Genomic DNA, 115343 nt, shown 5'->3' with positions numbered 1-115343 from the left:
ACCGACGACATTCTGCAGGTAGTGGAGGGAGCTATCGGAGAATCCATAACCGAAAAACAAATGGCTGATGTGGTTTCCATGGGTGAAATCACCAGTGTACGTGTTTTCGCATCCACCATAGAATCCCTGGGTGTCAAGTCCGAATACATGGATCCCCACATGGAAAATTGGCCGGTAATCACGGATAGTAATTATCTAAACGCCCAGATTGATTTTGAAGAAACGGAAAAGAGATCTCAAGGGCTCCGGGACTTATTGGACCAGGGTATAATACCTGTAGTCTGTGGATTCCTGGGAAAAGATGAGGAAGGAAATGTCACCACCCTGGGAAGGGGTGGAAGTGATATTACCGCCTTCCTGTTGGGGCACTGTCTCCAGGCAGAAGAGGTAATCATCGTCACCGATGTGGGAGGGGTGATGTCCACTGATCCCAACAAGTTAACCTCTGCCAAGAAACTGGACAAAATCTCTGTGGAGGAAATGAGAGACCTGGCCACTCACGGAGCCCAGGTACTGCACCCCCACGCATTACGTTATAAAGATCCTAAAATCAATGCTAAAATAATCGGATTTGAACATGGGGATCTTTCTGCCCCTGGAACTGAAATTATAGGTCCATCAGGTGATGAAATGTTAAGGACCACCACCATCAACAACGAACCCATCGCCATCATTGCCGTGGTGGGGGAAGAGATGATGACCAAAGTGGGGATTCTGGCTGAGCTCACCCGGGCCCTGCAAAATAACTGTATAAACATCTACGGAATATCCACTGGACAGAACTCCATAACCCTGTTTGTGGATAAGTCCACCGCAGACACGGCCCATGAAATATTACATGAAGTGGTGGTGGAACACCCGGATATGAGTTCTCTATCCCTGGGGAGAGATATATCCATGATCACCGTTAACAGTCAGGATTTCATTGATACTCCGGGTATTATCACCCGAATCACCGAGCCTTTACGGAAAAACAAGATCAATATCGTGGAAATATCATCCAGTCAGACTTCAGTAGTACTCTTTGTGGACTGGAATGATGGTAAGCGAGCTTATGAAATGGTAAGGAGCGTCTTGGAATGAAATTAGAAGGAACCACAGTAGCCATGATAACTCCCTTCACCACCAGTGATGAGGTGGATGAAGAGGGAATGCGAGAGAACATCAACTATTTGATGGATAATGGAGTCGAAGGCTTACTGGCTGCCGGAACCACCGGTGAGTCCGCCACCATAACCCACCAAGAACAGAGGAAGATGATGGACATCCTGGTGGACGAAGTGAACGGGCGGGTAAAAGCCATAGCTGGAGCAGGCAGTAACTCATCTAAGGAAGCTCTGGGTCTGGTTCAGTATGCAGAAGACGCTGGTGCTGATGCCGCGCTGGTCATCACTCCTTACTATAACAAACCCCAACCACACGGACTCTATGAACATTACCGTATGCTTAACGACGCCACCGAAATACCATTAATAGTGTACAACGTGCCCTCCCGGACTGGTACCGATATCGACGTGGAGACCATAGGCAAGGTGGCCCAACTGGAACATGTGGTGGCCATCAAAGAAGCCAATCCGGACATGGACAAGGTTTCCCAGGAAGTGCAGATCATCCAGCAACTGGGTTTGGAGGATAAATTCCAAGTTATATCCGGAAATGACAACCTCACCCTGCCCATGATCAGTCAGGGGGCCCGGGGTGTCATCAGTGTGGTGGCCAATGTGGACCCAGAGAGAATGAGCCGCATGGTGCGGCTGGCACTGGAAGGAGACTTTAAAGGGGCCATGGACCTACATTATGAGCTCTATGATCTGATGAAGATATTGTTTGTTGAATCAAACCCGGTACCAGCTAAAGAATCCTTGAACATGATAGGTCGTCCTGCCGGTCATGTGCGCATGCCTCTGGCATCCCTCAAGGATGAAAACCGGGAAAAGGTTCGTAAGGTCTTAAAGGACCTGGAACTAATTTAAGTACCCATTTGGGCTTAAATTCTTTTTAATTGGTTTTTTATTTTTTATAATCCAGTTAGTAATAGGAGACAAAAAAATGATTGACGTGGCGGTAACAGGTGCAGGGGGTAGGATGGGATCCAAGATCATAAAATCTATCCTCCAACAGGACGATATGAGGCTGGCAGCAGCCATTGAAGCTCCCCACACCCCCTTAGAAGGTAAGGATGTGGGAGAGACCATGGGTATGGGCAAGATTGGGGTGAAGATCACTGGGGCTGAGAACCTCCAGGACACCCTGAAGGAAAAGAAGCCCCATGTCCTGGTAGACTTTACCATAGCCAGTGCAGCACTAGATACCATAAAGACCACGGCCCAGGCCGGTGTGAACCTGGTGGTGGGTACTACTGGATTCAGTGACGAGGAACTGGAAATTATTAAAGGGGTAATAGAGGAAAATCAGGTGGCAGCGGTTATATCCTCCAACATGTCCATTGGAGTTAATGTTTTCTTTAAGATGGTGGAAGAACTAGCTGGCCTACTCCCGGACTATGACGTGGAGATCATCGAGGCTCACCACCACCATAAAAGAGACGCTCCCTCCGGAACAGCAGTAACGGCTTTTGAACTCATAGCCCAACGCCTGGAGAGGAAGCCCGATGAAGTGGGGGTTTACGGAAGGCAGGGAATGGTGGGAGAGCGCACTAGGGAAGAAATAGGTATCCATGCCGTCCGGGGTGGAGATATCGTCGGGGATCATACCGTGATCTTTGCCGGGGACGGAGAACGCCTGGAGATAGTGCACCGGGCCCACAGCCGGCAAGTGTTTGTTAGCGGGGTAATAAAGGCCCTTCGCTATGTTAATGGTGCCCAAAAGGGGAAAATAAGTGGCATGGCCGATGTACTGGGATTAAAATAATAAAAAAAGAATTAAAGAATGGATAAGTGAGAACAAATTCATTAATGTAAGGATGTGAGAAAGATGGTAAATGTAGGTGTATTAGGAGCAACAGGAATGGTGGGACAGAGATTTATAGAACTACTTTCTGGCCACCCCAAATTCAAGATCACCGCCCTCACCGCCTCAGCCCGGTCCGCTGGTAAAAGGTACCAGGATGCGGTTACCTGGCATTTGGACAGTCAGATACCAGAGGCTGTTCAGGACATGGTGGTGGTGGACACCGACCCCAGCCAGGTTAAGGATGTGGAAATAGTATTCTCTGCACTCCCTACTGAACATGCCGCCATAGTTGAACCTCAATTCGCAGCGGCCGGTATGGGTGTTGCTTCCAATGCCAGTGCCATGCGGATGGAGCCCGATGTCCCACTGGTTATACCGGAGGTTAACCCGGAGCACCTGGAGCTCATTGACAACCAGCGGAAAAACAGGGGATGGGATGGCTTTATTGTAACCAACCCTAACTGTTCAACTATAGCTCTGGTTATGACCTTAAAACCTCTGTATGATGAATTTGATATTCAGAGAGTCTACGTATCTACCATGCAAGCTGTATCCGGCGCAGGATATAATGGGGTTCCCTCCATGGCTATCCTGGACAACCTGGTGCCCTTCATAGGTGGAGAAGAAGAGAAGATGGAAAGTGAAACCCTGCACCTCCTGGGAGACTTCGATGGAGAAACTGTCACTCCTGCATCTTTTGGTGTTAGTGCTTCCTGCCACCGGGTACCCGTGGTGGATGGACACACTGAAGCAGTTTTCATGGAGATGGAGGAAGATTTTGCTGTGGAAGATGTTAAAAACGCCTTCCGAAACTTCAAAGGTCTGCCCCAAAAACTTGGCCTGTACTCTGCTCCCTCCACACCAGTAATAGTTCGTGAGGAGGATAATCGTCCTCAGCCACGGATGGATCGTCTCACTCAGAGGGGAATGGCAGTTACGGTGGGAAGAGTCCGTAAGGATGATGTTTTCCCACAAAGTCTTAAATATGTTCTTTTAGGACATAATACGGTTCGAGGTGCAGCTGGAGCCTCAATTCTGAATGCTGAACTTATCAATGAGATAATGTAGGTATTCAAAACCTTTTTTTTTGCCAATAAAATAGGGAAAATCCAAATGTTAGAGTTATTAACTGGGATCATCTATCAATGGGATGTGGGTCTTTTATTGTACATTAATCTGGGACTCGAAAACCCAGTTTTGGATTATTTAATGCTGGTAGTTACCAACCTGGGCATTCCCCTGTTCTGGTTAATGGTTTGTGTCATGGTTTTCATTTTCGGTGGAGAAAAGGGACGTAAAGTGGCTGTTCTGTGTTTAATAGCCTTGGGTATAGGATGGTTTCTGACTGAATTTCTCAAAATTATTATCGACCGCCCCCGGCCCTACTCCATCCTGGATCAGGTGAGGGTGGTCGCTACGGAAGATGGTCATTCTTTTCCTTCAGGTCACTCGGTGGCGGTGTTCACTGCTTGCACCATTTTTGGCCTGGAATATGGATACGTCTATATCTTCATTGGATTAGCAGTATTAGTAGCTCTTTCACGTATCTATCTGGGAGTACATTACCCACTGGATGTGATCTTCGGAGCACTGTTCGGTATTTCATGCGCCCTGGTGGTTAAACATTGGGAAGGTCCCATAATGGGAAACATCCTAAAGCTTAAAACTTATTTGGATGCATAAATAACATATGGATAGAAATAAATCATAGCGTGATAGATATGGCCTTTCTTAAGGATACCGAACGAGAACAATTGAGGCAGCTGGTGAAGGCCTGCCTACTGGAGATTAGTAAACTAAAAATTGAGCTTAAAAAGTGTCAGAAAGAGTCATCTAAGCTTCAGGGCCAGGAACTGGTTCTGAAAGAAAAATACAAGGAAAACCATCAGGAACAAATTCGCCTGAAGGAAGAAAGGATAAAGGAACTCGATAGCATCATAAAGGAGAAGGATAAAGAGATCAGAGAACTTCTTAAGATAAAAAAACTCTTCCAGGCAGTTACTTCCAAACCAAAAAGGGATCTGACTTCCTTCCAGACCCAGATATATCTCTTACTTCCCGATGGCGAGGAATTAATGGAAAATCTCTACCAGCACATCCGGGAAATAGGTTTTCATGAACTCACCAGCGATAACTTCGAGCATGCCCTTCGAAACCTGGAACGTAAGGGTTACTTTCAGTCCACACAACGCGATGATCAGGTTCTCTGGAAGAAGATTGAAAGAGAATGACCCTTCCTGTGGGATTTTCATTTCATGTATTTCATCCTTTCATTATTATTTCGTCATTTTTCTGTCGAATGAATTTTATTTTTTCAGATGATCTTCTTTCGCAATTTCTAAAACACCATAATGGTTGTTTGGTTATTTTTTGAAAATACGATTTGGAGCCTACTAGTTGATCAATAAGTTCCAACTTTCCACCCCCATTAGAGTGTATTCTAATGTCAATTTTATGATTGGCTCCAAAAATTATATATGTCAGATAATATTGATCTTTATTACCCAAAATATACCTAGAGTGTTTTTAACCACTCGGGGAGTATGGAGGCGGTACAATCAAGCGACAAACTGCAATTGGATTGTTTTTGGTTTTGGCCATGACAATTTGCCTTATATCTATAACGGCAGTTTTAAAAAGCCAAAATATGGTAAATACCGACTCCAAAGTTGTTTCTACAGGGAAAAGTCCATCGGTAGTTGGTTCCGATGCTAATCTGAACACCGTTAACGCCGCATCTTATCAAAGATACTACGTATATCGCTATGTATACAAATGGAAAAAGATACGGGGCAAATGGCGGAAAGTCCGTTACCGAAAAAGATATGTGAAATATCGCAAGGTGGATCCTCTGAAAAAGTACAAGGTGGCCACCCGTAACTGCCAGTCCAATGACCCCAACATCAAGGCCTTGGCCTACCAGTTAACCAATCCTACCCCTTCTAATGATACCAATGGTACTCTAAAACCTCTTACTAACTACCAAAAGGCCCATAACATTTATGAATGGACTGAAAAATACGTAGATTACTCCTGGTACTACAACAGCCGAAAAGGAGCTGTGGGAGTATATGAGCAGAGGACCGCCAACTGCTGTGACATGGCACATATGATAGTGGCCCTCTCGAGAGCAGCGGGACTTCCAGCCCGATACAGACACGGTACGTGTACTTTTACCAACGTCACCACGGGACACGTCTGGGCAGATATCTATGTGGATGGAAGATGGATCATTGCCGATGCCAGTAATAATAAAAATGACTTTGGAGTTATAAGAAACTGGAACACGGGTTCGTGGAAATTAAGGGGCATATACACTTCATTACCCTTCTAATTTCCTTTTTTTTCATTCTTTTTCAATTTAAGTAGGTGAAAATATGATCACAAATTATTTATATAACCTCTAACCCACCTTCGATTACCAACAAAAAATTGAGGTGATTATGTGGCACAATTAGGACAAGGACAAGGACAACCTATTATTATAATGCCTGAGGGTTCTTCAAGAGTACTAGGAAGAGATGCTCAAAGAATGAATATATTAGCCGGAAAAGTTCTGGCAGAAACTGTAAGGACCACTCTGGGCCCTAAAGGAATGGACAAGATGCTGGTTGATGGTTTAGGTGACATCGTAGTGACCAACGATGGAGTGACCATCCTCAAAGAGATGGACATCGAACATCCGGCTGCCAAGATGCTGGTGGAAGTAGCCAAGACCCAGGAAGACGAAGTGGGGGATGGAACCACCACTGCAGTTATCATCGCCGGTGAACTCTTAAAAAAAGCTGAAAACCTGTTAGACCAGGACATCCACCCCACCATTGTGGCCATGGGATACCGACAAGCAGCTGAAAAGGCCCAGGAAATTCTAAACGTCATCGCCATCGATGCCGATGACCGAGACACCCTACTGAAAGTGGCCATGACAGCCATGACCGGAAAAGGAACCGAAAAAGCCCGGGAACCACTGGCTGAACTGGTGGTAGGTGCCGTTAAACAAGTAGAAGACAACGGTGAAATTGACAAAGACCACATAAAACTCGAAAAGAAAGACGGAGCTACCATAGATGACTCCAAACTGGTCAACGGCGTAATCATCGACAAAGAAAGAGTACACCCTGGCATGCCCAAAAAGATGGAAGACGCCAAGATTGCACTCCTCAACAGTGCCATTGAAGTAAAAGAAACCGAAGTGGACGCTGAGATCAGGATCACCGACCCAGCCCAGATGCAGGCCTTCATCGAACAGGAAGAACAGATGATTCGGGACATGGTGGCCAAAATCGAAGACGCCGGAGCCAACGTACTGTTCTGTCAGAAAGGAATCGACGACCTGGCCCAGCACTACCTGGCCAAATCCGGAATCATGGCCGTTCGACGGGTTAAAAAATCCGACATGGAAAAACTGGCCCGAGCAACCGGAGCCACCGTAGTTACCAACATCGAAGACCTGTCCTACGATGATATGGGTGATGCCGGTTCAGTAGCCGAGAAAAGGATCTCCGGTGAAGAGATGATCTTCGTGGAAGAATGCAAAGATCCTAAATCCGTCACTCTCTTAATCCGTGGTTCCACCGAACACGTAGTGGATGAAATAGAAAGAGCCGTGGAAGATGCCATCGGAGTAGTTGCTGCCACCGTGGAAGACGGTAAAGTAGTAGCCGGTGGTGGAGCAGCTGAAATCTCCATAGCCAAAGGCCTTAAAGAATATGCAGAAACCATAAGTGGAAGGGAACAATTAGCTGTTTCTGCCTTTGCAGAAGCCCTGGAAGTTGTACCTAAAACCCTGGCTGAAAACGCTGGACAAGACAGCATCGACGCCCTGGTGGACCTGCGAGCTGCCCACGAAAAATCCCTGTACATGGGACTGGATGTCTTCAAAGGAGAAGTCACCGATATGTACCGGGCTGGCGTAATTGAACCTCACCGGGTTAAAAAACAGGCCATCCAATCCGCTGCCGAAGCCGCTGAAATGATCCTACGGATCGACGACGTCATAGCTTCCTCTGGTAGCAAAGAACCAGACATGGGCGACATGGGCGGAATGGGCGGAATGCCCCCAATGATGTAAGTCCCCTGGACTTACCTCTTTTTAATTTTTTAAATTCTTTGTAAAAGGGTTATTTTATAAATTTAGAATATTCTTCTGATTAATGATATAAAAAATCGTTTTGGGTCCTTTTTTTCATTTCTTTGTCAAAACTTATTTTTACCACACCGTATTAACATAAACCTATCAGTAATGTTAGTGAGGTGTAACCATGGCAACAAATCTAAACCCCCAAAAGTGCTTTGAATTAATTGAAGAACATAATGAAGACCCTGATTTTATGATACTGGATGTTAGGGGCCCGGCTGAACATGCAGAAGGACATGTGAAGGGCTGTGTTCTCATTGAATTCCAGTCACCCGACTTTCAGAAAAACCTGGAGGAGCTGGACCGGGATAAATCCTACCTAGTCTACTGCCGCTCCGGGGTTAGAAGTGCTAAGGCTGCCAAAGTAATGGAAGAAATGGGATTTAAAAATATTTGCACCATGGATAAGGGCTTCACCAATTGGGTGGCCTGTGGCTTGCCTCGAGAATAATGATTCCTTTTTAAAGTCAAAAAATAATATTTAGGGGAATTTATTTTCCCCCACTTGTTTGTTTTAAATCAGGCTCTTTCAGTTAGAGAAGATATGAACCGCAGCGGTACCACCAGTACCACCAATGTTATGGGTCATACCAATTTCTATACCATCAATCTGCCTTTTACCAGCTTCCCCACGCAGTTGCCAGACAATCTCGGCAGTCTGTGCAATACCCGTAGCACCCAGCGGGTGACCACGTGATTTAAGACCTCCAGATGGATTTACTGGTATACGACCGTCTCTTTCAGTTACTCCATCCTCGATGGCTGGTCCAGCCTGGCCTTTTTCCACGAAGCCCAGATCCTCGATGGCCAGGAGTCCATTGATACTGAAGCAGTCATGGACCTCCACGGCCTGTATGTCTTTAGGTTCCATTTTAGCCATGTTATAGGCGGTTCTGGCGGCGTTGACCGTAGCATCGATGGTGGTTATGTCCGGACGGTCGTGCAGGGCGATGGTTCCCGAGGCCTGGGCTGAGGCCTTAACGTACACGGGTGTGTCAGTGTACTTACGAGCATCCTCTGCTGGGCATAGTATAACTGCCGCGGCCCCGTCAGTAACAGGAGAACAGTCCAGAAGTCGGAGAGGGTCGGCTACCAGGCTGGAATTCAGGACCTGATCCACGGTGATCTCCATGGGGAACTGGGCCAGGGGGTTTAATGCCCCATTTTTATGATTAATCACGGACATCATGGCCAGTTGTTCCCGGGTGGTCCCATACTCATGCATATGCCGGCGGGCCATCATGGCGTACAGGGAGGGGAAAGTAACTCCCTGCTGGGCTTCCCATTCCTGGTCAGAGGCAGTGGCAATGGCGGGGGTGGGATCCACCACGTCGGTCATTTTTTCCACACCGGCCGATATGACCACGTCATGGTAACCGGAGGCCACAGCCATGATACCATTCCGGAGGGCTAAACCTCCTGAGGCACAGGCCGCCTCCACCCTGGCACAGGGTAATGGTGTTAAACCTGTATGGTCCGCGATCAGTGATGCTATGTGTTCTTGCTGGACAAATAAACCAGCAGACATGTTTCCCACGAACATGGCCTCCAGATCGGCTCCTTCAATATCTGCGTCTTCAATGGCCTTTAAACCGGCCTCGGAAATTAGATCCCGAAATGAAATGTCCCAGAGCTCCCCAAACTTCGTCTGTGAAACCCCGATAATGGCAACATCTCTCAACTATGATTCCTCCATTTAAATCTTAATATTAATGCTGTGTTAATCCAGCCATCCTCAGTTTTCCTTTGAATTTGGCATAAACAGCGTAATCCACGTAACTCTTATTCTCCACCAACTCTTGCACCTTAGGAGCCAGGTCCCGTTTTTGTTCAATGTCATCATTTACTGTGATGCTGAAGGCATCGCTTCCAGCCCCGGATCCATAGGAAACAGCCATAATCCGATCTCCGGGTTGGGCGATGTCCAGAACAGCGGCTAATCCCAGGGGAGTTGCACCGGAGTAGGTGTTCCCAATGTAGGGTGTTAAAAGTCCGGTTTGGTACTGGTCTTCGTTAAAGCCCAGCTTCCGGGCCGCCCGGATATAGAATTTACCGTTGGGCTGGTGGAAAACGGCATGATCATAATCGGAGGCATCGGTACCCATCTTCTCAAACATTCCCTTAGCCGCCGATAATACGTGCTTAAAGTAGGCTGGCTCACCAGTGAATCGTCCTCCGTGTCGGGGGTAGGGTTTACCTTCCCTCCGGTAGAAGTCGGGGGTGTCGGTGGTGAAGCTGTAGGTGCCTTCAAAGTCGGCCAGGGTGTTATTTTTACCTATAACGTAGGCAGCTCCCCCTGCCGAGGCAGTGTACTCTAGAGCGTCACTGGGGGCTCCCTGGGCAGTATCAGCACCAATGGCCAGTCCGTATTCAATTGCATCTGAATCAACCAGGCCCATACAAACCTGTATACCTGCGGTACCGGCTTTACACGCGAACTCTAAATCCGCTGCCGTCAGTTCCGGTGCAGCGGCCACAGCATCGGCTACTATGGTTGCGGTGGGTTTGACTGCGTAAGGATGTGATTCCGACCCCACATATATGGCTCCTATCTTTTGTGGGTCGATATTGGCCCTTTTGAGTGAATTTCGGGCTGCCTCTACCGATATGGTAGCGGTATCCTCATCGGGGGAGGGTACAGACTTCTCCTGTACCACCAGTCCCCGGGAAATGGCACGGGGATCATCCCCCCATACCTTAGCTATTTCCTCTACCTTGATCCGGTAGAAGGGTATGTAAACTCCGTATCCTACAATTCCTGCCATGTAATATCACGACCGTGTTGATAGATTATTAACAAAACTCTTAGTTTAGTTCAACAAGTAAATAAATCCTAATTTTTGCTTTAGAAAATACAGTGATAAAATATAGTATAAACACCTTATAAAGCTTAACCCTCACCCTGGCAGTGACACCGGGATATGGCTTGGTACTATCGTTATCAACCCTCCCCCTTCCTAATTATATATAGAAAAGATCATAAACTACCAACCCCCCAGAGGGTGATTCGCTTATATTAATATGTAAAAGAATCCAGAATAATAGGTTAAATAAACAAAAAAATCCATATTAATATGGGGGATAACAATGCCAGAAGATAACATTTCAAACCGATTGAAAGCATGGGTAAAACGAGAAAAGGAACCATCCCGGGCTTCTTTCGCAGTGGCCATAATATTTAACCTGATTTTTATTTACATCGTTAACCAGATTCCCTACTGGGATATCTCCTTTATCACTTCTGCCTGGACTGAAACCCTGTGGATACTGAACCTATCCCTGGTGGTTACCATTATCGGAAATTTACTCTTTTTGTTTTACCATCCGCAGTGGTTCCGCAGCCTAGCCCAGATATTCATGGGTGTATTCGTTTTCTGGGCTATTAAAGCCCTTTACACTGTGTTTCCCTTCAGCTTCAGCCAGTCCTCCCTGGAGCTTTTGACTTGGCTGGTGCTCATCCTTCTGATGGTCGGGGTAGCCATCTCCATCCTGGTGGAGGTAGTGAAGTTAGTAGTCTCCTTAGTTGATTGAAAAGTCTAAATGCTCACAGCAGGGAGCAAAGCTTTTTAAGATCCAGTTTGTAGATGTCACCTAAACCTTTCAACCCGTACTTACGGTAGAGGGGGGTAAGGTCGAAGGATACCATCATCTCTTCAAATTCTAATGGCGAAGGTCTTGAACCTGTTCTCTTTTCTTCTAATTCAAGAATACAGTTTCTCAGAATTTCTTCAGCATCTTTCCTTTTCAAAAGTCGTTGAAGAACCTTGTTTTCCTTTAGCGGTAATCCTGATTCATGTATTTTTCTTCTAAACAGGCGGTCTTCTTCAACAAACCGGTAGATTAGTAAGATCTGTTCCTCTGCTTCTGTTGCTTCCTGTATATTCATTCTATCATCTATACTAAGGGTATGGTATTTCTAAATATACTAAATTGTCTATTCCCCATTTTTTTCCTTTTTATGGGGGAATATTGTAGTTTCTGGTAAAAATTCAAGTTGTGGCAAGATGTCCAGTGATAACTCTGATCTGGAGAGTGTGAAAATTTTATCCACTTCTCCACAAACCTTTGCCCAGGTCGTGGGTTAGATGATATCCTTCAACATCTCCCGCTTACGGTAGGCCATTCCCTGGAACAGGGCCACCAGATCCTCCTCTTCGTCGTGGATTTCCACGGTGTAACTGGCAATTCTGCCACCACCCGAAACCTCACGGGCACTGGCCGTTAAAAATCCGGAGCTAACCGCCTTAAAGTAGGATATGCTGACGTTGATGGCCACCGTTACCTGGCCCCCTGAATTCGCGGCCATGGCAAAGGCAAAGTCGGCCAGTGAAAAAAGAGCACCACCATGGGCTGTGCCCACGGCATTTAGATGTTCACTGGTGACTTTCATTCGGGCTTTAGCAGTCCCGGATCCTATTTCCACCATTTTGATACCATTCTTTTCTGCAAAGAGGTCTCTTTTGAAAAATTCGGCCAGTTCATCCCGGTTAAGATCATTCATACTAAAATACCCCCGTATATTGGATTATTGAGGGGCTAACCTTCCCCTATTCACTTACTTGAATTCATCCAGTAATTTATGGCTGCAGTTAATTTATTATTCTCTGAAGTCCCATTATTAAATGCTTTTTAGGGGGGATTAAAATGAAGGCCATGATGCTACGGGTGGGTATTGATAAGGGTAGCGATGGGCTGTTAGCACCACTTTTCAATGATGGAACTTTTGAATATATTCCCCTCTCGGAGAAGGATCCCGAATCAGGAGAAAAGAGAACCTTTCATGACCTGCAGGGTAGAAGGGGACAGAAATTATCCGCATACCTCCCGCCCAAGATTTTAAATAGGAAAATCCACCATGACCCGGAGTTTGAAACCTTCACCTATGCTGATGAGGGCCGTAAAGCTCAGTTCTTAAATAAATTAGAAAAAGGCGATTATCTGGTGTTCTATGCTGGCCTCTCACCCCGGGAGGTGGAGGGGAAAGATGGACTTTACATTATCGGGTACCTGGTGGTGGAGCAGATCATCGAGTTGGAAAAGCGGGGTGAGACTGAACAGTATTTAATCAGAGGGAAGTATCCCACCAACTCCCATCTGAAGCGCCCCACCAAAGGGGGAGTGGTACTGGTGGTGGGAGATCGAAAAAAGAGCAAACTTCTGCATAAAGCCCTACCCCTAAGTAGTCCTAGGCTGGATAAGAGGGGAAGGCCCTACCATGCTGTTTCCCCGGCCATGGAAGACCTTTTAGGTATAAAAGGTTCCATACAGCGCAGCATCCCGCCCCGATTCATCAAAGGACGACGATATCTGAAAAATCTCTTAAACATTCTAGAAATACCAGATACGAGCTAGCGGCCTGTGGCAAAGACTAGAAACCACAACTTCTTCTTCCCGTCTTTTCAAAGTACTGCTGATGATATTCTTCAGCCTTCCAGAAGGTCTGGGCTGGTTCGATGGCTGTTACAATATCTCTGGGATGAATATTGGACTTTTGCAGCTTGTCCCTCATTTTTTCTGCTAATTCTTTCTGTTCCTGGTCGTGGTAGAAGATCACGGAACGATACTGCACTCCTATATCTGGACCCTGACGGTTAAGGGTGGTGGGGTCGTGGATAGTCCAGAAAATGTACAGCAAGTCGTTATAGGAAACCTCCTCTGGGTTGAAGATTACCTCCACCACTTCGGTATGGCCGGTGGCACCGGTGCAAACCTCCTGGTAGGAGGGATTATCCCGGTCTCCACCCATATAACCAACTGCAGTGGAAACCACTCCCTTCACTTCACGGAATGCGGCTTCCACCCCCCAGAAGCATCCTGCCCCGAAGGTGGCTTTTTGAAACTCTACTTCTTCTTTACTCATTATATCGGTCCTCCTAGTTGTTGAGATTCAGATGGCTATTTCAATATCTCGGATCCCTTCTCCATGTTTCCTACTAGTACTTACCCTTCCCCTTATGGTGGAACAACCATACTATCTATATCCTTAAAACACAATAAATTTAAGGTGAATCCTCTTGTCCAGCCCCAACAAAAACGACGCCCTAATTGTGACAGTGATAGCATCATTTCTAACACCATTCATGGGTTCTTCCATTAACATTGCCTTGCCCACCATTGGCCTGGAATTTGGAGCTAACGCCATTCTCTTAGGATGGATTCCAACTGTTTATCTTCTATCCTTAGCCGTGTTCCTGGTGCCATTCGGCCGAATAGCTGATATCTATGGGAGGAAACGGATTTTTACTTATGGCATTATAATTTTTACCATATCCTCTTTAATAGCCGGGTTTTCAATTTCAACCGAGATGCTCCTACTTTTAAGAGTATTCCAGGGGATGGGAGCGGCCATGATCTTCGGTAACGTGGCTGCCATTATAGCTTCCCTTTTTCCTGCTGGAGAACGTGGAAGAGCACTGGGAATAAGTGTAACCGGGGTATTTTTAGGTCTTTTTTTAGGCCCGGTCCTGGGTGGCTTTTTAACCCAGAATTTGGGTTGGCGGAGTATATTCTTTTTCAACGTAATTCTGGGACTTATCACCACAATGGCTGTTTTAAGATTAAAGGGCGAATGGACGGAAGCCCATGGAGAAAAATTCGATTTCTTAGGTGCTATACTATTAGGAATATCCCTGGTGGCCCTTATGTATGGTTTATCAGAGCTCCCTGCGGCTTATGGATTGCTCCTGATTCTGGGTGGATTGCTGGGATTGCTGGTCTTTTTTCTGGTGGAAAGCAGGATGGAAAGTCCAGTTCTGGAAGTAAAACTCTTTAAAAATAGGACTTTTACCCTGCACAACCTGGCGGCTCTTATAAATTACTGCGCCGGGGTGCCCATCGTCTTCATCTTAAGCCTCTACCTCCAGTACATCAAGGCCCTGGATCCCCAGACCACCGGTATCTTGATGGCTGTCCAACCGGTAACCATGGCTATTTTCTCCCCCCTGGCCGGTAAACTTTCGGACCGGATGGAGCCCCGCCTGGTGGCTTCGGGGGGAATGGCCCTCACCGCCCTGGGCCTGGCCTTTCTGGCCTTCCTATCCCAACAAACCAGCCTGGCCTGGATTATGAGTGGCCTGGTGATACTGGGATTGGGATTCGCACTATTTTCATCACCCAACACCAACGTTATAATCAGCAGCGTGACTAAGAGATATTATGGGGTGGCCTCGGCCACATTAAGTACCATGCGGGTCCTGGGTCAGATGTCTGGTATGGGATTGGCACTTTTCGCCCTGGCCATATTCGTGGGAAGTGTCAGTATCCTCCCTGAAAACTACGACCATTTCCTGTTAAGCGCACGAATATCCTTTGCTCTGTTCTCTTTAATGAGTATGGTGGGAATAATAGCCTCTTTATCTGGTAAAAAAGAAGACTAAAACCCTCCTGGTGGGGGGAATAAATTTTTAGGGGGAGCCACATATAGATGGCCATGCAGAACAAGAAGGTGGCGGCTATCCTGGACCTGGTGGCAGATTACCTGGAAATGGATGGTGTTGATTTTCGTACCAAGGCCTACCGTCGCGCGGCCCATACCGTGGACTTCCTTTCCCAACCCATCGAGGAAGTTTGGAAGGAAGGGGGCCTGGAGAAGCTGCCGGGTATTGGAAAGGCCATTGCCCTTAAGATTGAGGAAATCCTTGATACCGGGTCCCTCCAGTACCTGGAGGACTTAAAGCAGCAGTACCCGGTGGACTTCGAGGGTCTGCTCCTGGTGGAGGGGCTGGGTCCCAAGACCATCAAACTGCTATACCAGGAGTTAGGAGTTAAAAATCTGGATGACCTGGAAAAAGCGGCCAGAAGGGGACATATTCATCGCTTGAAGGGTATGGGAGTTAAGAGTGAGAAGAAAATCCTTGAAAACCTGGAGTTTGCCAGGAAAAGCACTGGAAGGCGACTTTTAGGGGATGTTCTTCCCCTGGCTTGGGAACTGAAAAAAAGAATAATTTCACTGCCTGAAGTCCAAATAGTGGAAATTGCAGGTTCCATTCGACGGAGAAAAGAGACCGTGGGAGATATTGATATTTTAACTGTGACCAGCAACCCCCAGAAGGTGATGGATTACTTCGTTAACATGGATCTGGTGGGAGGGATAATATCCCACGGCCCCTCCAAATCCACAGTCCGGCTTAAGGATGGAATGGAAGTGGATCTGCGGGTTTTTAAGAAGGAGGAATATGGCTCGGCCCTGGTATACTTCACCGGGTCCTGGGAGCTTAATGTAGAGTTACGTAAAATCGCCATAGCCCAGGGACTTAAACTCAATGAATACGGAGTATTCAGAGGGGAGGAGCAGTTAGCGGGGAGGACCGAGGAGGAGGTTTTCCAGGCCCTGGGACTGTCCTACATCGAACCAGAGTTAAGGGAAAACCGGGGGGAGATCGAGGCGGCCCAAACTGGTGAACTACCGGAACTGGTGGAAAAATCTGATATAAAAGGAGATCTTCACCTCCACACCAGGTGGAGTGATGGTCGCTCATCCATACTGGAGATGGCCGAGGCGGCCCAGAAACTGGGCTACCAGTACCTGGCCATTACTGACCATGCCCAGGGCCTTCCTGTAGCTGGGGGACTGGATGAAATTGCCCTTCAGGAACAGATGATAGAGATCGATACCTTAAATGATGAACTTGAAGATATCCGGGTGCTTAAGGGGGTTGAGCTTAATATAGGTGTGGATGGCACTATAGATATTGAGGAGGTTGTCCTGGAGGAATTGGACATCGTCCTGGCCGCAATTCATTCGGGAGTGCCCTTCAAACCCGGGACCATGACTGGTATAATCCTGGATATCCTGGAGATGGAACATGTGGATATCCTGGCCCACCCCTCTGGCAGGAAACTTAAAAAACGACCAGCCTATGACATCGACCTGGAGAAGGTGTTTGAAACCGCCGCTGAGACAGGAACCATCCTGGAGGTGGATGGACAACCCAAACGTCTGGATCTGAATGACGAAAATATAAGAATGGCCCTAAAATATGGATGTCGCCTGTCTGTGGACACCGACGCCCACCACACCCGTGACCTGGACTACATGGAGCTGGCAGTATCCACCGCCCGTCGGGGATGGGCTCAAGCCCCGGACGTGGTTAACACCCTCCCCCTGAAAAAGCTTCTTAAAACTCTGAAGTGACTTTAAACTAACAATTCATATATCTTGTTGAATCAGGCATAGGAGCCGTACCAGGGTAACCACATCCTCCCGATTATGTTCTAAGATGGGTACCAGAGGGCCAATATTTTCCTCCTGGAGATAGGTGCGGTAATAATCAGGTACCAGATGGCTGGGGACATCATCCACTCGTTCCAGATCAAAAAGATGCCTTTCTAAGGTTTGGAGCTGGCAGTTGGGAAGTTGTGACTTCCAGTTGGACCGGGCCGGATACAGCAAATCCAGATGGTCAGCGGGGTTACGATAATCCAGGTGGTGATGGCTCATCCTCTTTTTGATGAAGGGTGCATCAAAACTCCGGCCGTTGAAGCTCACCAGTAACGTTTTTTCATGGTTAAGTGAGGAGTAGCTTTCCAGAACGGCTTTTTCTTCATCCAGATCTCTCAGGAGGAACTGGATAGTTTCTAACTTGTTTCCTGATACCCTGGCCACTCCGATGAGTATCAGGGGCACTCCATCCAGTCCCAGGGTCTCGATGTCCATGAAAAGCAGGTCCTCCGGATCCCGGGCTGACATGCACAGGGTGTTTAAAGGATGGGATGGGTAGAAAACCCTAGTGATATGTTCAGAAAGCTTAGTGAAATTTTCCTCATCCACCAACTTACAAATCCGGGTAGCTTCCGAGCCGTAGTTACTGTGTTCCGCCAGATCCCTTAGGGTGTGGTAACCGTCCCCTTTTAATTTAGTCTCTTTAGCCTGACCCACACCCTTGAGAAGCTTTAAATCGGATAATATCTTCTTCTCCATTTTTTCAGGGGAGGGAACCTTTACATTTATCTTTTCTTTCTTTTTAAAGGAGAAACAGGTTCCATGGATGTTTTCTATCTCATTTCCATGGGATAAATCTTCCAGGGAGTGGTCCTGGTACTTCAAAAGCAGCCTTTTTTTAAGTTCGTAAGGATTCTCGGTCAGGCTTGACATTAGTTTTTACATCCATTAATGCTCTTATTTTTAGGGTCCAATGGCCCAAATTAGTTGACAAACATTATATGAATAAAGGGTTATATATAATGCTAATTATAGGACGTAGGAGGAAAAACCTTGAAAAAATACTTTTTAGCAATTATCATGTTGGTGCTGGTAGTCATGGCCTCGGGGTGCACCACCACCAACCAGAACACAACCAAGGGCTATTCTGCCGGTGGGATTTCATTTGACTATCCCAGCAGCTGGTACATACAGAACATGACCGAAAGTAATGTTACCACGGTCCAACTTTCAGATCCTGATTATAATCAAACTAACGCCTCTAAAGGTAGTTTTGCCGCCATAATTATCGGTCCAGAGACCAGTTCCAACGACCTGGCCACCTTCCGGAATTCCCTCAAATCAGAAGCCAACGCCAGTGGAGTAAACTCCACCACCAATACCATAAACATTGCCGGAGTGTCAGCCAACGCCACCACCTTCACCGGTAAAGATGATTCGGGTAATCAGGTCTACCTGCAGCTTATTGACTTTACCAAGGGCAGTAAGTCCTTAATAATATTCCTGGCCGCGGGTGGCGGAGCCAACATAGACACCGCCAAGACCAACTTCGACGTGATTATTAAAAGCTTTAAGGTGGAGTAAATCCACCTCCCATATTATTTTTTTTAGTAAAATCAATTTCAGGAGGTATTTAGTTGGAATTTGGAGACTGTATTAAATTTGCAAGTGAAAACCCCATCGCCTGGATTGCAACTGTGGAAAAAGACCAGCCCCGGGTGAGGGCTTTTGGAATGTGGTTTGCCGATGAGACCGGATTCTACTTCCAGACCGCTACCATAAAGGAGATTGTGGCTCAACTGCAGACTAACCCCAAAGTGGAGTTTGCTTTCTACCAGCCAGATGACATGACTGGCACCATGCTCCGGGTAAGTGGTGAGGTGGAGTTCCTGGACGACTTGAAACTAAAGGAGAAGGTCATAAAGGACAGACCCTTCTTGAAGGAATTGGGAATGACCCCCCAGGATGAGAGATTAATTATATTCCGGGTAGCAAAGGGAGAGGCCCATTTCTGGAACTGGGAGAGCAATTTAATGCCTAAAGATATCATTAAATTTGGTTAAGTAAGGAGATCGTATGGAAGTCGTGTGCCTGATCGAAAATCACAGTGAAGACCCTGAACTAGAATCCGAGCATGGGCTTTCAATTTTTTTGGACACTGGTCAATATAAAATATTATTTGACACTGGAGCCACCGGTAAGATAGTGGACAACGCCCAACTGATGGGTATTAAGCTGGAGGAGGTGGATCTGGTCATCATATCCCATGGGCACTACGACCATGGAGGTGGCTTAGGAGCATTCCTGGAACTTAACCAGGGGGCTCCGGTTTACATGGGTAAAGGGGCGAATAATAAGCACTCACGGATTGATAACGATACGATGAAGGACATCGGGCTGGATGAAAAAGTTTTAGAGATGCACAAAAGACGTATTGAATTTTTAGATGATTTTACCGAGTTAAGGGATGATCTGTACATTATAACTTCCATAAATCATGCACATACCATTCCGGAGGGCAATAGGCTCCTCTATGAAGGAGAAGGTTTAGAACTGGTTCAGGATCGTTTTGCTCATGAGATACTAATGGTTTTAAAACGGGATGATGGTCTGGTGGTGTTCACCGGTTGCAGCCACAACGGTATACTGAACATCCTGGACACCGTAGTAGAAAAATTACCAGACACTCCCATAATAGCAGTGTTTGGCGGTCTTCATCTCATGATACCCCCAGATGACTCTATAGTGGACTCCCAGGAGTTGGAGATTATTGCCCGCAAATTAATGGGGTATTCAATTGGCAGGATCTACACTGGCCATTGCACCGGGACCCGGTCCTACCACTTTTTGAAGAGGATCATGGGGGATCATATCGAATACTTCGCCACCGGGTCTAGGGTAAAAATATAATCAAAAATTTATTACCCTAAGTGGGTTTGTAATTTTTTTATTGAAGATCTAATTTTTTTCCCCCTAAAAAAAAATTGGGGGTAATATGGATTAAGAAAATGAAAGATTAATTCTCATTTTCCCCTGATTCCGGGGTTGTTGCACCTGGCAATGACTCTGATCTTATCAAGAATCCAAAGACTCCGCCCATGGTACTCAGCACAATCTCCATCACAATGTAGACAACTAGACTGCTCAGAATCACTGTTATATAGGATGCATAGCCCTGACTGACCAGAATAATTACGGAAATGAGGTTTACAATTATTGCTGCGATTATCCCTGAGACTAATCCATTAATTGCTCCGCTTTTGAAGTTTTCATTAATCATGAAGCCTACCAGCATTCCCCCCAGGAGGAACGATGAAAACAAAAGACTTTCACCAGAAAAGTACGCTACTACATAAAATGTAACCACAATCAATGATCCAATTAACAAAGGTCTCCATTTAATAATCTCTTTAAGCATAACAATCACTCCCGTATTATCCTTCATTTTTAAAGAATAAAAATATTCTATTAACTCATTTTAAAGGTCTAAAGTTTAATATTTAGATAAATGTCACCCACCCACAAATTACTATAAAAAAGGCACTATCGGGGGTTTGACTTTTCTATAGATTATTCAAGCGACTTTGGTTGGTTTTAGTAGGGGCCCACCCACCCTACATTCACAAGAGATGAACTGGTTTAGATATCACTCCTCGGTATTGGATTAATTTTATCAGCTTTCATCGAACTTTATATGTTCATGAGAAATGGCTCAATATTTCATCTTGTTATTTGACGGAATTTCCTACAATTAATCCAATTTATAGCCCAATGTTTAAACCAGAGTATTTAAGTACTTATTTCCAAATCCATACCAAATTATGCCCAAATTGATCTAAATATCGTTAATTTCAATTATTTATTCAAAAAAGCACAATCAGATAGTGTCTTAAAAAAACTGCAAAAATTGTTCACCTGAAGCCCATTAGGGGAACTGTAGAATGTTCCTTAGATGAACCATCAAAGGTTTCAGATATGGATGTTCGTCCAATTTTACCCCAAGACCAGTAATAATCTTTGGTTAACTGATGATGGATAATCCAGTATTTTTAAAAACCGTTGCAAGTGTTTTAGGCAGCTTGTATTATTTATAAAGCTCTCGCAGAAGTTGGGTTAAACGATCCATACCCTCGGCTGTCTCTTCTTCCATCCTTGTATTAAGCATCATGTCACGGTCTTCAACTGATTGGAATTGAAATACTTCAGTTATTCCCGTTTTTCCGCCGATTTCCTCCAGGGTTAATCTTTCCAGAAACTCTTGACCAGGCAGGGTTTCAATGGTCTGAACCAGGCGTTCAGGGGGCATGATCTCCTGGTACACTCCGCTAAAGGTGAACTCATTGCCATTCGAGTCGTGCTGGATGAACCGCCACTTTCCACCCGGCCGCAGGTCCATCACTTCTACCATGGTGGATAGATTGGTGGGACCCCACCACTGGGGTATCAGCTGCGGATCCGTGAAGACCTTCCAAACCATCTCCTGCGGGGCGTTAAAGACGTGAGTCATGACGATTTCTCTTTCCGATGCATGGGTAAATTTTGTGGAGTGGCTGATTTCGGTCATTGTTCACTCCTTTGTTCTAGATATCTGGCTAACTTGTCCAGGGATTCATTCCACCCTGCTTCGGCTAGGACTCTATTTTTCCTGTCCGGGAATCCCTCATGCTGCAGGGTGAACCTGGTCTTACCCCCATCTTCCTGGAAGGTTACAGTCACCAATAACTCTAATGGCCAGTTCCCCTCCATTCCATAATGAGCTGCCGGGACCACGTTACCTTCGGCATCGGCAAAGCTATCTGTGGATACAATCCGCTCTGGGGGAACGATTTCCTTGTAGATACCGGTGCTCCAGAAGTCTTCACCATCCGGGGAGCGCATACAATATAAAGACGTTCCTCCCACTCGTAGATCGATTTTTACAACCGGTGCCGTGAAATTCTGGGGGCCGAACCACTGCTTAACAGCATCGGCTTCAGTCCAGACTTTCCACACCTCTTCGGGAGGTGCGTTGAAGACGCGGGTGATGAGTAGCATGGTGATCTCTATTATGCCCATGATGTTGCCCTCAGTATCCTTAAACAATCCAGTAAAGCCCATACCGGGAATTTCCATTTTATCGGTTAACATCTTACCCCCATTTTCTTCAATTTTCTGGGCGAATTCATCAAAGGAATCAACACTGATGGTATCCCGGACCACATCACCAGATTCCTTGGTCATTATGGCTCCATGTATCCCTGGTTCTTCATCATCTCCAGCGGTTACCAGCCAGTAGTCGAAGGGACCTCCCCAGTTGGAGATCTTCCATCCAAACACTTCTTCATAAAATTTTATAGCCCTATCCGGATTTTCTGCAGGTATTTCGAAATGCACAACCTTAGACATTATTATTCACTCCCCTTTATCCGCCCCAAAATGGTTCAGATCACTCTAATTATAGCTTACCACAACTTAATACACTATAATATATTCCCGGAGTGATATAACAATATATGGATTATTAAAAAAATTCACAAGATGAAAGAGGGGGGAAGTGGCTGGAATGAAAAACATTACCGGAGTTATGGCCGAACCGGGAATACAAGAAATATTAATCGGAAGAGAGTTAGAAGCACCGAGAGGGAGTATTTTTAAGGCGTGTACTGATCCAGATTTGTATGGGCAATGGATGGGCCCCGGAGGATTAATATCGAAGCTGGAGATATCTGAGCCCCTAAATGGAGGATCCTGGTGATACACATCAAAGGATCCAGATGATAGTGAGTATGCATTTCATGGCGTGAATCCTGAATCCTATCATCGCCCGAAGAGGTCTTGGAGAAGATGCAGGAATAGAAATTTCGATAAAAAAAAGGTAAGGGGGAGTTGTATGCAAAAAATAATACCATTTCTATGGTTTGATGATAAAGCCGAGGAGGCGGCGAATTTTTATACCTCCATTTTTAAAGATTCGAAGATAGAAAGGGTTACTCATTATGGAGATACTGGGCCGGGTCCGAAAGGAACGGTTATGTCCGTGGTATTCCAACTGGAAGGACAAGAATTTTATGCGCTAAACGGAGATCCCCCCTACACCTTCAATCCAGCCATATCCTTCTTCGTGAACTGTGAAGACCAGAAGGAGGTGGATTATTTCTGGGAAAAGCTCTCCGAGGGCGGAGAAAATCAGGGCCCGGGCTGGATTAAAGATAAATACGGCCTCACCTGGCAAGTAGTTCCCACCCTATTAGGGGAGCTCTCAAATGATCCCGATCCAAATAAATCAGAAAGAGTGATGCAGGCCATGATGCAGATGGATAAATTAGAGATCCAAAAATTAATAGAGGCCTATTAGGGATGAAAGTGGGATATGAGGAGACAATAAGAACTCTAATATTATTTGAAGGAGGAAAAGAATGAACAAACTACATTTTTCCATAACCATTAAAGCACCTAGAGAAAGGGTCTGGGACACTATGCTCAGCCAGGACACCTACCAGTCCTGGACGGAAGTATTTGGGCCCGGTTCACACTTCGTTGGGGAATGGAATTTAGGGAGTAAAATCCTTTTCCTGGCCCCGGATGAAACCGGTCAAATGTCGGGCATGATTGGCAGAATAAAAGAGAACCAGCTATATGAGTACGTTTCAGTGGAGTACATTGGCGTGGTGCTGGCTGGAGAAGAAGATACCTCCAGTGAAGAGGCTATGAATGTGGCTGGGGCCATGGAGAAATACACCTTCAAAGAGGTAGATGGCTCCACTGAGCTTCGGGTGGATATGTATATGGATGATGGGGATGAGTTCGTAGGGATGTTCCAGGAAATATGGCCCCAAGCCCTGCAGAAACTTAAAGAGCTGGCGGAGAAATAAATATCCTACTCATATTCTTAAATGGACAGATATTTATTCAAAATAGGCAGTTTGAGTAAAGATTACCATGGTTAAGTATGTAGCGTTACTAAGGGGCATAGGCCCCTCTAATCCTAACATGCGTAATGAGAATTTGCGTAGGGTTTTTGAGGATCTTGGCTTTTTCAATGTCCGGACGGTTATTTCCAGTGGTAATGTTCTGTTTGAAGCTAAATCCAGTAATGTAAAACAACTAGAACTCCTCATTGAAAGAACCCTGCCTGAACAGCTTGATTTTAGAAGTACCACCATTATTCGCAGTAAAGAACAATGGGCGGATCTTTTTAATAGCAATCCATTTGGAGACATCAGGGACACACCAAAATCCAGATTAAATGTCACTTTCTTAAAAAATAAACCAGAAACAGATCTTGAATTTCCATATCATGCAGAAAATGAGGGTTTTGTCGTTTTAGGTGTATTTAACGGTGCTATCTGCAGCTTAGTGAATCTGGAAAGATCAAAAACCCCACATCTAATGAGCTGGCTGGAGAAGGAATTTGGCAAAGAAATAACCACCCGGACCTGGAAAACAGTTGGTAGAATTCTTAAGAAGCTAAACGAAAGCTAGATCCTAACTTTATCACGGATCTGATTGCTGAAGAATAGGTATCAAGATTGCTGAAGAAATCGGGGCATAGCTCCATAATTCTACTTCACCCTTCCGGAGAGTGGTTCTCAATAAACCAGTTAATTAACTCCCTGGCAATACTAACCTGGGAAGGTGGTGGGGTAATTTCAGGGGCAGTGAACCATTTTGCATCCACTATTTCCTTCCCATCGACCTTGATTTCTCCTTTTTCGTATTGGGCTGTGAAACCGATCATGAAAGAATGGGGAAAGGGCCAGGGTTGGCTACCGAAATATTCTATATTCCTTACTTCCAGGCCAACTTCTTCCATTATTTCCCGGCGGACAGCTTCTTCCAGGGTTTCTCCCGGTTCCACAAACCCTGCGATAAGTGTATATCTATCTATAAGGCCGTAGGAGTGTTTGGCCATTAAGAGTCCATTATCTTTAACTATGGCGGTTATCACTGCTGGTGAGAGGCGGGGAAAATTCATTAAACCGCATTCCGGGCAAATTTTACCCATTTCGTATTCTGCGGTTTTGGTGGGGGAGCCGCACCTACCACAGAACTGGTGATTTTTATCCCAGTTGATGATCTGGATGGCTCGGCCCGCCAGAAGAAAGATATCTTCATCTAAAAGTTCATAAAGTGATTTTAAGTCCTGGAAAACCATTCCATCCGGGGCGGTGGTTCCAGGCTTCACCTCCGCAGCATAACTGGGGTGGCCTGCCAAGGTACCGAGATATATGATTCTAACCGGATCAATGGATAGATCATTTAGATTTTCAGCTAAAGGAATTTTATAACTACCTTCAGGGTTTAAGAGTAGTTTATCGGAGTTGAAGATGAACCAGTAGGCAGGATGGTTGTTTTCTACCTCTCTGGTAAATGCAGGGATGTATCTCTTGTAAATGCTTTCCCTTTTCATAATATTAGGTGATCTGGGGGTTGAATAAATATTTATTGCATTATAATTTTTTGATAATTTTATCTAAAAACAAATTATAAGATTTATTTCATAATTGAAGATTAAATCAGACCGTTTCATTAATATTAGAATCAAGAGGATGTATTGGAATTGTGAAATTGAAGTTTGAACCTTTTCCAGGTTCGGATTCTACCCAGATTTCCCCGCCATGCTGATGGACAATTCTCTGGACGATGCTCAAACCCATCCCGGTTCCTTCATACTCCTCGTTGGTATGTAGACGCTTGAAAATGTTGAAAATACCTCCCAGATGTTCAGAATCAATACCTATCCCATTGTCCTTCACACTGAAAAGATACTGATCTCCATCTATCTCTTTAGAGATATGGATTTGAGGCGAGTTTTCACGGCGATACTTTATGGCATTGCCAATGAGGTTCTGAAATAATAAAATCATCTGATAAGCATCACCCACGATTATGGGGAGTCCATTATGGATTATAGTGGCGTTATTCTCATTGATTAAGACCTTAAGGTTTATATTAACAGTATCTAACACCTCCTCTAAGTCCACATAGTCAAACATCAATTCTTTATTGGCAATTCGAGAGTATTCTAATAAATCCAGGATCATATTATCCAGACGTTTAGCACCATCCACCGCAAAAGAAATGAATTCATTAGCATCCTGGTCTAACTGGTCCTTATAGCGTTTCTCCAGTAACTGTAAAAAGCTGGTAATCATCCTCAGAGGTTCCCTTAAGTCATGAGACGCCGCATAAGCAAACTGTTGTAAATCCGCGTTAGTATTGGCCAGCTCTTCAGTCCGTTTAGCGAGTTCATTGGTGCGTAGTTCTACTAGTTCCTCCAGATTTTCCCAGTATTCCCGGAGTTCTTCTTCCGCCTTTTTAAGTTCAGTAACATCACGTGCCGCCGCAAATATACCCACTACTTCACCATACTCATCCTTATAAACAGCTGCATTGTACATAACCGGAGTAATATTACCATTTCTATGTTTAATCTCCAAGGGATAATCTCTTACCATTCCCTCCTTAAAAACGAGCTGGTAACCTTCTTTAGCCTCATTGGGCCGGGTGAAGTAATCTGCAAAATCCGTGCCCACAAGCTCCACACGGGTATGGCCAGTAACATTCTCGGTAGCTCTATTTACATCGGTAATCATACCATCCGGTCCAATGGTAACCAGGGGATCTAAAGAAGTCTCTATCAGGTTACGGTTATAAGCATTTGATAATTTCAGTTCTCGGGTACGTTCATCAACCAATTTCTCCAGGTTATCTAAGGTCTCTTTAAGTTTTATTTCTGCCTGTTTACGTTCGGTAATGTCCATACCTACTGCCAGTATTTCCTGAATTTTCCCTTCATCATCGTATATTGGTTTATTAGTCCACCTAATCCATACTCGCTTGCCATTTTTGAGGATGTTTTCATTTTCATTAACATCATATTGATCGGGATCTTTAACGATGTCCTGGACAATATTGGCCAAACTTTTGCCAGCAACCTCATCTCCAGGTACAATTGTCATTACGGATTGATTTAATAGCTCCTCTTCGGTGTATCCGAAGAATTTCTCGGCATATTCATTGAAAAATGTTATTTGGCCTTCTGTTGTCCAGCGGATGATGATGCTATTAGTATTCTGTACTAATTCTCGATATTTTTCTTCACTGGCCCTTAATTTACGGTTGGATATGAGCCTATTCATGGCGATGGATATTTGATCCGCCACCACCTTCATCAAAGCTAATTCTTCCGGGGCAAATTTGATTCGTGACTTAGTTCCAAAGGATAATGTGCCGATACTCTGGCCTTCAATCAGTAAGGGGTGACAGGCGTAGGCCTGAACCCCATAAGACTTAACCAACCCGGTTCGGGGGTCCTGGTTTTCAAAAATATTTTCGGCAACTACTCGTCGTGATTGCAACGCAGCACATCCACATATACCCCTGCCAAAATCTAACCATTCAATCCTTTGGGTTTCTTCTTTTGGTATTCCAGAATATGCATTAAGATGCAAACATCCTTTTTCGTTGTCAACTAGGTAATTCAGAAAGAGATCACAATCCAGAAAGTTCATGGTTTCTAAGCATATGGAATCAATAATAGTCTGAGGATCATCATTGGTTAGAAGCTTCCTGAAAACATCCGCCAGAAGTTTATCACGCTGTTGGTTCCATAAGAGCGTGTCTTTTGTCTTTTTACTTTCCAAGTTCTCAATAAGATCCCAGTTCCCTTCACGTCTAATAATTGCAAATTGATGGTTAATAATCACATCTATAATCTCATTGGCACTACATTTATTGAGGGAATAGGTACATAAGGCCATCATGGGATAGTTTCCGATAACATCGTTGATTTCTTCCTCATAATTAACAAAATCGTCCCAATCATCTTTCTCCAGCCAGAAGGTATTCCTACTAAGTCTCAAACCGGAATAACCCTTATCCAAAGCTCTATCCAGTTTTTCCACCCAACCATTTAAAACTCTCTTGGAATCAAAAACGTCATCATTAACGTACCATTGGGTGTAGGGGAGTATTTCGAGTTGTCCCTCCTCCAGGTAACGGTTAACATCCGGTAGAACCTTTCCCAGAGCTTCCCTGGCCTCTTCCACACCTAAAGGCTCGGATGTGACCCACATGCAAAATTCGTTACTATCCAATCCGGCTTTAAAATAAGGGACCAGTATGTCGATTAGATCATCTTTAGTACGATAGAACTGGCAGAAATGGGTCCCCCAGGGGACATCTCCCATGATATCTATGCCTGATTTTCTCAGTACCATGACCTAACTGCCTCCGGGTGAAAAAAGAATTCTAATTTAATTTGAAGTTCGTAATAGATAAACTTTTATAGAGCAATAAGTTCCATTGATAACCTTTTCTCGAGGCCCAAATTCTTGCAGAAAATCGGTGCATTAATCTCCAAGTATAAATATAAAGAAAATAGTATCTTATGAAAAAAAACAACCCTCAATCAAAAAAGCCCGGTTCACCCAAGGCGGACGGGGAAGGTATAGTGCTCGCGAAGATCGCCGCGATGCCAGAACCGTATCGCACCATGGGAGAGCGGCTCCATGCCATCATCAAAGCCAGTGAGCCAACCATCTCACCGAGGCTCTGGTACGGGATGCCCGCCTATGCCAAGGACGGCAAGGTGGTCTGTTTCTTCCGCGGGGCCGAGGATGAGAGATATATGACCCTCGGCTTCAACGAAAACGCCAACCTCGACGAAGGCCACATGTGGCCGACCTCCTTCGCCCTGAAGGAGTTGACTGCCACCGAAGAGGAAAGGATCATTGCCCTCGTGAAGAAAGCGGTGAGCTGAGGACTGAGTTGGCCAGCAAAAGGCCCTATAAGTCTTTCCTTTGCAAATATGATAGTTGTAATTTGATCTGTCACCCTACTATTGTTTATCTTAATCTATTCTATCAATATGCATTCCCATGTTTCAGCTTCGGTGTCTATGGTTGCAAATAATTCTTTTTCCACATCTTTGAAGAGATCTTCACAATTGAATTTTAAATCTGCCGATTTTTTTACTGAATACATTCTGCCTCTAGCACTCTTGACGACTATATCCCCTTCTCGGGTTATTCCTACCACTAATTGTTTGATTTCCTTTGCCATAATACTCAAATCCTCTAATATAAATTAATCGCATCCATCCATATAGTGATTGGCCCCTTTAATATTTTAATTTTATTTCGTAATAGTGCAGATGTTAACCCCTAGTCGATAGGCCAAATGAAAAATTTGTAATTAAACTATTGAATTATTTAACTTCAGAGTTCAGTTACTTCGTTAAACAATTCTTATGTTTATCATAAGGTCGTTAAATTTAAATATTTGACAATCTTAATATAGATCCATGCAAGAAGAAGATGAAGAACTACTAGAAAAATGGTTCTTAATCCGCAACCTCAGCTCCGGAACAGAAAAAACCTACAGAATAGCCATCAAAGATTTTTCAAAGTTCATAGGAAAGACTCCAACCGAATTAAAAGCCGAAGCAGATGAAGAAGAAGCTTCCCCTATCAGGTTAATGGATAGGAAGGTATCACTAAATTTACTTCGATATAAAAAGAAACTCAAGGGCGACGGTAAATCTCCTAAAACTGTTAATCTATATTTTTCTGCTATCAAATCATTCTACAAATCATTCCAAATAACTTTACCAGATATTAAATTGGATAAGGGGGATATTGGCCAGGAAAAAAATATTGGCAAACCCTTAACGAGGACAGATATTCACAAACTAATAAGTGCAGCATCAACCAGGGAAAGAGCACTAATCTATCTTATGGCCCTTTCGGGTATGGGGCAACAGGAAGCAAGAGATCTTACAATCAGTAAACTTCTAAATTCTGCCAGCCAAGCTACTGGAATTGGCATTGAAAGTGTTGAAGACCTCTTTAAACATGAAGAACAGCTACTTAATGAAGTTTTGACCTTAGAGATAAGAAGGAAGAAAGTTAATTATCGTCACTATACCTTCATCCCACCTGAAGTCACAAGAGAAATCATAGCTTACCTCAAGGAACGATGCTATGGCCGTAATGAGAAGATTAGAATTTCAGGTGAAGTAGAAGAACCTATCTTCGTTAACAATTATGGTGGCAGACTAAGTCGAGATAGTATAGTTACTAATTTTAGGAGAATCGGGCAGGAAGCAGGATTCAAAAAAGATAAAGGAAGTTATGCTTTTTGGAGAAGCCATGCACTCAGGAAGTACTTCATCAGCACTATCATAAATAAAATAGGTGAAAAAGTCATTGCTGACTATTTGGCCGGCCACAAAATAAGCAGTCAAGACAGAACTTACTGGCAGGCTAACCCTGCTGACTTAAAAAACCACTATCTTAAAGCTTTACCCTATTTATCCTTGGACGAGGCCAAGGTAAAGGATGTGGAGAGTGAAGGCTTCCGAGAGCTAAAGGAAGAAAATCGTGACTTGAAAAGAGAATTGGATGAGTTGAGTATTAAGTTAGGAGAGCTAGACGGCTTTGCTGAATATCTTAAAAAGCAAAGAAAATGATGCTGAGGTCATATTCTCTTAGAAGACTCCTTTTGATATTTTTCATAGATAAATTAGCCTTTTAAGATTCTATTTACTTGTTATTCGTACATGGATCTCATAAAAAGATCCCATTATTGCTTTAAATAGTTTTTTTGATTTTTAACTTATTTATCAATACTTGAGTCCTAAATAGTTATTTCTTTGCATTACGTTTTTTATGCTGATTAAGTATAGTTCTTTTTTTTCCGTTATTGTTCTATTATTAAATCTTTTCTGATTCTAGGGGATGTTATCAGGCTTTTTTTTCATTGTTTTTGCATACGGAACATGTTATTAGCTGGTGATTAAAATTGAAAGTTTCTAGAAATTTCTCAGTCAGTGTAGAATCTCTGATTGAGATCGAAAAACTGATTCGGATAGGTAAATACAGAAACGCCAGTGAACTCGTCCAAGAGGCCATAGAAGAGTATCTTGAGGGGAGATTAGAGTGAAAAATGATTGTTCTGAACCTCCAGAAAAAGTCGACAGATGGATAAAAACCCTTGAAGAACTGGTCGAATGGGCCAAAAAAAGAAAAACATTTAGGAAGCCTAAATCATGAAGGAAGATCTAAAAAGGCTGAAACTGCGGTTAAACTGGTTTTTAATTAATATGGATAAAGGAGCCAGTCAAGATGAGTTCGAAGAATTTATTGCAATCGCCGATTACGTTGACTGTTGTTCGGATTTTTAAGTGATATTATGGACAATAAAGATAGAAGCGTAATCAACGGCGGAATACTTGAAAGGGCTTTACAAGACCCTTTAAGGAAAAAGTACGGTTTATCCATAATTTTTGTGACCGAGGAGAAGTTTCCAGGCTTTATAGGGTGGCAAAAAACTGCCGAAGAAGATCAAACTGAAAATGACATTAAAGTTCTATATAGCAAACGTGGGATTAAAAATACGGCTTACTCATACTTCACTGGAATTGGGGGTTTAATCGACATCGATTTTGACTGGCCCTGGTTATATGATGAAGCAGTGAGGCATTTTGGGAGCCGATTCAACACCAGAACTTTGAAAACCCCTAATGGGGGTTATAGAGTACTTTTCCGGACAGATAAACCTAAAGACTACTTAGAATATAAAGCAAAACCACCTTTTATCGAGATCCATGGAAAATCAACCCATCAAATCGTCGTCCGCGGCCAAGTTTTAGACGAGAGGGGAGAATTAAAAGAATATCGTGTGATCAATGACTCTGATATCCGCCACGACCCTAATATCATGGAAGATTTCAAAATCTTTCTCCAACAAACAATGGAAGCATGCTATTTTTTAGAATACCCCTGCATTAAAAGCAAACTCACCGGTAAAGAGAACGAACTTACCCAGGACCAGCGGACATCTATTGGGGCTTTCTTTGTCGCTGAAAAAATTAAGATAAAACTGGCTACAGACTTCTTCAGTTGCACAGACGACTTCGATCCAGATAAAACCAGCAAACATCTGCAGCGTCTGTATGATAAGGGTTTTAAACACCCTACTTGTAAAAAGCTCAGAAAGAACTTCCATTGGGATCAAAAAGATTGTATCGGCTGCCCCAGACACCACCAAAACCTACAAAAAAATCCGGAAGATGGTATTATCCCACCGATTGGAAAGTTTCTGGAAGAATCTCGAGTCGAGGTCCCGAAGTTGAGGCATGGTCAAGGCTATGACTATGATCTCGGACTAACATTTATCGGTGTACCACCTTCAGGACCAATTACAGGATACTATGGTATTAGCCTTAAAAAACCTATAAGGGCTATTAAAGAATCGCATCAAATTAACGGTAAATTTGCCAATCCCTTACCGGTTGTAGGGGGATTTACTGACCCCCTCACAGATAAGACAAATTGGCAAATAAGACAATTGCTTAATGAACAACACACTGAAGGTAAAATAGGGCATAGAGCATTTTCAGCTCTTTTTGAAGATCTGCTCTCCAGAAGCTGTGACTACTTGGACCTCAGTGAAGGTGATAGGTTAATTATTGTGCTCTGGATAATGGGCACCTATCTCCGGGCCCTCTTCACCTGGTACCCTTACTTGTGCTTTGAAGGCTTACGTGATGTAGGAAAATCTACCGCATTGGAATACTTATCTCACACCTGTTTCAATGGTGGAGGAGATGTGAGTGGTGGTTATACCGAGGCTGACCTTCACAAATCAGCCAGTAGTAGTATGGGCTTCTTCGCCGTAGACCACTTGGAGGAAAGGCTGAAGTCACCAGAAAAACGGCAAATTCTAAGTGAATTTATAGAGAACGCGTGGAAACTCAACTCCTATGTTAGTAAACGTGATCAAAACACGGGTGAACACCTTAAACTCTATCTAGCATCCTCAGTAGCCTTGGGCACCAGACAAACGACAGAAAGCATTGCAGAGAAGGGTGTAATCATCAAAATGGAGGAAACAACCAACTTGGAAATAAGGAAAAGATCCGTAACCATGCATAAAGACCCCTACTTTAAAGATATCGAAGGGGATCTAATGGCATCAGCCCTACACTACCAAAACGAAGTAAAAATGGTCTACGAGAATATCCCCGTAGACTCAGGTCTAGGGCGAGAGTATAACAAATTTTTACCCCTAATGGCAATGGCTAAAATCGTCGATCAAGAAAAAAAAAGAAACCAACAATACTATGAAAAAGTCCTTAATTATGCCCATCAATACAGACAGAACCGTAAGGAAGAACATGAAGACACCGAAGAAATATTGCTACGCCTTATCCTGCAGGACAAAATAGTCAAAACCACGTACAGGGATCTGGCCGATAAGATGGTGACTGAAGGCCAGGATAATTACTCCTGGAAACGTGCACAGTCAGACCTTTCTAAACTAGGAGTGGTCAAACGAAGAGATAAAAGTCAGAGCCCCATTAAACTAACTATATGCCTTGAAAGAGCTAAAAAGAGGGCTAAGCAGAGAGGTATCAAGGTAGAAGACAATAAGATAAGCTATGATTTGGTCTTGAGTCGGTCTGATAAATGTCCAACAGATCTTAGGCAATTGAACCGCATTGAACAGGCCATTCTCCAGGAACTCGCTACTTTTAAAATACATACTAAAATAAGCGTTATAAACGGCGTGAAAGATACCAGCCCCTATAAAACCAAAGAAATAGGGGATGAAATCGAGAGCATGATAGTAAAAGAATGGATTGAACAACAGGAAAGGTTATAGTTCAATATCTTCCTGTGAAAAAAAAACGCTTTTAAAATTTTGGGAGATTAAAAATGGAAAATGAACAAAACTGGAGAAAATTACCAGGCGAAACAGGGAAGGCTTACGAATCCTTCTGCATCTACCGAGACTTAGGGCCTAAAAGGTCAATAACCAAGGTCCAAACCGAAATGCACCAAAACAGCACCAAAAATCAGCCGACTTCTCGTCCTAGTATCAGGACACTCAAAGAATGGAGTAGTAAAAATAAATGGGTTGAGAGAGCAACTGCATATGACTCGTATATTGACGATTTAAGAAGATTAGGGCATGAACAGGAAATAATGGAGATGTCTACAAGACATGTAAAGATTGCGAGGAATTTCCAGGATAAAGTGGATAAAAGATTGAACTCTCTTAACCCAGATGATCTAAGCCCACAAGATTTAGTACGATGGTGCGATACCGCAGTTAAGATAGAGAGACTAAGTCTTGGAGTTCCTACAGAGAATGTAAAGCAGGAAAAAGAAATCAAGGAAGTTAAAAATGATTTCATTACAAAAGAAAACCTTAAGGTTCCAAATGTCCGAAAAAAAGCCAACCAACTCATTAGAGCTGTCGCAGATAGCCAGGGCAGCACCGATGGGGCTGGCACTCACAGCAAGTAAAAACCGATACGAGATTCCGCCCCACATCAACCTCCTAAATGAGAAGCTCCAGGAAGTGGCTTTCGGTGAGACAAAGAGGTTGATGGTGTTCATGCCTCCCAGACACGGTAAGTCTTGGCTGGTGTCTCAGTTCTTCCCGGCCTGGTACCTGGGGATGTTCCCAGATAAAAGAGTAATACTAACGGCATATGAGGCAGATTTTGCCTCTACCTGGGGCAGGCGCGCCAGGGATGTATTAATTGACTATGGTCCTGAAGTTTTTGGGGTTGAAGTAGATTCCAGGTCGATGGCAGCCACCAGGTGGAACATCAAAGGACATGACGGGGGTATGATCACGGCTGGAGTCGGTGGACCAATCACTGGTAAAGGTGCAGATGTGCTGATAATCGACGACCCTGTGAAAAACGCAGAAGAAGCCAACTCCCAGAGCTACCGACGAAATAGTTGGGAATGGTTCAAATCCACCGCCTACACCCGACTGGAACCGAATGGTGCTGTGATCTTGATCATGACCCGCTGGCACGAAGACGACCTGGCTGGCAGACTAATCAGACAGATGCAAAATGAAAATGGGGAAGTTTGGGATGTACTTAACCTACCGGCCTTGGCTGAAGAAGATGACCTTTTGGGGAGGAAACCTGGAGAAGCACTCTGGCCAGGCAGGTATGATATAAATGAACTTCAGCGCATCAAGGATACCACTGGATCATACTGGTGGAGCGCCCTATATCAGCAGCGGCCACAGCCACCAGAGGGCGGATTATTAAAGCGGTCTTGGATTAAACATTATCAACCACACGAATTACCACCACTTGATTCATTACGTGTATATCAGGCGTGGGATTTGGCCATCAGCACCAGGGAAACTGCAGACTACACGGTGTGTACCACAATAGGGATCTCCAAAGAAAACTTAATCTACATACTGGATTGGTACCGGGTTCGGATAGACTTCCCCACCCAGGTCAGGATGGTCGAAAACCTTGCCAAAAGGTGGAACCCCTTACAGATTGTTATTGAATCAAACGCCTATCAACAGGCACTCCCCCAACAACTCAAACAGACATCCATGCTTCCAATAAAGGAAGTAAAAAGGACAATTGACAAGGTCACCAGGATTTCAGCTGGTTTTGTACACTTTGAAAATAGTAAAGTCCTATTACCTGAGAAAGACCCTGAACTGGAGAATTTCCTCAACGAGTACCTCTACTTTCCCCAGGGGAAGCATGATGACATGCTGGACTCAATGGAATTGGCACTCCAGATCTCAGTCAGACCTTTTTTTAACTTCAATCCTTTACTAGTGGTAGGTGGTCATCCTTATTATTGACCTGATGGACTAAATCTTAAATATTTATAAATAAATAACATTTCAATATATAATCTACAGAGTGCAGGAAAATAGAATGCTTTCTTTAGTGAAGATGGCTTAATTGAGTGGTTTCTTATATTTTGAGGATTTTCAATGGTTTCAAATGAAGATATCAAAAAAAATTTGAAATTAAAAAGGAAGGGTATTGATCCCGATGATCCAAAGCAGAAAGTACTTGCTGGGATATATTCTCAGATGAAAGAGAATGAAACCAGAAGTAAGTCTGAAAAAAATCCTTTAGACAGGATCTGCCCTAAATGTGGGGTAAAAAACTATCTAACATCTGTTAAATGTATTGAATGTGGTGAGAACTTACCCGAACTTTCAGCAGACTCCATTAAAACCTTTTCAAATAGAAATAAGACCTCAAATAAGGGGATAAATTCTACGTTAAAAGAAAGTATAAACTTGAACCAAACAAACCAAAAGGACATTAAAAAGGCAAAAGAACTTATTAAAAAGGGTAATGATAGTTTTACGAAAGGAAAATTTAAAGATGCATTAATATTTTTTAATAAAGCCACTGAAAAAGATCCAAACTCTATAGAAGCTTACAATTTTAAAGTTAGTACATTATTAGCTTTAAACAAACCCACAGAGGCCCTGGAATACATTGAAAAATCAATTGATATTGATCCAAAAAATCCTGGATCATGGATGATCAAAGGCATTGTTTTAGTCAGTCTACAAAAATATGAAGAATCTATTGCTTGTTATGATCAAACACTGAAATTGAAACCTGATTTAATTACAGCACTATTTCAAAAAGGTTCCGCACTCCTTAATGTACCTGGAAGAGAGAATGAGGGAAAAGAATGCTTAAAGCAGTTTATTGAAAGAGCACCAACAGAATTAGAAAATCTAAAAATGGCTGCAAATCAGCTCATTAACGATGAATTCACTCCAATGATTCAGATCCAAGGCGGCGACAAGCAAGGTAAGGTAATGATTTTAACTACAGAAATGGAAGGCATTAGAATACAACGAAAAGGACTTTATACGGGATGGGACAAAGGCACTCAATTCATTAGATATAATGATATCACAAGTATAGGTTTCAAGAAAGGGCTGGTATTGGGAACTCTTGAAATTTCAGTTCCTGGAGCAAGAATTAAAGTAAGAAGTGTAAACTCTGCACATGGCGTTACTTTCACCAACATTGTACAAAAAAAAGTTCAACAAGTAAAATCTAAACCACAACAGGCAGAAACCGTCCGAGTCGAACAAAAACTTAGCCCTATGGACGAAATCAAAAAAGCCAAAGAATTATTGGACATTGGAGCTATTAATCAAAGTGAATTTGAAGAGATTAAAAATAAGTATATGGAAAAAATATGAATGGTTAAGGGTGCTGAAGGTTCAAAATCTCAATATTTTCTATTTAATAATAGATTTATCTCTTCTATTTGTTGTTTAATGGATTCTACTACTTGATCCTTAACTGCACCTAATTCAACTTTTAAGGGAATTATTGCCACATCATCCTGATCGAAGAACAATCTATTATTGGTGTGAGATTCCAATTCAGAAAGGGCATTTCTTACTTTGGATCGTTCTTTAGTATCTTTGCGCCATCCTTTTCCATATTCACGCCATCCTGTTCCATATACTTCAAGCCAAATGGGTGTGTTTCTCCATTCGTGCCAATTTTTATTATCAAACTTGAGTAGATATAAGAAATCACCAATCTCGAAGTAATTTCCATACCAATACAACCCTGAAGCAGCTCTTAAATCCTTTCGGGAGTAGATTCCCTCTGATTTGCCACTAGAAATTACATTGTTTACAATTTCATAAAATTGCATATTCCTTCGAGCGATCATGGGTGATATTTCGGTAGAATCAAGAGGTAAAAAAGATACTTCATCCATTTGGTTGCACAATCCTTTTAATTGGATGAGATCAGATTTTAGGAGGTAATCTCCGGCAGTGTCAAGTTCTGTTTCCATTATTGTTAAAAGTGAATTCCAATCTATAGCAGCAAGATAATTATTTTCATTTAAATTGGCATAAATATAGTTATCATCCTTAATTTCTGAATCTATCATTATTCCGGCATCTTTGCACCGGTTAACGATTTCATACCAGATGGATTCAAGTCTCTTGGTCGGGACTAAAAATAGCAAATATAGAAGGTTTCTCAGGTTTCAACCGTCTGAGATAAGTAACCGGCTGATTATCTGTTAAACCGGCCCAAAATTTCGATTCAATAATACAAGTTTGATCAAAGTCAGGATCCAGACCGACTAAATCTGGGATAGCTACATCTTCTTCATCGTAAAGTTGCGTCTTAAAAAAGAGTTCTCCATCTAATCTCGGATCAATTAATCCTAAAATATTAGATAACCCTGCACGCGCAGCAGGAGAACTTGAAAGTATGTAATATAACGCTTCAGTATCTAAATTCTCAGCTTGAGAAGTAAAATTCAAAACAATGTGTCCAAAAAGACTTTTCATGCTTAATCTCCTTTTATAACTCTTGAAAGATTTTAAGTTTACAGTTGAACTAGAATTCTTTTATGATGGGCTGTAATAGTTCCTGAAATCTGGGCATTGATTGGACACCCCAATTTATTAGCTCTTCTTTTCCTTTCTCTGAAGTTGTTAAGATGTCTGCTGGTTTTTTATATCTGATATTAACTGATTTGTGTTTGTAATTCTCGTCATTATAAAAAAACAACGGACAATCTAAGTTATTTTCGATATTATCTTTATTGGATTTAATTTTGTTAATTATTTCTTGGTTCCGTGTTTGGCTTGTTGTATTTACCCATAGCTCTATTTCAAAGCATCCTTTATTTGTAAACTTCCAAAGAAACCCTAATCCTGCTTTACCAGTTGTCATGCCATAATAAGACCTGGTTGATACTTTACGATTGAATGATGGTATTTTTTGTTGGTATTCCCTTTTCAGTTTAGTCCAAAAGTCCTTATAAGCCAGAGCTCTTTCAGATAGGTTAATTTCGCCATGTATTTCTTTTTCCCATTCATCTGGTTTTGCTATTACAACAAATTCGATGGCTGGTTTGCTGTCTCCTATTGTGATTAAACGAGGTTTTATGCAGAAAAATGCTATATCTTTGTTTGATATTTGGTTAAGATGGTTAATCGCTGTAATGTGTTCTGTGTTAAAATTTTCTGCTATCCAAACTACAACTTCAGCATTAAGTCCAGCCATATAAGTTATAAGCTGTCCTAGATGGGTATGGTTGGTGGTTCCGTATTGGTTTTCAATTGCAATTTTCCTATTTGTCCCTGATTCGTAAGCGAGTATGTCTAATCTAAAACTACCTATGGATACTTCGGTTTCTGCTTCAGCAATATCAATTCCAATTATACTTCCTAATTTATCGATGTTTTCTTGTAGCCAAGGAGTAAAATGTTGATCTTCAGTCCTAAAAAATAGATTTAAAGGTAATTCAGTTATTTCATCAAAATTTATTTCTTTTGCCAATTCCATCACCTACATTTCTTAGCGAAGATTTGATATTACAATTATTCTGTCCTAAAGACTATTTTTCTTCTCCGGTGCTCTCGGCAAACACCCAATCATTACTTGATAAATTAATTTATTGGTGGAGACAATTTATCTGACCCTCTGGCCCTGGTAAAGACGACATAGATGATCAGAAGATTGGAAGCATCAGCTCGAAATCATCCGGGAAGCTAAATATTATTTCTTCTGGCTCATAAGAGGTTTGAAACCATCACTAAGACCAGGAGGAGGAAGAAGAGGTTAATTAATGATGGTATAACCTAAAAATCTTAGCACTACAAATTGCATAAAACTATTTTTTTAACTTTGATCTTTTCCTAGTGGTGGGTGGGGATCCTTACTACTGATTAAAAATTTATTCAAATAGTGCAGATGTTTCAGCACTATTTTTTGTAAGGAATTTCTGTAAAATCCTCCAGTATTCTTCTTCAACTAAGAACTTCATTTTTACAAAGCTTACTTTTAGTGGATACCAATCTTTTAGTTCATCTTTTTGCTTCATATCATCTAAACTTAGACTGTTTTCGCCAAAATCATGGAGAACAACAAGATTGCATTTATAAATTTCGTCGGGTAAATGCCTAATTTCTAATCTGGACTCTGATGTTGCTTTAACAAGATATTGTATCTTTTTGTATGGGCGAGTTCTGTAGACTAAAATTAAATCTCCTTCTTCAGTTTCATAATCGCATCCTTCCCAGCACCACTCTTCTCCGGGAATCATCTCTCCGTCAATTCCACCTTCTTTTTCCACCCAAAGCCAGAAATTCATATTATTCACCCCTATTATCATTTAAAAGCTTCTTTAGCATCCGAATTTTTAGTTATTAAAATATCTCGGAGCACTTCCCAATATTTTTCCTCAATTTTGAATACCATGCGTATGAAGCTTACCTTCAGCGGATACCAATCTTCCAGGCTTTCATAATCTCTCATCTGACTAATTTCAAGTGGTTCTTCGAAGGACTTCAGGATCCTGAAACGGCAATAATAACCCATTTTGTCGCCATTCTGGGTCCATATCTCATCTTCCAGGGCATCATCCAGTACTTCAGCCAAGTATTTGATGTGTTTATGGGGGCTGGTTCTGTAGATAAGTACCCTGTCACCTTTTAATGTCCTTGGGTCGCACCCATCCCAGGTCATTTCATCTTTTTCTTTTACATCATCGCCGATATCCATAGCGCTGCTGTTAACCCATAGCCAATATTGTCGTTCGCCCAGATAATCGATTATCATCTTTTCGATCATGTTTGAGCGGGTTCTGTGTTCTTCTTTGGCTTTTTCATCAAATTTTTCCAGGATATCTTCCCTCAGTTTTAGGTTTATCTGTGTCTTTTTCATTCAACCACCTGCTTGAAATTAACATCGTTAAATCATAATAGGTAACTAATACAATATAAATATATCTATTTGGTGAATTTAACTATAATATGCAAAAACTATTTTCCCTGGAATTAAATAGTAAATTTTAAGTTAAACCCTAATCAAGTCATATTAAGACCTTTAATGTTATAATGGAAAAATTAGGTCAAATCTGGAGATCGGGGCATAGGTTATGGTCACACAAAGTGAAGCTGCGCTGGAAGAGTGTCTAATAACTAAGCTGGTTGATGGGGGGTATCAACGGGCTGAGATTAAGGATGAAAATGAATTAAAACAGAATCTTAAGGCCCAGATAGAACTTTTTAACAACATCGAATTGTCTGCTGATGAATTTAACAAGATCCTGCTTCATTTAGAAAGTGGCACTATTTTTGACAAAGCTAAGAAGCTGAGGGACAAGTACGCCCTTAAAAGGGAAGATGAAGTCATTTACATAGATTTTTTCAACACCCGGGACTGGTGCAAGAACCTATTCCAGGTGACCAACCAGGTTACCATGAAGAAGGTTTATGAAAATCGGTATGATGTTACTATTCTAATTAATGGTCTTCCCCTGGTTCAGGTTGAGTTGAAAAAGAGGGGAGCTGAGCTTAAGGTTGCTTTTAATCAGATTGACCGCTACCGTCATCATTCTTATCGTGGCCTGTTCCAGTACATACAAACTTTTGTGATTAGCAATGGTGTTAATACCAAATATTTCGCTAATAACAAGGATTTAAGTTTTAAATACACTTTTTTCTGGAAGGATAGATCTAACCGTAATGTTTCCAGTTTGGATGAATTTGCAGACACTTTCCTGGAGAGATGCCATTTATCCAAAATGATAGCCAAATATACAGTTTTAAACGAGACCAGCAAGTCCCTCATGGTCCTAAGGGCCTATCAGTACTATGCAGTTGAAGCTATCCTGGATAAGGCACTTAACACCACAAGTAATGGTTATGTGTGGCATACTACTGGGAGTGGGAAGACTTTAACCTCTTTTAAGGTGAGCCAAATCTTATCTGAAGAGCCTAACATTGACAAGATCATCTTCGTGGTGGACCGTAAGGACTTGGATTATCAGACCTTTAAGGAATTCAACAGTTTCAGTGAAGGATCAGTGGATGGAACCGATAACACCAAAACCCTGATGAAACAACTTTTAGGGCCGAACAAACTTATCATAACCACCATTCAGAAATTGTCACGTGCGGTTGCCCGTCATAAAGCAATAGAACGGGTTCGTGACCAGAAAATTATTTTAATGTTTGATGAATGTCACCGCAGCCAGTTCGGGAAGATGCATGATGTGATAACCAGTTTCTTCACCAACCTGCAGTACTTTGGATTCACTGGAACACCCATCTTCGCCATTAACTCGGTAGACGGCATGACCACTAAAACCCTCTTTAAAGACCGGCTCCACAGCTATGTGATTAAAGACGCCATAATGGATGAGAATGTCCTGGGGTTCTCGGTGGAATATGTGGGCCGCTACCGGAACAAAGCCACCCTGGACATTGAAGTAGAGGATATTGACCGTAAAGAGCTGATGGAATCTGAGGACCGGCTGGAGAAAATAGTTGATTATATTATTGCGAACCACGACCGTAAGACCTACAACCGGGAGTTCAACGCCATATTTGCAGTATCTTCTATTGAAGTTTTAACCAAATATTATGATATCTTCCAGCGTAAAGTTCATGACTTTAATATTGCTGCTATTTTTTCTTTTGATGCTAATGAGGAGATTAGGGGGGATGAGCACTCCCGGGACAAGCTGGAAAGGTACATTCATGATTACAATGAAATGTTCGGCACCAACTACTCCACTGATACCTTCAACGAGTACTATGTGGATGTTTCTAAAAGATCTAAGGACAAACAGATAGACATCCTCCTAGTGGTTAACATGTTCCTCACCGGTTTCGACAGCAAACTACTCAACACACTATATGTGGATAAAAACCTCCGGTACCATGGCCTTCTGCAGGCGTATTCCCGGACCAATCGGGTCTTAAATGAGAAAAAGAAACAGGGAAACATAATCTGCTTCCGGAACCTTAAAAAGGCCACTGATGAATCTATCCGGTTGTACTCTGATGAAGATGCTTCTGAATTCGTACTAATGAAATCCTATGAAGAATATGCCGTGGATTTCAACAAAGTACATGAGTTTTTAGTGGAACTTGCTCCCCATGTAGGTGATGTTGACCTATTACCTTCCGAGAAGGAGATAGCTGATTTTGTGAAGATCTTCAGGGAATTATTACGTATCCACACTCGCTTGATTGTTTTTACCGAGTTCACCTTCGATGATCTGCACATTAATGAACAGAAATTCAATGACTACCTGAGTAAATACCTGGACATCTATGAAAACTACAAACAGAACACTGCGCCGGAGAAGGTTTCCGTCCTGGATGATGTGGACTTTGAAGTGGAACTGGTCCGCCGGGACAACATAAACGTAGCTTATATCCTGAACCTGATCAAAGAACTGGACATTGACAGCCCATCCTTTGAGAAAGACAAAGAATTCATCCTGGACACCATGGAACGCAGCCACGAACTTCGAAGTAAAATCGACCTCATACAACAGTTCATTGAACGCACCATACCTCAGATCCAGGATAAAGATAAAATCGAATGCCACTTTGAAAACTTCATCGACAAAGAGAAAAACAAAGCAGTTAATGAATTCATCGAAGAAGAGAAATTAGATAAAGATATTACCCAGGCAATCATATCCGAATATGAATTTTCAGGGAAAATACGAAATGATATTATTAAAGAATCATTCACCGAACGTTTAGGTTTGAAAGAAAGGCGTTCCAAACTACAAAGGATTAAGGATTTAATTGTGGAACTGGTTGATAAATTCAGCTGGTAAAAAAACTGGGTCATAAAGTAATTGAAGGAGAGTAAGATTCAAATGTCTGAGTATCAGAGAAAACTGGAAACCAAACTGTGGGCCATCGCCGATGAGCTACGGGGAAACATGGATGCCAATGAGTTTAAAAACTACATGCTGGGATTCATATTCTACAAATACCTATCAGAGAAGATAGAAATCTACCTCAACCAGGAACTTAAAGAGGACGGAGTCACCTTCAAAGAAGCTTTTGAAGACAAAGACTTAAAAGAAGAAGTGGAAGCCGAAGCCCTGGACAACCTTGGATACTTCCTGGAACCACGCTGTCTATTCAAAAACCTAATAGATAAAGCTAAAAATAAAGAATTCATCTTGAATAATCTTCAGATGGCCTTAAATCAGATTGAAAACTCCACTGCGGGACACGAAAGTGAAGAAGACTTCGTAAACCTCTTCGAAGACGTGGACCTTCAATCCTCCAAACTGGGAAAAAGCGAAGATGACAAAAACAAGCTTATTTCCAAAGTTCTACTTCATCTGGCTGATATTGAATTCCGGATAGAGGACACGGAGCAGGACATACTGGGAGACGCCTACGAATACCTGATATCCCAGTTTGCTTCCTCAGCTGGTAAAAAAGCCGGTGAATTTTACACTCCCCAACAGGTGTCTAAGATACTGGCCAAAATCGTGACTTTGAGTAAGAAGAATCTTAAAAACGTCTACGACCCCACCTGCGGCTCCGGATCCCTACTATTACGTGTTTCTAAAGAGGCTAAGATTGGTGATTTCTATGGACAGGAGCTGAACCAGTCCACCTACAACCTGGCCCGGATGAACATGATCCTCCATGATGTTAAGTTTGAGGACTTCAACATCGAACAGGGCGATTCAATTGAGAATCCATTACACTTTGGGATGAAATTCGACGCCATCGTAGCCAATCCACCATTTTCTGCTAAATGGTCCGCTGATAACAAATTCCTGGACGATGAAAGGTTCAGCGCCTATGGCAAATTAGCCCCTAAGTCTAAGGCGGACTTTGCCTTTGTCCAGCACATGATCTATCACCTGGATGAAAACGGTACCATGGCCATAGTCCTACCCCACGGAGTGCTGTTTAGGGGTGCTGCTGAAGGGGTTATCAGGAAGTATTTGGTGGGGGAGAAGAACTATTTAGATGCTGTGATTGGATTACCGGCTAATGTATTTTACGGGACTTCCATTCCCACGGTGATACTGGTATTCAAGAAGTGCAGAGAAGATGATGCAGATGTGTTCTTTATTGACGCCTCTAAACACTTTGAAAAGGTAAAAAACCAGAATCGTTTGAGAGGTGAAGACGTTAAACGAATCATAGACACTTACAAAGACAGGAAGGATGTAGATAAATTTGCACATGCTGCCACCTTGGATGAAATTCGAGAGAACGATTACAACTTAAATATCCCCCGTTATGTGGACACATTCGAGGAAGAAGAGCCTGTTGATCTTAATGAAGTTGTAAGAGAGATTAGGGAACTAAATAAAAAATCTGCTGAAGTTGATAGGGAGATTAAAAAGCATTGTGATGAGTTGGGTATTGAAGCTCCTTTCAATGAATAAAAATATGGAGGTGGAAAAAATGGGTTCTATAAACAAAATTGAATGTGACAACTGCTCTTTTTCAATTAACACTTCAGATAACTTCACAATGATAGTTTGTGACAAAAATTTAGATTATTATAATGAGTTGTATTGTTTGAATTGTCAAAAAGTCGTTAAAGTATGGCAACGTAAAAATGGCAAAGATATGGAAAATAAGTGCCCTGAATGCGGATCACATGATGTATTTTTATTATTACCTGAAAAAATGAACGTTAAATGCCCCAGCTGCAAAAAAGGAAATCTAAAAAGTGAATTATGGGCACTTACCGATTAATTTGTTACAATAACATTGGTGAAAAAAATGGATTGTAAACCTAAACTTAGATTTCCAGAGTTCAGTGGAGAATGGGAGGATCAAACTCTGGGGGAAACTCTAAAAGCAACTTTAGGGGGTGGAACACCTTCAAGAAAAAAAACAGTTACTGGAATGGAGATATCCCATGGGCTTCCGTGAAAGATTTGGATAATAAAAAATACAAAGAATCAACCTTAGAGTTCATAACTGAAGAAGGACTGAATAACAGCAGTTCTAAGTTAATTCCGACCGAAAGTTTGATAATTTCTACTAGAATGGGGTTAGGCAGAGGTTTTATAAATAAAAAACCTATTTCAATTAATCAAGACCTTAAAGGATTAATTCCTACCAAAATAATTAAAATTGAGTTTCTGTACTATTGGTATGTGCAGAAAAGTGATTATATTGAGACATTAGGTAAAGGTTCAACTGTTAAGGGATTAAGATTAGAAGAACTACATGCTTTGAATTTTTTATTTCCTTCTATCTCTGAGCAACGAAAAATAGCTTCTTTCCTATCAAAAGTAGACAGTAAAATAGACTTATTAGAGAAAAAACTGGAGCTTTGGGAAACTTATAAAAAAGGGATTATGCAGCAGATTTTCAGTCAGAAATTAAGGTTTAAAGATGAAAATGGGGAAGATTATCCTGACTGGGAAGATAAAAAATTAGGGGATTTTGGAAATTTTAAGAATGGTGTTAATAAATATAAAGAAGATTTTGGAAATGGTTTCCCTTTTGTTAACTTGATGGATGTATTTGGGAAGAACTCTATTTCAAAAAACAATTTCGATCTTGTTAATGTTACAAAAAAAGAATTGAAAGAATTTGATTTAATTAGGGGAGATGTAATTTTTATTAGATCTTCAGTTAAGCCATCTGGTGTAGGATTAACCGCAGTAATTGTAGAAAATTTACCAAATACTGTATATAGTGGATTTCTAATAAGATTTAGAGAAAAAAAACAAGTTTTTGATCTTAATTTTAAAAAATATTGCTTTTATTCGACAAAGTTTAGGAATTCATTAATTAGAAAAAGCTCTACAAGTGCAAATACGAACATAAATCAAGAAAGTCTAAAAACATTAGTCGTGGAAGTACCATCACTTATGGAACAAGGAAAAATAGCTTCTTTCCTCTCATCTATTGACATTAAGATAGAAAAGTTAGAAGAAGAAATAGAAGTCAATATTAAATTTAAAAAAAACCTATTTCAACAGATGTTTTGCTAAGCGATTGGAGATTTAAATGATAATAAATCTGCCTAAATTAAGATTTCCGGAGTTTAAAAGGGAATGGGAAGAAATAAAGTTAGGGGAGGTCAGTGAAAAAATAAGTGATGGAATTCATGCCACTCCAAAATACAAGGACGGAAATGATTATTTCTTCGTAAATGGGAATAATTTGGTGAATAAAAAAATTGTATTTAATGAAAATACTAAATCTGTTCCAAAAGAAGAATTTGAGAAATATAAGAAAAATTTAGGTGAACAGACCATTTTAATATCAATAAATGGAACAATTGGTAATTTAGCATATTATAACTACGAAAAAGTGATTTTAGGAAAAAGTGCAGCTTATATCAATTTAAAATCTGATATATTTAAGGAATTTATTTATAATTATCTTCAAACACATAAAATTCACAATTTTTTCAACGGAGAATTGACTGGCACTACAATTAAAAATCTCTCTCTTGCTACTTTGAAAAACACTCCATTATTTTTACCTGATTTAAAAGAACAGGAAAAAATAGCTTCTTTCCTTTCAAAAGTTGATGAAAAAATAGACTTATTAGAGAAAAACCAGGAGCTTTGGGAAACTTATAAAAAAGGGATGATGCAGCAGATTTTCAGCCAGAAATTAAGGTTTAAAGATGAAAATGGGGAAGACTATCCTGATTGGGAAGAGAAGAGATTAGGCGAGGTGGCTCATTTTTTAGATGGTAGAAGAATACCATTAAAGAGCAGTGATAGGGCAAAAAGAAGAGGTCCTTACCCTTATTACGGTGCTTCTGGAATAATAGATTACATTGATGACTATATTTTTGATGAGGAACTGGTTTTATTGGCTGAAGATGGTGCAAATATTATAACTCGAAGTTCAAGATTGGCTTTTTTAGCAAAGGGGAAATATTGGGTGAATAACCATGCACATGTTATCAAAGGATTACCTGAGATAAATCAGTACTTTTTGTGCGAGCAATTAGAAAGAGTAAATTATGCCAAATACAACACCGGAACAGCTCAACCAAAATTAAATAATAAGGTATGCCTAAAAATACCAATAAAAATACCTAAAATCGAGGAGCAGGAGAAAATAGCTTCTATCCTATCAAAGATAGATGAAAAAATAGAACAGCTGGACAAAGAACTGGAAATCAATAGAGAATTCAAAAAAGGGTTATTGCAGCAGATGTTTTGTTAGACACTAATAATCAACGAATAAAAATTTAGCCTACTTAATTATTTCAATTCAGGAATCTTAAAAAAGGCAGGATTTATTCTCACCAATTCCTTAAGACATTTCATTGCTTCTTCAGAATTTCCTCCAAGCTCTAATAAAAGTCCTTTGGATAACCATGCATCAAATGAATTAGGATTAATCTCTATAGCCGCATCAAAACATTTCAAAGCTTCTTCTTCTTTTTTTAATATGCCTAATAACATACCTTTCTCATAATATGCCTTCGATAAATTAGGTTTTATTTCTAATGATTTATCAATAGATTTAATTGCTTCATATCTCTCTTCATCAGTTTCTGCAAGACTTCCCATGGCTTTACCTTTATGAAGCCATACTTCAGCAAAATCTGATGCAATTTCCACGGCTTTATTGAAACATTCTAATCCCTCTTCGACTTTATTATGGGTGCAGAGATAAGATCCTTTGTTTAACCAAGCCATAGCATAATTTGGGTCAATATCAATAGCATTATTGTAGCATTTTAACGCTTCATTAGTTTTCCCAACAATACCAAGAGATACTCCTTTATCATTCCAAGCACTGGCATAATTTGGATTGATTTGTATAGTTTTATTATAAAATTCTATAGATTCAGAATACTTTCCAAGATTAGAAAGAGCTACTCCCATCCTATAATGAACATAGTAATTTTTAGGTTCTATTTCTATAGCTCTTTTATATTCATAAATAGCGTTGTCTAATTTGCCCTTTTTTGCAAAAGATATTCCAAGACTGATATGTGCATCAGCATATTCCGGTTCTAATGTAATCGCCTTAATATATTTGTAAATAGCGCCGTTATCATCTCCGTTAATACTAAGAATTATTCCCCAACGGGTGTATAGTAATGGATTTGTGGATTCAATCTTTTCAGCATCTTCATATAATTCAATTGCTTCACTGAAATTTCCTTCAGAAGCCAAAAGGAATCCTAAATTACATTTAGCTTCGAAAAAATCGGGATCACATTTTAGAGCTTTTTCAAAGTGATTAATAGCTAATTCTACCTTCCCAATTTCTTTTAATAAGTTACCATAATTGTTATGAACTTCTTTATATGATGGATCGATTCTTAATGATTTTTCATATTCAAAAGCAGCTTCATTGAGTTGTTTATTGTTAAATAAGGCATTTCCTAAATTATAATGAGCTCGAGCATTATTTGGATTTAAATCAACTGCTTTTTTTAACGACCCAATTGCTTCGTCTGATCTATCAATCCTCATTAAACTTCTTCCTAAGTTCATATGAGCCATGAAAGAATTTTTATCCGAATTAGTAGCTTTTCTATATTCTTCAATAGCTTCATCAACAAAACCAAGTTGTTCTAAACTATAACCCTTGTTTGAACGTTCATCTGCTTTTAATTCAAATCTTTCTGGTGAATATGGTTTACAGCCAGTTTCTTCGATATATAATCTCTCTAGATCCTGTCTTAACGATTTAAAATCCTTATATCTATTATATGGGGTTTTTTCCAGACATTTTTTGATTAACGGGTATATTTCTGAATCAACATGAGGTATTTTAGACTTTAAATGTGCAGAACTCCAATCTTCATCATCTTTTGGTTGAAAAGGAAGATTTCCTTTTTTTAACATCTGATAAAGTACTATTCCAAAGCTAAATATATCACTCCTGAGATCTGCATTTCCTAAAAAGGCTTCTGGTGCCATATACTCTGGAGTACCTGCTATTGTATTTCCTGATGAGCTTTTTAAAATAGACAAATGAGGTTCTAAATCTATGGTTGAGGTATTGATTGAAATTAATCCTTTTTTATCCCATAGTTTAGCAAATCCAAAATCAGTAATTTTAAGCAGTTTATCTCCCCTTATCATTATATTGGCAGGTTTTATATCTCTGTGTGGCGAAACACCCTGAGATAAAGCATATTCCATCCCACAACAAAATTGGATTCCCCAATCCAATATTTGTGATTCTTCAATTTCGTTTTCAATATAATGTTTAAGAGTATTTCTTCCTTTATAATCCGGTAGAATGAGCTCCATGACTATAAAAGGTCTTTCATCAATTATGTCAAAATGAGAAGCAGTTATTATATTGGGATGTTTTTCAAGATGAATCCATGCTAAAGCTTCCTGATTAAAATTCTTAATATCCTCTTCCGAGCTTATAAACCTGTCTTGAAATGTTTTAAGAGCGATTAAGAAGTTATATTCAAGTTCCAAACATACATAAACAATCCCCATTGAGCTTTCATCGCCACCTCCAAAAATGTCTATGACTTGGAAATTCTCGCCAATTTTATCTCCTATTTTTATTTTTTTAATCATTAAAATTAATTAATTTAATAAATCATTATTACATTTTGTTGAGATTATTAACCAGCTAATAGTATATCTGAAGGGTTTCTGACATAAAATCAGCAATAATACCTTAAAGGACCAACAACAAACTAATATCTTAATCAGTTCAATGTAAGCTTTAAAATAATAAAGCCTTTACTCCAGGAAATCGAAGAAACTGATAATGAGATAGAGAGATGGTTTATGAGTTGTATAGCTTAACAGAGGATGATATTAAGCTTTTTAAGAATAGTTTAAAAGATTGAGGGGATTTTATTGGTTAATTGCCCTGAATGCGAAACTGAGAATGATGATAATTGGAATTTCTGCCTTGATTGTGGTCATAATTTATCAAATAATACCGTAGTTGATAATAGATTAATCAGAATACCGCCCTGGAATCAAGAATTTGCCAACTTAGAATCAGCAGATCATGACATAAAACAATTTTATATGTATTGGGTTTCGGAAATAGAAAAGGACAATTTTATATATTTAGGGGATAATCTTAGTTATATCTATTCGTATTTATATTCAACTATTTACGATTTTATTGAAAATGAAGATATAAAATTCCTATCAGCACGTTTTGACAGAGTAATGGAAGGTTATAGTAATTATACCACATTGAAAAATTATTTGATAGACTGGAAGGCTGATGCACATTTATTTATGGGTGATTATGAAAATTCCTTGAAAATTCGGAAAGAAATTGGATTCAACACTTATAATTTGGAAACTTATGGATATCTAAAAGATGATTCATTAATCAATGGTGAAGTGTTGGTAAATTATAAATATAGCTGTCTCACAAATTTTGGGAAGAAAAATAAAAATGGTATTGCTAAAGTTTTAGATACTTATCTTACGGATTTTAAAGAGTTGTATGGCAAAAATATTGTGAGACATTTCTTAGAAGATTACAACTTCAAAGATCTTAAAAATGATTTTAAAAAATTAAAAAGATATTTTGATTATGAGCGAGATTTTAACAAATTAACAAAATATTACAGTCCAGATAATCAATTACGATTTTTTCCAGAATTGACCTATTATGATTTAAAAAATTTAAGTCATAAAGATCTTTTGCGATTGAAAAATAATTTAGATAAAAGGGCATATCCTGAGGTTTTTGATAAAATTAATCCTATTTTAAGTAATTCATCAAAATATCTTTTAGAACCATCTTATGGTATATCAAATTATAAGAATTTATCAAATTATCAGGAAATCCATGCTAATAAAAGAGTGATTGTCAATTCAATATTCCGTTCTGTTCCCAAAATTATAAGTATACAATCTTACACTTTCAATGTTCCATATATAATTGTAAAAACGTTAGAAACTGCATTAAAGAAAATAATTAGGGAAAGCGAGAATTTATATCGAGAAGAGAAAGGTATTCCACGTGTAGGCGAGGGATGGGTAAGTGAAACAGAACTCTATTACAAAATAAAAGAAGCTTTTCCAGCTGAGAAGATAATTCATCATGGAAGACCTAAGTGGTTAGGTAGGCAGCATTTAGACATATACTTTCCTAAAAGGAATATTGCAATCGAATATCAGGGTCTACAGCATGATCAGCCTGTAGAATTTTTTGGAGGAGAAGAAGCGTTTAAAAAAAGGTTAGAACTTGATACCAGGAAAAGAGAGATCTGCATAAAAAACAACTGTTATTTAATTCATGTATATCCAAATTACGATTTTAAAACGGTTAAAAACAAAATCAAAACTCTATTAAAATAAATTAGTTTTTTCATTCGATATCAATTTAAATAGAAAGATAACGTAAGATTTAAGTTCCAATCAGTAATATCCAATAATCGTGATAATAATATTTCCATTTGGGTAAAATATACAATAGGGGGTTTTTTGTGAGTAAAAGGAGCTATTGGCTTGATTTATTTACAGGTACAACTTGGAATGAATTTTTAAAAGCTGGTGGAGAAACTTCAGGGTTCCGTGAGAGTACCTGGAAAACATTGAAGAAGGTAAAGCCAGGTGATTATTTTTTATGTTATCTTACAGGTTTATCACGATGGATAGGAATTCTAGAGGTAATATCAGAACCATACAAGGACGACAGCAGGATTTGGAGCTTCGATGACTTCCCATGCCGTGTGAAGGTTAAAATAGTTTCTGAATTAACCCCGGAAACAGCAGTTCCTATAAAGGATTTAAAAGATAAATTATCCATTTTTCAGGATTTGAAGTCTGATAAAGCCTGGACGGCCCATGTGAGGCGATCTCCCTTCAAATGGAAAGACAATGATGGCGCAATAGTTGTTAAGGCAATCCAAGATGCTGTTAAAAACCCCATAATTAGAGAATTTAATCGTGCTAAGTTGAAAAGGAAGCCAAGAGGTATGAAAATTCCAAAGGGACCTATTGTTACAATACCTGAAACAGATAGCTCTACATATTCCAATTCTAGTCCTCATACAGAATTACAATGGTTATTGTTGAAACTGGGTAACGATATGGGTCTTGATGTCTGGGTGGCTAGAAATGACCGGAATAAAAGTCATAGAGGGAACATATTTTCAGAATTACCTCGTATGAAAGACGAATTACCTCTACAATTTGATGAAGCAACTAATCAGACCATAGAACTAATAGATGTATTATGGCTACAAGGAAATGCCATAACAGCTGCATTTGAAATAGAAAGCACAACATCCATATATTCCGGCCTATTACGGATGTCCGACCTTGTAAGCATGCAACCTAACATTAACATACCTTTATACATCGTAGCTCCAGATGAAAGACGAGAAAAAGTTATTAAAGAAGTAAATCGGCCAACTTTTGCAAGATTAACACCACCATTAGCAGAAATATGCAGATATATACCATTTTCAACCTTAAAATACACTATCCCTAAGATAGAATCAATGCTTAGTTACATAAAACCAGATTACCTCGAAGAACTATCAGAATCCTGCGAAATAGAAGACATATAGTAATAGGGGGTATAATGGTGGGGAATGAAGATACACTTCAACTGATTTACGAAGAAATAACAGACCAATGGAGAGGAAACTTTAGAACGTTTCAAACAATAAGGGAGAGATTAGGACAAATAATCGCATTTATTGGAATAATTTTAAATTTAGAGTTGTTAGGAATATTACAGATTTTTAGTAGTAAAATATCAGTTTCTTATATCGAGATTATGGTTCTATCATCTTTTTTTATAATTTTATCTTTAGCATGGCTGCTTTCGCTTATAGAAGTGCACCATTCCAAAGTTTAAGATCTACTATGTGTCTCGATGAGGAACACATATCAAAATCAAAGGAAGAAGTACTTAAAGAAATTTGTGAACCTAGGATAGAAGATATTCACCAAAATAAGGATATTTTACATCAAAGAGCAGTTTGGATGCATATTTCTTTAAATAATCTTGTAATAGGAATTTTTCTTGTTGCTATATTTATTATATTAAATATATCCCCTTCTTTTTATGTTACAATCATTACTCTATTACTATCAGTAGTAATTACATTGGTATCCTATTGGTTTGAAACAAAACATTTTTCTAAAAAAATGGGGATTGAAAAATAAATGCTTACTTCGTAATATAGGACTATAACGAAGTAAAAATGATATGTCTTATATACTTCAAACGCATTATATAAAAAATAGTTTAGATTTTAGAAAGTTTCAGATTTATAAAGGGGGAAAATTCTTTGCAAATGTTCGTATCGAAAGGGAAAAGGCACCTCCCAAATTTTACTTCAATTTCAGAACCAAAATCATCGTTGAAACATATTAAACTTCCTATTGTTCTCTATACGGAAGATGATGAATATATTGCTGAGTGTCCTTTGTTTTATGTATCTAGTCATGGTCATGATAGAAAGGAGGCACTTAAAAGAATTGATGAGGCTCTGACATTATACTTAGAAAATAATGAAATTGAACCCTCTGAACTTGAATATGATAGAGACGAGGTATTAGAAAAATCTAAGAAACTATTTTCTGAATTTAGTGAACCTGAAGATGAGCTACCACATTTTGACTATACCGAGATTGAAATTTTCTATTTAGATGTCTAATCGTGGTTTGCCTTCAAAGGCCCCTAGTAGGAAGGTTATGCGAGTGTTAACCCATGAGGGTTATACACCTCAACCTAGGACTTCAGGTTCTCATGTGGTTTTTGAAAAAGAAGGGTGTAAATCTATACCAGTGTCAGCTAGTAAAAATATTCCAAAAGGGACATTAAGGAACATTATAAAGCAGATGGGTCTTTCACGGGATGAATTTCTTGCAATCTGGAATGAATTATAGGTTTTTTCTATTTTAATTACAAATAATTTAAATGCTGTATTAACTTTAGCGACCACTCGGTCAAAGAAACAATTCTATAACGAAGTAATTTTCATTTTCTTTTATTTACACAGTAAAACCAGTAGATACTATGCACTTTCTAGAAGAATTTTCAATTAAACCCATCAATACTCATCTTTACCAGCTAGCCTTTACCCATGAGTCTTATTCAAATGAACATGGTCAGAGCCAATGTTATAATCGGCTGGAATTTTTAGGGGATGCCGTCCTGGATCTGGTGGTCTCTGAATATTTATATAAAATGGATTCCAGCTTGACGGAAGGTGAATTAACCCGCATGCGGGCTAATTATGTGTGTAAAAAGGCCCTTTACACCTACTCTACCGAATTAGGATTAGAATCCTATATAAAATTGGGTGCCGGTTTGAAGTTAACCAGCCGCGAACTTGATTCGGTTACTGCCGACGTTTTTGAATCTTTAATTGGGGCCCTATACCTGGATCTAGGCCTGGAAACAGTGAAAGAATTTCTCAACGAAACGGTCTTACCACACATCAAGAACAGGGAAGTCTATCATTATGATTATAAATCGGAATTAAAGGAGTTATGTGATGCTGAGGGTCTGGACCTAAGTTATAACTTAATCCGGGAAGAAGGAGAACCCCATAATAAGATCTTCACCATAGAGGCCATAATTAATGGAAAAAGATGTGGAACTGGTATTGGTGGGAGTAAAAAGGAAGCAGAGCAGAATGCTGCCAAAATTGCCCTTGAGAAATTTAAATTTTAATCAATATATTCAATTGCTGTCTATAGTTTGGGTTAGCAGATTATTTTTTTTAGATTTAGAATTATTTTTCAAAAATTTATTCTGTAAACTTGGTTTATAAAAAATAATTTTGGTAGACTAGAAATACAAAAAAATAATTTTGTATCTAAACGATCCCGCCACACTTTCTTTGGATTATGCCTGTATTGACAACTAAAATGACAGTTAAGATTTACCATAGCACTGTCTGTCTAAAAAATTAAAGAAATAGGTGTAAATCCACTGCCCACCCTATATGTTCTGATGCTTTTGCCAACTTTTGTGAGAAAATCAATTATCTAAGAAACTAAAGAAAGGGCATTGCAGGAAAATTTATTGGTAGGTTATTTTTTTATGAATATTTTTTTTGTTGTTAATACCCTGTTACAGGGACTTTAAAACTTTGAAAAATATAAATACCTTGAAAAATTAATATTCAATGGTGAACTAAATGATTAGCCAAACCAAGATCTCAAATGGTTTTCAAACGGTGGTCCCCGCTAGGATCAGGAAGAGGTTCCATGTAGGGCCAGGGGATATTATGGAATGGATCCTCACTGAAGATGGGGTGGAGCTGAAGTTTAGAAAAAAGGTAACCATGGACGATATACTGGGAATGGTGGAAGAACCGGAAACTGATGCAGTGGAGCTTAAGAAGAAGGCCCAGAGGGGGGTAAAGAATTGATCTTCGTCGACTCCTCCTTCCTGATAGCAGCGTCTGTTAAAAAGGACCAGTGGCATGGACGCGTCCGGGAAATACTCCCTGAAGTCCTGAAACAAGATAAAATAACATCCATACTGGTTTTATCCGAAGCAGTGACCATGGTGGGCAGCCTGGCTGGTGGTAAGAAGGGTGTTATTCTGTATAATTATATTACCGACAACCTGGAGGTGAAATATGTGGACCAGGAAATAAGTTCCCGGGCCATGAGCACCTTCCTCCACTACGATGGGGTGCTGTCGTTCGCGGATGCTATTACCTTAGAACTCATGAAAGAATTTAAAATTGACACCATCGTTTCTTTTGATTCTGATTTTGATAAAGCAGATGATATAATCAGAATACATTAACCAGGCCGTCCTCAACACTGTTATGGACTTTAGTAAAGAGATATGTCCAAACATCTTACTCTGAGGGGGTTTTTCATAGGGAATTATTCCCGTGGACTAAAATTATAAAAAAATTATTTAATGTATCTAAATTTTTTGGCTATTCTACACAGGGCATTATCATTTAGAATAATCATTTGTGCCTAGTGTCTACCGCTTTTAGTGTTATTATCGGATCCGAGATCTTCCTGGCCTCTCCCACTATCTTTTTTCCTTTAATAGTTGCTCCCTCATCGATGTGGTTTTCTTCAATCTACCACACCAAAATGCCTTCTGCCTCCAGTTCATGGGTAATTTGACAAACTAGTTCGTAGTCAAGTTCCAAGTCGTTGGCAACTTCATAATTCTAGGCTTCGGAATAACTCCGGTAGTAACCCAGTACTTCAGGTTTAGCTCATCATAATCCACGTCAAGAATTACCTTAATGGTTCTAAACAATTCATTTCACCTTTCCCAGGATCATATCAATAGATTTCTCCAATCATTTCCCGTTTTCCTGGCTCGAAAGGTTAAGATCATGGCCCCCAATCCACATTACTAACCTCATGCCCCTTAGATCGTACTTTAAATGGTATCTCCCGGTAATCTCCCTTAAGTTCCTCCCGTAACTCCTCTAAAGATCCGGGTTCCGGTGAAAATAAGAGCACTCCACCCCCTCCCCCGGCACCCAGAGGGAAAGCGGTACAGTTAAGGCTTTCAGCACGTTCTAATAAATCCTGGGAATTTTCCATATAACCCTCACATAGCCGGGTCCGGATCCTGCGGTATTTATCTATGGATTCCCGTACATGGCCCCATTTCTGCAGCCTCAGTCCCTCACGGTACTCATAGGCTACCTTCATCTTCTGGGAATGTAACTTGTAACCGGTGTCAGTTAAAAGTGCATTTCTCCAGGCCTGGTTAACTTCTGAGCTAAGCCGGGGATGTCCGGAATGGAAAATAGCCGTTCTTTCTTCCAGTAGCCCGTAATCTTCCGGTGGTATTAATTCAAAACGTAAAGATTCACCATAACCAGTACCGGGACGTCCAGGCACTCCCCAGGGGAACCACACGTAATCGGTTACTCCCCCAAAGATGACGTTGGACTGTTCCTGGGTTCCAGTGATACTCACTCCCAAATCCTGTTCAATACGGGAAGCTAAAGAAATCAATTGAATATTGCTAAAGGGCCGTCCTGCTAATTCATTGGCAAGTATGCACACCCCGATGGTGGCCGTTGATGATCCGCCCAGTCCTGATGATTGTATGCCCTCCCGGAGGTTCTTCAAAACGAACCTGACCCCGGATAGATCAAATATTTCCAGTATCTTCAGTAGCCAGTTCTCCTTAACCGGAGTCACCTCCCCTGGAAGAGCGGTAACTTCGGTTTCATATTCTACCGATTTAACACTGATAAAGCCAGGGTCGAAGGGATGGGCCTTAATCTCGGTCCCAGTGTCTATGGTTATACCCACGGTTCTAGGAAGATTATGGGTCCATTTCTGGGCCGGATCATCTTCCGGAATATCTGGTAATCTCCAGAAGGTCTCCTGGAATTCGTTTAAATCTAAACTGGACCCGGGACCATCAATCCGGTTATAGGCTGTGACCTTTGGCAAAGCCCTGTTCTTTTGGGCTGTTTTTAAAAAATCATGAAGCTCTACCGACATGGTACTATCCGTTAATTCATACCCAAGCGGGCTTCTTCCTGGTTCTTTCCGGTTAATTGCTGCCTTTCCTGCATAACAATTTCAAGGTCCTGTAACTGATCAGACACCCATCGGTTCAGATCATTTCTTGCAACAGCAGCCCTTGCTTCGGTAATCAGTTCCTTTTTGGCAGTTTCATCCATTAATAAAGCCGCGTCAATTGATTCAGCAGTCTGCCGTATATCATAGGGATTTATACATATAGCGCCCTCTTTTAACTCCTCATAACACCCCGCCCCGGTGGAAAGGATTAACACGCCATTATTTTCGTTCACCACACTCCCCTCTTTAGCCACGATATTCATCCCATCTAGGATGGGATTAACCATCAGAACATCATACCTTTTCAAAAGAGCAATTACCAGGTCGTAATCTCCCCGGCAGATATACTTAATAGGTTCCCAATCCGGAGTAGCATGCTTCTCGTTGATTTCCCTCACTAGCTCCCGTATGTTATCGGTGTATTCCCGGTAGATCCTTATATCCTGCCGGGATGGCATCAGGGTGGCTATGAACTTGACCTTCTCTTTCCATTCCGGGTATTTATCCAGGAACATATCATAGGCCTGGAATCCCCTAATAATATTCTTAGACAGGTCAGCCCGGTCGGTGCGGTAGATCAATTTACAGTCTCCCACTATTTCATCCACCTCTTTTTCCTTAAAGATGACCTTCGGGTCCTGGGCATGATTCTGGATTGTTTCTGCATCGATACTGATGGGATAGGTTCGCACCCGACAGACATGTCCATTGTACACAATCTCCCCCACCACTTCATCCACCAGGGCATGGGGCAGAATATGTCTTATGGTCTGGAAAAAATTGTTTTTATAACGTGGAATATGGAATCCCAAGACATCATTGGTTAATATACTCTCCAATATTTCGATTTGCATGTGATTGGGCAGTTGCTGGAATATTTCAGGCGGGGGGAAGGGGATGTGGACGAATTGGCTCATAAGAACATCGGGGTGCTGTTTTCTTATCAGTTTGGGGGTTAAGTAAATGTGATAGTCCTGTAACATTACAATGGGGGTCTTCTGGGAGGTGCGCACATCTTCGCCTATGGCATCTGCAAATCGGGAGTTCACGTACTGGTAGGAATCCCAGGCCTGGTGCAGTTCATCATCGGCACAGGGTGAGTAGGGCGGATTCCACATGGAATGATGAATAAACCACAGAAGTGGATTGGCAAATTTACCATTAAAGCCATTATAGGTATCCTCTTCGGTTTTGATAAATTGAACATAATATTCAGGGTCTTCCAATGGTATGGGCACTTTACCCTGGTACATATTGTCCATATGGTGGTCGCATTCTCCGATTGCAGAAGAAACCCATGTACCATGGGTTCTTTGCATGAAGGGTATCATGGACCCCACTATACCTCCCGCTCCTCTTATTAATTCGATTTTCCCATTTTCGTCTTTTTTGAATAGTACTGGGCCTCGGTTCGAGGCTACTATTATTTCCTTGTCTTGTATAAATTCAGTGTCCATTGCGGTGCCTCCGATAAACATTTGATATAGTGGACATTTCTGTATGCATCAACTAGAGACCAATTGAAAGGAAGACTGCCTGGTTATCCCTCCAACTGGCACCATATCCATCTTTCGACCTTTTTTGAGTGACTTTATTAGTTATCCTCTATTTAAACTTTTAGTATATGTTCTGGGTTTAAAAATAATTTGGAACTTAATCTGGGATTTAAAAATAATCTAACCTTTTATAACAACTTTAAATAATTGTCATCAATTCCCCTGAATAGTTGGGAAACTTGTCTAAGAAAAATGAACGATCCATAAAAAATCATAGGATCAGAATTAAGCGATAAACACTCCTTTTAAATGATAAATACAGGGGGTGAATTTCATAGAAACTTCTCTCGCTAGGTATAGAAAAGATAATCTACTGCTATTTTTTCTCAAAAGTCCTAGCCGCCTCTTTCAGGTACTCCCGGATGGGAATCTGCTGTGTACACTTCGCTTCGCACTCCCCGCATTCTGTACAGTAGGAGGCGCTCATCTTCTTGGCCGCCAGGAAGGAATAGTTCCCACGGGGTTTTTCCATGTTCTGGTAAATGTAGACGTCATTTAAGAGGTTCAGGTTCAGGGGGATGTCCACGCCCTCGGGGCAGGGCATGCAGTAACCACAGGCCGTGCAACCCACGTGCATCCTGGCTTGGTAGGCCTCCCGAACTTCCTGTATTATACCCCTCTCCTGGGAGGATAAACTGTTGGCGTAACCATCCTCGGCAATCCTGAGGTTCTCCTCCACTTGTTCCAAGGTGCTCATACCACTCAGGACCAGATCCACCTCTTCCTGGTCCCACAGGAAGCGTAAACCCCACTCAGCCAGTGTTCTCTTAACTGGGGCCTGGTCCCAGATGGCCTGGATCTCAGCTGGGACATTTTTGGTTAGACAACCTCCCCGGAGGGGTTCCATGATGACACTTCCCATTTCCCGGCTTTCAATGTACTTCAATCCCTCCTTCCCGGCCTGGAAGTCCTGGTCCATGTAGTTGTACTGTATCTGGACGAAACTCCAGGGATAGGAATCTACCATGGTTTTGAAAACTTCAGCTTCGTCGTGGAAGGAGAAACCAGCGTATCCAATCCTCCCATCTTCCAGGGCCCGGTCTAGAAATTCGAAAACATCCAGATTGGTCAGATTTTCCCAGGTCTTCTGGTTAAGACCATGCAGAAGGTAAAAATCAATCCAGTCCGTCTGCAGCCTTTCCAGCTGCTCATCCAGGTAATGATCCAGGTCCTTCTTTTCATGAACCAGCCAGCAGGGCAGTTTGGTGGAGAGATACAACTGGTCCCGGTAGCCATCGGCGAGAACCTTTCCCACCAAAATCTCACTCCGACCTCCACTGGTGGCCGAGGAGCCATGATAGGGGTAGGCAGTGTCTACGTAGTTAACACCCTCATCCAGGGCATGTTGTAGCATCTTGCGGGCCAGTGGTTCGTTAATGTTTTCGGGGTTCCCATCCCTAAGGGGCAGTCTCATGCATCCAAATCCCAGTATAGAAACCTTATGGCCGGTTTTTCCAAGTTCTCGGTATAACAACGTTATCCACCAAATTAAATCTTTAAAGATAGTTAATGAGTAATCTAATGAACTGTAAAAGCAGGAGTATAAGTAGGAATAATAAAAATACAACCACGAACTGTCTGATCATTTCCTTCTCTTGAATACTAAATCACCTCAACGGGATGAAATTAGAGTTTGCTGCAGATATAGGTTACATAATTTTCCGCTTCAACCGTTTTAGATATAATCACAAACCCTGTTTTTTTAAGTAAACCTTCCATGATCCAATCATAGGTACTGTATTCATCCTTGATGTGGATTAGGGTTTCATTGGCCAGGGAATCACCACCATGCTTTTTCATGGTCTCCACCAAGTTTTCCAGGGAGTGTTCATGATCCGGGGCCGGGAAGGTGAAAATAACATCAAAAAGATACAATTTTCCCCCTTTTTTAAGGATACTGGCCATGTTCAGAAGGGCTACTGATTTCCAGAAGTCGGGCAGGTGGTGCAGGGCCACCTTGGAAACCATCTTATCCACCGGGCCCCCCTCATGCTGATAGGTTAAAAAACCGGCACAATGGGTTTCTATATTCTCAATTCCTTCATTTTTCGCATTTTTCTCCAGAACATCCAGCATGGGCTGGGAGATATCCACCCCGATGACCTTCTTGGAGTACCTGGCCAGTTTCAGGGCAATACCACCAGTTCCACAACCAAAATCAAGCACAGTATCTTCTGAGGTGATATTTAACTTAACCCTGACATCCATTGCTTCTTTTTCAAAGTTCCTAAACTGTTCATGCTGATTATCGTAGTTTGATGCAACTTCCGGGTTTAAGTAGTCCACTCCGATCTGTTTTTCTTTAAAGTACCATTCCGGTTTCAGGTTAACTCCCCTATTTTTCTATTAACTAATTAGAGATCATCATTTATGGGGGAACTTGAGGATTAAGACCTGGGTGGATACGGTCTGGCCATCCAGGATGGCGGTGATGGTGGCTACCCCCGGCCCTTCATCACTTTTTAGGGTTACGCTGGCCTGGCCATTGACGGTGTAGGCGGTGCGAGTTTTTCCCTTCCCTAGACTTCCCAGGTTGGTGGTAAAGGTGATGGGTATACCATCGGGTAGGTGTCCCGAACGGAAGGTGTCCAGTCCATTGGAATTCCTGGTCAAATCGGCGGTGACTGTGACTTTTCCACCGAAAAACAGCATGGATCTGCTGGGAAAAATATTTACCATTAGCCAGCGGCTGTAGATAACCCATCCGGCCCCGATATTGGTGATCTGGCTCTCTACCGGGGCCTGGTGGTTATAACCCCACCAGTTGTGCTGGGCAAAAACCATCCCGTTATAGGGCTGATTAGTGTGAAGTTCATTGTGAAGCCCGTAATCGGTGTTCTGGTAGATGTGGTTGAAGTGCACCTTCAGGTCTTCGGCCTGGAACAGGTGGATTCCGGAACCATTAGCGGTTATCCGGTTGTTACTGATATTAAAAAAGTAGTTACCATCTCCGTGAATGGCTGTTTCCTGGTTACCCGTAATCAGGTTTCTGGTTATGGTAACATAATTCATGCCCTGGGAGTTAATTCCATTCCCATTATTGGCAATGGAATTCCAGGAGATCAGGACATCCGTACCACTATCTATGAATATTCCTTCCTGATTGTCGGTTATTTTATTATTAATGATCATTAAATTGGTGGCTTCCGGTCCCCGAATACCAAAGTAGTTACCGGTGATCCTATTATTTTCCACCGTGCAATTTTCAGTCATCACCACTCCATATTCATTGGCACCCTGGATGGTGAAATTCTTCAAAAGGGAACCTTTGCTCATGGACACAGCCGGTGAATCAGCATCAGCTTTTATGGTAACCTCCCCCCAACCAATTAGACTCAAATTATCCTGGCTTAAAGTAACGTTTTCAAGGTAAACATAGGGTGTCCCTGCATCATCAAAGACGTTAATGGTATCACCAGGGCTGGCCGAGTTTACCGCTGCCATTATGGTGGGATAGGTGTGTCCCGGACCCACATTTCTATTCACTGCTGCCACCTCCATGAGGTAATTATTCTTGCCGATAACACTACATATTTTTATTTATGATTTAATTTATTCCATGTATGGACCCGATTATCTGTTTTCATGTAAATATGTCATTATCGTCTCAGTGTTATTTTTCACGAATTTATAAGCCTTTATGAACCTTTTCATTTCTTCTTCGTCCATTCTTATGGGGATAATGTTTTCTAAACCGTTTTTACCAATTATGGCCGGCATTCCCAGGCACACATCATTTACCCCTTCAATTTCATCATCCAAATAAGCTGAAACAGTGAATATCTTTTTTTCATCCTTCAGAACCGTCTTGACCACATCTGAAATGGCGAAGGCCGGTCCGTATTCGGTGGCACCTTTATTACCAATAATCTCGCTTCCGGCAGATATCACCTTTTTAATGGTACTTTCCACATCGAAACCAGATGCATCGGGAATATAATCATATTTGATAAAGTCCTTGATAGGTATGCCTCCAATGGAGGATAAACTCATGACTGGAACCATATAGTCGCCGTGCTGACCTATTACTCGGGTTTGAATCTCATTGACATGTACCTTGAAGTGTTTGGCTATGTAATTTCTCATTCGGAGTGAATCCAGATGGTTTCCCAATCCAAAAACCCGGTATTTGCTGAGCCCAGATTTTTTTAGGGCCACATAGGTCATCACATCCACTGGGTTGGTCACCACTAGTACCACTGAATCCGGTGAATATTTATAAATCTCTTGAGAATAATCGGCAACAATACCGGCATTGTCTTTGGCCAGTTCCATTCTTTCAATCTTTTTTTTCCGAGCCAATCCTGCAGTTAAGACTATTACATCTGAGTCTTGTATAAGTTCCATGTTGCTGGATGTTTCAATTGAAATATCAGTCCCCATTGCTGCCATAGCATCATATATGTCCAGAGATTCTCCTTCAATCTTCTCTATACTGCTTTCCCTGGAAATAAGCACCAATTCATCCACATATTCCTTTTCAGCCAATGAAAAGGCGGATGCACTACCGACGTTGCCGGATGCACCAATAATACTGACTTTCATATCTGTATCACCACAAAATTATTAGTTTATTAGTAATTAGAAAATACTAAAATGTAATTCAAATATTGATATTAACTGAAATAAAGGGCATTTTTTTGTTTATATTCTGTTATTCATTAATATAAAATATTTTGCTCTAAATTTAAGCTGCCGGAAATCTCTAAATTTAAGCTGCCGGAATACTTTAAATTAAAATTTCTGATTTTACCTTTTATATCCCAAATTGAACATAATAAAAATACAGGGGTGAATGTAATGGTTGATCTGCCGGAAGAAGCAGTGGAGATGTTTAACAACGAAGACTGTGATAAAAGTAGACCTTTAGTATGGATTTCGACGGTAGGGGTTAGGGACAAGGAGGGAAGCCCCCATCTGGCCCCGGTGTGCTTTACCAAGGTGCTGGATAGGGATAAGATCCTGGTGGCCATAAACTTCGCCACCCAGACCATGTACAATATCGAAACCTACTCCCGGGTGGCTCTGGGTATCGCAGTGCACTACGATGGCTACCTGGTCAAGGGGACCGGGGCCATAATTGAAAAGGGATCCGAGTTTGAACAGGTCCAGGAAATGGTGAAGGCCCGTTTTGGGGATAAAATTAAACCAAAGGCTGCCCTGTTAATCTATGTGGAAGAAGTTTACTCCTTAAAACCAGGCTCTGGTTCTAAGAAAATAGTGTGAAGCTTTAAATATGTAGTTACACGTCTAAATCCCTATATAACCCGTGGAGATTCTTTTATGGGAGAAGGACTGAAATTATTGATCTACTTCCTAGTGGGTGGATCCATCCTCACCCTGGTCACCTACTTCGGCAGTAAGGATAGGGGGATCTTAGCCGCCTTCATAGCCATGTTCCCGGCGGTAACCACCATGAGCATCCTTACCATCTATAGTGAAGCCGGTGGCCTGCTGGTTTTAGACTATGTAAAGGGCCTTCTCCTGTTAAGCCCAGTGTGGATTGTTTTTCTCCTCTGCGTATACTTCTTTCTCCCCAGACAGGGGTTAATGGTGGCCCTGGGTGCAGGGGTGCTGGTCTATATCCTGGTGGCTATTTTTCTCATTTACCTACAACCCACCCTCTAATCGGGGCCTAGATTATCTCTCCACTTATGGAGATGGTGTAATCTTTGATGGTAATGTTTTTCTGAGCCTTCTCCAGGGCCCGGTGTACTAAGACCTCGATACCGGAGCAGCAGGGAACCTGCATGTGCACGATGCTGATGGATTTTATGTCCTGGTTAGCGAAGATCTCGGATAATTTATCCACGTACTGGTCTAGGGTCTGATCCAGCTTGGGACACAGGATGATCAGGACCTTATCTTTTAAGAAGCGCTGATGGAAATTGGCATAGGCAAAGGGTGCGCAGTCCGCTGCGATGAGTAAATCAGCATTCTTCAAATAGGGTGCCTGGGGATTTAATAGCTGCAGTTGCACTGGCCAGTTACGAAGCTCGGCACTGAGAACCACGGCCGCTTCTTCACACTCTACCCGGGCCCCTAAATCCACCTCCATGGACCCGGGACAGCCGCAGCCAAAGGTCTTCTCCTCCTGGTACTCCGGCACATCCATGTTTTTTTCCTTCAAAAAGTCTATGGCCTGTTGGAGAAGTTTCTGCTCGCTATGGTCATCCAGGTGTTTTAGATGGGCCTTTATAACATTGGGGCCTTCTTTCACCACGTTTTCCATGACCCGATACTCGTCATAGGGTTCCGCTTCCCGGGTCTCAACCTCAATGGCGCCCTGGGGGCAGGTACCGATGCAAGCCCCCAACCCATCACAGAAAAGGTCGCTTATCAGGTGGGCTTTGCCGTCGATTACCTGCAGGGCTCCTTCAGGGCATCCGGGGATACAATCCCCACAGCCCGTGCACTTTTCCTGGTTAATCTTTATTATATCCCTCTTCATAAGTTATATCTCCTTTAATATCTTCAATTTATCAAATTCATCTTAAAAAATATTATAAAATTTGATTCATAAAATAGTAGTGGGGATTATTTTTTGAAAAAGAAAGAAAAATCAAAAGAAAAGATAAATAAGGGTGTGAAGATTAACACAGTGGATGAATATGTTGCCGTTGCTCCTCAAAAAGAACACCAAGTCCTGGAGGAACTTCGCCAGACCATTAAGGCTGCTGCCCCTGAAGCTGAAGAAACCATCAGCTACCGGATCCCGACCTACAAATATAAGGGCCCACTGGTTCACTTCGCTACATTTAAGGACCATAATAGTTTCATCGTGATTAATAAATCCGTCCTGGAAACATTCCAGAAAGAACTGGAAGATTACACCACCTCCGGGACCACCATCCATTTTTCTTCTGAAAATCCCCTCCCGGAGGAGCTGGTTAAGAAAATAGTAAAGGAAAGAATGAAACAGAATGAAAAGAAATAAGTGAACTAAATCCTACACTAAAAATTGGGATATTTATTTTTATCGAGGAAGAGTCATGGTTTCCAGCTCCGATTTGGAAAAGATGAGGGTAGAAAAGGATATCGAGGGCATAATAAAAGCCCTGGATCCTAAAGAGGACAAGCATATCCGGGAACAGGCGGCCTATATCCTGGGAGATCTTAAGGTAAAAGAAGCGGTCGAACCCCTTATCTTGATTCTGAAGGATGATTACTGGCCTATCCGCAAGGCCGCTGCCTTGTCTTTAGGGGCCTTAGGTGATAAACAGGCTGTGGAGCCCTTAATCGCAGTTTTAAAGGATGATTACTGGCATGTAAGGGAGACGGCGGCCCTGGCACTGGGGGCCCTGGGAGATAAAAGGGCGGTGGAACCCATAATCGAGGCCTTAAAAGACGGTTCCTTAAATGTCAAATGTGAAGTGGTGGATGCCCTGGGAGCTTTAGGTGACCGGCGAGCATCAAAACCTTTAATGGAAATATTGGAGGAAGAGGATTATATCCTGCGGGCCTGCACCGTTACTTCCCTGGGCAAAATCGGTGATAATCTGGCAGTGCGGTCTCTTTTAAATTCCTTAGAGGACGAGAGCTATCTGGTAAGGGTTAACGCCGCCCATGCCCTGGGAACCATGGGAGATGAAAGTGCACTTCCCCACCTACAGGAGGCTCTTGCTAAATCTCAGGGAGAATCCCAGGAATTCGAACGGGCCATAAGAGATGCTATGGCCCGGATCAGCGCACGTCAATAGTTAAGCTTCTGATTTTTTCTTTCTCCATTCCAGGAGGTACGCCATCACCAGTCCCACCACAAAACCCAGGGTGATGTTCACCACCAGGGATAGAACCGCAATTAATATGGTTACCAGGTAGGAATCGGTTTTCATACTGTTTTTGCCCAGTTCCAAGGCAATAAATATGAGTAATGCTCCGAAAATCCCCACGGGGATGATCAGCACGAACTGGGGGCCGGCGAAGAAGAGGGCCACTGGTAAGAGCATCAGTCCACTGATTATGTTGGCGCCGCCTGTACGGGCTCCGAAACGATAATCAGCCGCCAGGCTACCTGCTCCATGACACATGGGCAATCCTCCCAATGGTACCGAGGTGAGGTTCATAAGCCCAATGGTCTTGGACAGACTGTCCGGCTTGACATCTACCTTATATAAATCCTTAAGTAAGAGAGAAGTGGCCAGAATGGCGTTGGTTATGGTTAATGGTATCTGGGGTAAAACCAGGGTCCAAGTACCGGATACAACATTCTGGAATGAGGGTAAAGTTATAGAAGGGAGGGGTAAAAGGCTAACTGGTGGTATTCCACTCACCAATAACCCTATACCTACTCCTAAAATCAACACCAGGATGGCTGACACGTTGGGCACATTCCACCACCGGTTGGCCAGGAAGAACAGAAGAATGAGGACCACACACACCACCGACAATATAATATCGGTAGATACGAACTCCAGTGATGTTTTTAACAAAAGTAAAGCTAAGCCAAGTTGTATGCCCCTGACTACACTGTTAGGGACTTTTTCCTGGATAAATTTCATCCCATGGCCTAGTCCAGTAAATATGAAAATAATTCCCAGAATTAAACCAGAGGCCACCACTTCCCCTTTACTAATCCCTCCCACAATAACCAGGGTCCCTATGGCCTTCATAGGCTCAATGGGGATTGGTATTCGGTAATAGAATCCGGTTATCACTGACCAGATACAGTAGAAGAGTAACTAACTGCCAGGGCTATGGGGAGGAAGGTTACATAGTCTCCCACTGCCCCTGAGAACTCTTCCAGGTTGAATCTTAAGGGGGGGTCGGTCCGAGGTTTCATTTTCTTTTACTATTGGTGACTCCCTCCAGTATGGATGTGCTTAATATTACTTATCGATTGATTGTGATAGTTATTTTTTACCATCCTAGAGCAAGTGATATAGTGGAAAAAACATAATAAAAAGTAGTTATATAAGCTAAGGATTTGATAGAAGGAGGATTTTGGCTATGAATATTGGAATAATAATATATTCCCAGACCAATCACACCTATTCTGTGGCCCAGAAGTTGCAGGATAGGCTCGCTGCAGAGGGACATGAAGTGAATATAGAACGTGTGATTCCTACCGGTAAAGTTAATCCCGGAGAAATTAATGTAAACTTCCAGAACCAGCCCGATACTGATTCTTATGATGCTTTGATCTTCGGATCACCGGTCCACGGCTTCAGCCTGGCCCCGGCCATGAATGCCTACCTGAACCAGATCCCGTCTCTGCAGGATAAGAAGATAGCCTGTTTTGTCACCAAGGGCCTGCCATTTGACAGTACCGGTGGGAACCAGGCCATTAAACAGATGAAAAACGTCTGCCGATCCCGGGGTGGGACAGTGATTGGGACTGCCATTGTGACCTGGAGTATGAGTCGGAAAAAGAAGATAAACAACCTGTTGGCACGATTCGGGGCTTTGTTCTAGGTATAAACATTAGAGTGGATTGTTAAGTAAAATCAATTCCTGGTTAAATTCACGCCATTATGATACTTTAAACCCCAAATAGTTCTATGAAAATTTTAGCCATCATGGGAAGCCCCCGCAAGGGGAACAGTTACAAGTTAACCCGCCTAATCGAAGATCGACTAAAAACTAAGGGTGAAATTGATTTTGAGTACCTCTTCCTCAAGGACACAGAATTGGCTAACTGTATCGGCTGCCACCTCTGTGTACAAAGGGGGGAGGAGTTCTGTCCTCTACACGATGACCGGGATCATATTCTCAAGCGAATGGAAGAGGCTGACGGGGTGATCTTCGTCTCCCCGGTTTACATGTTCACCATAACCGCTCTGATGAAGAACTTCGTAGACCATCTGGCCTTTCTGGTACACCGCCCCATTTTTTTCCAAAAACCGGCCATGATCTTCATCCACCGGGGGGATATGTTCCAGGAATCCATTAAATACATGGCAAGGGTAGCCCGCAGCTGGGGATTTTCGGTGGTGGCCCGGCTGGGCATCCCCGACCCGGATGATATGACACCCCAATCCCGGGAAAAGTCTATAAGGAAACTGGAAAAGGAGACTGATAAATTTTTCAGGGCCCTGGAAAGTGGGAAGCTACCTGCACCCAGTCTATACGACCTTTTAGGGTTCCGGGTGTGGAAGATCAATGCCCTGGCCCTGAAGAAGGACTTCCCCGCCGATTACCAGTACTGGAAGGAACACAAACTCTTTGATAAGGATTATTACTACGACGCACCCATCAACCCCCTAAAGAAGGTAATTGCCAGACTCTTAGAACCACTGGTGCGGATGTTCATGCGGAGGACTTTCCAGGGCTACTAGAGAATATTTGAAATATTAGTTGCACAAATATTACTACTAATGCCCAGGGGGAGTCTCGTATATCGCTAATATACAAAGTCTTTTTAACACTCTTAATTTCTGTTATACTGATCTTATCTGCTTCTGAAAGTTTCATAGCCTCCCAGGAAGTTAATAATACCACTCCTGGTAATATTACCAACTTGACCGTGGGAATTAACAGCACCATTAACTCTTCCACCTATAAACAGTCCACCTGGGGCATTCTGATACAGGATCAGAATACCAGCGAAGTCCTCTTTAGTGAGAACTCCCAGGAACTCTTCGTACCCGGATCCACCACCAAGATTTTTGTTGCTGCCGCTGCCCTGGCCGCTTATGGCCCGGATTATACCTTCCAAACACCTGTTTTCTATGATGGAGATCTGGAATCCGGAACCCTCCGGGGTAATCTGGTGCTGGTGGCCAGTGGAGACCTGACCATGGGAGGCCGCAACACCCCCGACGGTAGGATGGCCTACACCAACCTGGATCATTGTGACGCCAACTACCTGGAGGGGGCTAACCTAACCTCCACTGACCCGCTCTCTGGCCTGAATGAGCTGGCCCGCCAGGTTAAAGCCTCCGGAATCAATAAGGTGGAAGGTGATGTCATTATCGATGACCGGCTTTTTGAGAAAATCCTGGCCCCAACCGGTGAATACTTAATCACTCCCATCATGATCAACGATAACCTCATCGACCTGGAAATAATACCTGGAAAGGCTGGAGAAAATGCCACCATTAACTGGAGGCCGCAGAGCAGCATCTACACCGTAACTTCCCAGGTAAAAACCGTTTCAGCGGGTGAAACAGAAATAACCGTCGATGATGATGATAAAAGCAACCTAGTGGTGGAAGGTCAGATCCTGGAAAACTCCACCCCCCTAGTGCGAACCGTCACGGTGGAGGATCCCTCCTCTTTTGCCCGGGCACTATTCATCGAGGCCCTTAAAAGGGAGGGAGTGGAAGTTACCAGCCCGGTATCCAACCAGAATCAGCAGTTGCTCTCCAACAACACCACTGCCTACAACGATGATGAACGGGTGGCTTTACTCACCTCTTTACCCTTCTCGGAGAACATCAAGGTGGTGTTGAAGGTCAGCCAGAACATGCAGGCCGACACCCTGGTAGCCCTTTTGGCAGCTAAAAATGGTAAGAAAACCTTCGATGAGGGTATGCAACTGGTGGGTGACTTCCTGTTGAGTGCCGGGGTGGATAGCGACATGCTAGCCTTATCTGATGGTAGGGGTGGTACCTCCTCAGATCGGATAAGTCCCGAGGCCAGTAACCAGCTTTTAAGTTACATGACCCGGCAGAGCTACTACCAGAGCTTCTTCGATGCCCTGCCGGTTTTAGGATACGACGGCTCCCTGGTGGGGATAGTTACTAACACCAGCCCCATCTACGGTAAGGTGAATGCCAAAACTGGTACCGCCATTGCCGAGGATAAACTGAATGGTCGGGGCATCCTTTTAAGCAAATCCCTGGATGGCTACCTGGTCGCCCGAAGTGGGAGAAAACTCATATTCTCCATTTATGTGAATAATGTGCCCCTGAATAGTACGGAAGATGTGGCCCTGGCCCATCAGGATATAACTAAAATATTAGAGTCAGTTTATTACAATCTATGAAGGTTGGTAAATTTTTTATTAAAAAAACTGATCATTTTTTATTCTTCTGGAACTCTAGGAAACTCTCGGGATAAATTCCCCGAAGATGATCCATCAATCCCCAATTTTCCAAGTCTTTAATCACCACTCTAGCCTCTTCCAGTAATTCTTTGGTGATCTGGTAGCGGTGTTGCAGTTTATTATGGTCATTCTGGAGTTTCTGATGTCTTCGCACGTTGAACTCCACCTTCATATGCTCCAGTTCATCTAAACGCTTCTGAATAGTCTTCTTATCATCCATGGCGTCCCGGAGGATTTCCTGGGAAGTGGAAAGGATCTCTTTGAAGGATTCCAATTCCTTCTCCCTTTTTGAAAGTTCAGCTTCCAGCATTTTTATTCTTTCATCGTACTTGTCGGTGTGGGTTTGGCTCATAGTTGCAACTTCCATCATGGTTGAAGATGTAATTAATACTTTTTTTTAGGTAAATTATTTTATTCCCTCCAGCTAATAATGGTATTAGGTGTTTTTGTTATGAAAGTGGTGACGGTGGCCCTGGTGGTATTGGTAGTGGTGGCGGGTGTTCTCCTGGTAATGGCCATTAACAAATCAGATGAAACCGGGGATAATAACACCACTCCAGAGGGGCAAAACCCACAGAACATGCCCTACCCGCAGGATTCTGAAGAGAACACCTCGCAAAGCACAGGTGGAGTGGTTTACAGTCCCCATGTCATGCAAAAATAGCCCAATAGATGGGACTTAGAATAAATTTTTTCAATTATTTTTAAGAAGAACTCCCAATCTCTTTTAGTATGGCTTGGTGCATCCTCCTTATGAATTCCATCCGTTCTTCGTACTTTAAAACGTCCAGGTAACCCTGTGCCACCAGGTTGAAGGCAAAAGGTGAGGGGATCCGGGTGCTGATCTGTTTGATATCCATTTTTTCTTCTTCTAAGAGTTTCAGGACCTTCTCAGCGTTCTTAACATCCATGTAGTCTTCCATAACCTCCCGACGGGCTTCCTTGAGGATGGAGAAGTTAGGATCCAGGTCCTTGACGAACTTCAGGAGGATCTTGCCCTTAACCTGCTGCCGCCCCACTGACTTCTCCTGACCCTTATAGCGGCGCAGGATCATGAGGGAACGCCCGGCACAGTGCCGGAAGCGTCCGGCCAGGGTCTCGGTCTTGTCAATGGCCTCCACCAGGATATCCTCCAGGTTACTGGCGGTGAGCTCCTGGAAAGCTTCCAGTCCACCTATTTTTCCTTCGGAGCTGAGATAGAAACCATTATCCGAGACAGAGATCATCACATCCCGCCGGAACTTGCGGGCGATGACGTAGGCCAGAGCCCGGGACAGGGCATCGTTAACCCGCCGGCCGAAGAGGCTGTGGAACACCACGAATTTACGACCCCCGAAGCCGGTGTAGAACTCCACCAGCAACTTCTTGAGGCTGGGGATCTCGGCGTAAAGGTACTGCTCCTGGAAGTACTGGTAGATGGAGTGGGCGGCGTTGTAATCCAGGTACAGATAGTCCTGTATGAACTGCAGGATTTCCTCCTGGCCGCGCCCCTTTTTAAACTCCCACTCCAGGATCCCCCGGAACTTCTGGATCTCCAGGGCCAGATCAAAGGACAGGGGCAGCTGCTCCGAGAACCAGGAGGGAATGGTGGGGGGTCCGGAGGCGGGGCTGACGTTGACACTCATACCCCGGGCGTAGTTAAAACGGTAGATCCGGCCGCCTAAGACGAAGCTATCACCTTTACGCAATTTTTCCATGAAGTCCTCTTCCACCCGGCCCACCACCTGACCGTTACACTTCACCACCGCTGCGGAGCGGTCGGGGATGGTGCCGATGTTGGTGGAGTACAGCATCCGGGCCAGCTTACCCCGCCGTCCCAGTTCATTCTTCTCCCAGTCCACCCAGATCTTGGCGTAGACGTAACGTTCCTCCAGGCGGGTGTACTCCCCGGCCAGGTAGCTTAATACACTGTCAAAATCCTCCCGGGACAGGTTCCGGTAGGGGTAGCTGCCCCGGATCACGGCCAGGGCATCATCAATATCCCAGCGGCTCTCAATGGCCATACCGTAGATATGCTGAGACAGTACATCCAGACAGTTCCCTGGGATGTGTATCTCATCAATACGGCCGTTAAGAGCGTTTTTAAGGATGAGGGCGCACTCCACCAGGTCATCCCGGTCCACCACCATCATCCGGCCCTTGGATTTCTCATGGAGCTGGTGGCCGCTGCGACCTATCCGCTGCAGGGCCCGGCTCACCGACTTGGGAGAGCTCACCAGCACCACCAGGTCGATGTAACCAATGTCAATACCCAGCTCCAGGCTGGTGGAGGAAACCACCACCTTCAATTTACCCTCCTTGAGCTGGTTCTCGGCCTCCAGGCGCAGCTCCCGGCTCAGGGAGGAATGGTGGGCCATGATGTTATCGTGATTATAAAAGTCCGGGTAGCGTTTTTTGAGGTTGAACACCACACTCTCGGTTCCGCTGCGGGTGTTGGTGAAGATGAGGGTGGTCTGGTGGTCCTGGATGAGCTCATGCAGGGACTTGTACATGGCCCGGTTAACTTCATCGGTCTCGGTGGTGATGATATCCTCCACTGGACATATCAGCTCCATATCCAGCTGTTTAAGGTAGTTGACCTCTACGATGAGGCAGTTACGGGGCTGGCCATAGTGCAGGCCCACCAGGAACTCGGCCACCCTCTCCAGGGGGTGTACCGTGGCGGAAAGACCGATACGGGTGAAGTCCCCCACCATCCGGGCCAGACGCTCCAGGCTCAAAGAGAGATGGGTGCCCCGCTTGTTATCCGCTAGGCTGTGGATCTCATCCACGATGACGTACTTCACACTTTTAAGCTTCTCCCGGAACTTGGGAGCGACCAGGAGTATGGAAAGAGTCTCCGGGGTGGTGATCAGGATATGTGGGGGAATTTTGAGCATCTTGGACCGCTGGTACTGGCTGGTGTCCCCGGTGCGCACCATCTTCCGGATGCCCAGCTTCTTCCCGGCTATCTCCTCTATCCCCTGCAGAGGGTCCTCCAGGTTCTTCTCGATATCGTTATCCAGGGCCTTTAAGGGGGAGATGTAGATACAGTACACCTCATCTTCCAGTTTCTCCTCCTCGGCCAGGGTGGTCAGCTCACTGAGGACTGATAGGAATGCGGTCAGGGTTTTACCGGAACCAGTGGGGGAGGAGACTAGCACATTCTGGCCCTGGTGAATGTCCACTATGGCCTGGCGCTGGGCCTGGGAGAAGGTCTTGAAGTTTCCCTGGAACCATTCCCGTACCCAAGGGTGCAGTATCTTGTAAATCTCTTCATCAGAGTATTGTTTTTCCTGTTTAGTGATCATGATCTCTTTTTTTTTGTGTCTCCAGAATTTTATTAAAAATCAAATTTAAAAAATACTTATTGAATCAGGTTGTAACGCTTTTGAAACTCCATTAAATCTTCCACCCGGCCAAAGTAGAGGGTTTCAAAGTCTTCCACCCCATAAACTTCCCAGTCATTAATATCTTCCTTGAGGAAGGGGGAGAGGGGCTTCTCGTGGAGGATGTCTGAACCCTCACTGACGAAGTTAAAGGAGGGCATCACCACCAGGTTCTTCCCCTGGAACCTGCCTTTAAGGTAACATTTTATCTTCTCCACCCGCTCCCCACTCCGGAGACCTACAGTGGGGTGTTCATGGCCGATTATAATAGTCTCCTCTGGGATTTGGTCCCACTTTTGGGGTACCTGGTCCCCGTGCATCACCAGGAAGTCCCCGGTGGAGAAGTCTTTATGCATCTCTAGACCCGTTTTCCGGGCGATGATAGGTGTCAGGGGGTCGTGGTTACCCTGGATCAGGATGATCTCCTGAAAGTGGTCCCTTAAAAAATCTACGAAGTTTAAGGTTTCACTCCACTCCTGGCGGCTGATCTTCCCGAATTCATGTTTAAAGTCCCCGTTAATAATGATGCCCTCTGCTTTTTGCCAGAAGAGAACCTCCTCCAGACGGTTAGTCAGAAGGGGGTACTGGAATTTGGGAACCATCACCCCCTGATAGTTAAGGGCCTCCTCATATCCCAGGTGCAGATCCGAGATAACCAGATAATCATTTGCCAGGAGGGCCAAATCCACTATCCGGGCACCGTAAAGACTGATATTAGCCATAATTTTAACCTAAAAATCTTAAAATATAAAATTTACACTAGAAAATTTACATTCATCCTTAATACTAAACCTTCAACCTTACCTCAATATTAGGGGCATAGTTGGATATTAAAGCTTCTTATTGAATTATGAAAAAAGATAGGAAAGTCCCCTAGTCCCGGAAATTTCTTAAAATCCAGGACATGGCAGAATGGAGTATCAGCACCACCACGAAGGGCACGAAAAGGTAGGTGTGGATTTGAAATGATAAAGTCTTATCCAGGAGGCCCAGGGTCAGGGCCTCTATGGGTCGGTAGTAGGCGATGCCCAGGCCGCTTACCAGAACCAGAACGGTCAGAATGATGAGCGCAATGTGAACACTGCGGCGAAAGGTGGCGTTGTTGGTCATTTTACCGTACCATACTCATTTATCTTACCCTAAGAAGTATTCGGACAGGTTTCCACTGTTGGAGTAGCCCCGGCTCTCCCAGTAGCCCTTGTAGTTGGGATCATCCGATAATTCAATTTCATCCACCCATTTGATCCACTTGTAACCCCACTTACTCTCTGCCACCAGCTGGAAGGGGTAACCCCTCTCCGGGGGGATGGTGGCGTTGTTCATTTTATAGGCCAGGATTATCTGGTTGTTCTTCACATAATCCAGGGGGAAGGAGGTGGTGTAACCATCCACGGCGTGGAATATGATGGTGTTGGTCTGGGGCAGTGGCCCGGCCTTATTTATAAGTTCTGAGACCAGCACACCCTCCCAGAGGATGTTCACGCTCCAGCCCTCCACACAGTCCAGCTTCACCACCTTCCGGTAGGTGGTGAAATTCTTAGCCTCAGCGTAAGTGTAATTAACTGGGTTTTGCACTAATCCGGTGATCTGTAACTGGTAACTGTTGATATCCACGTACTGGGGACCTTTGATGGAGTTCTCCCGGAAATCATTTACTGAGGATAGATCTTCTCCCTGATACTCCCGTACTTCCGCCGAGTCCAGACTCACCGTCCGGTTCTGGAGGTTCTCCAGTGCCAGGAACACTCCCAGAACAACCACAGAAAGCAAAACTATTAGATAGATCTTTTTCAAGAGATCAACTCGCAAATTTTTCTACTATATTTCGTTCCAGTCCACACTGTGGGTGACGGGCAACTCCCGGAGCCAGCCAATATCGCTCTGATAGAGCATACGAATATCCTGTATTCCCAGTCGGATCATGGCCAGTCTCTCGATACCCAGACCAAAGGCGGCTACCGGGGTTTCCACACCCAGGGGTTCCAGGACCTCGGGACGGAACATGCCCGCCCCACCCAGTTCGATCCAGCTCTCCTTCTCCGGAAGGTAGATCTCACATTCGGTGGACAGATAGGTGTAGGGGAAGTAGGCCGGTCGGAAGCGAACCTGGAAGCCCAGTTGATGATAAAATTCCTTTAAAATCCCAAGGAGGTTCCGGAAGGTGATGCTCTCATCGGCCACGATACCCTCCACCTGATGGAACTCCGGCAAGTGCTTGTAGGTGATGGTCTCCCGGCGGAAGACCCGGCCCACCGAGAACATCTTCAGGGGTGGCTGATTGTCCTTTAAAAACCGGGCCGAGACACAGGTGGTGTGGGTCCGCAGCACCGACTGCCGGGCCACTTCCCGGTCCCACTGGTACTTCCATCCCTTGGAGCCCGTCTTTCCCCCATGTTCATGGGCCCTTTTAACCTTCTCCACCAGTTCATCCTCTGGTAACAGGGTCTCCCGGGGCGTTTTTATGTAGAAGGTGTCCTGCATCTCCCGGGCGGCATGGTCCTGGGGCTGGAACAGGCAGTCGAAGTTCCAGAATGCAGATTCCAGGATGGTCCCCCGGGACTCGGTGAAGCCCAGATTAAGGAAGATACGTCTTATCTCCTCGATGGTCCTCTGCAGGGGGTGGAGCTTACCAGCGAAGCTATCCGGGTGCTCTGCCTTAATGTCATAGGCCCGGTAGTGCAGATTCCTCCAGCTACCACTTTTAAGCTGTTCATGGGTGATCTGGGTGGCTTCCTCCCTGATTTCAACCCCGTCTTCCAGGATCTCCTTACCCAGGGGAGTGACCTCCAGGGTGTAGCTGGGCTTTTTATGGACCTTTAGGAGTCCTTTTCTTTGTTTTAAAAGATTGAAACCTTCCTGAAGTCGAGGGGAAAGTTCCTGTAAGGATAATTCGCCACTTTCTCCCAGTTCTTTTAGCAAACTTTCATCGGGGCCAGCCTCATTCCGCGCGGCCATTCCCTGACTGCTGATGGTTACCTGGCCCTTATCCAGGGTGGCCCAACCCTTCCGGAGTAGCCAGCCAATGGCGATTTTAACTTCGGATGGTTCAATACCGGACTTCTGGGATAAATCCTTCATATGGATGGTTTCTTCCTCCTGCAGGGCGCTCAGTATCCTCCGCTCAGGCAATCCATCCTGGGCATAGGAAGCACCATCCTCAGACAGGCTCAAGAGTTCATCCACGTCTTTATTTACCTTAATAATATCCTTAGAGGCCAGGATACCGGCGGCACTCATCACGGATTTGATGGGCAGGAGTTGAAGTTTCAGTACCTTTTCCGGAGTGCTCTCTCCCCCTTCTGACTCCAGGGCCTTCAGGACCTTCTTCTCGTAAAGGTGCATCTCCTCTTTAATTCTATCCAGCATGAAAAATACCTCGTAATTCAATCATCTTTGTAAATATCCTTATAATCAGCCAGATATGATGCCATTATGGAAGAAGCAGTCAGATCGGCTGTGGTACCAGGATTCAAACCTTTTTCAACCAATTCTTCATCGAATTGGTCTAGTTTGTCCCGGCCTTCATGGGTTAATATTCCTCCCTCATCCAATATACCCTTTGCACTCCGGGAAACTTCCTGGGCTTTGGCCTCCCCATACTTTCTTTCAATGAGGGTATCCGGAATCCGGGAGAGTATGGTCAGGAAAGTCTGTACCGTGGCTTGATTAATACTTTCAGTGGCTTTAAGCTCCCTGAAAACTGGAAGGCCAGTCTCAAAGGTAACTGGCATACCATGGGTGAGCTCGTAGGAGAGCTGGTCCCAACCAGCAGACATCTCCAGCACCTGGTACATGTTTACCTCATTTTCCAGGAGTTCCTGCACCGAGTCCTCACTGGCCACGTCCAGTTCACTCTGTTCCCCCATACCCCCGGCATCGGCGATGTTGATGGCCTGGTAAAGGTTAACTGCATCCTGGGGGGTGGTGGCTTTCATAATCTGGTTTAAGTTATCTCTAACCGAATCCAGATCATTACTCATACCCGCCGCGGCGGATAATGGAGTTAAGAGCATCACTATCCCTAAGTTGGTGTTGTTCTCCACCCAACGGTCCGTTTCCACCACGGAGTCTTTGATTAGTTCTCCTAATCCGATTTTATGCCAGGAATCCTGGTCACAGTAACGGGAGCCACGACGGGCAGCCCGACGCATGTTATCCCCAACTACCACTCCACTTATAAGGAAATCCTCAAAGACCATATCCGGAAAGTCCTGGGTCCGGTGCACGTTACCCGGCTTGGGATGACCACTCACCTCCAACACCGAGGCTATCTGAGCACATTTAGCGATATAATCGGCATCCACAACTATCCCTCAAAAACAGTTATCCAGCTGACCTTCCAGGAACATGGGAGTGAAGTGGCTGATTATTAGATCGGCCCCAGCTCTTTTAATGGATAAAAGAGACTCATAGATGGAGTCCATAGTGAGGTAACCGGCTTCGATACCGGCTATTAACATAGAATACTCGCCACTAACCTGATAAGCCGCGGTGGGCATTCGATACTCTTCCTTAACCATCTTTATGATGTCCAGGTAGGCCAGGGCAGGTTTAACCATCACAATATCCGCACCCTCCTCGATGTCCAGTTCCACCTCCCTTAAAGCTTCACTGGGGGTGTGGGGACTCATCTGATAGGTCCTGCGGTCACCGAAGGAAGGTGCTGAACACACCGCATCCCGGAAGGGTGCGTAGAAACTGGATGCGTATTTGGCAGCGTAGGACATGATGAGTGTATCCTCAAATCCACTGTTATCCAGATTCTCCCGGATGGCAGCCACTCTACCATCCATCATATCTGAAGGCGCTACCATATCCGCCCCGGCACGGGCATGGGACAGAGCTGTTTCGGATAAGTAGTGCAGGGTCTCATCGTTTAATATTTGACCTCCCTCCACCACTCCACAGTGGCCGTGGCTGGTGTACTGGCACAGACACACATCGGTGATTACCACCAGATCCGTTTCTTCCTTCAACCGGCGCACTGTTTGCTGGACAACACCTTCGGGGTGGAAGGCCATGGAGCCCACTTCATCCTTCTCCCGGGGCATACCGAACAGTATTACAGAATGAAGCCCCAGTCCCTCCAGTCGGCTGGCTTCCTCCACGGCATCCTCCAGGGAGTATCGGTACTGGCCAGGCATGGTATCGATATGTTCTTTATCGCCTGGTTCCAGTTCTTCCTTGATGAATAGGGGGTAGATGAAGTCTTCGGGATTTAAGGTTGTTTCTTGGAGGATTTTCCTGATCTGGGGAGTTTTTCTTAACCTGCGCATGCGACGAAAGGGGAATATCATGTTGTAATCACCCAAATTAATTCAATATATCCAACATTAAATGATAAATCTACAAATTGATTAATAATTAACCTTATTTTCTAATTTAAAGAAGAGCTTGGATATAAATCTATTCTTTAAATGAAGATGCCTTTCATTCCTCCTCCACATCCACCAGTGTTTCTACGCTTTCAACCGAACGGCGAATAGCATTTTCTCCCATTTTAATGGATATGGCTCCAGCAGAACAAATTTCCGCGCAGCGACCACAGACCCTGCATTTTTCTCTGTCTATCTCCAATTTTCCATCTACCATGGTAAGGGCATTCACAAAACAGGATCCCTGGGTGCAGTTTCCACAACCAGTACATAGATCTGGTTTGAATTCCAGAACAACGCCCTCCATAGGACGGATGCTTTTACCCAGATCTTCTGGTAAATCCGAGGCCATCTTCCACAGGCAGCAGCAGGGACAGCAGTGGCAGATGGTTAAAAGTTCTTCCTTGGGGCCAGTGTTCAGCCATATGCTGTCGATTTTGTTTCGGCCGATGATATGCACCAAACCCGCTTCTTGACATTTATCGACATGCTCTAGGGCCTCTTTTTTGGAAACCAGCCTCCCCAGTTTGGGTGATATCTTCTTAACCCCTTTACCCAAGAATAAACATCCCAGGTCCTGAGGATAATCGTCACAGTGGTTGGAAACCCGGCAGATACAATGATTCATTATTAGATGATATTTCGATCTGCCTATCATGTCTTTCAGGACCTGGCTAGGCAGTAATGTTTCTTCTGGTACTTCTATACTGCTATTTACCTGAACCTCCTCTACTATGGACTGTACTGTACCGTCCCGGGGGATTACTAAGATATCATCATCCTCGAAGAGCAGTTTGTCCACAACTACGGCCAGGGGAGGGATTTTCTGGCATACACGTGCCAGGGTGAAGCGAGTTTTGAAGGTGGATTTAATGACCCTTACACTGATGTCAGAAAAGGTTATCCAGGGCATTTCCACATCCTCTTTACTAAGTATCTTTAATCCTTTTTATATTCCTCCCGGGGAGGTGAGAATACCTCCAGGGCCAAGGAATCTTCCAATACTTCTGCTCCATGTTCCACATTACCGGGAATGGCCCAGCTATCCCCCGGTAACACATGGTAACGTTCCCCATCAATGACCAGGATCAGGTGTCCCGACACCAGATAACCAGTCTGTTCCTCCGGGTGTTTATGTTGGGGCAGTATCCTGCCTTTTGACAATCTGAATTCGCTTAATAATGTTTCTTCAGCATAGACCAGAGTCTTCCTCTTAATTCCATCCAGCACAATAAGGTAACCCTCTGGGCTGGCCTTTCCCACTTGATGTTCCATAAAAAACCTCAGTATCTTTTTAGATGAATCTCGTTATAAGGCCTTTTTTGATAGTATCTCTTGGCATGCTCCACAATCAGGGCATGATATTCCTGATAGAGAGGTACATTTCGGGGTAAACATTCTTCAAAGAGATTCTTAACCTCCATGTAACTTGAATTTTCTTTAATAACACCTAAATGGCCGAATATCCTTTTGGTATAAGCGTCCACCACGAACTGGGGCTGATGGTAAGCATAGAGGAGTATAGAATCTGCAGTCTCATTACCCACTCCCTTAACCCCCAGGATTTCCTTGCGGGCTGGTACTTTACCATCCATTTTTAAGAAAAACCGGCTGATCTCCTGCAGATACACTGATTTCTGGTTGAAGAATCCTGCCGGCCGTACGGCTTCCTTCAGGATTTCGGTTTCAAGTTCGAGTAAATTCTGGGGATGCACTACTCCCATCCTTTTCAGATTCCAAAGAGCCTTCTCGACAGAGGTCCAGGCCGTATTCTGGGTCAGAATGGCTCCTAAGATAACCTCAAATCTCTGCTGGGAAGTTTCTGGTAAACTGTAGTTAAGGGGATGATAACCCTTTAAAGAACCAGTTTTTGTGGGATTTTCACCTTCCAAGTCCATCAGGGGCCACCAGCCCTGGGGGCCGTAAAGTTGGTAAAGTTTATGGTACACTTGGATTAGGTAACTTTCCTTATCTGGCATGGGGCTTCCTCATATAATTAATAGCAAGGCCCATCATATAATATAAGAGATTATTAGCCTAATAGAATTGAGGATTTACATGTCAGGAAACAGTACAGGAAACATGTTCCGGGTGACCACCTTTGGATCCAGCCATGGTAAAGCCCTGGGAGCGATTATTGACGGCTGCCCCGCAGGGTTGGAACTTAACCGGGAGGATATCCAGAAGGAGCTGGACCAGAGAAGGCCGGGGACCAGCACTATCACCACTTCCCGGGGTGAAACTGACCAGGTAGAAATCTTATCCGGAATATTTCAGGGAAAAACCGACGGCACCCCCATTGCCGCGGTGGTTTACAATAAAGATGCCGATCCATCAGCCTACGAGGCCATTAAAAACAAGCCCCGCCCTGGACACGGGGATTACACCTGGACCGCCAAGTATGGCACCTACGACTACCGTGGGGGTGGACGGGGAAGTGGCCGGGCAACCATTGGCCACGTAATCGGTGGTGCTGTGGCTAAAAAGCTTCTGAAAGTAGTGGATATTAAGGTCATATCCCATGTAACTCAGATTGGTGAAATCAAGGCTAACCATGTAGCTTACAGCCGGATAGAGGAATATTCGGGTAAAAACCTAGTTAGGTGCGCTGACCAGCAGGCAGCCCTTAAAATGGAAGAAGCCATACTGGAAGCTAAGGCCAAGGGAGATTCCTTGGGAGGTATTGTGGAGACTCTAGCTTTTCAGGTTCCACCGGGACTGGGAGAACCAGTATTCAGCAAACTGGACGCCGACCTGGCCCAGGCCCTCATGGGCATCGGATCAGTTAAGGGCGTGGAAGTGGGCTTGGGTTTTGAGCTGGCCCAGTCCACTGCCAGTACCACTAACGATGAATATTACCTGGAGAATGACCAGATCAAAACTACCACCAACACCTCTGGAGGTATTGTGGGAGGAATATCCAATGGAATGCCCATCGTGGTCCGGATGGCGGTTAAACCCACCCCATCCATCAGTCTACCCCAGAAGACGGTGGATCTGGTAAAAAAGGAAGAAGTAGAAATAAAAATAGAGGGTCGCCATGACCCCTGTATCTGTCCCCGGGTCACTGCCGTTGCTGAATCAGCAGTGGCCATGGTTCTGGCTGATCATCTTTTAAGAACAGGTTTAATAAGTCCATGTCACCTGTAATCTTTAAAACCAGTTATAACTAGTCTATCAAAGGTTTGTCCGGGTCGGTGCTGCATTTCACCATTATCCCCAGCATGTTACATTTCCTACTGCCACAGGAATCTAGTTTAGGATGCCAGCGGTAGTGGCGACAACAGTCATGGGGGCAGTGACACTGGGCCAGGCAGATCCTTAAGGATTCATCTTGGTTATCCAAAAATAGCCCCCTTTATATTCCCATGGGGCGCAGCGGTACATGATGTGTCTAACCCTGTTTTATGGCCCCTAAGGTGCTGGTAGGAACTTCCGGTGGACCCGTCAAAGTGCCTGCACTTAACATATTCACCTGGCTGATACTCCTGACACATCAGAAGTCCTTGATTACGCCTTATACCCATAACATATCACTGTTTTTAATTGTATTTCAAAAAAATAAAGCCCCGGGGGGGATTTGAACCCCCGACCACGAGATTACGAGTCACGCGCTCTACCAGACTGAGCCACCGAGGCCACAAATAGTATAGGATTTTTTTAAATTTAAATATATTCACGGCTCACTGAACAATCACCGGAACTCATCCAGGGTATGTTGCTTAGCTCGATAGTTATCCAGTTCCAGCTTCATCCCATCCCGGGCAGCCAGGGTCTTAACTCCAGTGCGGGTGGTGATCCTTTCCGCTTCCTCCTCGGGATGGTTCATGATCATCTTCATCCCCAGATGGGTCATAACTGCCAGGCGGGGAGATACCTCCTCCACCAGTTTTTCAAATTCATCAGCGCACATGTGGCCCCTTATCTTTTCTCCGCCGGGTCGGATAACGCTACTGATAAGCACATCAGCACCTTCATGTTCTTTTTTAAGCTCCGGAAAGTAGGCAGTGTCAGAGGTATAAGAGAGGGTGAAGCCATCCCATTCCAACTTGAAACCGATGGTCATAGGATCTCCGTGTTGGGTCCTGGTTCCGGTTATGGTGATATTGCCCAGTTTAGTTTTTTCTCCGACTAGCAGGGCCTTAACCTCAGATTTGCCCAGATGGTAACTGGAAATGGAGGGCCCCCACTGTTGGTAACCATTTATGACACTCTGGCTACCCATAACTGTGCCCTTCTTACGGGTCATGCCTCTGGTCATGGCTTCGATGAGCACCTCGGCATCGTTGTAGTGGTCGGTGTGGCAGTGAGATACCAGCACGGCATCCAGTTTCAGGGGGTTCAATCCGAACTGGTAACTGCGAACCAGGGCTCCAGGTCCAGGGTCCAGGTGCAGGTTTTTACCATCCATACCGTCTACACGGACGCCACCAGTCATCCGGCGTTGGGTAATGGTGGCGAAACGCCCCCCACCGCTTCCTACAAAGGTTAACTTCAGAATATCACCTCCTGATTATCAAGCCTTTATTCATTACACAGTATGATGTCGCAGCTAATATTAGTGCCTGAACGGCTTATACACAAGTTTTCATCCCTAATGACAACTAAATCCCCCTGTGTGACTTGGGATGGATCTTCTACCATCATTTTGACCTTTTCATCCTTCTGGGCCAGCACATTCCATTTGGCATCCAGGGCTAGGACTCCCTTGCCCAGTTTAACTTCCAGTTCATGGTTATCAATACATGTCACAGTTCCAACCACTCCCTCGGTCATTATTCGAGAGGTGATCTCCATCTCCCGGGCGGCAGTGACCATTTTATCCTTCAATTCAGCCCGCCACTGGGCCAATTCCTTCACATCCTGGACGATGGTGCTGCGCAGCAGGGCCAGGGATTCTTTCTGATCTAGTGCCGGGTGCACCAATAACAGGTCATATTCTTCACTAACCGAAGGAGTGGTCTGTGCCACTTTTTCCATGACCTTCTGGAATAGTTCACCCACCTCTTGGAGGGTGGTCTTGGATTTCCACTGGGCACTGATGATCTCATTCGCCAGCTTTTTGGTTATCTGGTTCCCAAAAACCACAATGGAACTCCCACCTTGCTCCACACTGTCAATACTTGATCCAGTGAGTTTAACCAGATTATAGGCATGGCTGGTCCCGTAAATCCTTTTACGCATAGTTTTAGCCGGAGTCCTGTATTTCACCTCACCCACCAGAACATCATCAATCTTACGCACCTTCTGTGCATCATCTGTAATTTTTAAAGAGATACCCAAGGCACCTGCTTCTTTTAAAAGCTCATTCTGGGTTTTTACCTTTCCGGAGTAGAGCTTTTCTTCCAGGATTTCCCGCTTTTTCTCATCACCGAGAAAGCCAATTCTCCGCTTGTCACCAATCATCACACAGCCTTTACTGCTGATGTAACTAATAATAAGACTCATAACATCACCAAAAAACCTTTATTAAACACCAAATATAGTGATAGGATTTAGAATTTGTTTATGGATGGGATATATTAGTATTTTTGATTTGAATTTTTCATTTGGATCCCCCCCTAATTTAGAGTGGGTATTAATTATTAAAAAACTTCTCAGGGATAATATTTTAACCTCAGCCTAAAAAAAAGGTTCTCTTATTCTTTCAGGATTTCATCAATGGCTGATGACAACTCCTGGGTCTCGCTATTTACAGGTATTATCTTAACTTCATCTGCCGAGCTAACTCCTACCTTCAACTCCGCCGCTCTCTGTATCTGGTCTAAATCGAATATTCTACCCTTAGATACTACAGGAGTGGTTTTCAAATAACGAAGAAGGGCCACCCCTGCGGCATCGATGGCTACTCGGTCTTCACTGGCCATGAATACTCCAGGTTTGGCCAGCATACCTTTATCAGGACCACCATCAAGGAATGCCTTGGTTGCATCCATCAAGACCAGATCTGTGGGGTAATATCTGTTTATCTCGGCGATCATGAGTCTTTGTGATGGTGATAGGTGTAATTCAGCCATGTAATCATAAATCCCTCCCGGAAGTCTTTTAGCCACCAGTCCCACGGAATTTTTTAAAGATAGAGTGAAATGCCCGCCAAAGCGGTGAGTTTTCAGACAGCAGGTTTGTACTACCCTATCAGCATCCCGGAAGAGTCGAGGAAGATAGAAACCACGAAACCAGTGAGTTCCCTTTCCATTAACCTTGAACCATCCCTCTTTTTTCAGTTCATCCAGCACCGTCACCTGGAAATCAAGCTCATCAGCCAGTTTACATATTCCCAGGATTTCCAGGACCCGCCGGGTTTGGCCCATTCCACTTCGTTCCGCTAGGGTTATACCGGAAACTCCAACTTCTTTTAAAATCCCAACCAAATATCGAAGGGTTTCCGGGTGAGTAGAGGCAGGAAAGGGGTCTGGACTGTTATAATTGGCCTTTAAGGCAACATTAGTTCCTGAAAAAGAATTTAAGTCAAACTGATCCAGAATATCCCTTATACCTTCCTCTCGGTTAAAGGTTTTTGTTATAAAAACTTTGGCATAAGCCATTTTGATAACCAGCCTGTGTTGGATGCTGATTAAATTTTTAAGAATTATATTTATTATAATGGGCCTTTGATTTTGACATATTGGAATTCTGGATATATGGTTTTTAAACTATTTTAAGGAGGTATCTTGAACCGGAAAATGCACTTATCCCCACCATCGGCTATTGTTTCATCACGATTCACAGAACAATCCATTTCAGTCCATTGCAGGCTCTGATTGACCATGGCCTGGCAGTTAAGACAGAAGACTGGCTGGGTGGATGCTTCCTCTATCCAGGGACAGTTTCTAAATTTGAATATGTATTCCGGGCCTTCAGTTTCGGTTATGGTGAGTATACCAAATCCTTCGAAAAAACTGGATAGCCAGTTAAGATAAAAGTTGAACTTCTCATCCATCTGTATTGATTCATCCTCGGGAATGACATCTAACATTTCTTTCTCGAAACTAGGCCTCATTTCATCTTCCAGACGTTTTGCAAATACTCTCAGTAACAGGGAACGCATTTCGGAGTCGGATTTATCGGCGCAGGTGGGCATGGCGCTTAGGATGAAATCATAAAAGTCAGCCATTACTTGATTTTTTATAACTTCACTTTTCTTTTTCTCCGCCGCATGTTTGTAGAGGGCCATTTCAATATTGGCATTGACTTCGCTTTTCTTAAATGGCTTTAGGATGTAACCATAGGGTTCGGTTATTCTGGCCCGATTTAGGACATCCTCATCCGAATAGGCGGTTAAGTAAATAATCGGTACATCTAAATGGTCCCTTATCTTACTGGCTGCTTCAATACCATCCATATTTCCTTTTAAAACAATATCCATCAATATTATATCTGGCTTGGTTTCCAGGGCTCTTTTCACAGCATCTTCGCCAGTAAACACGATGTCCAGGACCTCATGGCCCAGGTCTTCCAGCTTTTGCTTGATGCCCATACCCACTATGGCCTCGTCTTCCACCACTAATATCCGGGTTTTACTCATCGGATCCTCTCCTTGTATTTAAGTTCATTAAAAACAATTTTATACTCTTTATTATCTCGATCTAATTCTATCTGAGCATCTAACTGGTTAACCAGACTGTTAATTAGTTGTAATCCCAGACTCTCTGTATTTCTAAAATCAAAATCAGGGGGGAATGGATCTCCATTATCCCTAATTGTGAGTGTGAATCTCCGGTTCCCAGTTTCATGCAGATTAAGATTTATTTCTCCATATTTATCCATAGAAAATCCGTGTTCCAGTGAGTTGGAGACCAGTTCGTTGATGATGAGGCCACAGGGAATAGCGGTCTCAATTCCCATGGTAACATTATCAATGCTGATGAACGTTTTAATCATGTCGGAATCTCCACCGTAAGAGTCGATAAGGTCGGTGATTAGATTTTTAACGTATACTGAGAAATTTATGCTGGCCAGGTCTTCGGATTGGTAAAGGTTTTCGTGAATAAGAGCAATGGATCGTATACGGTTTTGACTTTCACGGTAAAGGTTTATCACAGATTCTTCCTTGATCTGAGCTGACTGCAGGCTTAGGAGGGTGCTTATGATCTGCAGGTTGTTCTTGACCCGGTGGTGAACTTCACGGAGTAAAAGTTCCTTTTCTCTTAGGGATTCAATAATACGATTTTCAGCCAGTTTACGTTTGGTAATATCCCTACCAACACCAACAAAGGCAATCACATCACCTTTATCGTCTAATATGCCTTGATGCGCCCATGATAACCAGCGCCATCCATTTTTAGTCATTAGACGCTGTTCCAGGTAGATGGTGTGGGGAGGTCGGTGTAGTTTTTCCATGGTCCGGGCTGTTTCTTCCCGATCCTCTTCATGAACCAGGGGAGTGAAGTTCTCTCCCAGAATTTCTTCCTCTTTTTTACCAAAAACTTCACAGTAGGATGGGCTGACAAATAGTAAACGATCATCCAGGCCGAACTTAATTATTAAGTCGGTCTGGTTCTCAACCAGCAGCCGGTATTTCTCTTCCCGTTCCCTTAATGCATTTTCAAACCTTTTCTGTTCAGTAAGATCCCGGCCGGATACGAAGATGATTCTACCGTCTTTGAGATTCACTGGGGTGATGGATAGTTCCAGAATTTTAGTGTGATGGTTAATCTTGAACGAAACTTCCACAATATTCTCTAATACTGCTGAATCGTCTCCAAATATTTGTCTCTGGTCATCTAAGACAAAATCTTGGATATTTCTATGTAGAAGAGATTCAAGATCCATTTCCATAAAGTACAGTGCGGCATCATTACACTGAATGAAATTACCTGCTTCATCAAGCACCAGTATGGGATTTTTAGTCTTTTCAAAGAGAGTTCTGTACTTTTTCTCACTTTCCAGGAGATTTTCTTGGGCTGATTTCCGTTCCATTTGCTCTTTAAACTCTTTTAAAGCCCTGCGAACAGCATGGGGTAGTTTGGACAAATTACTTTTAAGAACATAGTCAGTGGCACCTTCTTTTAGCATCTCCACTGCGAAGTCTTCCCCGATTTTTCCACTTACGAAAATATAGGGGATGTGATTTCCATTCTTCCGAGTTAACCTTAGGGCAGTTACCCCATCAAATCGGGGCAGGGAATGATCGGCCAGTACCACGTCGGGCTGGAAATCCTGAAGTTCCCTGAGATAATCCTCCTCATTATCCACGCGTAAAGTGGATATATTAAAGCCTTCCCTCTTCAATTCCCTTTCAGCCAGTTCAGCATCCAGTGGAACGTCTTCCAGTATTAAAAACCTTATTTCTCTTTCCATATCATCCTCTAGGGGTGTTTGTTAATCAGCATCCAGTATAATCCTAGTGTGGAAACCGCATCAATGAATTCTTCAAACTCCACGGGTTTACTAACGTAACTGTTTACTCCCAGTTCGTAGCTTTCCACTATATCCCGATCCTCCCGTGAGGAGGTTAGAATTACTACCGGTATCTTTTTGGTGATTTCATGCTCTTTTATCCGGTGAAGAACTTGCATTCCGTCCACCTTGGGCATCCTCAGATCCAGCAGGATAAGTTTAGGAACATCATCGGGGTTTCTTCCGGCATAATCTCCAGTGGCAAATAAGAAATCAAGTGCTTCAGCTCCGTTTTTAACCCAAAGCAGCTTATTCACCAGATTTTTGCGTTTCAATGCTCGGGTGGTAAGTTCCGCATCGGTAGGGTTATCTTCCACTAATAAAATTTCAACTTCATCATAATCCATACTACACTACCCCTAGATTTAATTTGGGAAAGTCAATACATTTTCTTTTTTGGGAAAGTCGATACATTTCATACTTTAGGAAGGGTGAAATAAATAGTAGCCCCCTTAAATGGCTCACCTTCACCCCATACTTGGCCCCCGTGTCTTTTAATGATACGCTGGACAATGGAAAGTCCCACACCGGTACCTTCAAATTCCTCGGCAGTGTGCAGTCTCTGGAACAATCCGAACAGTTTGTCAATGTACTTCATATCGAAACCAGCACCATTATCCTTAACATAATAAATAATTTCATCATTATAGTTCTGAGCCCCAACTTCAATGACCGCCGGGTTTTTGTTACGGGTGAATTTTATGGAATTACTTAACAGGTTCTGGAAGACCTGGGCCATCAGGATCCGATCACCCTGGGCGTTGGGTAAATCATCCACAATTAATTCTATCTCTCTACCCTCCCAGTCGGGTCTTAGATCCTCCCATACATTTCTAACCAGATACTCCATGTCTATTTCAAAGCCCTTCATCTTTTGACGTCCCACCCGGGATAAAAGCAGGATATCATCAATAAGGTCACCCATCTTTTCGGTGTTATCCCGGACAATACTTATGAGTCGGTTACCTTCCTCATCAAGTGAATCCCCATAATCTTCCATGAGTATCCTGGAAAATCCATCAATAGCCCTGAGAGGAACTCTTAAGTCGTGGGAAACTGAATAGGCAAAGGCTTCCAATTCCTCGTTTGCTTCATGTAGTTGAATGGCACTGTTTTCCAAGTCCCGGTTGAGTTGATTAAGTTGCCGTACCTTCTCTATCCGCTCCGCTAAAAGAGCAACCACAATCACCAGAATAATCAGAATAAGAAGTCGAAAAAGGTCTTCATATGAAGGCCCTCCAAACTCGTTAATTATAGGGATTTGTAAAACCATCATCGGCACGTTCATGATACTAAACACTACTCAACGTCCCCCTCATTCATGGATGAAGTTATGATTTACTATCATCATTATAATTTATTACAGCATTACAATTTAATAAACCTTTCATAGTAATAGGCTTTTTCTATTGGGTGGGGATGATGGGAATGTTCATAAAATAAAATCATAAAAAAGAGCATACGGTCCGATTTAATAGTATAATTTAGGGAATGGATTTAAAAATGTGAATAAGAAATATAAAAAGTTTTAAAATTTAAAAGTAGATTCTATTATAAATAAATGATGGATCTATCCCTTAACTGGCCGGTTTATTTGTCCCTGTAATTGGGCTGCTTGATGGATAAAAAAAAGGTTGGGAAAAAAGAATGAGTTTTTAAGATTTCTTTTTTTTCATTTATTAAGACTGCCCTCTTTTTCGGCTTCAGATCCTGAGCTCACAGTACCGGAAGATAATTCTCGAGGCTCTCTTAGCACACTTTCCAGGAACTGTCCAGTGTAGGTCTTACTTTCTACAATCTCTTCGGGGGTGCCCTGGGCCACCACCCGGCCACCATCATCCCCACCTTCCGGTCCCAAGTCTATGATATGGTCTGCAGTTTTTATAACATCCAGGTTGTGTTCTATGACCATGACAGTGTTACCCGCATCCCTGAGTCTTACCAGGACCTGCAGCAGCTTCTTTATATCTGCGAAGTGCAGTCCGGTGGTGGGCTCATCCAGGATGTACAGAGTTCTCCCTGTGCTCTGGCGGCTCAGTTCCTTGGCCAGCTTTACACGTTGAGCTTCCCCTCCCGATAGGGTGGTTGCCGGTTGTCCCAGCTTAATGTAGCCAAGACCCACGTCTTCCAGGGTTTTAAGTTTCTTACTTATACGGGGAATGTTTTTGAAGAAGTCCAGGGCCTCCTCCACCGTCATATCCAGTACCTCGGCAATATTCCGGGCCTTGTAACGGATATCCAGAGTTTCCCGGTTGTATCTTTTTCCCTTACACACCTCACAGGGCACGTAGACATCAGCTAAAAAGTGCATCTCGATTTTGATGATTCCGTCTCCAGTGCAGGCCTCGCAACGGCCACCTTTAACATTAAAACTAAATCTGCCCGGTTTATAGCCTCTCTTTTTTGATTCTGGGGTTTGTGCGAATAATTCCCGGATGTAGGTGAACACTCCGGTGTAGGTGGCCGAGTTGGACCGGGGGGTTCTGCCAATGGGGGACTGGTCGATGATGATGACTTTATCCACATTATCGGCGCCAATGATCTCATCATGCTTACCTGGGTTGGTATATTTATGGTTTAACTGGGCGTAGAGGCCCTTGTAAAACACCTCATTTACCAGGGTGCTCTTACCCGACCCGGAGACTCCGGTGATGCAGGTGAACACTCCCAGGGGAAACTCCACATCAATGTTCTGGAGATTGTGCTCCCGGGCCCCCTTAACAGTGATACTATTCCCATTGGATGATAGTCTCTGGGAGGGGGTGGGAATCGTTTCTGTACCGGATAGATATTTACCAGTCAATGAGTGGGGATGGTCCATAATCTCTTGGGGAGTTCCCACCGCTACCACATGTCCACCATGTTCCCCGGCGCCGGGTCCAATGTCCACCACATGGTCGGCGGATAGCATGGTCTCCTCATCGTGCTCCACCACAATAAGGGTGTTGCCAATATCCCGCAGCTTCTTCAGAGTTTCGATGAGACGGGCATTATCTCTCTGGTGCAGGCCAATACTGGGCTCGTCCAGGATGTACAGCACCCCCACCAGTCCCGACCCGATCTGGGTGGCCAGTCTTATCCGCTGGGCCTCTCCACCAGAAAGGGTCCCGGAGGAACGATCCAGGGTAATATAATCCAGCCCCACATCCACCAGGAAACGGAGGCGTTCGTTTATTTCCTTGAGAATCTCCTGACCTATGAACTTTTCACGCTCCTTAAGTTCCAGGCCCTGGAAGAATGATTTGGTCTCCTTGATGGGCATCTCCACCACTTCGGTGATGGGCTTGTCACCCACCGTCACCGAACGGCTCTCCGGGCGCAGACGGGTGCCGGAACAGGCGGGACACTTCCTGTCACTCATGAAGTGGCCCATGTAGCTGCGCATGTAGTTGGACTTGGTCTCCATGTATATCCTTTCCATCCGACGCACCACACCCTCAAAACGGCGCATAACCCGGTGGGTGCGGTTTTTACGATGGAAGATGAACTCGACTCGATCTTTGGAACCGTACAGGATGATGTTCTGGTATTCCTTCGGCAGGTCCTGGAAGGGGGTGTCCATGCTGAAGCCGTAGTGCTCAGCCACTGCCCGCAGCATCTGGCCGTAGTAGTTGTCCCGGTGTTTGGACTTGCTCCAGGGGAGTATGGCCCCTTCATTCAATGATAAGGCCGGCTCTGGCACCACTAGATCGGCATCGATTTCCAATTTGCTCCCCAGCCCGTTGCACTCAGGACAGGCACCGTGAGGGTTGTTGAAGGAAAACATTCGGGGACTGATCTCTTCAAAGTTAATACCACAGTCGGCGCAGGCAAAGTGTTCACTGTACAGTTTATCATCACCATCGGGGTGAGAGATCATCAACAGGCCCTCCCCCAATTCTAGGGCAGTTTCCACCGAGTCGGCCAGGCGGGTGTGGAAATCCTGGTCGTAACGGATAACCAGCCGGTCCACCACCACTTCGATGGAGTGTTTGAAGTTCTTCTTCAGGGTAATATCATCTTCCAAACTGACCAGCTCACCATCCACCCTTACCCTCACAAATCCCCTTTTGCGGAGGTCATCCAGTATCTTATGGTGTTCACCCTTCCGGTCCTTAACCACCGGTGCCAGTACCTGTATTTTGGTACCCTCCGGTGCCTGCAGGATCTGATCCACTATTTGCCCGGCAGTCTGCTGGGAGATGGTTTTGCCGCACTGGTAACAGTGAGGAACGCCGATACGGGCATATAAAAGTCGGAGGTAATCGTAAATCTCGGTAACTGTTCCCACTGTGGAGCGGGGATTCATCTTAGTAGTTTTCTGGTCAATGGAGATGGCCGGGGACAGGCCTTCGATGTAGTCCACCTCTGGCTTTTTCATCTGACCCAGAAATTGCCGGGCGTAGGCCGAGAGTGATTCCACATAACGGCGCTGGCCCTCAGCGTAGATGGTGTCAAAGGCCAGGGAGGACTTTCCGGAACCGCTGATACCGGTGATCACCACCAGCTGTTCCCGGGGTATATCCACATCGATATTCTGGAGGTTGTGCTCCCGGGCACCCTTAATAACTATGTTATCCTTTTTTTTCATCAGTCTAAAGCTCCTTCCAATGCCAATATTTTATCACGAAGTTTGGCTGCTCTTTCAAAGTCCAGATCAGCAGCGGCATGTTTCATATCATCTTCCAAATCCTTAATCAGGAGTCTCAGTTCATCCCGGGGCATCTTCTTCACATCATCCCGGAGAATAACATCCTTCTTCTGGGTCTTCTCCTTTAAGGATCGTACCGTACTTTTTGGAACAATACCGTGCTTCTGGTTATATTCCATCTGCATCTTCCGCCGCTGGTTGGTGATATCCACTGCCCTCTGCACCGAGTCAGTCACCTTATCGGCGTAGACCAAGACCTGGCCATTAACGTTACGGGCCGCCCGGCCCATGGTCTGTATAAGGGACGGTTCGGAGCGAAGAAATCCCTCCTTATCCGCATCCAGAATACCCACCAATGAGACTTCGGGAAGGTCCAGGCCCTCCCGGAGGAGGTTTACTCCCACCAGACAGTCGAATTCACCACGTCGCAGGTCATCGATGATATCCACCCGCTCCAGGGTGGTGATCTCCGAGTGCAGATAGCGCACCTTCACTCCCATGCGGGCGTAATAATCGGTGAGGTCCTCAGCCATCCTCTTGGTCAGAGTGGTTACCAGAACCCTCTCTCCACGTTCGGCACGTTTTTTTATCTCACCCAAAAGGTGATCCACCTGTCCCTGCACCGGGAACACCAGGACCTCCGGATCCACCAGGCCCGTGGGACGTATGATCTGCTCCACCACCTGCTGACTACGATCCAGTTCAAAGAACGCAGGAGTGGCGGATACGTAGACCACCTGGTTCTGCAGCTTCATAAATTCTTCAAAGTTCAGAGGCCGGTTCTCCAGAGCCGAGGGCAATCGGAATCCATAGTTAACCAGCACCTCCTTCCGGGCCCGGTCCCCGGCGTACATGCCCCGTATCTGGGGGACAGTCACATGGGATTCATCGATGATGGTCAGGTAATCATCCGGGAAGTATCGTAAGAGTGAGTAGGGTGTCTCTCCCCATTTCCGGCCGGACATGTGCATACTGTAGTTTTCAATACCGTTACAGTATCCCATCTCCTGCAACATCTCCAAGTCGAACCGGGTGCGCTGTTCCAGACGTTGAGCCTCCACCAACTTGTTCTGAAGTTTCAACTCCTCCAGGCGCTCCTCCAGTTCAACCTTAATCTTCCGGATGGCACTTTCCAGCTTATCCTGGCTGGTTACAAAGTGTTTAGCCGGGAAGATAGTCACCTTCTCCAGGTTCCGAGTACCTCTGCCCCGTAAATGATCGATAAATGATAATCCGTCCACTTCATCCCCGAATAGTTCGATACGGATGGGGGTTTTACCTTGGGCCGGGAACACTTCAATGGTATCACCCCTTACCCGGAACTTCCCCCGGGAAAAATCCACGTCATTGCGCTCGTACTGCATCTCCACCAGCTTGGACAGGATCTCCTGCCGGTCCATGGTATCTCCCATTTCCAGGCGCAGTATCATGTCCCCATAGTCTTCCGGGGCGCCAATACCATAGATGCAGGACACGCTGGCTACCACTATTACATCATCCCGGGATAGAAGTGACTGGGTGGTGGAGTGACGTAGCATGTCGATTTCTTCGTTGATGGAAGACTCCTTGTCGATGTAGGTGTCGGTGCGAGGCACGTAGGCCTCGGGCTGGTAGTAGTCGTAGTAACTAACGAAGTATTCCACGGCGTTGTTGGGAAAAAACTCCCGGAACTCCTCGTACAGCTGGGCGGCCAGGGTCTTGTTATGGGATATGACCAGGGTAGGCTTCTGAACCTCCTGGATGACGTTGGCCATGGTGAAGGTCTTACCTGAACCAGTAACACCCAGCAGGGTCTGGTCACGGTATCCTTTTTTTATACCATCTGTTAGGGAACTTATAGCCTGGGGTTGATCCCCTAAGGGTTTGTAATCTGATAAAAGTTCAAATTTATCCATATTCCAATCCTCACCGTTGGAAATTTAAGTTAAAAATAAAATCTTATTTTAAACGTTATAAAAATAGTAATACACTATCTTACCCTATTCTAATATATAAAGATCACTACCTACCTATCAGATTGCAACATTTAAAAAAAAATAATCTTAAACTAAAGCGACATATGACCTCTTCTACATCCCTCGATGAAAACCTGCCGGATAGACCCGGTGTTTACTTAATGTACGATTCACAGGACACCATCCTCTATGTGGGTAAGGCCAAGTCCCTTAAAAAGAGGGTTAAATCCTACTTCCGGGGAGAAATTGAGGACCCAAAAACCCGGGCCCTGATGCGGCAGTTCCACCATCTGGAATACCTGGTCACGGACAGTGAAAAGGAAGCCCTGATTTTGGAGTCCAACCTTATAAAGAAGCATCTTCCCCGTTACAACATCCGCCTTAAGGACGATAAACGCTATCCCTATTTGAAGATCACCCGGGAAGACTTTCCCCGACTTCTGGTAACCCGTCGCTATGAGGATGATGGAGCCGATTACTATGGCCCCTACACCGATGTGAAGGCCGTACGTAAAATCATCAAATTCCTGAAACCAGTGTTTCCCCTCCGGGACTGTAAAAGGATGGATGGGCCCTGTCTCAACTACCAGATCAAACTGTGCCCCGCCCCCTGCAGTGGCCAGATAAGTAAAGAGGACTACCAAAAACAGATAGATCAGGTTAAACTATTCCTGGAAGGCCGCTATGATGATATAAAGACCATGATGAAGGAGGAAATGTTGACATCAGCTTCGAAGAAGGAATACGAGAAAGCCGCGGCCTTAAGGGATCAGTTAAATTCCCTGGATGATATCTTGGAAAGACAGAAGATGGAACTTAACCGAAACCTGGATCAGGATGTTATTGCTGCATCTGCCGATTCGGAACTGGCGGTGGTGGTGATTTTCTCCCTCCGGGCCGGTAAAATAATGTCCAAGGAAGACTTTATCATGGAGGGATTGTCCCCAGGCGTGACTGGGGAGGAGGATAGCATCCCGGAGAGTGTTTACTCTGCCTTCCTCAAACAGTACTATTCCGGGCCACGACAGGTACCGGGGGAAATACTAGTCCCCCAGCTAGTGAAAGATGAGAAACTCATTCTGGAATGGTTGGAGGACAAGAAGAATGCTTCTGTGAATCTTAAAATACCCGAAACCGCCCTGGAGCGTAGCATGGTGAGTATGGTGGCTAAAAATGCCAGAATAATCAAGGATCATCAGAAAGAATTCAAAAGCGCACTCCTGGATCTTAAGGGTTACCTGCACATACCCCATCTTCCCCGACACATTGAGGCCTTTGACATATCCAACCTTTCGGGGCAGATGGCCGTGGGGTCCATGGTGGTATTTGAGGATGGTAAACCAAAAAAAAGTGCGTACCGGCGTTTTAAAATCAGGACTCCCGGCCCGGATGATTATGGGATGATGCGGGAACTTCTCGAACGACGCTACCACAAACTAGCCCGGGATGATGAATCAGTAGGGGAGGAAGTCCCGGATCTGATCCTGGTGGATGGTGGTCGGGGGCAGATGAACGTGGCCCTGGAGGTTTTGCGTTCATATGGTATACAAACTGGTGTCATCGGATTGGCCAAGGAATATGAACACGTATTCGTTCCAGAAGTCTCCTCACCCATCATACTACCCCCTGCTTCGCCGGCCATGCACCTGCTGCAGAGGATCCGGGATGAAGCCCATCGATTTGCCATAAGTTACCATAGAAAACTGCGATCCGGGGAGATCGAACACTCTCTTTTGGATGAAATACCAGGAGTGGGTCCTAAAAGAAAGCGGAATCTATTAAAACATTTCGGTAGTTTAGAACAGGTTAAAAAGGCCAGAGTGGATGAGATTGCCCAGGTCAAGGGTATCAGCACCAGTCTCGCCCAGGTGATAAACCAGTTTCTTCAAAAGAATAATCAGAACCTTAAATAGAACTGCCAAGGAAACAGGAACCTTAAATAAAGAAATAAAAAAAAAGGAATTTAGATTGATAATTGCTTTGATAATTCCTTAAAACTTATTTTAAACTCTTCTCAGCACAGCCAGGATCAACTCCACCACCATCTCCACGTCCTTAACGTTAACCACACTGACAGGAGTGTGAATATAACGGGAAGCAGGTGATATTACTCCAGTGGGTATTCCCTCCCGGGTTAGGTGGATGGCGCTGGCATCGGTGGTTCCTCCTTCACTGACCTCTAATTGGTAGGGAATATTCTCCTCCTTGGCTACTTCAATCAGGAGCTCCTTAACCTGGGGATGAGTTATCAAACCCCTTCCACTGGCATCCGTTAGTATTATACAGGGCCCTTTACCAGTTTTGGCCGGTGCTTCTTCCTCTTTAATGCCAGGATGGTCTCCAGCGATGGTCACATCCAGAGCCAGAGCCAGGTCAGGGTTTATCCGGTAGGCTGATGTTCGGGCTCCCTTAAGTCCCACTTCCTCCTGCACAGTACCCACAGCGTAGATGGTGGCATCGCTCCGGACACGTTTCATAACCTCAATGAGAACGGCACAGCCCACCCGGTTATCCAGGGCTTTGCCCTTTACCAGTTCAGTTCCCAGTGCACTGAATTCCTGGCTTATGGTGATTGGATCTCCTACATTCACCTTTTCCTCTGCTTCTTCCCGGTTGGCAGCACCGATATCGATGAACATGTGCTCGTATTCCAGCACCTTCTTCTTCTCGGCGGCCTTCATTCGGTGGGGAGGTTTAGAGCCAATAACTCCCATAACCTCCCCCTGGGCGGTGTGAATACACACTTCCTGGTTTAACAGCATCTGGTCATTAATCCCTCCAATCTTGGAGAACTTTATAAACCCTTCCTTATCAATGTAGCGGACCATAAGTCCAATTTCATCCATATGAGCCGCCAGCATAACCTTTTTCCCATCCGGTTCTCCCTCTTTTATGGCTATGAGGTTACCCATGTTGTCCACCTGTAAATCATCAACATGGCCTTCCAGTTCCCTGATCATTAGATTGCGGACTTCTTCCTCGAATCCTGAGACGCCAGAGGCGTTGGATAACTTTCCCAGTAAATCTCTCATGATAAAACATCTCCCTTTGTCAAATTGGATATGTACTCCAGTACTATTAATACTAATTATAGGGGGTATTAAAAATTAAAAAAGAATTATAAAAAAGGAATATGGTTCAATTATACTCAGAAGGATTTGACCAGAATTAAAAGACCAATGATAATGAGAATAATTGGTCCAGCCTGTTCCAGAAGAAGTTCATAGGGAATTATTCCCAGGTTAACCCCATACCAGACCAGTCCCACTATAATGAAGATCAGACTGAAAAGCAAGCCATATTTATTTATTTTACTCTTTTTTTTGGGTTTACGGGTAAATTCAGCCTGTTGCACATTTTCTTCTTCGTTCATATGTAATCTCCTATGTCACTATTACCAGGTAACTATGACGTGAGGTGTTGAAGGTTAAATTTTGGATAGGTACACCGTTTCCAGCCACAGAAAATCCCTGATCTTCCAGTGAAGATTTGGAACCCTGGAGTATGGTGGCTTTCTGTTCGAGATTTAATGATGGATCAGAGAGATTTATGGTGATGATGATATCGTTACCGCTGGTCATGTTGACCCCGTTGACCCTTACCGGCTGTATGGTACGATTCAGGATGGACAGTTCCGTTACCGCACTGGTTGCACCCTGCCGCACCGAGCTAGCCACGCTGTTCTGTTCATTTTGTTCACCAGCGTAGCTTGCTACCAGTAGTATCACTACGATTAAAAAACCCAGCATCAGAATGTATTCCGCTGAAATCTGTCCTCTATCATTCATGTGGATCAATTTTTTTTATTTTAATTATGATTCCTCTTTCTATTAAAATTATGGTGAGTTCACACCACCCTTAGTAATAAATTTTAGATATTGGGTAATAAGATTATTGTCTTCAGAGACATATATGTCCTTCTACAAGCAAACATATATATCCTCCTTTATGTATATAAGATATACTATAGTAAATCATAACGTAAGGAGATTGTAATATTGGGCCTACTCGATCGGGATTCACGTGGTTATGCTTTATCACTTGACCTTTTACTAGCTTTAATACCACTTACTATTTTATTAGGAGTAGTCGCGGCTGATATGGATAACATGTACTATCAGATGGAGGACACAGTCTTCAGAGGGTCTACCGAGAGAGTAGCTGCTGATACCCTGGACACCCTACTGGAAACTTCTGGTGATCCCTACAACTGGGAACAGTCCAATACTACTCCACCGGTAGCAGGTTTGGCAAGATATGATCTAACCAAACAGATGCCCATACAAAATGTGCTGTCGCCCTACAAGGTAGGTGCGGTGAAATCACCGTATATACAGAACTTGCTAGGAAGCGAATACGGTTATTTCTTTTCCATGTCTTACTTGGAGACAGGCACTAATGTTAAAAACATAAGTAGCACCCCTACTATTACTTCTGCTGATAGTATCACTGCCGAAGACGTGGTGCGCATAGAACGAACTGTTCTTTACTCTGAATTTGAAATTGTGTCTGAGGGAATTAATATAAGGGCCACTGGTAAGTCTAATCCGGTAAGTAGCCCTCCAAATGTTTTTATGACTAATGTAGCTTATAATGAAGCCTTTGATTATTGGATCTACCTGGAAAGTGTGGGTCCCACCACGGTGACATCCGGATGGGTGACGATCAATGGTTATGATGTAGTTTACCCCACTGATTTCCGCAGTGGGACGGTTCTGGTGGTCAAACAGATCCCTATTGTAGACGATAAGGGAAACACGATTTTGAAAAATGAGTCAAATTTGCTACCCAACTCGGTGGTATTGATGATAGAGGGTAGTCCCACTGATAAAATGAATGTATACATTATACAAGTGCCTAAAGGAACTCCAGAGTCTGCAGTTAATCCAGAAGGAGGCAATAGACAGCCTTGCAGAGTGGAATTTTTCGTATGGTTAAGGTGATTTGAATGGATGACAGGGGTTTTATATTCACAATGGATGCAACACTGGCTCTGGTTATATTGATCGTATTCACCGCATCCATAGCCACTTATTACATGTTACCCACTTACATGGGCTCCGAACACCAGCACCTGGAAGTTTTGGCCGAGGATGCCCTGGAAGCCATGCAGAATGATGGAACCCTCTACGCTGCGGCAGTGAAATATGCGGAAGGTGATACCGCTGGTGCTGAGTTTGTGATAGAAGATTCTATGAATAATTTAGTACCATCAGATGTGGCTTACAAACTTACTATAGGGACTAATCCATCATTAACTGATAATAAGGGTATTTTAACTACCAATGATATTACTACCAGGGTGAAAGTCATATCTGGCCCCCGTGAAGGTTGGATGGGCCGGGCCTGGTACAAGCTGGAAGAGGCAACACTTGAGGACCAGACGGTTAACGTGACCACCACCATGTGGAACTTCCACAACTGGCTGACTAACTTTGAGCCTTGGAGTTCATACCAGCTCTATGGGCGTAACTATTGGGGTAGTCAGCAAAATATTAACCAACCTGTTTCCATATCCTATTCTATACCTCCAGGATCCACTCTTTATGGAGCACAGTACCTGGTAGGTGCTGACAATAGGTCAGGAGGCCTTCCTTTTGGATCTAATCTTTCTCTGGGAGGATCTCACATAGCTTCCCCGAATCAATACACATTTTTAAACGTTCGGCCGGGAAGCAATGAAAGAATGTACAATTATCGCGGGAATATTACTGCTGCTGAATTACAATCGGGTAGTTTCTATCTTCAATTTTTAAATATTACCTCTGCAGGTTATAATCCACCCAGATATGATATGCCTTGGTTTGCCTTAATTGGAAATTATTCCACGACTATACAAGTACCAAGTGGAGTTATGCCTCCTTTAAATTTCACATTCCCTGATACAGCAGGCCTGGCATTTCCAAGTGCCCAAGATTTGGATGGTGATGGTATAGCTAACGAATACGGTCGCCAGTACGATTTGAATACAGGCACTGTGACCAGTATTTACGATAGGAGGGTAATGTCTTGGAGTGCCTTTGAAGCAAACCATAACGTTCTTGATAATTATGATGATGGTGTGCCATTTGCTATTGCTGACGACACATATGATGATACTAGAAGTATAAGCGATCCAGCTTCCGCGGTAAGTGTGGTTACTGATATTAACATACCAGACGATGCAAATGTTAAGTTATTAGATTCTTATTTAGTTTTAAATACCTACGGGGCAGTGGATAATGCAATGATTGAGGTTTGGAATGGTACTCAGTGGGTTACTGCGTTCTGTTCATTCGACTTTGAAGGAAAGGATTACACTGCTGTAAGTGATGGATACGGTAACATTCCGGGAATTATTTTCCTTGGAAGTTCATCTTCCAACCCTGCCACCACTAATCTGCTCAAAAAGGGGAACAATAAAGTTCGCATCACTATTTGGGATTTAGCGCCTGGAAACGACTATGACTTAGTGGGGCTGGTTAACTGTTACGCAAGAGTCACATACACCAGATTGCCCATCGACTGGCGTACATTCCAATTTAGCAATTATCAGGATAGTGATAATAGTTACACTACTGGCGATTATGCTAGAACATTTACAATTGCAGAAGGAGCTAAAAAAGCTTATCTTTTCGTGGGAACAGGAACTGATACTAGACACTTAAGGGTGCAGATTACTACTGGAACTTCTACTACTTGGCGAACCCTGTATGACAGTAACAGTGTACCATTCGTAGTCGATCTAGGTTATGAGGATGCTAGTCGTGGTTATCATATCCTAACCAGTGGCCCTGCCAATAATTACACACTAAAAACTGGAAATAATTACCGCATTAGGGTTACCGTCACAGGGCCAAGTAATTATTGGGAGTCCGGTGATTGGAATGGTAATGCTGAGATCTTCTCTGGAACTAGAGTTGCCATTTTGTATCCTGAATTTTTAGCTAACGTATGGACTGCATCATATGCCAATGACGCTCAGACTGCAAAAGACAATGCTAGACAAGAATTGGTGGATGAACTGGCCAAAAGTGGAATTATATTAGATCCAAATGACCCAAAAATTCAAACCGAGGCATTATTCACAGGTAACCTGCCCAATGCCATGCCGGTGAGAATAGATCTATGGAGAGGATAGGAGGAAAAGAAAAATGGACGAAAAAGGATATGTTTTCTCTCCCATGTCATTTCTGCTGATTGTGCCGGTGATCATCATAGCAGTGGCCTACGGAAATATCTTAAACGAGATTAACATAGTTTCGGATATTACCATAGGGGGTGACGTTAGCTACACGACCGCTGCAAACATCATCCAAACCATGGAAAAGTCCGGTGCCGATGCGGGTAGAAACAGTGCCTATAATGCTACCCGTAAAGTCATTGACGACAATAAATTTTTCGCAAAAAGTGCCAATGGGGCGAATAGTAAAGAATATATTCGTAATCTCACTGTAGCATCACTTAACTTACAGATAATCACTCTATGTCAAAACTTGGAGGCTGAAACTGGGCGAGAGATCTCCATAAACAATATTCCCATTAATAATTACACCAACGTTACGTTTGATAACAACAATGTAACCATAACCCAAGCTGATCCTTTTGGATTTTACGTAAACATTAAGGGAGGTATACCAATACGTGTAGCTCAAAAGGACCGGGATGTCGTTTTCTACACACCGCCTATATCCTCTTATGTTTCAATCCAGGGACTGGAAGATCCTTACGTGTGGATAAACACTAAATACCGAACCAGTAATACTATCTACAGCTATCCCTACTATACTTCCAATGGATTAGCAGCTTCTATACCACCTTCCTATGGACATTCCTACAGCTTTGATATTGCTGTGGACAAGCAAGAAGACCGCCTATATGAACTGTGGTACTGCTGGAACGGTACCGATAACCCCAGTAACATCACTCCCCGTTGTTACTACTTCAACGATCCCTATGGACTCTCCTTCTTTGACCGCCTAGAGAACAACACCAACAGTTCCACATCAGATCCTAAAGTGAAAATGAGTACCTTCATCCTTGGAGACCCTCTTAATGAGAATCATGGTGGTAATATTGAGGTGTCTCGCTTGGATCATGAGTATTTTAAGACACCTTTAGTGATCGGATCGGAAATTAAAATAGGCAATGCAGACATTGCCGATCCACTGGGAGTAACATTCTACCTTTCCGACTTCTACATGACTTTCTTCGATTTAAGTAAGAGTTATGGTAATTAAAGTGTGATAAAATGGCCCTAGATCAAAAAGGATTAGCAAGTGCCGAATTACTGTTTATTACCCTAGTGGCACTGGTAATCTTCGGGGGAATGGTTAGCTTAGTAAGCAGTGGGATGGAAAAAACTGAAACGGCTAGCTTAGCTGAAGCCCGCATAGTAGGCGAAAAAATAGCCAACAACATAAACAGTGTGCATATCAATGGCAATGGATATTCCTCTAACATGACTATTCCCGCTGATCCTGATATCACCGCTACGGTTAACAACAGTACCGGCTATCTGACTGTGGTTTATCAGGGTAAAAACATAGACATTAAACTGATCCCATCAAAGATAGATTCCAAGACCATGACCAGTGGCCATAAATACCGGGTATACAACCAGAATGGCGCCGTAAAATTTGAGGATGTATAAGCACCAGCCCCACTGACATGGAATATTTTTTATACTAAAAGTTTCAATTCTTAAAGAGAACTATTATACTTCGTTGAGGGACTAGAACATGGATCTGGGAGATGGTTGGGAAAAAAAGGCACTCATCGTAGTTGCAGTGGTGGTGGTGCTTCTTCTGATTTATGTATTCAACCCCATTACACCCCAGCCGGATGCCGAATTTAACAACACCTCCTTATCAACGCCCAGTATAATAAACATGCCCTATGATCAATCCACTGGAAATACCACTAACCCCGCCAATGGCACCAGTAACGTCACTGTCCAGCTCACAGCAGAGCAGGCAAAAAATATTGCCATTCAGGCTAGACCGGGTTACACGGCCGGAGATCCAGTACAAGAAACCATTGTAATTGATGGAATTACCATAGCAGTCTGGAAAGTTCCTCTTTCCAAGCTTGGTTCTACTTCTAAGACTCTCTACATTGACCTAACCTCAGGTAGAATAGTCAAAGAGACCTAGCGAAATTATATTATTACTCTGAGATCAATGCAACTAGTGGAGATTAGACCATGGGAACCCTCGCCGTCATCATAATGATCATTCTGTTTTTCCTTCTTTTGGCCTTCGTATTTTCCACTGCCCTTTTAACCCCACTAATCGGTAAAAAAAATCTCTTATTTGTGGTAGCCCTGGGCTTTGTGGTGGGTATTATCGGAGGGGCCTTCTTCATATCTCCTGTTTTCAACGACATACCAGGCATGGTTCGTAGTTTCCAACAGTCAACCAGTGACAGCCCCGAAATAATTGAGGCCAATATATCTACAGATGTGGACGTAAACAAAGTCATTGCTGACATAAAGAGTTTGGAAGGTGTTCAGGGGGTTGAAACTGTAGGCATAACCTTAAAAACTAGTCCGATACCCTCAAATTGGGTGCGTGATCTGGAATCTCGTGCATCTACTTCGAATCCCAACATCACTGCCTTGAAGGTGGAGGCCAATGACACCATCCAGGTAAGTACCACCCCGGGAGCAGACCCCCCCTCAACTATACAAAATCTGAAGGACTGGATAATGTTGGTGAGTGGAATAGATGTAACCTACAGCATTGTGAAGGTTCAGGTAACTGTGGATCCCTCACAGGTCGATATAGTGGCGGAGAAAATGCCCCAACTACAGGCGGTGGTTATTGATGTTAAGGGGCCCCTAGAGGATGATGTAGCGTGGATCCAAGAGGTATTGCCTAGCCAGTCCAACTTAATACTCTTCTGCGGATTTTTGGGGGTTTTAGTTGGTCTAGCCGGAGTATTCATTGACACCATTCTGCAAAGCTGGCAGGGCTTCCGGAATAAAGTTAAGAAAGAGTAGGAAATCGTATGAAGGCAGCTGTTCTATTTTCTGGTGGTAAAGACAGTACCCTTGCCGTTTATAAGGCCCAGGAGATGGGTTGGGAAGTTAAATATCTGGTATCCATCCATTCTAGGAACCCCCATTCATACATGTTCCATGTGCCCAACATACACCTTGATAGCATACTATCAGAAGCTTTGGATATACCACTACTTAGTATTGATACCCCTGGAAATAAGGAGGAAGAATTAAAGGATCTGCAGCGAGTCCTACAGGACCTCAAAGACAATGGCATAGAGGCTATATTCTCCGGTGCATTATCCTCCACTTATCAAAAGTCACGTATAGATGGCATTTGTCAGGAACTAGGCCTGGACTCGGTGGCACCGCACTGGCAACGGGATCCTAAAGAATATATGGAAGAGATCATCAAGCTGGGATTCCAGGTAATTATAACTGCAGTGGCTGCTGAAGGTTTGGACGAAACTTGGCTGGGTCGTGAAATCAACCATAAAACCCTGGATGAACTCCAAGTCCTGCATGAAAAATACGGCATACACCTGGCCTTCGAGGGTGGAGAAGCTGAAACTCTCACCTTGGATGGTCCGATTTTCAAGAAAAAGGTTATAATTCAGGAATCTGAAAAGATCTGGCAGGTGGATAGTGGCCAATTAATCGTCAAAAGAGCCACATTGGAAGATAAATAGAGTTTCATTTATGGAAATCAAATTAATAATCTGATCAATCTTCTTCTTTCTCACACAGCCAGTCAATGACTTCATCAATATCTTCGGCCATGATAGTAACATCTATTTCCCCCAGTGAGGAAAGTTCATTCTCCACCAGATTCACTTTACCCACATAGGCCGCCTGTTTACTTAGTTTAAAGTTTATCTCCCCGGGAGATCTTCCTTTAAGTAGTATTTTCCGGGCAGTGTCTCGAATGCGACCTTTCTCCAGATGCTCTTTTAAGGGCAGAAGACAAGAAACTTCCCCAGATATTTCCACATAACCCTCACCCAACTCCAGCTCATCATATCCAAAAACGTTTGATAAGGATTGAATAACCTTTTGAAGGTCCTCTGTTGGATTAACACGACTTCTAGCCCTGACTTTGCAGTTCATTTTTAAGCATACTCCTTACCAGTTTTTTTATTTTTCCTTTGGATCCTTCGTTGACTATCATATAGTCTGCCATGGCTATAACATCACCAATCCCAAATTTAAGTTCTCGCTGGTCTCTTGAAATAAACTCATCCTGATCCGAGGAGTCATCGGACCTTTTTCTTCTTTTTAACCGTTTAAATCGAGTTTTTGGCTTAGAATGAACTGCTATAACTCTGAAACCATGGAAATTATTCTGGAATATCCTCACTTCAAAGGGGCTGCGAATGCCTTCAATGAGATAAGAGACATCATTATCTAAGGAATCTTTTATAATCTCCACACAACGCTGGGCCACTATAAATTCCCCATACTCCTGACGTAACTCCACCGCCACTAAACCTGGAGATTCATTCCTCTTTTGGGCCTCTTCACGTATTACATCTCCCATGCGCACCACTCGCATTCCTAGATCAGTAGCCACCCTAGAAATAACACTCTTACCCGAACCAGGCATTCCTGTTACTCCTAGGACCTTCAAGGTTTCACATCCGCATGGTAACTTCCTAAAATGGCTTTAAGGGAATCGTTAAGATTTACTTGGTTGTTAAAATTCCTCACCATCTCTTCTAGTTTGTACTGTTCCTCTCCTTTAAGTTTTTCCACTTCCTGTATCAGGAGTGGTAAGGCTCGCACCAAGTTGTCCACGATGGTTATGGAAGAACTACGAGCTGTTCGGGACAGCGGATTCAGATCTATTGTTATTACTACCTTGTTGTTGGCAATTAAGGCCTGAGCACGGTCACCATCTTCCAGGGGGACTAACACTACATCCGCACTGTAAATCCCTTCGGCACTGACAAAAGAACGAGGCCCCTCCATCCCTTTTAAGTGAAGGTGATCCTCATCATTAGTACCTAAAACTTTTCGGGCGCCACTATTATGGAGCATCCTCCTAATTTTATCCACCCTCTCCGGGGTGCGGTAGAAAAGATTGATTTCCACTTTTGCACCAGATTTATTGGATAGCTCAATCACTTCCCTGGCTGATAGGGCTGCAGTGTTACCATTAACTGATATAACCGGGTTTTGGGCCAATAAGATCTGAGCCGCTGCTACTTCAATCGCCCTTTTAGCTGGAGGAATAGTCTTTTCCCCTAGTAAATAGTCAAATGCTTCTCCCCGGCCGTGGGCGATCATTCCTGATTCAGCCAGAACACCCGCTTTATGGGCTTCTGATATTTTTTTCCTTAAAATCAGGGACTGATAACGAGGATGATTTTTGGGTATTTCCTGCAATTTAAAAAAACTCCTAAAAAAATTTATAAAAAAAATTTGATCATTAAAGTATTAGATCTTTTTCATGACCGCGATGATGCTCACTGGCTTGTTACCACTGCCACTTAAAATTTTATCATCAACCTTGAGCTTAACATCATCACCAATCACGGCCCCGAAATGATTGTCAACGATATAAAGGTCCGGTTTTACGTTGGAGCGAATGTCGTAGTCCACCTTTACATAGGCAGTATTTTCTCCGGATTCCACTACCTTGCCAAATGTAAAATCCCGGGAATATCTAATTCGGAATATTAAAAATACAACTGCTACAGCAACTAAAGCAAATATTAGTATGGAAAGAGATGGGAAAAACTGGAAGGAGAAGGCCATGACGAAGTAGGAGTTGGTGCCAACTAGGACCAGTATTATACCAACCAAAATGTACATCAAGAAAAAGTCACGATAGGCCGGGAAATCGGGACCATACATTAATTTTACCTTCTTGAATAAAACGTAGATAACGTAACCTGCCAATAAAGCCGATATTATAAGGTAAATAATAAATGAGAAAAAGTTGAAAAGGTAGAGCATCGAAACTACAAGATAGCCAGCAGAAACTATTTGGAGTAAAAAAACTGTTCTTTCTTTTTCTTCCGAAGTGAAGGGCATGGAAATTAGAAGGGTGTCATCAGATTCTTTATGAGGAGTATCGGCTCTGGATTTGGTGGTGGTTTTAAGATCACGAGCCATAGATTCGGCCCGTTTTGGAGTTTCTTTTATTTTGGCCTTGATCTCTTCGGTCTTGATCTTTTCTTTAACTTCTTCCCGGTCGATTTTTCTGATCCTTCCCGGTAGATGGAGAAGGGCGAAAATTGAGTCTCCAATAAGAGTGAAAAAATTAATTATTAATTCTCCGAATTTGCTGAAAATACCCATGGGCTGCCTCATTGAAGTTATAGAAGTTCTATTGAAATGTGGTGTTAAGCGGTTCCGTTGATAATGATGGATATTTGTTTGGTGTTCTGCAACCATTCTATCGTTACTTTGTACCAGTGATCATTGGGATCAGTAGGGGCTATGGTATTAATAGTGGTATTGTAATCTGTACTGGCATTTACAAATTTATTGCTGCCATCAGCATAGGTTAAATTTATTCCAATAACCTTAGGATCGATATCATTTATGGCAATAATACTTCCTGGAGACGGAATATAAACATTCAAAGTTCGTTTCGCACCAGGACCATTAGCATATACTAGATTTGCAGCATCTGCAATACTATTCACCGCGTTACTTGCATCAGACGTCTTGGAAACGTCCATAGTTGCACCTACAGACGGTTGATACACGTTAACCAGTAACCATCCCATAACCAGTAAAATAACCACAATAAGTAGAAGATACTCTGCAGATGCCTGTCCCTTACGATCCATGGTACTCACATCAATAATAATTTATCATTAATATCCTTAAGCAATATTATGATCAAAGAACTATATATACATATTAGTATAAAATGTTGAAGAGTAGTTGCTGGATTATAAAGGCCAGATCTCCAATGAAAAGTGATATTATAAGACCTATAAGAATTGAGGGGGCGAAAGGGACTCCTCTTTTCACTCTAACTTCATCTTTAATTTTTCCTTCTTTTCGCAGCTTTTTAAGAAGTTTTATATCATCCTCGGTTAGTCCTGCTGCCAGGGAAGATATTACTAATTTTCCGGGAGGGCGGTTAATCAGGGTAAGATCTTTTTTAGCGAAGGTTTCCTTGATTTTGGAGAAGAAACTTTTCTCATCCCATTGTAGCTCGTCATTTTTCTGATACAGCTTGTGGGCCAGGATCATCCCTTCTTTTAGTTTTTCAACAGGATAATCATCCTGCAGGGCTTCCCGGCTGACACTGGTCAGCAACTTGCGTATTATACCAATTACAATCAGGGTCACAAACAGGGTGCCGATGCCTATGAGGGTAACCTGGAAAAAAGTGTACAATGAGTAAATCACCGCTACTGCAATTACCCCGGCCTCAACATAGTTAGGAAGCTTTGAAATCAGGAAGGATAAGAGATAGATCAGTATTAAATACAGTATCAGGTTAGGGTAATTAATTAACTGCACAATTAAGACTGAGATGGTCACGGCAGCCGTTATTAACAGGGTGGTAACCAGATTTTTCTGCCACTCTTTCAGAGGCGACAGTAATTCACCCACTAGGTGTGGTTTAGTCCTCATTGCAACGAATAATACGTAGATGAGGAGGAAAGGCAGCATGGATAGGATGCTGTTTATGATTACGGTGAGTGGGAACGGATAAGCGGCTACCAGGGGGAATGTATAGTTTAAAACCGGATATGTGATCAGTGCCGGGTAAAAAGGAAGTAAAGCAGCCAGGGCAGTGAACAGTTTTACATCACCACCAGCCCAGGCCCCCATCTTCCAGAACAGGTATCCCAGGCCGAATATGGCCCCGGTTATTATTAGTCCCAGTATCAGGTACCATAGTTCCCCAATAAAAAAGGCATAAAACCCATTTAGGACTATTCCCAGGCCTATAAGGGGAAATGTTAACCGATTAGGAATGATTCCCCGTGTTATGTCGGTGTAACTGGCATAGAAACATGCCAGGATGGCTATAATAGTAGTTAAAAGGGGTATGGGGAGGTACATCTTGGATCGTTATTATAGATATCGTTATTATAGATATAATTCTTTATTTAAGGGGATTCCTTATTTCTAATTGCTGCCTGCAGGAAGGATACAAAAAGTGGATGAGCCCGGTTAGGTCTGGACTTGAACTCGGGATGGAACTGACAACCCAAGAACCAGGGATGGTCTGGTAGTTCCACGATTTCCACCAGGAAGTCATCTGGAGAAGCACCTGAAATCAGAAGGCCCATGCTTTCCAGTTCTTCTCGGTATTCGTTGTTCAGTTCAAAACGATGGCGGTGTCTCTCTTCCACATCGCTAGAACGATATGCACTCTGGGCGTGGGTATTCTGCCGGAGGTTGCAGGGATAGGAACCCAGACGCATGGTACCACCCATGTTTTTTATCTTTTTCTGCTCTTCCATGAGATCTATTACTGGATAGGGTGTTTTTGGGTCAAATTCTGTGCTGTGAGCGTTTTCCATACCATGTAGGCGGGCGAATTCAATTACCATGCACTGCATCCCCAGGCAGATACCAAATAATGGAACATCATGCTCTAGGGAGTAACGCACAGCATCTAGCTTACCCCCCATTCCCCTTTCTCCAAATCCTCCCGGGATCAATAGGGAATCTAAATGGCTGACTTTATCATCATCCAAGCTCTCCTCGGACTGAATATACTCAATATGGACTTTAACCCCCAGATGGGCTGCGGCATGTTTTAAGGACTCTCGAATACTGATGTAGGCATCTTCCAGCTCCACATACTTACCTACAATGCCCACACTCACTATTTTATCATCCTTCTTCAAAGCCCGCACTACGGCCTCCCACTCGGAAAGATCCTGTGGTTTTGCTGTGAGTTTAATACGATCAACCACGTATTCCCCCACCTTTTCCTGATTTAAAACCAGCGGTACTTCGTAAATAGAGCTCATATCCGGGCAGTTAATCACTGCTTCCTGGTCAACGTCACAGAAGTGGGCAATTTTCCTTTTAAGGGCGTCATTAATGGCGAGCTCGGAACGGCAGATGATCATATCTGGATTGATACCCATACTCCGCAGCTCCTTGGTGCTGTGCTGGGTTGGTTTGGTTTTAAACTCTCCAGCCGCACGCAGGTAAGGCACGTAGGTCACGTGGACGAACATTACGTTATCATGGCCCTCCTCATTTCTAAGCTGCCTTAGGGCTTCCAGGAAGGGTTGGCCTTCAATATCCCCTACCGTACCTCCCAGTTCCACCAGCACCACTTGGGAGTTGCTGTCCCGGGCAATCTGACGGATCATAGATTTGATCTGGTCGGTGATGTGGGGGATGATCTGCACACAGGACCCCAGATAATCTCCTTTCCTCTCCCTTTTGATGACTGCATCATAAACTTTGCCGGTGGTAATGTTGGATTCCCCCAAGAGATCAACATCCAGGAAACGTTCATAGTGACCCAGATCCAGATCAGTTTCCATTCCATCACAGGTCACGAAAACCTCACCGTGCTGATAGGGGCTCATGGTCCCCGAATCCCAGTTCAGGTAAGGGTCAATCTTTATGGCAGTAACACTAAGGCCATAAGATCTTAAAATCCTCCCAATAGAAGCTGCTGTTATTCCTTTTCCAATGGAACTTACCACACCACCAGTAACCACTATATATTTATACAGATGAATCATCTCCTCAAAAGGATTAAATAAGTTAGCATATAAACGATGTAAATTGTGCATTGACCTAAAATTACACATCTTACTCTTTGGTCATCTATATTAAAATAGATAGTTTAAGGAGGGAGATGATCCATTACCACCATTATTTCAGGGGAGAGTAAAGCTTCAGCACCCGGCGATGGGCAGAATATTCCAGCCCGTCATCCAGTAACTGAAGTTCTTTTAAGCCATATTTTCTATTTAAGGCCTTTAGAATAAGATGATCAGCCAGATGGGGATTTTTGGGTAGAAGAGGCCCGTGCAGGTAGGTGCCGATGCAGTTTTTATATACCATGCCCTCTTTCTGATCCTTGCCATTGTTACCATGCCCCGCCACCACCATTCCCAGTGGGTTAAGATCATGGTACGTGCGTCCGCCGTGGTTTTCGAAACCCACCAGGGTCTCTGGTTCCAAACCCAGGACGTTTCTGGTGACAATGTTCCCTATCAAGCGTCCTTCTTCACTGACGGTTTCGTAGTCAAATATCTCCAGTCCGGGAACATCATTTCCCTCTGCATCAATGTATTTCGCTCCTAAAAATTGGTACCCTCCACAAATGGATAAAAAAACCGCGTCATCTTCAATTAGGTCTTCCATTGTCTTCCGGTATCCCAGCAGGTGGGAGTACACCAGGTTCTGGCCCCGGTCGGATCCACCGCCAATGAAGAAGATATCTCCTTCCTCCAGGTCCACTTCCTGATCCTTGCTGAAGGGGATTATATTAGCCTTAATTCCCCTCCACTCACATCTCTGGCGCAGACAGGTAACGTTGCCCAGATCCCCATAGAGGTTCAGCAAGTCGGGGTACATGTGAAATATTTTAAGATTCATAGACACGTCCATATGATCGAATTTTTTTTCCGGTGATTTAGGTGTTATAATTAAATTTCAATTCCTTTTTTACCTTTTTAATTTAAGATTCTTGAGAGATTCCCGCAGGTAAGACATGAATTTACTGGAACCTCCCATGCGGGCTATTAACAGTTCTCTTATATGGAAAACCGCAGTGTAGGTTGGTAATATGTAAACGATTTCTACATCTTCATTTAAAACTTTTTCCAGGGCACTGTCCATCCCATAATCCACCTTAAGAGTAGCGGGGGGTTGGTCAGCATACTTCAATCGAAGGGCCATGTCTTCGGCTCTCCGGCCGGAAAAGTAAATCCTTTCCAGGTTTTTCACCTGTAATATGTTCTCCACCTGGGCATCCCATATCCAGGAGATATCGGTGCCATCAGCCGGGTTATCATTCAGAACCATGAGCAGGGATTTAACTTTTTCATCCAGGGATAAGCTTCTTAGAACCTCCCCCAGTCCAATGGGATTTTTAACCAGAACCACTTTAACAAGTTTATCTGGAAACTGGAAGCTTTCCATTCGCCCCAGATAGTACTCGAATCCACCAATACTCTCTATGACTTTCTCACCTTCCAGGCCCATTTCCAGGGCAGCAGCTAGGGCGGCGCAGCAGTTGTAAGTGTTGAAGATACCGTCATAAGAAAAATCAAGATCCATGGATTTAACATTCTCTGTTTTGAAACTCAGATGATATCCGGGGTCAGCGTATTCCACCCGGGTTATCTCATATTTTCGGTGAGGATTTGTAAAGCCGCACTGGTTGCAGTAATAGCTACCTAACTGACCGTAGTTGAAGTAATCATATTCCAGTCGGGAAGCACAAGATGGACAAAAACGACTTTCTATCACTCCTTCCTCCTGGTTGCTGAACTGATTTTTACCCACCCCATAAAAGATGTTCCTTTTTTTTAGATTTTTAAAGTTGGAAACCAGTGGATCGTCGGCATTGAGTATTAGCGTAGTGTCTAAAGGTTCCAGTGCATCAGATATATCCTGGAATGCCTTCTCAATCTCACCGTATCGGTCCAGCTGATCCCGGAAGAAATTGGTAACCACCACGTAATCCGGTTTAACCCCTTTAACCACTTCCTGGAAGGAGCCTTCATCCACCTCAAACACCCCCCAATCATACTCACCATCCAGATCATTTAAAAAGGAGCTGACCAATCCCTGGGGCATGTTAGCCCCTCGCAGGTTGGATAAAACCCGGAGTCCCTGGCTACTAATTATATGGGATA

119 protein-coding genes and 1 tRNA gene (2 of these 120 cut by a window edge) are annotated in these 115343 nt (G+C 43.4%); 58 read left to right on the top strand and 62 right to left on the bottom strand.

Annotated elements, in window-relative coordinates; translation table 11 throughout:
- The 9 genes from FGU46_RS01440 to FGU46_RS01400 all read left to right on the top strand — a co-directional run.
- Window positions 1-1083: the 3' portion of an aspartate kinase gene (locus tag FGU46_RS01440; protein WP_286475793.1), read on the top strand. The gene continues 138 nt to the left of window position 1, outside the view; the window shows 1083 of its 1221 coding nt (coding positions 139-1221); its start codon lies off the left edge, out of view; its stop codon occupies window positions 1081-1083.
- On the top strand, window positions 1080-1973 hold the full coding sequence (dapA, locus tag FGU46_RS01435; protein ID WP_286475791.1) for a 4-hydroxy-tetrahydrodipicolinate synthase: 894 nt from the start codon (window positions 1080-1082) through the stop codon (window positions 1971-1973). Before FGU46_RS01440 ends, dapA begins: the two co-directional genes overlap by 4 nt.
- 76 nt (window positions 1974-2049) lie before the next feature.
- Window positions 2050-2871 carry a 4-hydroxy-tetrahydrodipicolinate reductase gene (gene dapB, locus FGU46_RS01430; protein ID WP_286475789.1) on the top strand — a complete coding sequence of 274 codons (822 nt, stop codon included), beginning with the start codon at window positions 2050-2052 and terminating at the stop codon, window positions 2869-2871.
- Window positions 2872-2934: 63 nt separating this feature from the next.
- Window positions 2935-3981 (top strand): aspartate-semialdehyde dehydrogenase, encoded by a 1047-nt coding sequence (gene asd / locus FGU46_RS01425; RefSeq protein WP_286475787.1) that lies wholly within the window; start codon window positions 2935-2937, stop codon window positions 3979-3981.
- 45 nt (window positions 3982-4026) lie between these two features.
- Entirely contained in the window at window positions 4027-4596 is a 570-nt protein-coding gene (locus tag FGU46_RS01420; RefSeq protein WP_286475785.1) for a phosphatase PAP2 family protein, read from the top strand.
- A gap of 38 nt (window positions 4597-4634) precedes the next feature.
- Window positions 4635-5144, top strand: coding sequence for a hypothetical protein (locus tag FGU46_RS01415; protein WP_286475783.1), 510 nt, complete (start codon window positions 4635-4637; stop codon window positions 5142-5144).
- A gap of 368 nt (window positions 5145-5512) precedes the next feature.
- Window positions 5513-6247: a transglutaminase-like domain-containing protein gene (locus FGU46_RS01410; RefSeq protein ID WP_286475781.1), complete on the top strand. Its 735-nt coding sequence runs from the start codon at window positions 5513-5515 to the stop codon at window positions 6245-6247.
- Between the two features lie 153 nt (window positions 6248-6400).
- On the top strand, window positions 6401-7984 hold the full coding sequence (gene thsA / locus FGU46_RS01405; protein ID WP_286478476.1) for a thermosome subunit alpha: 1584 nt from the start codon (window positions 6401-6403) through the stop codon (window positions 7982-7984).
- Window positions 7985-8174: 190 nt separating this feature from the next.
- On the top strand, window positions 8175-8501 hold the full coding sequence (locus tag FGU46_RS01400; RefSeq protein ID WP_286475778.1) for a rhodanese-like domain-containing protein: 327 nt from the start codon (window positions 8175-8177) through the stop codon (window positions 8499-8501).
- Between the two features lie 78 nt (window positions 8502-8579).
- Here FGU46_RS01400 and FGU46_RS01395 read toward each other — a convergent pair whose 3' ends face one another.
- Complete coding sequence (locus tag FGU46_RS01395; protein ID WP_286475777.1) at window positions 8580-9731, bottom strand: acetyl-CoA acetyltransferase; 1152 nt, start codon at window positions 9729-9731, stop codon at window positions 8580-8582.
- A gap of 28 nt (window positions 9732-9759) precedes the next feature.
- Entirely contained in the window at window positions 9760-10815 is a 1056-nt protein-coding gene (locus tag FGU46_RS01390) for a hydroxymethylglutaryl-CoA synthase (protein ID WP_286475775.1), read from the bottom strand.
- A gap of 322 nt (window positions 10816-11137) precedes the next feature.
- Here FGU46_RS01390 and FGU46_RS01385 point away from each other — a divergent pair, with 322 nt between their 5' ends.
- Window positions 11138-11581 carry a hypothetical protein gene (locus FGU46_RS01385; RefSeq protein WP_286475773.1) on the top strand — a complete coding sequence of 148 codons (444 nt, stop codon included), beginning with the start codon at window positions 11138-11140 and terminating at the stop codon, window positions 11579-11581.
- Between the two features lie 13 nt (window positions 11582-11594).
- Here FGU46_RS01385 and FGU46_RS01380 read toward each other — a convergent pair whose 3' ends face one another.
- Both FGU46_RS01380 and FGU46_RS01375 read right to left on the bottom strand, forming a co-directional pair.
- On the bottom strand, window positions 11595-11936 hold the full coding sequence (locus FGU46_RS01380; RefSeq protein WP_286475771.1) for a hypothetical protein: 342 nt from the start codon (window positions 11934-11936) through the stop codon (window positions 11595-11597).
- Window positions 11937-12131: 195 nt separating this feature from the next.
- Entirely contained in the window at window positions 12132-12551 is a 420-nt protein-coding gene (locus tag FGU46_RS01375) for a PaaI family thioesterase (RefSeq protein WP_286475769.1), read from the bottom strand.
- 143 nt (window positions 12552-12694) lie between these two features.
- Between FGU46_RS01375 and FGU46_RS01370 the strand changes: the two genes are divergently transcribed.
- Window positions 12695-13402, top strand: a complete 708-nt coding sequence (locus FGU46_RS01370; RefSeq protein WP_286475767.1) for an Nmad3 family putative nucleotide modification protein — start codon at window positions 12695-12697, stop codon at window positions 13400-13402.
- Between the two features lie 16 nt (window positions 13403-13418).
- Here the strand turns inward: FGU46_RS01370 and msrA are convergent, their stop codons facing one another.
- Window positions 13419-13910 (bottom strand): peptide-methionine (S)-S-oxide reductase MsrA, encoded by a 492-nt coding sequence (gene msrA, locus FGU46_RS01365; protein ID WP_286475765.1) that lies wholly within the window; start codon window positions 13908-13910, stop codon window positions 13419-13421.
- 154 nt (window positions 13911-14064) lie between these two features.
- On the opposite strand from msrA, the gene FGU46_RS01360 reads away from it, so the two are divergent.
- Window positions 14065-15426, top strand: coding sequence for an MFS transporter (locus tag FGU46_RS01360; protein WP_286475763.1), 1362 nt, complete (start codon window positions 14065-14067; stop codon window positions 15424-15426).
- Window positions 15427-15473: 47 nt separating this feature from the next.
- Window positions 15474-17183 carry a DNA polymerase/3'-5' exonuclease PolX gene (gene polX, locus FGU46_RS01355; RefSeq protein WP_353619893.1) on the top strand — a complete coding sequence of 570 codons (1710 nt, stop codon included), beginning with the start codon at window positions 15474-15476 and terminating at the stop codon, window positions 17181-17183.
- 15 nt (window positions 17184-17198) lie between these two features.
- On the opposite strand, the gene FGU46_RS01350 is transcribed toward polX, so the two are convergent.
- Window positions 17199-18143 (bottom strand): ribonuclease H-like domain-containing protein, encoded by a 945-nt coding sequence (locus FGU46_RS01350; protein ID WP_286475761.1) that lies wholly within the window; start codon window positions 18141-18143, stop codon window positions 17199-17201.
- 120 nt (window positions 18144-18263) lie between these two features.
- Here FGU46_RS01350 and FGU46_RS01345 point away from each other — a divergent pair, with 120 nt between their 5' ends.
- The 3 genes from FGU46_RS01345 to FGU46_RS01335 are packed head-to-tail and all read left to right on the top strand — an operon-like array spanning window position 18264 to window position 20120.
- On the top strand, window positions 18264-18794 hold the full coding sequence (locus FGU46_RS01345; RefSeq protein WP_286475759.1) for a PsbP-related protein: 531 nt from the start codon (window positions 18264-18266) through the stop codon (window positions 18792-18794).
- Between the two features lie 53 nt (window positions 18795-18847).
- Window positions 18848-19273 carry a pyridoxamine 5'-phosphate oxidase family protein gene (locus FGU46_RS01340; protein ID WP_286475758.1) on the top strand — a complete coding sequence of 142 codons (426 nt, stop codon included), beginning with the start codon at window positions 18848-18850 and terminating at the stop codon, window positions 19271-19273.
- Between the two features lie 13 nt (window positions 19274-19286).
- Window positions 19287-20120, top strand: a complete 834-nt coding sequence (locus FGU46_RS01335) for an MBL fold metallo-hydrolase (RefSeq protein WP_286475755.1) — start codon at window positions 19287-19289, stop codon at window positions 20118-20120.
- 106 nt (window positions 20121-20226) lie between these two features.
- Here the strand turns inward: FGU46_RS01335 and FGU46_RS01330 are convergent, their stop codons facing one another.
- The 3 genes from FGU46_RS01330 to FGU46_RS01320 all read right to left on the bottom strand — a co-directional run bounded on the left by FGU46_RS01330 (window position 20227) and on the right by FGU46_RS01320 (window position 22595).
- Window positions 20227-20628 (bottom strand): DUF5518 domain-containing protein, encoded by a 402-nt coding sequence (locus FGU46_RS01330; protein ID WP_286475753.1) that lies wholly within the window; start codon window positions 20626-20628, stop codon window positions 20227-20229.
- A 666-nt stretch (window positions 20629-21294) separates the two neighbouring features.
- A complete protein-coding gene (locus FGU46_RS01325; protein WP_286475752.1) occupies window positions 21295-21774 on the bottom strand; it encodes an SRPBCC family protein in 480 nt (159 codons plus the stop codon).
- Window positions 21771-22595 (bottom strand): SRPBCC domain-containing protein, encoded by an 825-nt coding sequence (locus FGU46_RS01320; protein WP_286475746.1) that lies wholly within the window; start codon window positions 22593-22595, stop codon window positions 21771-21773. The genes FGU46_RS01325 and FGU46_RS01320 overlap by 4 nt, the downstream gene beginning before the upstream one ends.
- Window positions 22596-22752: 157 nt before the next feature.
- On the opposite strand from FGU46_RS01320, the gene FGU46_RS01315 reads away from it, so the two are divergent.
- The 4 genes from FGU46_RS01315 to FGU46_RS01300 all read left to right on the top strand — a co-directional run bounded on the left by FGU46_RS01315 (window position 22753) and on the right by FGU46_RS01300 (window position 24671).
- Window positions 22753-22944, top strand: a complete 192-nt coding sequence (locus tag FGU46_RS01315) for an SRPBCC family protein (RefSeq protein WP_286475744.1) — start codon at window positions 22753-22755, stop codon at window positions 22942-22944.
- 135 nt (window positions 22945-23079) lie between these two features.
- On the top strand, window positions 23080-23544 hold the full coding sequence (locus FGU46_RS01310; RefSeq protein WP_286475742.1) for a VOC family protein: 465 nt from the start codon (window positions 23080-23082) through the stop codon (window positions 23542-23544).
- A 61-nt stretch (window positions 23545-23605) separates the two neighbouring features.
- Complete coding sequence (locus FGU46_RS01305; protein ID WP_286475740.1) at window positions 23606-24061, top strand: SRPBCC family protein; 456 nt, start codon at window positions 23606-23608, stop codon at window positions 24059-24061.
- Between the two features lie 67 nt (window positions 24062-24128).
- Window positions 24129-24671 (top strand): DUF1697 domain-containing protein, encoded by a 543-nt coding sequence (locus tag FGU46_RS01300; RefSeq protein WP_286475738.1) that lies wholly within the window; start codon window positions 24129-24131, stop codon window positions 24669-24671.
- 85 nt (window positions 24672-24756) lie between these two features.
- On the opposite strand, the gene nudC is transcribed toward FGU46_RS01300, so the two are convergent.
- Both nudC and FGU46_RS01290 read right to left on the bottom strand, forming a co-directional pair.
- Window positions 24757-25599: an NAD(+) diphosphatase gene (nudC, locus tag FGU46_RS01295; protein WP_286475736.1), complete on the bottom strand. Its 843-nt coding sequence runs from the start codon at window positions 25597-25599 to the stop codon at window positions 24757-24759.
- A gap of 106 nt (window positions 25600-25705) precedes the next feature.
- Complete coding sequence (locus FGU46_RS01290; protein WP_286475734.1) at window positions 25706-28411, bottom strand: MEDS domain-containing protein; 2706 nt, start codon at window positions 28409-28411, stop codon at window positions 25706-25708.
- Between the two features lie 170 nt (window positions 28412-28581).
- Here FGU46_RS01290 and FGU46_RS01285 point away from each other — a divergent pair, with 170 nt between their 5' ends.
- On the top strand, window positions 28582-28953 hold the full coding sequence (locus tag FGU46_RS01285) for a DUF1801 domain-containing protein (protein WP_286475732.1): 372 nt from the start codon (window positions 28582-28584) through the stop codon (window positions 28951-28953).
- Window positions 28954-29048: 95 nt separating this feature from the next.
- Here FGU46_RS01285 and FGU46_RS01280 read toward each other — a convergent pair whose 3' ends face one another.
- On the bottom strand, window positions 29049-29255 hold the full coding sequence (locus tag FGU46_RS01280; RefSeq protein WP_286475730.1) for a hypothetical protein: 207 nt from the start codon (window positions 29253-29255) through the stop codon (window positions 29049-29051).
- 241 nt (window positions 29256-29496) lie between these two features.
- Between FGU46_RS01280 and FGU46_RS01275 the strand changes: the two genes are divergently transcribed.
- The 5 genes from FGU46_RS01275 to FGU46_RS01255 all read left to right on the top strand — a co-directional run bounded on the left by FGU46_RS01275 (window position 29497) and on the right by FGU46_RS01255 (window position 37217).
- On the top strand, window positions 29497-30663 hold the full coding sequence (locus tag FGU46_RS01275; protein WP_286475728.1) for a tyrosine-type recombinase/integrase: 1167 nt from the start codon (window positions 29497-29499) through the stop codon (window positions 30661-30663).
- Between the two features lie 722 nt (window positions 30664-31385).
- On the top strand, window positions 31386-33860 hold the full coding sequence (locus FGU46_RS01270; RefSeq protein WP_286475727.1) for a bifunctional DNA primase/polymerase: 2475 nt from the start codon (window positions 31386-31388) through the stop codon (window positions 33858-33860).
- 53 nt (window positions 33861-33913) lie between these two features.
- Entirely contained in the window at window positions 33914-34507 is a 594-nt protein-coding gene (locus FGU46_RS01265) for a hypothetical protein (protein WP_286475724.1), read from the top strand.
- Entirely contained in the window at window positions 34422-35837 is a 1416-nt protein-coding gene (terL, locus tag FGU46_RS01260) for a phage terminase large subunit (RefSeq protein ID WP_286475722.1), read from the top strand. Before FGU46_RS01265 ends, terL begins: the two co-directional genes overlap by 86 nt.
- A 135-nt stretch (window positions 35838-35972) precedes the next feature.
- The gene (locus FGU46_RS01255; protein ID WP_286475720.1) at window positions 35973-37217 is read left to right on the top strand and encodes a CDC27 family protein; all 1245 of its coding nucleotides are present in this window, start codon (window positions 35973-35975) and stop codon (window positions 37215-37217) included.
- A gap of 29 nt (window positions 37218-37246) precedes the next feature.
- Here the strand turns inward: FGU46_RS01255 and FGU46_RS01250 are convergent, their stop codons facing one another.
- The 5 genes from FGU46_RS01250 to FGU46_RS01230 all read right to left on the bottom strand — a co-directional run bounded on the left by FGU46_RS01250 (window position 37247) and on the right by FGU46_RS01230 (window position 40719).
- Window positions 37247-37927: a hypothetical protein gene (locus tag FGU46_RS01250; RefSeq protein ID WP_286475718.1), complete on the bottom strand. Its 681-nt coding sequence runs from the start codon at window positions 37925-37927 to the stop codon at window positions 37247-37249.
- Window positions 37928-37973: 46 nt separating this feature from the next.
- Window positions 37974-38336, bottom strand: a complete 363-nt coding sequence (locus FGU46_RS01245; protein ID WP_286475715.1) for a hypothetical protein — start codon at window positions 38334-38336, stop codon at window positions 37974-37976.
- Window positions 38337-38385: 49 nt separating this feature from the next.
- Window positions 38386-39333 carry a DUF4268 domain-containing protein gene (locus FGU46_RS01240; protein WP_286475714.1) on the bottom strand — a complete coding sequence of 316 codons (948 nt, stop codon included), beginning with the start codon at window positions 39331-39333 and terminating at the stop codon, window positions 38386-38388.
- Between the two features lie 397 nt (window positions 39334-39730).
- The gene (locus FGU46_RS01235) at window positions 39731-40147 is read right to left on the bottom strand and encodes a hypothetical protein (protein ID WP_286475713.1); all 417 of its coding nucleotides are present in this window, start codon (window positions 40145-40147) and stop codon (window positions 39731-39733) included.
- Window positions 40148-40164: 17 nt separating this feature from the next.
- Window positions 40165-40719 (bottom strand): EVE domain-containing protein, encoded by a 555-nt coding sequence (locus tag FGU46_RS01230; RefSeq protein ID WP_286475710.1) that lies wholly within the window; start codon window positions 40717-40719, stop codon window positions 40165-40167.
- A gap of 214 nt (window positions 40720-40933) precedes the next feature.
- Between FGU46_RS01230 and FGU46_RS01225 the strand changes: the two genes are divergently transcribed.
- From FGU46_RS01225 to FGU46_RS01200, 6 genes are read left to right on the top strand one after another with little or no spacing between them, the layout of a single operon-like run.
- Window positions 40934-43636 (top strand): type I restriction endonuclease subunit R, encoded by a 2703-nt coding sequence (locus tag FGU46_RS01225; RefSeq protein ID WP_286475708.1) that lies wholly within the window; start codon window positions 40934-40936, stop codon window positions 43634-43636.
- Window positions 43637-43678: 42 nt separating this feature from the next.
- The gene (locus FGU46_RS01220) at window positions 43679-45223 is read left to right on the top strand and encodes a type I restriction-modification system subunit M (protein ID WP_286475706.1); all 1545 of its coding nucleotides are present in this window, start codon (window positions 43679-43681) and stop codon (window positions 45221-45223) included.
- Entirely contained in the window at window positions 45189-45539 is a 351-nt protein-coding gene (locus FGU46_RS01215) for a hypothetical protein (protein WP_286478572.1), read from the top strand. Before FGU46_RS01220 ends, FGU46_RS01215 begins: the two co-directional genes overlap by 35 nt.
- Before the next feature lie 27 nt (window positions 45540-45566).
- Window positions 45567-45719 (top strand): hypothetical protein, encoded by a 153-nt coding sequence (locus tag FGU46_RS01210; RefSeq protein WP_286475704.1) that lies wholly within the window; start codon window positions 45567-45569, stop codon window positions 45717-45719.
- Complete coding sequence (locus tag FGU46_RS01205; protein WP_286475702.1) at window positions 45716-46792, top strand: restriction endonuclease subunit S; 1077 nt, start codon at window positions 45716-45718, stop codon at window positions 46790-46792. The genes FGU46_RS01210 and FGU46_RS01205 overlap by 4 nt, the downstream gene beginning before the upstream one ends.
- 16 nt (window positions 46793-46808) lie before the next feature.
- A complete protein-coding gene (locus FGU46_RS01200; protein WP_286475701.1) occupies window positions 46809-47987 on the top strand; it encodes a restriction endonuclease subunit S in 1179 nt (392 codons plus the stop codon).
- A gap of 38 nt (window positions 47988-48025) precedes the next feature.
- Here FGU46_RS01200 and FGU46_RS01195 read toward each other — a convergent pair whose 3' ends face one another.
- Window positions 48026-50323 carry a tetratricopeptide repeat protein gene (locus FGU46_RS01195; protein WP_286475699.1) on the bottom strand — a complete coding sequence of 766 codons (2298 nt, stop codon included), beginning with the start codon at window positions 50321-50323 and terminating at the stop codon, window positions 48026-48028.
- Between the two features lie 288 nt (window positions 50324-50611).
- Here FGU46_RS01195 and FGU46_RS01190 point away from each other — a divergent pair, with 288 nt between their 5' ends.
- The 9 genes from FGU46_RS01190 (at window position 50612) to FGU46_RS01155 (ending at window position 56507) form a co-directional block, all read left to right on the top strand.
- On the top strand, window positions 50612-52081 hold the full coding sequence (locus FGU46_RS01190) for a hypothetical protein (RefSeq protein WP_286475697.1): 1470 nt from the start codon (window positions 50612-50614) through the stop codon (window positions 52079-52081).
- 128 nt (window positions 52082-52209) lie between these two features.
- The gene (locus FGU46_RS01185) at window positions 52210-53298 is read left to right on the top strand and encodes an EVE domain-containing protein (protein ID WP_286475695.1); all 1089 of its coding nucleotides are present in this window, start codon (window positions 52210-52212) and stop codon (window positions 53296-53298) included.
- A 14-nt stretch (window positions 53299-53312) separates the two neighbouring features.
- A complete protein-coding gene (locus FGU46_RS01180) occupies window positions 53313-53591 on the top strand; it encodes a hypothetical protein (protein WP_286475693.1) in 279 nt (92 codons plus the stop codon).
- Window positions 53549-53902: a hypothetical protein gene (locus FGU46_RS01175; RefSeq protein ID WP_286475692.1), complete on the top strand. Its 354-nt coding sequence runs from the start codon at window positions 53549-53551 to the stop codon at window positions 53900-53902. Before FGU46_RS01180 ends, FGU46_RS01175 begins: the two co-directional genes overlap by 43 nt.
- A gap of 125 nt (window positions 53903-54027) precedes the next feature.
- A complete protein-coding gene (locus tag FGU46_RS01170; protein WP_286475690.1) occupies window positions 54028-54396 on the top strand; it encodes a type II toxin-antitoxin system HicB family antitoxin in 369 nt (122 codons plus the stop codon).
- A complete protein-coding gene (locus FGU46_RS10870) occupies window positions 54389-54628 on the top strand; it encodes a type II toxin-antitoxin system HicA family toxin (RefSeq protein ID WP_353619892.1) in 240 nt (79 codons plus the stop codon). Before FGU46_RS01170 ends, FGU46_RS10870 begins: the two co-directional genes overlap by 8 nt.
- Window positions 54629-54758: 130 nt before the next feature.
- Complete coding sequence (gene rnc / locus FGU46_RS01165) at window positions 54759-55418, top strand: ribonuclease III (protein WP_286475686.1); 660 nt, start codon at window positions 54759-54761, stop codon at window positions 55416-55418.
- A gap of 469 nt (window positions 55419-55887) precedes the next feature.
- Complete coding sequence (locus FGU46_RS01160; RefSeq protein WP_286475683.1) at window positions 55888-56121, top strand: AbrB/MazE/SpoVT family DNA-binding domain-containing protein; 234 nt, start codon at window positions 55888-55890, stop codon at window positions 56119-56121.
- Window positions 56118-56507, top strand: coding sequence for a type II toxin-antitoxin system VapC family toxin (locus FGU46_RS01155; protein ID WP_286475681.1), 390 nt, complete (start codon window positions 56118-56120; stop codon window positions 56505-56507). Before FGU46_RS01160 ends, FGU46_RS01155 begins: the two co-directional genes overlap by 4 nt.
- 554 nt (window positions 56508-57061) lie before the next feature.
- Here the strand turns inward: FGU46_RS01155 and FGU46_RS01150 are convergent.
- The 6 genes from FGU46_RS01150 to FGU46_RS01125 form a co-directional block, all read right to left on the bottom strand.
- Window positions 57062-58195, bottom strand: coding sequence for a GHMP family kinase ATP-binding protein (locus tag FGU46_RS01150; RefSeq protein ID WP_286475680.1), 1134 nt, complete (start codon window positions 58193-58195; stop codon window positions 57062-57064).
- A gap of 11 nt (window positions 58196-58206) precedes the next feature.
- A complete protein-coding gene (locus FGU46_RS01145; RefSeq protein ID WP_286475678.1) occupies window positions 58207-59733 on the bottom strand; it encodes an alpha,alpha-trehalose-phosphate synthase (UDP-forming) in 1527 nt (508 codons plus the stop codon).
- Window positions 59734-60148: 415 nt separating this feature from the next.
- Window positions 60149-61306 (bottom strand): aldo/keto reductase, encoded by a 1158-nt coding sequence (locus tag FGU46_RS01140; RefSeq protein ID WP_286475676.1) that lies wholly within the window; start codon window positions 61304-61306, stop codon window positions 60149-60151.
- 152 nt (window positions 61307-61458) lie between these two features.
- Window positions 61459-62118: a class I SAM-dependent methyltransferase gene (locus FGU46_RS01135; protein WP_286475674.1), complete on the bottom strand. Its 660-nt coding sequence runs from the start codon at window positions 62116-62118 to the stop codon at window positions 61459-61461.
- A gap of 78 nt (window positions 62119-62196) precedes the next feature.
- Window positions 62197-63318: a right-handed parallel beta-helix repeat-containing protein gene (locus FGU46_RS01130; RefSeq protein ID WP_286475673.1), complete on the bottom strand. Its 1122-nt coding sequence runs from the start codon at window positions 63316-63318 to the stop codon at window positions 62197-62199.
- Between the two features lie 87 nt (window positions 63319-63405).
- Entirely contained in the window at window positions 63406-64377 is a 972-nt protein-coding gene (locus FGU46_RS01125) for a malate dehydrogenase (protein WP_286475671.1), read from the bottom strand.
- 255 nt (window positions 64378-64632) lie between these two features.
- Here FGU46_RS01125 and FGU46_RS01120 point away from each other — a divergent pair, with 255 nt between their 5' ends.
- On the top strand, window positions 64633-65058 hold the full coding sequence (locus FGU46_RS01120; RefSeq protein ID WP_286475669.1) for a pyridoxamine 5'-phosphate oxidase family protein: 426 nt from the start codon (window positions 64633-64635) through the stop codon (window positions 65056-65058).
- A gap of 57 nt (window positions 65059-65115) precedes the next feature.
- Window positions 65116-65460, top strand: a complete 345-nt coding sequence (locus FGU46_RS01115; RefSeq protein ID WP_286475667.1) for a DUF3147 domain-containing protein — start codon at window positions 65116-65118, stop codon at window positions 65458-65460.
- Window positions 65461-65467: 7 nt separating this feature from the next.
- Here FGU46_RS01115 and FGU46_RS01110 read toward each other — a convergent pair whose 3' ends face one another.
- The gene (locus FGU46_RS01110; protein ID WP_286475665.1) at window positions 65468-66283 is read right to left on the bottom strand and encodes an ATP-binding protein; all 816 of its coding nucleotides are present in this window, start codon (window positions 66281-66283) and stop codon (window positions 65468-65470) included.
- A gap of 93 nt (window positions 66284-66376) precedes the next feature.
- Between FGU46_RS01110 and FGU46_RS01105 the strand changes: the two genes are divergently transcribed.
- Both FGU46_RS01105 and FGU46_RS01100 read left to right on the top strand, forming a co-directional pair.
- Entirely contained in the window at window positions 66377-66769 is a 393-nt protein-coding gene (locus FGU46_RS01105; RefSeq protein ID WP_286475664.1) for an iron chaperone, read from the top strand.
- Between the two features lie 55 nt (window positions 66770-66824).
- The gene (locus tag FGU46_RS01100; RefSeq protein ID WP_286475662.1) at window positions 66825-67532 is read left to right on the top strand and encodes a HEAT repeat domain-containing protein; all 708 of its coding nucleotides are present in this window, start codon (window positions 66825-66827) and stop codon (window positions 67530-67532) included.
- On the opposite strand, the gene FGU46_RS01095 is transcribed toward FGU46_RS01100, so the two are convergent.
- Together FGU46_RS01095 and FGU46_RS01090 are read right to left on the bottom strand one after the other, a co-directional pair.
- Window positions 67533-68489 carry a putative sulfate/molybdate transporter gene (locus tag FGU46_RS01095; protein ID WP_286475661.1) on the bottom strand — a complete coding sequence of 319 codons (957 nt, stop codon included), beginning with the start codon at window positions 68487-68489 and terminating at the stop codon, window positions 67533-67535.
- Complete coding sequence (locus FGU46_RS01090; protein ID WP_286475659.1) at window positions 68486-68614, bottom strand: hypothetical protein; 129 nt, start codon at window positions 68612-68614, stop codon at window positions 68486-68488. Before FGU46_RS01090 ends, FGU46_RS01095 begins: the two co-directional genes overlap by 4 nt.
- A gap of 167 nt (window positions 68615-68781) precedes the next feature.
- Between FGU46_RS01090 and FGU46_RS01085 the strand changes: the two genes are divergently transcribed.
- The 3 genes from FGU46_RS01085 (at window position 68782) to dacB (ending at window position 71761) form a co-directional block, all read left to right on the top strand.
- Window positions 68782-69246 (top strand): flavodoxin family protein, encoded by a 465-nt coding sequence (locus FGU46_RS01085; protein WP_286475657.1) that lies wholly within the window; start codon window positions 68782-68784, stop codon window positions 69244-69246.
- Window positions 69247-69332: 86 nt separating this feature from the next.
- Window positions 69333-70109: an NAD(P)H-dependent oxidoreductase gene (locus FGU46_RS01080; protein ID WP_286475655.1), complete on the top strand. Its 777-nt coding sequence runs from the start codon at window positions 69333-69335 to the stop codon at window positions 70107-70109.
- A gap of 188 nt (window positions 70110-70297) precedes the next feature.
- Window positions 70298-71761 carry a D-alanyl-D-alanine carboxypeptidase/D-alanyl-D-alanine endopeptidase gene (dacB, locus tag FGU46_RS01075; RefSeq protein ID WP_286478470.1) on the top strand — a complete coding sequence of 488 codons (1464 nt, stop codon included), beginning with the start codon at window positions 70298-70300 and terminating at the stop codon, window positions 71759-71761.
- 31 nt (window positions 71762-71792) lie between these two features.
- On the opposite strand, the gene FGU46_RS01070 is transcribed toward dacB, so the two are convergent.
- The gene (locus FGU46_RS01070; RefSeq protein ID WP_286475653.1) at window positions 71793-72191 is read right to left on the bottom strand and encodes a hypothetical protein; all 399 of its coding nucleotides are present in this window, start codon (window positions 72189-72191) and stop codon (window positions 71793-71795) included.
- An 81-nt stretch (window positions 72192-72272) separates the two neighbouring features.
- Between FGU46_RS01070 and FGU46_RS01065 the strand changes: the two genes are divergently transcribed.
- Window positions 72273-72485: a hypothetical protein gene (locus FGU46_RS01065; protein WP_286475650.1), complete on the top strand. Its 213-nt coding sequence runs from the start codon at window positions 72273-72275 to the stop codon at window positions 72483-72485.
- 40 nt (window positions 72486-72525) lie between these two features.
- Here the strand turns inward: FGU46_RS01065 and FGU46_RS01060 are convergent, their stop codons facing one another.
- The 10 genes from FGU46_RS01060 to FGU46_RS01015 form a co-directional block, all read right to left on the bottom strand.
- Entirely contained in the window at window positions 72526-75111 is a 2586-nt protein-coding gene (locus FGU46_RS01060) for an ATP-dependent helicase (protein WP_286475648.1), read from the bottom strand.
- A 56-nt stretch (window positions 75112-75167) separates the two neighbouring features.
- Window positions 75168-75911 carry a metallophosphoesterase gene (locus tag FGU46_RS01055; protein ID WP_286475646.1) on the bottom strand — a complete coding sequence of 248 codons (744 nt, stop codon included), beginning with the start codon at window positions 75909-75911 and terminating at the stop codon, window positions 75168-75170.
- 151 nt (window positions 75912-76062) lie between these two features.
- Window positions 76063-76299, bottom strand: coding sequence for a hypothetical protein (locus FGU46_RS01050; protein WP_286475644.1), 237 nt, complete (start codon window positions 76297-76299; stop codon window positions 76063-76065).
- A gap of 24 nt (window positions 76300-76323) precedes the next feature.
- Window positions 76324-76983 carry a molybdopterin-dependent oxidoreductase gene (locus FGU46_RS01045; RefSeq protein WP_286475642.1) on the bottom strand — a complete coding sequence of 220 codons (660 nt, stop codon included), beginning with the start codon at window positions 76981-76983 and terminating at the stop codon, window positions 76324-76326.
- Window positions 76984-77007: 24 nt separating this feature from the next.
- Window positions 77008-78555 carry a phenylalanine--tRNA ligase subunit alpha gene (gene pheS, locus FGU46_RS01040; protein ID WP_286475640.1) on the bottom strand — a complete coding sequence of 516 codons (1548 nt, stop codon included), beginning with the start codon at window positions 78553-78555 and terminating at the stop codon, window positions 77008-77010.
- A 17-nt stretch (window positions 78556-78572) separates the two neighbouring features.
- A complete protein-coding gene (locus tag FGU46_RS01035) occupies window positions 78573-79493 on the bottom strand; it encodes a triphosphoribosyl-dephospho-CoA synthase (protein WP_286475638.1) in 921 nt (306 codons plus the stop codon).
- 9 nt (window positions 79494-79502) lie between these two features.
- Complete coding sequence (gene hemB / locus FGU46_RS01030) at window positions 79503-80486, bottom strand: porphobilinogen synthase (RefSeq protein WP_286475636.1); 984 nt, start codon at window positions 80484-80486, stop codon at window positions 79503-79505.
- Between the two features lie 133 nt (window positions 80487-80619).
- Window positions 80620-81477: a 4Fe-4S binding protein gene (locus FGU46_RS01025; protein ID WP_286475634.1), complete on the bottom strand. Its 858-nt coding sequence runs from the start codon at window positions 81475-81477 to the stop codon at window positions 80620-80622.
- A 26-nt stretch (window positions 81478-81503) separates the two neighbouring features.
- Entirely contained in the window at window positions 81504-81839 is a 336-nt protein-coding gene (locus tag FGU46_RS01020) for a cupin domain-containing protein (protein WP_286475632.1), read from the bottom strand.
- Window positions 81840-81847: 8 nt separating this feature from the next.
- Entirely contained in the window at window positions 81848-82543 is a 696-nt protein-coding gene (locus FGU46_RS01015; protein ID WP_286475630.1) for an endonuclease III domain-containing protein, read from the bottom strand.
- Window positions 82544-82622: 79 nt separating this feature from the next.
- Here FGU46_RS01015 and aroC point away from each other — a divergent pair, with 79 nt between their 5' ends.
- Window positions 82623-83714, top strand: coding sequence for a chorismate synthase (gene aroC, locus FGU46_RS01010; RefSeq protein ID WP_286475628.1), 1092 nt, complete (start codon window positions 82623-82625; stop codon window positions 83712-83714).
- 19 nt (window positions 83715-83733) lie between these two features.
- Here the strand turns inward: aroC and FGU46_RS01005 are convergent, their stop codons facing one another.
- The 12 genes from FGU46_RS01005 to uvrB all read right to left on the bottom strand — a co-directional run bounded on the left by FGU46_RS01005 (window position 83734) and on the right by uvrB (window position 96488).
- On the bottom strand, window positions 83734-83910 hold the full coding sequence (locus tag FGU46_RS01005) for a hypothetical protein (protein ID WP_286475626.1): 177 nt from the start codon (window positions 83908-83910) through the stop codon (window positions 83734-83736).
- Window positions 83903-84091: a hypothetical protein gene (locus FGU46_RS01000; protein WP_286475624.1), complete on the bottom strand. Its 189-nt coding sequence runs from the start codon at window positions 84089-84091 to the stop codon at window positions 83903-83905. The genes FGU46_RS01005 and FGU46_RS01000 overlap by 8 nt, the downstream gene beginning before the upstream one ends.
- Window positions 84092-84129: 38 nt before the next feature.
- Window positions 84130-84203, bottom strand: a tRNA-Thr gene (locus FGU46_RS00995).
- Window positions 84204-84258: 55 nt separating this feature from the next.
- On the bottom strand, window positions 84259-85002 hold the full coding sequence (locus FGU46_RS00990; RefSeq protein WP_286475622.1) for an MBL fold metallo-hydrolase: 744 nt from the start codon (window positions 85000-85002) through the stop codon (window positions 84259-84261).
- An 86-nt stretch (window positions 85003-85088) separates the two neighbouring features.
- Window positions 85089-86012 (bottom strand): MJ0548 connectase family domain-containing protein, encoded by a 924-nt coding sequence (locus FGU46_RS00985; RefSeq protein WP_286475620.1) that lies wholly within the window; start codon window positions 86010-86012, stop codon window positions 85089-85091.
- Window positions 86013-86203: 191 nt separating this feature from the next.
- On the bottom strand, window positions 86204-87109 hold the full coding sequence (locus FGU46_RS00980; RefSeq protein WP_286475618.1) for a DUF362 domain-containing protein: 906 nt from the start codon (window positions 87107-87109) through the stop codon (window positions 86204-86206).
- A 113-nt stretch (window positions 87110-87222) separates the two neighbouring features.
- Window positions 87223-88089 carry a methanogen output domain 1-containing protein gene (locus FGU46_RS00975; protein WP_286475616.1) on the bottom strand — a complete coding sequence of 289 codons (867 nt, stop codon included), beginning with the start codon at window positions 88087-88089 and terminating at the stop codon, window positions 87223-87225.
- A complete protein-coding gene (locus FGU46_RS00970) occupies window positions 88086-89864 on the bottom strand; it encodes a response regulator (protein WP_286475614.1) in 1779 nt (592 codons plus the stop codon). The genes FGU46_RS00975 and FGU46_RS00970 overlap by 4 nt, the downstream gene beginning before the upstream one ends.
- Window positions 89865-89872: 8 nt before the next feature.
- Window positions 89873-90310: a response regulator gene (locus FGU46_RS00965; RefSeq protein WP_286475609.1), complete on the bottom strand. Its 438-nt coding sequence runs from the start codon at window positions 90308-90310 to the stop codon at window positions 89873-89875.
- 68 nt (window positions 90311-90378) lie between these two features.
- Window positions 90379-91251 (bottom strand): sensor histidine kinase, encoded by an 873-nt coding sequence (locus FGU46_RS00960; protein WP_286475607.1) that lies wholly within the window; start codon window positions 91249-91251, stop codon window positions 90379-90381.
- A 384-nt stretch (window positions 91252-91635) separates the two neighbouring features.
- On the bottom strand, window positions 91636-94533 hold the full coding sequence (uvrA, locus tag FGU46_RS00955; protein ID WP_286475605.1) for an excinuclease ABC subunit UvrA: 2898 nt from the start codon (window positions 94531-94533) through the stop codon (window positions 91636-91638).
- Complete coding sequence (uvrB, locus tag FGU46_RS00950) at window positions 94533-96488, bottom strand: excinuclease ABC subunit UvrB (protein ID WP_286475603.1); 1956 nt, start codon at window positions 96486-96488, stop codon at window positions 94533-94535. Before uvrB ends, uvrA begins: the two co-directional genes overlap by 1 nt.
- Window positions 96489-96652: 164 nt before the next feature.
- Between uvrB and uvrC the strand changes: the two genes are divergently transcribed.
- Window positions 96653-98461, top strand: coding sequence for an excinuclease ABC subunit UvrC (gene uvrC / locus FGU46_RS00945; protein WP_286475601.1), 1809 nt, complete (start codon window positions 96653-96655; stop codon window positions 98459-98461).
- Window positions 98462-98551: 90 nt separating this feature from the next.
- Here uvrC and FGU46_RS00940 read toward each other — a convergent pair whose 3' ends face one another.
- The 3 genes from FGU46_RS00940 to FGU46_RS00930 all read right to left on the bottom strand — a co-directional run bounded on the left by FGU46_RS00940 (window position 98552) and on the right by FGU46_RS00930 (window position 100336).
- Complete coding sequence (locus tag FGU46_RS00940) at window positions 98552-99580, bottom strand: M42 family metallopeptidase (RefSeq protein ID WP_286475600.1); 1029 nt, start codon at window positions 99578-99580, stop codon at window positions 98552-98554.
- A gap of 116 nt (window positions 99581-99696) precedes the next feature.
- Window positions 99697-99921, bottom strand: a complete 225-nt coding sequence (locus FGU46_RS00935) for a hypothetical protein (protein WP_286475598.1) — start codon at window positions 99919-99921, stop codon at window positions 99697-99699.
- Window positions 99922-99931: 10 nt separating this feature from the next.
- A complete protein-coding gene (locus tag FGU46_RS00930) occupies window positions 99932-100336 on the bottom strand; it encodes a class III signal peptide-containing protein (protein WP_286475596.1) in 405 nt (134 codons plus the stop codon).
- A 210-nt stretch (window positions 100337-100546) separates the two neighbouring features.
- Between FGU46_RS00930 and FGU46_RS00925 the strand changes: the two genes are divergently transcribed.
- From FGU46_RS00925 to FGU46_RS00895, 7 genes are all read left to right on the top strand, one after another.
- Entirely contained in the window at window positions 100547-101491 is a 945-nt protein-coding gene (locus FGU46_RS00925; protein ID WP_286475595.1) for a hypothetical protein, read from the top strand.
- A 5-nt stretch (window positions 101492-101496) separates the two neighbouring features.
- Window positions 101497-103668: a hypothetical protein gene (locus tag FGU46_RS00920; protein ID WP_286475593.1), complete on the top strand. Its 2172-nt coding sequence runs from the start codon at window positions 101497-101499 to the stop codon at window positions 103666-103668.
- Between the two features lie 13 nt (window positions 103669-103681).
- The gene (locus FGU46_RS00915) at window positions 103682-104767 is read left to right on the top strand and encodes a hypothetical protein (RefSeq protein ID WP_286475591.1); all 1086 of its coding nucleotides are present in this window, start codon (window positions 103682-103684) and stop codon (window positions 104765-104767) included.
- 11 nt (window positions 104768-104778) lie between these two features.
- Window positions 104779-105180, top strand: a complete 402-nt coding sequence (locus FGU46_RS00910) for a hypothetical protein (RefSeq protein WP_286475589.1) — start codon at window positions 104779-104781, stop codon at window positions 105178-105180.
- A gap of 88 nt (window positions 105181-105268) precedes the next feature.
- A complete protein-coding gene (locus FGU46_RS00905) occupies window positions 105269-105682 on the top strand; it encodes a peptidase (protein ID WP_286475585.1) in 414 nt (137 codons plus the stop codon).
- A gap of 50 nt (window positions 105683-105732) precedes the next feature.
- On the top strand, window positions 105733-106530 hold the full coding sequence (locus FGU46_RS00900) for a hypothetical protein (RefSeq protein WP_286475583.1): 798 nt from the start codon (window positions 105733-105735) through the stop codon (window positions 106528-106530).
- Window positions 106531-106538: 8 nt separating this feature from the next.
- The gene (locus FGU46_RS00895; RefSeq protein WP_286475581.1) at window positions 106539-107219 is read left to right on the top strand and encodes a diphthine--ammonia ligase; all 681 of its coding nucleotides are present in this window, start codon (window positions 106539-106541) and stop codon (window positions 107217-107219) included.
- Between the two features lie 34 nt (window positions 107220-107253).
- Here FGU46_RS00895 and FGU46_RS00890 read toward each other — a convergent pair whose 3' ends face one another.
- From FGU46_RS00890 to FGU46_RS00850, 9 genes are all read right to left on the bottom strand, one after another.
- The gene (locus FGU46_RS00890) at window positions 107254-107637 is read right to left on the bottom strand and encodes an RNA-binding domain-containing protein (protein ID WP_286475579.1); all 384 of its coding nucleotides are present in this window, start codon (window positions 107635-107637) and stop codon (window positions 107254-107256) included.
- The gene (locus FGU46_RS00885) at window positions 107615-108157 is read right to left on the bottom strand and encodes an AAA family ATPase (RefSeq protein WP_286475575.1); all 543 of its coding nucleotides are present in this window, start codon (window positions 108155-108157) and stop codon (window positions 107615-107617) included. The genes FGU46_RS00890 and FGU46_RS00885 overlap by 23 nt, the downstream gene beginning before the upstream one ends.
- Window positions 108154-108915: a 4-phosphopantoate--beta-alanine ligase gene (locus tag FGU46_RS00880; protein ID WP_286475573.1), complete on the bottom strand. Its 762-nt coding sequence runs from the start codon at window positions 108913-108915 to the stop codon at window positions 108154-108156. The genes FGU46_RS00885 and FGU46_RS00880 overlap by 4 nt, the downstream gene beginning before the upstream one ends.
- A gap of 51 nt (window positions 108916-108966) precedes the next feature.
- Entirely contained in the window at window positions 108967-109845 is an 879-nt protein-coding gene (locus FGU46_RS00875; RefSeq protein WP_286475571.1) for a DUF2101 family protein, read from the bottom strand.
- 32 nt (window positions 109846-109877) lie between these two features.
- Window positions 109878-110330, bottom strand: a complete 453-nt coding sequence (locus FGU46_RS00870) for a hypothetical protein (RefSeq protein ID WP_286475570.1) — start codon at window positions 110328-110330, stop codon at window positions 109878-109880.
- 73 nt (window positions 110331-110403) lie between these two features.
- The gene (locus tag FGU46_RS00865; protein ID WP_286475568.1) at window positions 110404-111564 is read right to left on the bottom strand and encodes an A24 family peptidase C-terminal domain-containing protein; all 1161 of its coding nucleotides are present in this window, start codon (window positions 111562-111564) and stop codon (window positions 110404-110406) included.
- A gap of 47 nt (window positions 111565-111611) precedes the next feature.
- Window positions 111612-113216, bottom strand: coding sequence for a glutamine hydrolyzing CTP synthase (pyrG, locus tag FGU46_RS00860; RefSeq protein ID WP_286475567.1), 1605 nt, complete (start codon window positions 113214-113216; stop codon window positions 111612-111614).
- A gap of 133 nt (window positions 113217-113349) precedes the next feature.
- Window positions 113350-114078: a type 1 glutamine amidotransferase gene (locus FGU46_RS00855; RefSeq protein ID WP_286475565.1), complete on the bottom strand. Its 729-nt coding sequence runs from the start codon at window positions 114076-114078 to the stop codon at window positions 113350-113352.
- A 69-nt stretch (window positions 114079-114147) separates the two neighbouring features.
- Window positions 114148-115343, bottom strand: the 3' portion of a protein-coding gene (locus tag FGU46_RS00850) for a Mur ligase family protein (protein WP_286475563.1). The gene runs 211 nt beyond the window's last position; 1196 of the gene's 1407 nt are visible here — the last part of the coding sequence; its start codon lies beyond the right edge, outside the window; its stop codon occupies window positions 114148-114150.

It is taken from the genome of Methanobacterium sp. CWC-01, assembly GCF_030323845.1.
In the GTDB taxonomy this organism is placed as follows: domain Archaea; phylum Methanobacteriota; class Methanobacteria; order Methanobacteriales; family Methanobacteriaceae; genus Methanobacterium; species Methanobacterium aridiramus.
The sequence above is the reverse complement of the archived record's forward strand: the minus strand, read 5'-3'. Positions and strand labels throughout refer to the sequence as shown.

Coding starts and splice junctions, on each gene's coding strand:
- dapA (WP_286475791.1), top strand. CDS start 1,080: ATGAAATTAGAAGGAACCACAGTAGCCATGATAACTCCCTTCACCACC.
- dapB (WP_286475789.1), top strand. CDS start 2,050: ATGATTGACGTGGCGGTAACAGGTGCAGGGGGTAGGATGGGATCCAAG.
- asd (WP_286475787.1), top strand. CDS start 2,935: ATGGTAAATGTAGGTGTATTAGGAGCAACAGGAATGGTGGGACAGAGA.
- FGU46_RS01420 (WP_286475785.1), top strand. CDS start 4,027: ATGTTAGAGTTATTAACTGGGATCATCTATCAATGGGATGTGGGTCTT.
- FGU46_RS01415 (WP_286475783.1), top strand. CDS start 4,635: ATGGCCTTTCTTAAGGATACCGAACGAGAACAATTGAGGCAGCTGGTG.
- FGU46_RS01410 (WP_286475781.1), top strand. CDS start 5,513: ATGACAATTTGCCTTATATCTATAACGGCAGTTTTAAAAAGCCAAAAT.
- thsA (WP_286478476.1), top strand. CDS start 6,401: ATGCCTGAGGGTTCTTCAAGAGTACTAGGAAGAGATGCTCAAAGAATG.
- FGU46_RS01400 (WP_286475778.1), top strand. CDS start 8,175: ATGGCAACAAATCTAAACCCCCAAAAGTGCTTTGAATTAATTGAAGAA.
- FGU46_RS01390 (WP_286475775.1), bottom strand. CDS start 10,815: ATGGCAGGAATTGTAGGATACGGAGTTTACATACCCTTCTACCGGATC.
- FGU46_RS01385 (WP_286475773.1), top strand. CDS start 11,138: ATGCCAGAAGATAACATTTCAAACCGATTGAAAGCATGGGTAAAACGA.
- FGU46_RS01380 (WP_286475771.1), bottom strand. CDS start 11,936: ATGAATATACAGGAAGCAACAGAAGCAGAGGAACAGATCTTACTAATC.
- FGU46_RS01375 (WP_286475769.1), bottom strand. CDS start 12,551: ATGAATGATCTTAACCGGGATGAACTGGCCGAATTTTTCAAAAGAGAC.
- FGU46_RS01370 (WP_286475767.1), top strand. CDS start 12,695: ATGAAGGCCATGATGCTACGGGTGGGTATTGATAAGGGTAGCGATGGG.
- msrA (WP_286475765.1), bottom strand. CDS start 13,910: ATGAGTAAAGAAGAAGTAGAGTTTCAAAAAGCCACCTTCGGGGCAGGA.
- polX (WP_353619893.1), top strand. CDS start 15,474: ATGGCCATGCAGAACAAGAAGGTGGCGGCTATCCTGGACCTGGTGGCA.
- FGU46_RS01350 (WP_286475761.1), bottom strand. CDS start 18,143: ATGTCAAGCCTGACCGAGAATCCTTACGAACTTAAAAAAAGGCTGCTT.
- FGU46_RS01335 (WP_286475755.1), top strand. CDS start 19,287: ATGGAAGTCGTGTGCCTGATCGAAAATCACAGTGAAGACCCTGAACTA.
- FGU46_RS01330 (WP_286475753.1), bottom strand. CDS start 20,628: ATGCTTAAAGAGATTATTAAATGGAGACCTTTGTTAATTGGATCATTG.
- FGU46_RS01325 (WP_286475752.1), bottom strand. CDS start 21,774: ATGACCGAAATCAGCCACTCCACAAAATTTACCCATGCATCGGAAAGA.
- FGU46_RS01320 (WP_286475746.1), bottom strand. CDS start 22,595: ATGTCTAAGGTTGTGCATTTCGAAATACCTGCAGAAAATCCGGATAGG.
- FGU46_RS01315 (WP_286475744.1), top strand. CDS start 22,753: ATGAAAAACATTACCGGAGTTATGGCCGAACCGGGAATACAAGAAATA.
- FGU46_RS01310 (WP_286475742.1), top strand. CDS start 23,080: ATGCAAAAAATAATACCATTTCTATGGTTTGATGATAAAGCCGAGGAG.
- FGU46_RS01305 (WP_286475740.1), top strand. CDS start 23,606: ATGAACAAACTACATTTTTCCATAACCATTAAAGCACCTAGAGAAAGG.
- FGU46_RS01300 (WP_286475738.1), top strand. CDS start 24,129: ATGGTTAAGTATGTAGCGTTACTAAGGGGCATAGGCCCCTCTAATCCT.
- nudC (WP_286475736.1), bottom strand. CDS start 25,599: ATGAAAAGGGAAAGCATTTACAAGAGATACATCCCTGCATTTACCAGA.
- FGU46_RS01290 (WP_286475734.1), bottom strand. CDS start 28,411: ATGGTACTGAGAAAATCAGGCATAGATATCATGGGAGATGTCCCCTGG.
- FGU46_RS01285 (WP_286475732.1), top strand. CDS start 28,582: ATGAAAAAAAACAACCCTCAATCAAAAAAGCCCGGTTCACCCAAGGCG.
- FGU46_RS01280 (WP_286475730.1), bottom strand. CDS start 29,255: ATGGCAAAGGAAATCAAACAATTAGTGGTAGGAATAACCCGAGAAGGG.
- FGU46_RS01275 (WP_286475728.1), top strand. CDS start 29,497: ATGCAAGAAGAAGATGAAGAACTACTAGAAAAATGGTTCTTAATCCGC.
- FGU46_RS01270 (WP_286475727.1), top strand. CDS start 31,386: ATGGACAATAAAGATAGAAGCGTAATCAACGGCGGAATACTTGAAAGG.
- FGU46_RS01265 (WP_286475724.1), top strand. CDS start 33,914: ATGGAAAATGAACAAAACTGGAGAAAATTACCAGGCGAAACAGGGAAG.
- terL (WP_286475722.1), top strand. CDS start 34,422: ATGTCCGAAAAAAAGCCAACCAACTCATTAGAGCTGTCGCAGATAGCC.
- FGU46_RS01255 (WP_286475720.1), top strand. CDS start 35,973: ATGGTTTCAAATGAAGATATCAAAAAAAATTTGAAATTAAAAAGGAAG.
- FGU46_RS01250 (WP_286475718.1), bottom strand. CDS start 37,927: ATGATAGATTCAGAAATTAAGGATGATAACTATATTTATGCCAATTTA.
- FGU46_RS01245 (WP_286475715.1), bottom strand. CDS start 38,336: ATGAAAAGTCTTTTTGGACACATTGTTTTGAATTTTACTTCTCAAGCT.
- FGU46_RS01235 (WP_286475713.1), bottom strand. CDS start 40,147: ATGAATTTCTGGCTTTGGGTGGAAAAAGAAGGTGGAATTGACGGAGAG.
- FGU46_RS01230 (WP_286475710.1), bottom strand. CDS start 40,719: ATGAAAAAGACACAGATAAACCTAAAACTGAGGGAAGATATCCTGGAA.
- FGU46_RS01225 (WP_286475708.1), top strand. CDS start 40,934: ATGGTCACACAAAGTGAAGCTGCGCTGGAAGAGTGTCTAATAACTAAG.
- FGU46_RS01220 (WP_286475706.1), top strand. CDS start 43,679: ATGTCTGAGTATCAGAGAAAACTGGAAACCAAACTGTGGGCCATCGCC.
- FGU46_RS01215 (WP_286478572.1), top strand. CDS start 45,189: ATGAGTTGGGTATTGAAGCTCCTTTCAATGAATAAAAATATGGAGGTG.
- FGU46_RS01210 (WP_286475704.1), top strand. CDS start 45,567: ATGGATTGTAAACCTAAACTTAGATTTCCAGAGTTCAGTGGAGAATGG.
- FGU46_RS01200 (WP_286475701.1), top strand. CDS start 46,809: ATGATAATAAATCTGCCTAAATTAAGATTTCCGGAGTTTAAAAGGGAA.
- FGU46_RS01195 (WP_286475699.1), bottom strand. CDS start 50,323: ATGATTAAAAAAATAAAAATAGGAGATAAAATTGGCGAGAATTTCCAA.
- FGU46_RS01180 (WP_286475693.1), top strand. CDS start 53,313: ATGGTGGGGAATGAAGATACACTTCAACTGATTTACGAAGAAATAACA.
- FGU46_RS01175 (WP_286475692.1), top strand. CDS start 53,549: ATGGCTGCTTTCGCTTATAGAAGTGCACCATTCCAAAGTTTAAGATCT.
- FGU46_RS10870 (WP_353619892.1), top strand. CDS start 54,389: ATGTCTAATCGTGGTTTGCCTTCAAAGGCCCCTAGTAGGAAGGTTATG.
- rnc (WP_286475686.1), top strand. CDS start 54,759: ATGCACTTTCTAGAAGAATTTTCAATTAAACCCATCAATACTCATCTT.
- FGU46_RS01160 (WP_286475683.1), top strand. CDS start 55,888: ATGATTAGCCAAACCAAGATCTCAAATGGTTTTCAAACGGTGGTCCCC.
- FGU46_RS01150 (WP_286475680.1), bottom strand. CDS start 58,195: ATGTCGGTAGAGCTTCATGATTTTTTAAAAACAGCCCAAAAGAACAGG.
- FGU46_RS01145 (WP_286475678.1), bottom strand. CDS start 59,733: ATGGACACTGAATTTATACAAGACAAGGAAATAATAGTAGCCTCGAAC.
- FGU46_RS01125 (WP_286475671.1), bottom strand. CDS start 64,377: ATGAAAGTCAGTATTATTGGTGCATCCGGCAACGTCGGTAGTGCATCC.
- FGU46_RS01120 (WP_286475669.1), top strand. CDS start 64,633: ATGGTTGATCTGCCGGAAGAAGCAGTGGAGATGTTTAACAACGAAGAC.
- FGU46_RS01115 (WP_286475667.1), top strand. CDS start 65,116: ATGGGAGAAGGACTGAAATTATTGATCTACTTCCTAGTGGGTGGATCC.
- FGU46_RS01110 (WP_286475665.1), bottom strand. CDS start 66,283: ATGAAGAGGGATATAATAAAGATTAACCAGGAAAAGTGCACGGGCTGT.
- FGU46_RS01100 (WP_286475662.1), top strand. CDS start 66,825: ATGGTTTCCAGCTCCGATTTGGAAAAGATGAGGGTAGAAAAGGATATC.
- FGU46_RS01090 (WP_286475659.1), bottom strand. CDS start 68,614: ATGAAACCTCGGACCGACCCCCCCTTAAGATTCAACCTGGAAGAGTTC.
- FGU46_RS01085 (WP_286475657.1), top strand. CDS start 68,782: ATGAATATTGGAATAATAATATATTCCCAGACCAATCACACCTATTCT.
- FGU46_RS01080 (WP_286475655.1), top strand. CDS start 69,333: ATGAAAATTTTAGCCATCATGGGAAGCCCCCGCAAGGGGAACAGTTAC.
- FGU46_RS01070 (WP_286475653.1), bottom strand. CDS start 72,191: ATGATGGAAGTTGCAACTATGAGCCAAACCCACACCGACAAGTACGAT.
- FGU46_RS01065 (WP_286475650.1), top strand. CDS start 72,273: ATGAAAGTGGTGACGGTGGCCCTGGTGGTATTGGTAGTGGTGGCGGGT.
- FGU46_RS01060 (WP_286475648.1), bottom strand. CDS start 75,111: ATGATCACTAAACAGGAAAAACAATACTCTGATGAAGAGATTTACAAG.
- FGU46_RS01055 (WP_286475646.1), bottom strand. CDS start 75,911: ATGGCTAATATCAGTCTTTACGGTGCCCGGATAGTGGATTTGGCCCTC.
- FGU46_RS01050 (WP_286475644.1), bottom strand. CDS start 76,299: ATGACCAACAACGCCACCTTTCGCCGCAGTGTTCACATTGCGCTCATC.
- pheS (WP_286475640.1), bottom strand. CDS start 78,555: ATGCTGGATAGAATTAAAGAGGAGATGCACCTTTACGAGAAGAAGGTC.
- hemB (WP_286475636.1), bottom strand. CDS start 80,486: ATGATATTCCCCTTTCGTCGCATGCGCAGGTTAAGAAAAACTCCCCAG.
- FGU46_RS01025 (WP_286475634.1), bottom strand. CDS start 81,477: ATGCCCTGGATAACCTTTTCTGACATCAGTGTAAGGGTCATTAAATCC.
- FGU46_RS01020 (WP_286475632.1), bottom strand. CDS start 81,839: ATGGAACATCAAGTGGGAAAGGCCAGCCCAGAGGGTTACCTTATTGTG.
- FGU46_RS01015 (WP_286475630.1), bottom strand. CDS start 82,543: ATGCCAGATAAGGAAAGTTACCTAATCCAAGTGTACCATAAACTTTAC.
- aroC (WP_286475628.1), top strand. CDS start 82,623: ATGTCAGGAAACAGTACAGGAAACATGTTCCGGGTGACCACCTTTGGA.
- FGU46_RS01000 (WP_286475624.1), bottom strand. CDS start 84,091: ATGGGTATAAGGCGTAATCAAGGACTTCTGATGTGTCAGGAGTATCAG.
- FGU46_RS00990 (WP_286475622.1), bottom strand. CDS start 85,002: ATGACTGGTGGCGTCCGTGTAGACGGTATGGATGGTAAAAACCTGCAC.
- FGU46_RS00985 (WP_286475620.1), bottom strand. CDS start 86,012: ATGAGTCTTATTATTAGTTACATCAGCAGTAAAGGCTGTGTGATGATT.
- FGU46_RS00980 (WP_286475618.1), bottom strand. CDS start 87,109: ATGGCTTATGCCAAAGTTTTTATAACAAAAACCTTTAACCGAGAGGAA.
- FGU46_RS00975 (WP_286475616.1), bottom strand. CDS start 88,089: ATGAGTAAAACCCGGATATTAGTGGTGGAAGACGAGGCCATAGTGGGT.
- FGU46_RS00970 (WP_286475614.1), bottom strand. CDS start 89,864: ATGGAAAGAGAAATAAGGTTTTTAATACTGGAAGACGTTCCACTGGAT.
- FGU46_RS00965 (WP_286475609.1), bottom strand. CDS start 90,310: ATGGATTATGATGAAGTTGAAATTTTATTAGTGGAAGATAACCCTACC.
- FGU46_RS00960 (WP_286475607.1), bottom strand. CDS start 91,251: ATGAACGTGCCGATGATGGTTTTACAAATCCCTATAATTAACGAGTTT.
- uvrA (WP_286475605.1), bottom strand. CDS start 94,533: ATGAAAAAAAAGGATAACATAGTTATTAAGGGTGCCCGGGAGCACAAC.
- uvrB (WP_286475603.1), bottom strand. CDS start 96,488: ATGGATAAATTTGAACTTTTATCAGATTACAAACCCTTAGGGGATCAA.
- uvrC (WP_286475601.1), top strand. CDS start 96,653: ATGACCTCTTCTACATCCCTCGATGAAAACCTGCCGGATAGACCCGGT.
- FGU46_RS00940 (WP_286475600.1), bottom strand. CDS start 99,580: ATGAGAGATTTACTGGGAAAGTTATCCAACGCCTCTGGCGTCTCAGGA.
- FGU46_RS00935 (WP_286475598.1), bottom strand. CDS start 99,921: ATGAACGAAGAAGAAAATGTGCAACAGGCTGAATTTACCCGTAAACCC.
- FGU46_RS00930 (WP_286475596.1), bottom strand. CDS start 100,336: ATGAATGATAGAGGACAGATTTCAGCGGAATACATTCTGATGCTGGGT.
- FGU46_RS00920 (WP_286475593.1), top strand. CDS start 101,497: ATGGATGACAGGGGTTTTATATTCACAATGGATGCAACACTGGCTCTG.
- FGU46_RS00915 (WP_286475591.1), top strand. CDS start 103,682: ATGGACGAAAAAGGATATGTTTTCTCTCCCATGTCATTTCTGCTGATT.
- FGU46_RS00910 (WP_286475589.1), top strand. CDS start 104,779: ATGGCCCTAGATCAAAAAGGATTAGCAAGTGCCGAATTACTGTTTATT.
- FGU46_RS00905 (WP_286475585.1), top strand. CDS start 105,269: ATGGATCTGGGAGATGGTTGGGAAAAAAAGGCACTCATCGTAGTTGCA.
- FGU46_RS00900 (WP_286475583.1), top strand. CDS start 105,733: ATGGGAACCCTCGCCGTCATCATAATGATCATTCTGTTTTTCCTTCTT.
- FGU46_RS00895 (WP_286475581.1), top strand. CDS start 106,539: ATGAAGGCAGCTGTTCTATTTTCTGGTGGTAAAGACAGTACCCTTGCC.
- FGU46_RS00890 (WP_286475579.1), bottom strand. CDS start 107,637: ATGAACTGCAAAGTCAGGGCTAGAAGTCGTGTTAATCCAACAGAGGAC.
- FGU46_RS00875 (WP_286475571.1), bottom strand. CDS start 109,845: ATGAGGCAGCCCATGGGTATTTTCAGCAAATTCGGAGAATTAATAATT.
- FGU46_RS00870 (WP_286475570.1), bottom strand. CDS start 110,330: ATGGATCGTAAGGGACAGGCATCTGCAGAGTATCTTCTACTTATTGTG.
- FGU46_RS00865 (WP_286475568.1), bottom strand. CDS start 111,564: ATGTACCTCCCCATACCCCTTTTAACTACTATTATAGCCATCCTGGCA.
- pyrG (WP_286475567.1), bottom strand. CDS start 113,216: ATGATTCATCTGTATAAATATATAGTGGTTACTGGTGGTGTGGTAAGT.
- FGU46_RS00855 (WP_286475565.1), bottom strand. CDS start 114,078: ATGAATCTTAAAATATTTCACATGTACCCCGACTTGCTGAACCTCTAT.